The sequence below is a fragment of the Caulobacter sp. BK020 genome, from assembly GCF_004342605.1.
Lineage (GTDB): Bacteria > Pseudomonadota > Alphaproteobacteria > Caulobacterales > Caulobacteraceae > Caulobacter.
The window spans coordinates 1-114,411 of sequence record NZ_SLZL01000011.1 but is presented as its reverse complement, the minus strand read 5'-3'; the positions used below and the strand labels follow the sequence as shown (position 1 = coordinate 114,411).

General features: G+C 69.3%; 103 protein-coding genes and 1 riboswitch (1 of these 104 only partly in view). Of the genes, 79 read left to right on the top strand and 24 right to left on the bottom strand.

What is annotated here, in order from left to right; all coding sequences use genetic code 11:
- Positions 1-216: the 5' end (the start) of a nuclear transport factor 2 family protein gene (locus EV278_RS15165; RefSeq protein ID WP_132093053.1), read on the bottom strand. It extends 621 nt beyond the left edge of the window; 216 of the gene's 837 nt are visible here — the first part of the coding sequence; its start codon is at positions 214-216; its stop codon lies beyond the left edge, outside the window.
- Positions 217-289: 73 nt separating this feature from the next.
- Complete coding sequence (gene hslV, locus EV278_RS15160; protein WP_132093051.1) at positions 290-853, bottom strand: ATP-dependent protease subunit HslV; 564 nt, start codon at positions 851-853, stop codon at positions 290-292.
- Between the two features lie 41 nt (positions 854-894).
- Here hslV and moeB point away from each other — a divergent pair, with 41 nt between their 5' ends.
- On the top strand, positions 895-1,638 hold the full coding sequence (gene moeB / locus EV278_RS15155) for a molybdopterin-synthase adenylyltransferase MoeB (protein WP_165916656.1): 744 nt from the start codon (positions 895-897) through the stop codon (positions 1,636-1,638).
- Here the strand turns inward: moeB and EV278_RS15150 are convergent.
- A complete protein-coding gene (locus tag EV278_RS15150; protein ID WP_132093045.1) occupies positions 1,635-3,656 on the bottom strand; it encodes a S9 family peptidase in 2,022 nt (673 codons plus the stop codon). The two genes, moeB and EV278_RS15150, sit on opposite strands and share 4 nt — an antisense overlap.
- A gap of 69 nt (positions 3,657-3,725) precedes the next feature.
- Positions 3,726-4,712 carry a D-glycerate dehydrogenase gene (locus tag EV278_RS15145; protein WP_132093042.1) on the bottom strand — a complete coding sequence of 329 codons (987 nt, stop codon included), beginning with the start codon at positions 4,710-4,712 and terminating at the stop codon, positions 3,726-3,728.
- 88 nt (positions 4,713-4,800) lie between these two features.
- On the opposite strand from EV278_RS15145, the gene EV278_RS15140 reads away from it, so the two are divergent.
- The 5 genes from EV278_RS15140 (at position 4,801) to EV278_RS15120 (ending at position 10,072) form a co-directional block, all read left to right on the top strand.
- Positions 4,801-5,328, top strand: a complete 528-nt coding sequence (locus EV278_RS15140; RefSeq protein WP_132093039.1) for an SH3 domain-containing protein — start codon at positions 4,801-4,803, stop codon at positions 5,326-5,328.
- Positions 5,329-5,420: 92 nt separating this feature from the next.
- A complete protein-coding gene (fabA, locus tag EV278_RS15135) occupies positions 5,421-5,936 on the top strand; it encodes a 3-hydroxyacyl-[acyl-carrier-protein] dehydratase FabA (protein WP_019848734.1) in 516 nt (171 codons plus the stop codon).
- 66 nt (positions 5,937-6,002) lie between these two features.
- Positions 6,003-7,217: a beta-ketoacyl-ACP synthase I gene (gene fabB, locus EV278_RS15130; protein ID WP_132093036.1), complete on the top strand. Its 1,215-nt coding sequence runs from the start codon at positions 6,003-6,005 to the stop codon at positions 7,215-7,217.
- A 27-nt stretch (positions 7,218-7,244) separates the two neighbouring features.
- The gene (locus EV278_RS15125) at positions 7,245-9,194 is read left to right on the top strand and encodes a tetratricopeptide repeat protein (RefSeq protein WP_132093033.1); all 1,950 of its coding nucleotides are present in this window, start codon (positions 7,245-7,247) and stop codon (positions 9,192-9,194) included.
- A 62-nt stretch (positions 9,195-9,256) separates the two neighbouring features.
- The gene (locus EV278_RS15120) at positions 9,257-10,072 is read left to right on the top strand and encodes an enoyl-ACP reductase (protein WP_132093030.1); all 816 of its coding nucleotides are present in this window, start codon (positions 9,257-9,259) and stop codon (positions 10,070-10,072) included.
- A gap of 5 nt (positions 10,073-10,077) precedes the next feature.
- Here EV278_RS15120 and EV278_RS15115 read toward each other — a convergent pair whose 3' ends face one another.
- The 5 genes from EV278_RS15115 to coaBC all read right to left on the bottom strand — a co-directional run bounded on the left by EV278_RS15115 (position 10,078) and on the right by coaBC (position 15,298).
- Complete coding sequence (locus tag EV278_RS15115) at positions 10,078-10,686, bottom strand: TetR/AcrR family transcriptional regulator (protein ID WP_132093027.1); 609 nt, start codon at positions 10,684-10,686, stop codon at positions 10,078-10,080.
- A gap of 30 nt (positions 10,687-10,716) precedes the next feature.
- A complete protein-coding gene (locus tag EV278_RS15110) occupies positions 10,717-12,333 on the bottom strand; it encodes a DHA2 family efflux MFS transporter permease subunit (protein WP_132093024.1) in 1,617 nt (538 codons plus the stop codon).
- 22 nt (positions 12,334-12,355) lie between these two features.
- Positions 12,356-13,462, bottom strand: coding sequence for an HlyD family secretion protein (locus EV278_RS15105; protein ID WP_132093021.1), 1,107 nt, complete (start codon positions 13,460-13,462; stop codon positions 12,356-12,358).
- Positions 13,463-13,634: 172 nt separating this feature from the next.
- On the bottom strand, positions 13,635-14,093 hold the full coding sequence (gene dut / locus EV278_RS15100) for a dUTP diphosphatase (RefSeq protein ID WP_132093020.1): 459 nt from the start codon (positions 14,091-14,093) through the stop codon (positions 13,635-13,637).
- The gene (coaBC, locus tag EV278_RS15095) at positions 14,090-15,298 is read right to left on the bottom strand and encodes a bifunctional phosphopantothenoylcysteine decarboxylase/phosphopantothenate--cysteine ligase CoaBC (protein WP_132093017.1); all 1,209 of its coding nucleotides are present in this window, start codon (positions 15,296-15,298) and stop codon (positions 14,090-14,092) included. The genes dut and coaBC overlap by 4 nt, the downstream gene beginning before the upstream one ends.
- Before the next feature lie 153 nt (positions 15,299-15,451).
- On the opposite strand from coaBC, the gene EV278_RS15090 reads away from it, so the two are divergent.
- Positions 15,452-16,030, top strand: a complete 579-nt coding sequence (locus EV278_RS15090) for a hypothetical protein (RefSeq protein WP_132093014.1) — start codon at positions 15,452-15,454, stop codon at positions 16,028-16,030.
- 319 nt (positions 16,031-16,349) lie between these two features.
- Here EV278_RS15090 and ubiB read toward each other — a convergent pair whose 3' ends face one another.
- Entirely contained in the window at positions 16,350-17,885 is a 1,536-nt protein-coding gene (ubiB, locus tag EV278_RS15085; RefSeq protein ID WP_132093011.1) for a 2-polyprenylphenol 6-hydroxylase, read from the bottom strand.
- A gap of 706 nt (positions 17,886-18,591) precedes the next feature.
- Between ubiB and EV278_RS15080 the strand changes: the two genes are divergently transcribed.
- Entirely contained in the window at positions 18,592-19,410 is an 819-nt protein-coding gene (locus EV278_RS15080; protein ID WP_165916655.1) for an alpha/beta hydrolase, read from the top strand.
- 23 nt (positions 19,411-19,433) lie between these two features.
- On the opposite strand, the gene EV278_RS15075 is transcribed toward EV278_RS15080, so the two are convergent.
- Complete coding sequence (locus tag EV278_RS15075; RefSeq protein WP_132093005.1) at positions 19,434-20,192, bottom strand: class I SAM-dependent methyltransferase; 759 nt, start codon at positions 20,190-20,192, stop codon at positions 19,434-19,436.
- Positions 20,193-20,345: 153 nt separating this feature from the next.
- Here EV278_RS15075 and mutM point away from each other — a divergent pair, with 153 nt between their 5' ends.
- Positions 20,346-21,224 carry a bifunctional DNA-formamidopyrimidine glycosylase/DNA-(apurinic or apyrimidinic site) lyase gene (gene mutM / locus EV278_RS15070; RefSeq protein WP_132093002.1) on the top strand — a complete coding sequence of 293 codons (879 nt, stop codon included), beginning with the start codon at positions 20,346-20,348 and terminating at the stop codon, positions 21,222-21,224.
- 43 nt (positions 21,225-21,267) lie between these two features.
- On the opposite strand, the gene EV278_RS15065 is transcribed toward mutM, so the two are convergent.
- A complete protein-coding gene (locus EV278_RS15065; RefSeq protein ID WP_132092999.1) occupies positions 21,268-22,152 on the bottom strand; it encodes an NmrA/HSCARG family protein in 885 nt (294 codons plus the stop codon).
- Between the two features lie 102 nt (positions 22,153-22,254).
- On the opposite strand from EV278_RS15065, the gene EV278_RS15060 reads away from it, so the two are divergent.
- From EV278_RS15060 to dnaA, 4 genes are all read left to right on the top strand, one after another.
- Entirely contained in the window at positions 22,255-23,148 is an 894-nt protein-coding gene (locus EV278_RS15060; RefSeq protein WP_132092996.1) for a LysR family transcriptional regulator, read from the top strand.
- 84 nt (positions 23,149-23,232) lie between these two features.
- A complete protein-coding gene (locus tag EV278_RS15055) occupies positions 23,233-24,021 on the top strand; it encodes an enoyl-CoA hydratase (protein WP_132092993.1) in 789 nt (262 codons plus the stop codon).
- Positions 24,022-24,158: 137 nt separating this feature from the next.
- A complete protein-coding gene (gene rpsT / locus EV278_RS15050; RefSeq protein WP_018060940.1) occupies positions 24,159-24,434 on the top strand; it encodes a 30S ribosomal protein S20 in 276 nt (91 codons plus the stop codon).
- Between the two features lie 421 nt (positions 24,435-24,855).
- On the top strand, positions 24,856-26,331 hold the full coding sequence (dnaA, locus tag EV278_RS15045) for a chromosomal replication initiator protein DnaA (RefSeq protein WP_132092990.1): 1,476 nt from the start codon (positions 24,856-24,858) through the stop codon (positions 26,329-26,331).
- A 170-nt stretch (positions 26,332-26,501) separates the two neighbouring features.
- Here the strand turns inward: dnaA and EV278_RS15040 are convergent, their stop codons facing one another.
- A complete protein-coding gene (locus tag EV278_RS15040) occupies positions 26,502-27,137 on the bottom strand; it encodes an alpha-ketoglutarate-dependent dioxygenase AlkB (protein WP_132092987.1) in 636 nt (211 codons plus the stop codon).
- A 126-nt stretch (positions 27,138-27,263) separates the two neighbouring features.
- Between EV278_RS15040 and EV278_RS15035 the strand changes: the two genes are divergently transcribed.
- The 9 genes from EV278_RS15035 to trpS all read left to right on the top strand — a co-directional run bounded on the left by EV278_RS15035 (position 27,264) and on the right by trpS (position 46,748).
- Positions 27,264-29,891, top strand: a complete 2,628-nt coding sequence (locus EV278_RS15035; RefSeq protein WP_243692207.1) for a M1 family metallopeptidase — start codon at positions 27,264-27,266, stop codon at positions 29,889-29,891.
- A 395-nt stretch (positions 29,892-30,286) separates the two neighbouring features.
- Complete coding sequence (dnaK, locus tag EV278_RS15030) at positions 30,287-32,182, top strand: molecular chaperone DnaK (RefSeq protein ID WP_132092981.1); 1,896 nt, start codon at positions 30,287-30,289, stop codon at positions 32,180-32,182.
- Between the two features lie 139 nt (positions 32,183-32,321).
- Positions 32,322-33,470, top strand: coding sequence for a molecular chaperone DnaJ (gene dnaJ, locus EV278_RS15025; protein WP_132092978.1), 1,149 nt, complete (start codon positions 32,322-32,324; stop codon positions 33,468-33,470).
- 104 nt (positions 33,471-33,574) lie between these two features.
- The gene (locus EV278_RS15020) at positions 33,575-33,871 is read left to right on the top strand and encodes a hypothetical protein (RefSeq protein WP_132092975.1); all 297 of its coding nucleotides are present in this window, start codon (positions 33,575-33,577) and stop codon (positions 33,869-33,871) included.
- A 164-nt stretch (positions 33,872-34,035) separates the two neighbouring features.
- Positions 34,036-36,735 carry a DNA mismatch repair protein MutS gene (mutS, locus tag EV278_RS15015; protein ID WP_132092972.1) on the top strand — a complete coding sequence of 900 codons (2,700 nt, stop codon included), beginning with the start codon at positions 34,036-34,038 and terminating at the stop codon, positions 36,733-36,735.
- An 80-nt stretch (positions 36,736-36,815) separates the two neighbouring features.
- The gene (locus EV278_RS15010; RefSeq protein ID WP_132092969.1) at positions 36,816-39,641 is read left to right on the top strand and encodes a [protein-PII] uridylyltransferase; all 2,826 of its coding nucleotides are present in this window, start codon (positions 36,816-36,818) and stop codon (positions 39,639-39,641) included.
- A gap of 191 nt (positions 39,642-39,832) precedes the next feature.
- The gene (locus EV278_RS15005; protein ID WP_132092966.1) at positions 39,833-43,663 is read left to right on the top strand and encodes a M10 family metallopeptidase C-terminal domain-containing protein; all 3,831 of its coding nucleotides are present in this window, start codon (positions 39,833-39,835) and stop codon (positions 43,661-43,663) included.
- Between the two features lie 117 nt (positions 43,664-43,780).
- Entirely contained in the window at positions 43,781-45,466 is a 1,686-nt protein-coding gene (gene murJ / locus EV278_RS15000) for a murein biosynthesis integral membrane protein MurJ (RefSeq protein ID WP_243692206.1), read from the top strand.
- A gap of 247 nt (positions 45,467-45,713) precedes the next feature.
- Positions 45,714-46,748, top strand: a complete 1,035-nt coding sequence (gene trpS, locus EV278_RS14995; RefSeq protein ID WP_132092963.1) for a tryptophan--tRNA ligase — start codon at positions 45,714-45,716, stop codon at positions 46,746-46,748.
- Positions 46,749-46,865: 117 nt separating this feature from the next.
- Here trpS and EV278_RS14990 read toward each other — a convergent pair whose 3' ends face one another.
- Positions 46,866-48,146 (bottom strand): cytochrome P450, encoded by a 1,281-nt coding sequence (locus tag EV278_RS14990; RefSeq protein ID WP_132092960.1) that lies wholly within the window; start codon positions 48,144-48,146, stop codon positions 46,866-46,868.
- Positions 48,147-48,279: 133 nt separating this feature from the next.
- On the opposite strand from EV278_RS14990, the gene EV278_RS14985 reads away from it, so the two are divergent.
- The 15 genes from EV278_RS14985 (at position 48,280) to trmB (ending at position 60,626) form a co-directional block, all read left to right on the top strand.
- Positions 48,280-48,849, top strand: a complete 570-nt coding sequence (locus EV278_RS14985) for a NifU family protein (protein WP_132092957.1) — start codon at positions 48,280-48,282, stop codon at positions 48,847-48,849.
- A 75-nt stretch (positions 48,850-48,924) separates the two neighbouring features.
- On the top strand, positions 48,925-49,512 hold the full coding sequence (locus EV278_RS14980) for a malonic semialdehyde reductase (protein ID WP_132092954.1): 588 nt from the start codon (positions 48,925-48,927) through the stop codon (positions 49,510-49,512).
- 114 nt (positions 49,513-49,626) lie between these two features.
- Positions 49,627-50,277 carry a DUF1131 family protein gene (locus tag EV278_RS14975; protein WP_132092951.1) on the top strand — a complete coding sequence of 217 codons (651 nt, stop codon included), beginning with the start codon at positions 49,627-49,629 and terminating at the stop codon, positions 50,275-50,277.
- A 3-nt stretch (positions 50,278-50,280) separates the two neighbouring features.
- Positions 50,281-50,952 (top strand): DUF1131 domain-containing protein, encoded by a 672-nt coding sequence (locus EV278_RS14970; RefSeq protein WP_132092948.1) that lies wholly within the window; start codon positions 50,281-50,283, stop codon positions 50,950-50,952.
- Positions 50,949-51,590 (top strand): tRNA (adenosine(37)-N6)-threonylcarbamoyltransferase complex dimerization subunit type 1 TsaB, encoded by a 642-nt coding sequence (gene tsaB, locus EV278_RS14965; protein ID WP_132092945.1) that lies wholly within the window; start codon positions 50,949-50,951, stop codon positions 51,588-51,590. The genes EV278_RS14970 and tsaB overlap by 4 nt, the downstream gene beginning before the upstream one ends.
- Complete coding sequence (rimI, locus tag EV278_RS14960) at positions 51,587-52,039, top strand: ribosomal protein S18-alanine N-acetyltransferase (protein WP_132092942.1); 453 nt, start codon at positions 51,587-51,589, stop codon at positions 52,037-52,039. The genes tsaB and rimI overlap by 4 nt, the downstream gene beginning before the upstream one ends.
- A 60-nt stretch (positions 52,040-52,099) precedes the next feature.
- Positions 52,100-52,507 carry a Fur family transcriptional regulator gene (locus EV278_RS14955; protein WP_029589386.1) on the top strand — a complete coding sequence of 136 codons (408 nt, stop codon included), beginning with the start codon at positions 52,100-52,102 and terminating at the stop codon, positions 52,505-52,507.
- A 160-nt stretch (positions 52,508-52,667) separates the two neighbouring features.
- Positions 52,668-54,020, top strand: coding sequence for a tRNA (N6-isopentenyl adenosine(37)-C2)-methylthiotransferase MiaB (miaB, locus tag EV278_RS14950; protein WP_132092939.1), 1,353 nt, complete (start codon positions 52,668-52,670; stop codon positions 54,018-54,020).
- Positions 54,017-54,961, top strand: coding sequence for a PhoH family protein (locus EV278_RS14945; RefSeq protein ID WP_132092935.1), 945 nt, complete (start codon positions 54,017-54,019; stop codon positions 54,959-54,961). The genes miaB and EV278_RS14945 overlap by 4 nt, the downstream gene beginning before the upstream one ends.
- 17 nt (positions 54,962-54,978) lie before the next feature.
- A complete protein-coding gene (gene ybeY / locus EV278_RS14940; RefSeq protein WP_165916661.1) occupies positions 54,979-55,449 on the top strand; it encodes an rRNA maturation RNase YbeY in 471 nt (156 codons plus the stop codon).
- A gap of 12 nt (positions 55,450-55,461) precedes the next feature.
- The gene (locus EV278_RS14935; protein WP_132092929.1) at positions 55,462-56,385 is read left to right on the top strand and encodes a hemolysin family protein; all 924 of its coding nucleotides are present in this window, start codon (positions 55,462-55,464) and stop codon (positions 56,383-56,385) included.
- Positions 56,382-57,965, top strand: coding sequence for an apolipoprotein N-acyltransferase (gene lnt, locus EV278_RS14930; protein ID WP_132092926.1), 1,584 nt, complete (start codon positions 56,382-56,384; stop codon positions 57,963-57,965). Before EV278_RS14935 ends, lnt begins: the two co-directional genes overlap by 4 nt.
- 53 nt (positions 57,966-58,018) lie before the next feature.
- On the top strand, positions 58,019-58,453 hold the full coding sequence (locus EV278_RS14925) for a helix-turn-helix transcriptional regulator (RefSeq protein WP_132092923.1): 435 nt from the start codon (positions 58,019-58,021) through the stop codon (positions 58,451-58,453).
- 113 nt (positions 58,454-58,566) lie between these two features.
- The gene (gene metK, locus EV278_RS14920) at positions 58,567-59,790 is read left to right on the top strand and encodes a methionine adenosyltransferase (RefSeq protein ID WP_132092920.1); all 1,224 of its coding nucleotides are present in this window, start codon (positions 58,567-58,569) and stop codon (positions 59,788-59,790) included.
- A gap of 155 nt (positions 59,791-59,945) precedes the next feature.
- On the top strand, positions 59,946-60,626 hold the full coding sequence (trmB, locus tag EV278_RS14915; protein WP_132092917.1) for a tRNA (guanosine(46)-N7)-methyltransferase TrmB: 681 nt from the start codon (positions 59,946-59,948) through the stop codon (positions 60,624-60,626).
- Positions 60,627-60,816: 190 nt separating this feature from the next.
- Here the strand turns inward: trmB and EV278_RS14910 are convergent, their stop codons facing one another.
- Complete coding sequence (locus tag EV278_RS14910; protein ID WP_207905493.1) at positions 60,817-61,209, bottom strand: DUF5367 family protein; 393 nt, start codon at positions 61,207-61,209, stop codon at positions 60,817-60,819.
- Between the two features lie 71 nt (positions 61,210-61,280).
- Between EV278_RS14910 and EV278_RS14905 the strand changes: the two genes are divergently transcribed.
- Complete coding sequence (locus EV278_RS14905; protein ID WP_132092914.1) at positions 61,281-61,832, top strand: TetR family transcriptional regulator; 552 nt, start codon at positions 61,281-61,283, stop codon at positions 61,830-61,832.
- 143 nt (positions 61,833-61,975) lie between these two features.
- Here the strand turns inward: EV278_RS14905 and EV278_RS14900 are convergent, their stop codons facing one another.
- Both EV278_RS14900 and ppa read right to left on the bottom strand, forming a co-directional pair.
- Positions 61,976-62,377 (bottom strand): DUF5990 family protein, encoded by a 402-nt coding sequence (locus EV278_RS14900; protein WP_132092911.1) that lies wholly within the window; start codon positions 62,375-62,377, stop codon positions 61,976-61,978.
- A 6-nt stretch (positions 62,378-62,383) separates the two neighbouring features.
- The gene (gene ppa, locus EV278_RS14895) at positions 62,384-62,917 is read right to left on the bottom strand and encodes an inorganic diphosphatase (protein ID WP_019848686.1); all 534 of its coding nucleotides are present in this window, start codon (positions 62,915-62,917) and stop codon (positions 62,384-62,386) included.
- 260 nt (positions 62,918-63,177) lie between these two features.
- On the opposite strand from ppa, the gene rimP reads away from it, so the two are divergent.
- The 14 genes from rimP (at position 63,178) to pnp (ending at position 76,905) form a co-directional block, all read left to right on the top strand.
- Positions 63,178-63,771, top strand: a complete 594-nt coding sequence (rimP, locus tag EV278_RS14890) for a ribosome maturation factor RimP (protein WP_132092908.1) — start codon at positions 63,178-63,180, stop codon at positions 63,769-63,771.
- A 2-nt stretch (positions 63,772-63,773) separates the two neighbouring features.
- Positions 63,774-65,453: a transcription termination factor NusA gene (gene nusA, locus EV278_RS14885; RefSeq protein ID WP_132092905.1), complete on the top strand. Its 1,680-nt coding sequence runs from the start codon at positions 63,774-63,776 to the stop codon at positions 65,451-65,453.
- Positions 65,454-65,507: 54 nt separating this feature from the next.
- Positions 65,508-66,173, top strand: a complete 666-nt coding sequence (locus EV278_RS14880; RefSeq protein WP_132092902.1) for an RNA-binding protein — start codon at positions 65,508-65,510, stop codon at positions 66,171-66,173.
- A gap of 190 nt (positions 66,174-66,363) precedes the next feature.
- Positions 66,364-69,441, top strand: coding sequence for a translation initiation factor IF-2 (infB, locus tag EV278_RS14875; protein WP_132092899.1), 3,078 nt, complete (start codon positions 66,364-66,366; stop codon positions 69,439-69,441).
- A 122-nt stretch (positions 69,442-69,563) separates the two neighbouring features.
- Positions 69,564-69,866 carry an AbrB/MazE/SpoVT family DNA-binding domain-containing protein gene (locus EV278_RS14870; protein ID WP_132092896.1) on the top strand — a complete coding sequence of 101 codons (303 nt, stop codon included), beginning with the start codon at positions 69,564-69,566 and terminating at the stop codon, positions 69,864-69,866.
- Positions 69,863-70,276: a type II toxin-antitoxin system VapC family toxin gene (locus tag EV278_RS14865; protein ID WP_132092893.1), complete on the top strand. Its 414-nt coding sequence runs from the start codon at positions 69,863-69,865 to the stop codon at positions 70,274-70,276. The genes EV278_RS14870 and EV278_RS14865 overlap by 4 nt, the downstream gene beginning before the upstream one ends.
- A gap of 48 nt (positions 70,277-70,324) precedes the next feature.
- Positions 70,325-70,840, top strand: coding sequence for a DUF2939 domain-containing protein (locus EV278_RS14860; RefSeq protein ID WP_132092890.1), 516 nt, complete (start codon positions 70,325-70,327; stop codon positions 70,838-70,840).
- Positions 70,841-70,898: 58 nt separating this feature from the next.
- Positions 70,899-71,441: a hypothetical protein gene (locus EV278_RS14855; RefSeq protein WP_165916659.1), complete on the top strand. Its 543-nt coding sequence runs from the start codon at positions 70,899-70,901 to the stop codon at positions 71,439-71,441.
- Positions 71,442-71,508: 67 nt separating this feature from the next.
- Positions 71,509-72,309 carry a dienelactone hydrolase family protein gene (locus EV278_RS14850; protein ID WP_132092885.1) on the top strand — a complete coding sequence of 267 codons (801 nt, stop codon included), beginning with the start codon at positions 71,509-71,511 and terminating at the stop codon, positions 72,307-72,309.
- Positions 72,310-72,347: 38 nt separating this feature from the next.
- Positions 72,348-72,683, top strand: a complete 336-nt coding sequence (locus EV278_RS14845; RefSeq protein WP_132092882.1) for a hypothetical protein — start codon at positions 72,348-72,350, stop codon at positions 72,681-72,683.
- Between the two features lie 132 nt (positions 72,684-72,815).
- Positions 72,816-73,268 (top strand): 30S ribosome-binding factor RbfA, encoded by a 453-nt coding sequence (gene rbfA / locus EV278_RS14840; RefSeq protein ID WP_132092879.1) that lies wholly within the window; start codon positions 72,816-72,818, stop codon positions 73,266-73,268.
- A gap of 3 nt (positions 73,269-73,271) precedes the next feature.
- Positions 73,272-74,204 carry a tRNA pseudouridine(55) synthase TruB gene (gene truB / locus EV278_RS14835; protein WP_132092876.1) on the top strand — a complete coding sequence of 311 codons (933 nt, stop codon included), beginning with the start codon at positions 73,272-73,274 and terminating at the stop codon, positions 74,202-74,204.
- Positions 74,205-74,218: 14 nt separating this feature from the next.
- Positions 74,219-74,488, top strand: a complete 270-nt coding sequence (gene rpsO, locus EV278_RS14830) for a 30S ribosomal protein S15 (protein ID WP_018113338.1) — start codon at positions 74,219-74,221, stop codon at positions 74,486-74,488.
- A 266-nt stretch (positions 74,489-74,754) separates the two neighbouring features.
- Positions 74,755-76,905, top strand: a complete 2,151-nt coding sequence (pnp, locus tag EV278_RS14825) for a polyribonucleotide nucleotidyltransferase (protein ID WP_132092873.1) — start codon at positions 74,755-74,757, stop codon at positions 76,903-76,905.
- Between the two features lie 64 nt (positions 76,906-76,969).
- Here pnp and EV278_RS14820 read toward each other — a convergent pair whose 3' ends face one another.
- The gene (locus EV278_RS14820; RefSeq protein WP_132092870.1) at positions 76,970-77,479 is read right to left on the bottom strand and encodes an HTH domain-containing protein; all 510 of its coding nucleotides are present in this window, start codon (positions 77,477-77,479) and stop codon (positions 76,970-76,972) included.
- Positions 77,480-77,774: 295 nt separating this feature from the next.
- On the opposite strand from EV278_RS14820, the gene EV278_RS14815 reads away from it, so the two are divergent.
- Entirely contained in the window at positions 77,775-78,071 is a 297-nt protein-coding gene (locus tag EV278_RS14815) for a DUF3892 domain-containing protein (protein WP_132092867.1), read from the top strand.
- 57 nt (positions 78,072-78,128) lie between these two features.
- On the opposite strand, the gene EV278_RS14810 is transcribed toward EV278_RS14815, so the two are convergent.
- Together EV278_RS14810 and EV278_RS14805 are read right to left on the bottom strand one after the other, a co-directional pair.
- Positions 78,129-78,845 carry a ribonuclease T gene (locus EV278_RS14810; protein ID WP_132092864.1) on the bottom strand — a complete coding sequence of 239 codons (717 nt, stop codon included), beginning with the start codon at positions 78,843-78,845 and terminating at the stop codon, positions 78,129-78,131.
- A 130-nt stretch (positions 78,846-78,975) separates the two neighbouring features.
- Positions 78,976-79,608, bottom strand: a complete 633-nt coding sequence (locus tag EV278_RS14805) for a LysE family translocator (RefSeq protein ID WP_132092861.1) — start codon at positions 79,606-79,608, stop codon at positions 78,976-78,978.
- Between the two features lie 20 nt (positions 79,609-79,628).
- Positions 79,629-79,708, bottom strand: a riboswitch (ZMP/ZTP riboswitch).
- Between the two features lie 305 nt (positions 79,709-80,013).
- Between EV278_RS14805 and EV278_RS14800 the strand changes: the two genes are divergently transcribed.
- From EV278_RS14800 to EV278_RS14785, 4 genes are all read left to right on the top strand, one after another.
- Positions 80,014-82,377, top strand: coding sequence for a TonB-dependent receptor (locus tag EV278_RS14800; protein WP_132092858.1), 2,364 nt, complete (start codon positions 80,014-80,016; stop codon positions 82,375-82,377).
- A 97-nt stretch (positions 82,378-82,474) separates the two neighbouring features.
- The gene (locus EV278_RS14795; protein WP_132092855.1) at positions 82,475-83,158 is read left to right on the top strand and encodes a Fe2+-dependent dioxygenase; all 684 of its coding nucleotides are present in this window, start codon (positions 82,475-82,477) and stop codon (positions 83,156-83,158) included.
- A gap of 88 nt (positions 83,159-83,246) precedes the next feature.
- A complete protein-coding gene (locus EV278_RS14790; RefSeq protein WP_165916654.1) occupies positions 83,247-85,934 on the top strand; it encodes a PAS domain S-box protein in 2,688 nt (895 codons plus the stop codon).
- A gap of 177 nt (positions 85,935-86,111) precedes the next feature.
- Positions 86,112-87,770, top strand: a complete 1,659-nt coding sequence (locus EV278_RS14785) for an MFS transporter (protein ID WP_132092852.1) — start codon at positions 86,112-86,114, stop codon at positions 87,768-87,770.
- Between the two features lie 46 nt (positions 87,771-87,816).
- Here EV278_RS14785 and EV278_RS14780 read toward each other — a convergent pair whose 3' ends face one another.
- Positions 87,817-88,695, bottom strand: coding sequence for an NAD(P)-dependent oxidoreductase (locus EV278_RS14780; RefSeq protein WP_132092849.1), 879 nt, complete (start codon positions 88,693-88,695; stop codon positions 87,817-87,819).
- A 151-nt stretch (positions 88,696-88,846) separates the two neighbouring features.
- On the opposite strand from EV278_RS14780, the gene EV278_RS14775 reads away from it, so the two are divergent.
- The 7 genes from EV278_RS14775 to EV278_RS14745 all read left to right on the top strand — a co-directional run bounded on the left by EV278_RS14775 (position 88,847) and on the right by EV278_RS14745 (position 93,641).
- On the top strand, positions 88,847-89,401 hold the full coding sequence (locus EV278_RS14775) for a (2Fe-2S)-binding protein (protein ID WP_132092846.1): 555 nt from the start codon (positions 88,847-88,849) through the stop codon (positions 89,399-89,401).
- The gene (locus EV278_RS14770) at positions 89,398-91,584 is read left to right on the top strand and encodes a xanthine dehydrogenase family protein molybdopterin-binding subunit (RefSeq protein WP_132092843.1); all 2,187 of its coding nucleotides are present in this window, start codon (positions 89,398-89,400) and stop codon (positions 91,582-91,584) included. Before EV278_RS14775 ends, EV278_RS14770 begins: the two co-directional genes overlap by 4 nt.
- 439 nt (positions 91,585-92,023) lie before the next feature.
- Positions 92,024-92,299, top strand: a complete 276-nt coding sequence (locus tag EV278_RS14760) for a hypothetical protein (protein WP_132092840.1) — start codon at positions 92,024-92,026, stop codon at positions 92,297-92,299.
- A gap of 5 nt (positions 92,300-92,304) precedes the next feature.
- Positions 92,305-92,442, top strand: a complete 138-nt coding sequence (locus EV278_RS24050; protein ID WP_165916653.1) for a hypothetical protein — start codon at positions 92,305-92,307, stop codon at positions 92,440-92,442.
- A 74-nt stretch (positions 92,443-92,516) separates the two neighbouring features.
- Positions 92,517-92,864 (top strand): hypothetical protein, encoded by a 348-nt coding sequence (locus tag EV278_RS14755; protein ID WP_132092837.1) that lies wholly within the window; start codon positions 92,517-92,519, stop codon positions 92,862-92,864.
- A 61-nt stretch (positions 92,865-92,925) separates the two neighbouring features.
- Positions 92,926-93,150, top strand: a complete 225-nt coding sequence (locus tag EV278_RS14750; RefSeq protein WP_132092835.1) for a hypothetical protein — start codon at positions 92,926-92,928, stop codon at positions 93,148-93,150.
- Between the two features lie 74 nt (positions 93,151-93,224).
- Entirely contained in the window at positions 93,225-93,641 is a 417-nt protein-coding gene (locus tag EV278_RS14745; RefSeq protein ID WP_132092832.1) for a hypothetical protein, read from the top strand.
- 13 nt (positions 93,642-93,654) lie between these two features.
- Here EV278_RS14745 and EV278_RS14740 read toward each other — a convergent pair whose 3' ends face one another.
- Positions 93,655-94,272, bottom strand: a complete 618-nt coding sequence (locus EV278_RS14740) for a nucleotidyltransferase family protein (RefSeq protein WP_132092829.1) — start codon at positions 94,270-94,272, stop codon at positions 93,655-93,657.
- 29 nt (positions 94,273-94,301) lie between these two features.
- Between EV278_RS14740 and moaA the strand changes: the two genes are divergently transcribed.
- The 6 genes from moaA (at position 94,302) to EV278_RS24160 (ending at position 99,316) form a co-directional block, all read left to right on the top strand.
- Positions 94,302-95,348, top strand: coding sequence for a GTP 3',8-cyclase MoaA (gene moaA / locus EV278_RS14735; RefSeq protein ID WP_132092826.1), 1,047 nt, complete (start codon positions 94,302-94,304; stop codon positions 95,346-95,348).
- Between the two features lie 2 nt (positions 95,349-95,350).
- Positions 95,351-95,590 (top strand): MoaD/ThiS family protein, encoded by a 240-nt coding sequence (locus tag EV278_RS14730; protein WP_132092824.1) that lies wholly within the window; start codon positions 95,351-95,353, stop codon positions 95,588-95,590.
- A complete protein-coding gene (locus tag EV278_RS14725) occupies positions 95,587-96,042 on the top strand; it encodes a molybdenum cofactor biosynthesis protein MoaE (RefSeq protein WP_132092821.1) in 456 nt (151 codons plus the stop codon). The genes EV278_RS14730 and EV278_RS14725 overlap by 4 nt, the downstream gene beginning before the upstream one ends.
- 9 nt (positions 96,043-96,051) lie before the next feature.
- The gene (gene moaB, locus EV278_RS14720) at positions 96,052-96,603 is read left to right on the top strand and encodes a molybdenum cofactor biosynthesis protein B (RefSeq protein ID WP_132092818.1); all 552 of its coding nucleotides are present in this window, start codon (positions 96,052-96,054) and stop codon (positions 96,601-96,603) included.
- 13 nt (positions 96,604-96,616) lie between these two features.
- Positions 96,617-97,087, top strand: coding sequence for a cyclic pyranopterin monophosphate synthase MoaC (moaC, locus tag EV278_RS14715; RefSeq protein WP_132092815.1), 471 nt, complete (start codon positions 96,617-96,619; stop codon positions 97,085-97,087).
- A gap of 345 nt (positions 97,088-97,432) precedes the next feature.
- Positions 97,433-99,316 (top strand): hypothetical protein, encoded by a 1,884-nt coding sequence (locus EV278_RS24160; protein ID WP_207905492.1) that lies wholly within the window; start codon positions 97,433-97,435, stop codon positions 99,314-99,316.
- Positions 99,317-100,092: 776 nt separating this feature from the next.
- Here the strand turns inward: EV278_RS24160 and EV278_RS14705 are convergent.
- Entirely contained in the window at positions 100,093-101,013 is a 921-nt protein-coding gene (locus EV278_RS14705) for an XdhC family protein (RefSeq protein ID WP_243692208.1), read from the bottom strand.
- A gap of 189 nt (positions 101,014-101,202) precedes the next feature.
- Between EV278_RS14705 and EV278_RS14700 the strand changes: the two genes are divergently transcribed.
- Positions 101,203-102,078, top strand: coding sequence for a bifunctional regulator KidO (locus tag EV278_RS14700; protein ID WP_132092809.1), 876 nt, complete (start codon positions 101,203-101,205; stop codon positions 102,076-102,078).
- A 66-nt stretch (positions 102,079-102,144) separates the two neighbouring features.
- On the top strand, positions 102,145-102,849 hold the full coding sequence (locus EV278_RS14695) for a glycosyltransferase family protein (protein WP_132092806.1): 705 nt from the start codon (positions 102,145-102,147) through the stop codon (positions 102,847-102,849).
- A 20-nt stretch (positions 102,850-102,869) separates the two neighbouring features.
- Here EV278_RS14695 and ald read toward each other — a convergent pair whose 3' ends face one another.
- Positions 102,870-103,982, bottom strand: a complete 1,113-nt coding sequence (gene ald, locus EV278_RS14690) for an alanine dehydrogenase (RefSeq protein WP_132092803.1) — start codon at positions 103,980-103,982, stop codon at positions 102,870-102,872.
- A 120-nt stretch (positions 103,983-104,102) separates the two neighbouring features.
- Between ald and EV278_RS14685 the strand changes: the two genes are divergently transcribed.
- The 7 genes from EV278_RS14685 (at position 104,103) to EV278_RS14655 (ending at position 114,319) form a co-directional block, all read left to right on the top strand.
- Positions 104,103-104,576, top strand: coding sequence for an Lrp/AsnC family transcriptional regulator (locus EV278_RS14685; protein WP_132093195.1), 474 nt, complete (start codon positions 104,103-104,105; stop codon positions 104,574-104,576).
- Positions 104,577-104,656: 80 nt separating this feature from the next.
- Entirely contained in the window at positions 104,657-105,490 is an 834-nt protein-coding gene (locus tag EV278_RS14680) for a carbonic anhydrase (protein ID WP_132092800.1), read from the top strand.
- A 67-nt stretch (positions 105,491-105,557) separates the two neighbouring features.
- On the top strand, positions 105,558-110,591 hold the full coding sequence (locus EV278_RS14675; RefSeq protein WP_132092797.1) for an alpha-2-macroglobulin: 5,034 nt from the start codon (positions 105,558-105,560) through the stop codon (positions 110,589-110,591).
- Between the two features lie 136 nt (positions 110,592-110,727).
- Positions 110,728-112,776, top strand: a complete 2,049-nt coding sequence (pbpC, locus tag EV278_RS14670) for a penicillin-binding protein 1C (protein ID WP_132092794.1) — start codon at positions 110,728-110,730, stop codon at positions 112,774-112,776.
- Between the two features lie 52 nt (positions 112,777-112,828).
- Positions 112,829-113,242, top strand: a complete 414-nt coding sequence (locus EV278_RS14665; protein ID WP_132092791.1) for an MbcA/ParS/Xre antitoxin family protein — start codon at positions 112,829-112,831, stop codon at positions 113,240-113,242.
- Entirely contained in the window at positions 113,239-113,964 is a 726-nt protein-coding gene (locus tag EV278_RS14660; protein ID WP_132092788.1) for an RES family NAD+ phosphorylase, read from the top strand. Before EV278_RS14665 ends, EV278_RS14660 begins: the two co-directional genes overlap by 4 nt.
- A gap of 13 nt (positions 113,965-113,977) precedes the next feature.
- The gene (locus EV278_RS14655) at positions 113,978-114,319 is read left to right on the top strand and encodes a hypothetical protein (protein ID WP_132092785.1); all 342 of its coding nucleotides are present in this window, start codon (positions 113,978-113,980) and stop codon (positions 114,317-114,319) included.
- Positions 114,320-114,411: the final 92 nt, after the last annotated feature.

Sequence of the window (114,411 nt, the reverse complement as noted above, 5' to 3'; positions counted from 1 at the left end):
CCGGCTTTCGTACAGCGCCTTGGCGCTGACCGGGCCGGGCCGGAAGACGATGGCGTCGTCGGCCATGTGCTTGAGGAACGAGTCCCGGACCCCCAGGGCCAGGCCGTCGGCGGCGAAGGCCCGTTCGGCGGTCTCGATCTCGGCCGGCGAGGGCGTCGCGGCCAGGGCTGGCGCGGCGGCCAGCAGGGCGCAGGCGATCAGAGCGGTCTTGAGCATGGCGAAGCCTCCCGCGCCGAGCTAAGCGCCGCGCGAAGGTCTTGGCTCGTGAATTCCGCGTAACGCCACGAAATCAGAGGGTTTCGACCGTCAGATTGCCATTGGTGTAGACGCAGATCTCGGCGGCGATGGCCATCGAACGTCTGGCGATCTCTTCGGCGCTCAGGTCCTGGTCGATCAGGGCCTTGGCCGCCGCCAGGGCGTAGTTGCCGCCCGAGCCGATGGCCGCCACCGAGCCGCCGCCCTGGCTCTCGCCCGGCTCCAGCACGTCGCCGACGCCGGTGACCGTGTAGATCGAGGCCGCGTCGGCCACCAGCAGCATGGCCTCCAGCCGGCGCAGGTAGCGGTCGGTGCGCCAGTCCTTGGCCAGGTCGACGCAGGCCCGGGCCAGTTGGTCAGGATACTGCTCGAGCTTGGCTTCCAGCCGCTCGATCAGGGTGAAGGCGTCGGCCGTGGCCCCGGCGAAGCCGGCCACCACCTTGCCGCCGGCCAGGCGACGCACCTTGCGGGCGTTGCCCTTGACGACGGTTGGGCCCATGGAGACCTGTCCGTCGCCGGCGATCACGGTCGATCCGTTCTTGCGCACCGCCAGAATGGTCGTGCCGTGCCAGTCGGGGAAGGAGTTGCTGTTTTGCATGGCTTCGCATGTGGCGAGGCTTGGCGTGGAGATCAAGCGCGATGAGCTTTTCGGAGGCCGAGGTCGAACGCTACGCCCGCCATCTGGTGCTGCGCGAGATCGGCGGGCCGGGTCAGCAGAAGCTGAAGGCGGCGCGCGTCCTGGTGGTCGGGGCAGGGGGGCTGGGCGCGCCGGCCGCCCTCTACCTCGCCGCCGCCGGGGTCGGGACCCTGGGCCTGGTCGACGCCGACACGGTGTCGCTGTCCAACCTGCAGCGCCAGGTGCTGTTTTCCACCGCCGACGCGGGCCGGCCCAAGGTCGAGGCCGCCGCTGAGCATCTGGCCGCCCTGAACCCGCACCTGACCGTCGAGACCCATCCGGTATGGCTGGGTAAGGACAACGCCCGCGAGGTGATTTCGCGGTATGACTTGGTGCTGGACGGCACGGACGACTTCGCCACCCGCTTCGCCGTCAGCGACGCCTGCCTGGCCGAGGGCAAGACCCTGGTCAGCGGCGCCCTGGGCCGCTGGACAGGCCAGGTGGGGGTGTTCCAGGGAAAGCCCTGCTACCGCTGCCTGGTGCCCGAGATCCCGCCCGACGCCGAGACCTGCGCGATGGTCGGCGTGGTCGGCGCCCTGGCCGGGGTGATCGGTTCGATGATGGCGCTGGAGGCGGTCAAGGTCATCACCGGCGCGGGCCAGAGCCTGGCGGGCCGCCTGCTGATCTACGACGCCCTGGCGGCGGAGACGCGGACGGTGCGGATCAGCGCCGACCCGGCGTGCCCGACTTGCGGCGGCAAGGTCTAGGCCTTGAACGCTTTGCCGATGTGATCCACGGATCGTTCGTACACGACCCGCCAGTTGTCTGGCCGCAGGTCACGGTGGCCGACGCCTTTCATCTCGATCAGTTCGACGGGTTTTCCGGCGTCGCGCAGAGCCTTGGCCATGATCTGCGACTGCCTCGGAGCCACGATCGTGTCATTGAGACCGTGGATCAGGAGCACCGGCGCGGTGATCTTGTCGGCGTGGAGGGCGGGCGAGGCGGCCTCCATCATCGCCCGGTCCGTGTCCGGATCGCCGATCGAGCCCAGCCAGTAGAGGTAGGAAGAGGAGTCCTTCCCGTCCTCCGACTTGGCGAAGGCGATCGACTCAAGCAGGTCGGCGTCGCCAGCGATTGACACCACCGCTTTGTAGAGGCCGGGGTTGCGCACGGCGCCCATCAGGGCCGCATAGCCGCCGTAGCTGCCGCCGCAGATTGCGATCTTGGTCTTGTCGACCCGCCCGGTCGCCAGGACCTGGGCGAGGGCGTCCTCGACATCTTCCTGCATGCGGTCGCCCCAGTGTTTCTTGCCGGCGTTGGCGAAGGCCCTGCCGTATCCGCTGGAACCGCGGAAATTTGGTTGCAGCACCATCCAGCCCTGGGCGGCCAGGACCTGGGCGAAGTTGTCGAAATCGATCTGGTCGCGCGACTCCGGGCCGCCGTGCGGCATGACCACCAGCGGGCGTGGGCCGGAAGCCAGGGGCACGGTCAGGTAGGCGGTCAGGATGGCGCCGTCCCGCGTCTTGATCGACAGGGTCTCGACGGGCGCCAGGCGCTGACGGGTCAACCAGGGCCGGCACTGGCCGATACCGCCGAAACGCTTGGCTGCGCTGTCATAGTAGTAGAAAGCGCCCGATTCCTGGGGCCCGGTGACTCGAGTCAGATAGCGATTGGCGTCGCGACTGACGTCGACGATGTCGATGTTGCACGCGTCGTTCAGATACTTGTTCAGTCCCCGGAAGTGGGCGGTCATCTTGGGATCGATGAACTGATAGGCCGTGCGGTCGTCGACGTAGCGGCTGCCCAGCACACGCCCGTCTGGGGCGACGACGACATCCTCGATGTCGCGACCAGGACGGCTGGCCACCACGTCGCCCAAGGCCATGGTCCGCAGGTCGAACTTGCGGACCGCCAGAACGTCCTGACCCTCAAGATAGGCGTAGACCAGCATGACGCCCGGCTCTTCGGCGGGGCCTAGCAGCCAGAATTCCTGCTTGGTCCAATCGTCGCGCCGCAGCTTGCGGAAGAAGGTCCAGTCGGTGCTGCCGGGCGCGCGAAGATAGAGGGTGGTGACCGTGCCGCGAGGGTTGGTGTCGTAACGGACCACCGGCACGCCGTTCTGGGTCTGCCACTTCCAGGTCTTGGCCGTGCCGCGCTCGACGATCTCGGCTGCGCCGGTATCGACATCGACCTTGCACAGGATCGCCACGCTGGTGGTCGGTTGCCAGGCGTGCATCAGGATGTGACGCGGGTCGTCGGGCAGGGTGTCGACCACGATGCTCAGGTCGTAGATGTAGTCCGCGTCGAAAAGGCCGTCCTTGAACAGCATGACGCCGCGCCGCCCATCGGTGTCGATCGCGAAGATCCGTCGCACGGAGATCTTGTTCGAATCCGGCTTGGGCGGCAGCAGCGTCCCCGTCGCCGCATCCCGGCGCTTGGGCGCGAGATCGTAGCGGATCCGGATCAGCAGGCGCTGGTCGTTGGCCCAAGCGACCGTTTCGACATCCAATTCGCCGATCTGGATGACCGACGTCTTTTCGGGATTGTCGGCATCCATGATCGTGACGGAGGCGATCGTCTTCTGGCCTTCGGTGCGGGCCGAGAGGATGGCGATCTGTTTGCCGTCCGGCGAAAGGGCGACGTCGCGATCGATCGCCGGCCTGAGGAAGTCATCGATGGTCGGCGGCGAGGCCGGAGCGTCCGCTTCGGCGGCGTGCGACCAGACCGCTTGCAGGAACAACGGAGACGCCAGGGCGCCCGCCATGGCTCGACGACGCGAAATCATACTTTAGGCTTCCTGACACAACCTCTGCGTAGTCAGCGCATCGGGAAGTCAAGGTCAAGCTTGTGTCGCCTACAGCATCGACGGGATCACCCGATCCGGCGGCCTGTGTCCGTCCATGAAGGTCTTCACGTTGACGATGACCTTCTCGCCCATGTCGATGCGGCCCTCGACGGTGGCCGAGCCCATGTGCGGCAGGAGCACGACGTTGGGCAGCTTCAGGAGCTTGGGGTTGATCGCCGGCTCGTGCTCGTAGACGTCCAGTCCCGCCCCGGCGATCTCGCCGCGGGCCAGCATGTTGGCCAGGGCGCCTTCGTCGATCACCTCGCCGCGGGCGGTGTTGACGATGATGGCCTGGGGCCGCAGCAGCTTGAGCCGGCGGGCCGACAGTAGGTGGTAGGTGGCCGGGGTGTGCGGGCAGTTGACCGAGATGAAGTCCATGCGGGCCAGCATCTGGTCCAGGCTTTCCCAGTAGGTGGCCCCGACCTCCTCGGCGATGCGCGGGCCGACGGGCTTGCGGTTGTGATAGTGCACCTGCATGCCGAAGGCCTTGGCGCGGCGGGCCACGGCCTGGCCGATGCGGCCCATGCCGATGATCCCCAGGCGCTTGCCCCACAGCCGCCGGCCCAGCATCCAGGTCGGGGACCAGCCATGGAAGCCGCCGGCCTTGACCACCTCGGCGCCTTCCACCACCCGGCGCGAGGCGGCCATGATCAGGGTCATGGTCAGGTCGGCGGTGTCCTCGGTCAGCACGCCGGGGGTGTTGGTGACGATGATGCCGCGGGCGTTGGCGGTGGCGACGTCGATATTGTCGACGCCAGCCCCGAAATTGGCGATCAGCTTGAGCCGGTCGCCGGATCGCGACAGAAGGCGGCCGTCGATGCGGTCGGTGATGGTGGGCACCAGCACGTCGGCCTGGTTCATGGCCTCGACCAGTTCATCGGCCGTCAAGGGTTTGTCGGTGACGTTCAGCTGGGTGTCGAACAGCTCGCACATCCGCGTCTCCACCGGGTCGGGGAGTTTGCGAGTGACGATCACTTTGAGCTTGCGAGCTGACATGAGCGGTTCGAAAAGCCTTCCCCAATTGGGTGTTTCCCAGGCGGGTGTTCGAAATCTGTAGCAAAGGGGCCCCATCGGGCCAAGCAACATGCCGAGGAATCGCAAACATCGTTCGCTCGGCGCCCTGGCCCTGGTCGCGCTCGGCTCGGCCAGCCTGGGCGGCGGGGCCTGGGCCCAGACCCCGAAGGTCACGCCGTCGGGCATGGAGGTGCCGCGTTACGTGTCGCTGAAGTACGGCGAGGTGAACGCCCGCGTCGGGCCCGACGAGGCGCACCGCCTGCTGTGGATCTACAAGGTCAAGGGCCTGCCGGTGCAGGTGGTGGCCGAAACCCGCGAGTGGCGCAGGATCTGCGATCCGGAAGGCAACCTGGCCTGGGTGCACAAGCGCACCACCGACGGGCGGCGCACCGCCATGCGGGTGCAGGCCACGCCTTTGCCGCTGCGAGCCCAGCCCAAGGCGAACGCCCGGGTCGAGGCCTATCTGGCGGGACGCTCGACGGCCAATCTCGACCGTTGTGAAAAGGGCTGGTGCAAGCTGAAGGCGGGCGGCGAGTCGGGCTGGGCTCCCCAGGCCGAGATCTGGGGGGCCGCCCCCCAGGTCCAGTGCAAGGAATAGGGGTGTTTTCGCATCGCCGGAGCGCCGGGCGTTCACGGGCGTTACTGAAAGTAACATTGAGGCGCGGCCCGCCGCCGTGCTAGGGCGAGGCCATGCAACAAAGTTCCTATACCTTCGACGAGCTCCTGGCCTGTGGCCGCGGCGAGATGTTCGGCCCCGGCAACGCCCAGCTGCCCGTGCCGCCGATGCTGATGTTCGACCGCATCGTCCGCATCGAGTCTGAGGGCGGCAAGTATGGCAAGGGCTATGTCGAGGCCGAGTTCGACATCAATCCCGACCTCTGGTTCTTCGCCTGCCACTTCATCGGCGACCCGGTCATGCCCGGCTGCCTGGGCCTGGACGCCATGTGGCAGCTGGTCGGCTTCTTCCTGGGCTGGTCGGGCGCCCCCGGCCGCGGCCGCGCCCTGGGCGTGGGCGAGGTGAAGTTCACCGGCCAGGTCACGCCGGACGTGAAACGGGTCACCTACAAGATCGATCTCAAGCGCGTGATCATGCGCAAGCTGGTCATGGGCATCGCCGATGGCGTGGTGGAGGCCGACGGAAAGCCCATCTACGAAGCCAAGGACCTGAAGGTCGGTCTGTTCACCGCGGACCAAATGGCGTCTTGATCCACCTGTAGGGCGGCCGTCCAGAGCCGCCCCGTCTGGACCATGGGGAAGAAAAGAGGATTGTTCATGCGTCGCGTCGTCGTCACCGGACTGGGGATCGTCTCGTCCATCGGCAACAACGCCAATGAGGTGCTCGCCTCACTGCGTGAAGCCAAGTCGGGCGTGGTCTCCGCGCCGGAATACGCCGAGCTGGGCTTCCGTTGCCAGGTCCATGCCGCCCCCAACATCGAGTGGGAGTCGCTGGTCGATCGCCGCGCCGCCCGCTTCCTGGCCCCCGGCATGGCCTACGCCCACATCGCCATGGAACAGGCGATCGCGGATTCGGGCCTCGAGGAGTCGAAGATCTCGGACGAGCGCACCGGCCTGATCGTCGGCTCGGGCGGCCCGTCGACCCGGGTGATCGCCGAGGCCGCGGTCACCACGAGGGAAAGGGGTCCCAAGCGCATCGGTCCGTTCGCCGTGCCCAAGGCCATGTGCTCGGGCCCGTCGGCCGTGCTGTCGACCTGGTTCAAGATCCGCGGGATCAACTATTCGATCAGCTCGGCCTGCGCGACCAGCGCCCACTGCATCGGGGCCGGGGCCGAGCAGATCCAGATGGGCAAGCAGGACATCGTCTTCGCCGGCGGCTGCGAGGAGCTGGACTGGACGCTGTCCAACCTGTTCGACGCCATGGGCGCGATGAGCAGCAACTTCAACGACCGTCCGGCCGTGGCCAGCCGCGCCTATGACAAGGACCGCGACGGCTTCGTGATCGCCGGCGGGGCCGGCATCGTCGTGCTGGAAGAGTACGAGCACGCCAAGGCGCGCGGAGCCAAGATCTACGGCGAACTGGTCGGCTACGCGGCCAATTCCGACGGCTACGACATGGTCGCCCCGTCGGGCGAGGGCGCGGCGCGCTGCATGAAGATCGCCATGGCCCAGGCCGGCGGCCGGACCATCGACTACCTGAACCCGCACGGCACCTCCACGCCGGTGGGCGACAGCAAGGAGATGGGCGCGGTGCGCGACGTGTTCGGCGACAAGGCTCCGCTGATCTCGTCGACCAAGTCGCTGACCGGCCACAGCCTGGGCGCGGCCGGGGCGCAGGAGGCGATCTATTCGATCCTGATGCTCGACGACGGCTTCGCCGCCCAGAGCGCCCATATCGAAAACCTCGACCCCGAGTTCGCCGACCTGCCGATCCTGCTGGAGCGCTCCGACAAGCCGCTGACCACGGTGATGTCCAACAGCTTCGGGTTCGGCGGCACCAACGGCACGCTGATCTTCAGCAAGGCCGACTGACCCGGCGCGGCGGTTCCCGGATCCCCGATGACCGCCCGCAAGGCCTACGATCTCTACCGTGGCGGCCGCATGGCCGAGGCCGCCGCTCTGTGCGAGCAGGTGGCGGCCGACGATCCGGGCTCGGTCGAAGCCTGGCACCTGCTGGGCGCGGCGCGCCTGGCCCTGGGCGACCCGGCCTCGGCCCTGGCGGCCCTGGACCGGGCCCTGGCGCTGGATCCGGTCCGCGCCGGCGTGCTGTCGGCCCGGGCCGCCGCCCTGGTCGCGCTGGGCCGCGACGACGAGGCCTTGGCGGCCAGCGACGCGGCCTTGGCCCGCGATCCGGACAATGCGACGGTGCTCAACGCCCGGGGCGTGGCCCTTCGCCGCCTGGGCCGTCCGGCGGAGGCGCTGGCGACCTATGACAAGGCCCTGGCCGCTTCGCCCGGCTTCGTCGACGCCCTGTGCAATCGCGGCGTGGCGCTGTCCGACCTGCGACGGTTCGAGCTGGCTCTGGCCGCCCATGACCAGGCCTGCGCCGCCGCGCCGGACTACCCTCAGGCCCTGGCCAACCGCGCGGCGCTGCTGATGCTGCTGGGCCGGCCGGGCGAGGCGGCGCGCGACCTGGAGCGGGTCGTCGCCCTGGATCCCCGCCATCCTCGCGCCCTGGGCGACCTGCTGCACGCCCGACGCCAGGTCTGCGACTGGCGCGACGACGCGGCCCTGCTGGCGGCGATCCGGGCTGAGCTGGCGGCGGGGCGGCCGGCCATCGGCCCGTTCGCGGCCCTGTCGGCCTTCGACGACCCGGCGCTGCATCGCGTCGCCGCCAGCCTGGCCGCTCCTCCCGCCGTCCCGATGCCGGTTGAGCGGCCCATACCCGGAAGCCAAGTGCTGGTGGCCTATCTGTCGGCCGATCTGCACGACCACGCCACCGCCCGATTGCTGGCCGGCGTCCTGGAAGCGCACAACCGGGCGCGATTTCAGATCGTCGCCCTGTCCTACGGCCCCGACCTGGGCGGACCGCTGCGCCGACGGATCGACGCGGCGCTGGATCGTCGGATCGACGTGCGCCAGATGTCCGACGCCCAGGTCGCGGCCCTGGCCAGGGCGCTGGGCGTCGATATCCTCGTGGACCTGAAGGGCTACACACAGGATGGCCGGCCTGGGATTCTGGCCCATCGCGCCGCGCCGGTTCAGGTCAGCTGGTTGGGCTATCCCGGCACCCTGGCCAGCGCCTATGTCGACTACGTGATCGCCGACCCGGTGGTTCTGCCGCCTGGGGCCGAGGCCGACTGGAGCGAGGCGGTGGTTCGCCTGCCGCTCTATCAGCCCAACGACGTCCCGTCGCCGGGCGTCCCGTCGCCGGCTCGCCGGGCCGCGGGCCTGCCGGACGACGCCGTCGTGTTCGGTTGCCTGAACAATCCGACCAAGATCACGCCGGAGGTCTTCGCCGCCTGGATGGCGATCCTGGACCGGGCGCCGAATACGGTGCTGTGGCTGTACGAGGGCTCGCCCGGCGTCGCGGACAATCTGCGGGCGAGGGCGCGACAGGCGGGCGTCGAGCCGGCTCGCCTGGTGTTCGCCGCTCCGGCGCCGCATGCCGAACACCTGGCGCGCCAAGGCCTGGCCGATCTGATGCTCGACACTTGGCCCTATGGGGCCCACACCACGGCGAGCGACGCCCTGGGCAAGGGCGTCCCGCTGCTGACCTTGCCGGGCGAGAGCTTCGCCAGCCGAGTGGCCGCCAGCCTGCTGGCGTCCCTGGGCCTGCGGGACCTGATCGCGGCCGACGTCGAGGCCTATGTCGCCGCCGCGGTCCGCCTGGCCGGCGACCGCGCCGCCCTGCAAGCGCTGAAAGTCCGCCTGGGCAAGGCCTTGGGCGCGACGGCGGTGTTCGATCCGGCGGCCTTCACCGACCGCCTCGAGGACGCTTTCGAGACGATGACGCTGCGCCTGGTCGCGGATCTGCCGCATGACGGCTTCGACATCGACCCCGTCTGAAGGGTTCCGTAGGCGGACCCGTCCTGCTAGCTAGCGCTCAAGGATTCCAGGAGAGCCAAGCCATGGCCGACGACTACGCATTCCCCAAGGGCGAGCTGATGCGGGGCAAGAAGGGCCTCGTCATGGGCGTGGCCAACCACAACTCCATCGCCTGGGGCATCGCCTCGCAGCTCGCCGCCCAGGGCGCCGAGATGATCTTCACCTATCAGGGCGAGGCCCTGGAGCGCCGCGTGCGACCCCTGGCCGAAAGCATCGGCGTCACCACCCTGGTCCCGGCCGACGTCACCGACGACGCTTCGATGGACGCCGCCTTCGCCGCCATCGAGGAAAAGTTCGGCACGATCGACTTCGTGGTCCACTCGGTGGCCTTCGCCAACAAGGACGAACTGAAGGGCTCGTTCGTCGACAACACCACGCGCGACGGCTTCCTGATGGCCATGAACATCTCGGCCTTCAGCTTCGTGGATGTCGCCAAGCGCGCCGCCAAGCTGATGCCGAACGGCGGCTCGCTGATCACCATGACCTATCTGGGGTCGGAGCGGACCATCCCCAACTACAACACCATGGGCGTGGCCAAGGCGGCCCTGGAGGCGGCGACCCGCTACATCGCCCGCGACCTGGGTCCCAAGGGCATCCGCTGCAACGCCATCTCGGCCGGTGCCATGCGCACCCTGGCCCTGGCCGGCATCGCCGGCGGCCGTGGCATGATCGCCCAGGGCCGGGCCTTCAGCGCCATGAAGGAAGACACCTCGATGGAAGGCGTCGCCGGCGCCGCCCTGTGGCTAGTCTCCGACCTGGGCCGCTCCACCACCGGCGAGGTGGTTCACGTCGATGCGGGCTTCCACATGATGGGCATGCCCGACGAGGTGGAAGGCTAAACCCTCTACGGTGCGTAGGCCCGCATGAAGCGCTGGGCGGCTTCTCGGGCGACGCCGTCGAACTCCGCCGTCGTCTTGTCGGACGGCAGGCGCAGCAGGGCGCGCAGCTGGCTGTGGCCCATGACCATGCCCGAGAAGAACTCGGCCGCCTGATCGAAGTCCTCGACCTTCAGGCGGCCGAGCTGGGTCTCCATCTCCAGGAAGGCCGCCAGCTGGCGGCGCGCCTGGCGCGGCCCGGCCTCGAACACCTCCTGGGCCACGTCGGGCATTTCGCCGGCGCCCTGGATGATCACCCGCAGGATCGAATAGCTCTTGGTGGTGGTCACCGTCTCCAGCATCGAGCGGGCATAGGCCTCCAGCGCCTCGCCCGGATTGTCGATCGCGCCGGATTCCCGCAGCGGGGCGGTGATCGCCGCCACGCGCCGGGCCATCAGAGCCCGGACCAGCTCGGCCTTGGAGCCGTAGTGGTTGTAGACGGTCTGCTTGGAGACGCCCGCCCGCTTGGCGATGGCCTCCATCGGCGCGCCCAGGCCGCGCTGGCCGATCACCTCGACGGCGGCGTCGAGAATGGCTTCGGTCTTGGCGACATCGATCTGTCCGGCGACTCTAGGCATGGGCGGCCCCCAGCGGTTTTTGGATGGGCATCAATGGGCGTCCGAAGGTGGAGGAGGGGCGTTCTTGACCGGCTTGGCCAACAGCGAGACGGCGGCGGCGACGAAGCAGCCGTAGGCCAGTAGGGTGAAGCTGTCGCCGAACGCCAGCACCGTGGCCTGCTGGCTCAGCATGCCGCCGATCGCCTTGCGCGCCGCGCCGTCGGGGTCGGCGACACCCAGTTGGGCCATGCGGGCGGCCAGACCCTGCATCATGCCGGCGATCCGGGCGTCGCCCTGGCCCATCTCGTCCGACAGGCCCATGTAGTAGAGCGCCGTCTGGTTGGTGATCGTCGTGGCCAGCAGGGCCAGGCCGATCGCGCCGCCGGTGTTGCGCGACAGGTTGACCAGGCCCGAGGCGTTCTTGACCATGTGCGGAGGCAGGGTGCTCATCGTCACCTGCTGGGTGGCGATCATGGCGATCATCACCCCCACGCCCCGGCAGGCCTGGACCCCGGCGAACTCCCAGAAGCCCCAGTCCTTGGTCACGCCGTGGGCCATGTACATGCCGAAGCCCGCCAGCATGAAGCCGATGAACATCGGGATTCGGGGGTCCATCTGGCGCACCAGCCGGCCGGCCATCGGGCCGGTGGCGAACATCGACAGGCCCGAGACCACCATGGTGGTGCCGACCTCCGAGGCCGAATAGTGCCGCACCCGGCCCAGGAACTGCGGCAGCAGGAAGGTGCCGCCGAACAGGCTGGCCCCCGACACCGCCGTCATCATCACGCCGATCGAGAAGTTGCGGTTGGCGAAGGCGCGCAGCTCGACGATCGGGTTGCGGTAGCTGAGCGAGCGCCAGATGAAGACCGCGCCGGTGACGCAGGCCAGCACGGTCAGGCCCAGGATGCCGCTGTCCTCGAACCAGCCGTCCTTGGAGCCCTCCTCCAGCACGAACTGCATGCTCATCAGGAAGGTGGCCATCACCGCCAGGCCGAACCAGTCGAAGCCCTTGGCCAGGCTGGGGTCGCCCTTGTCGAACTGGCCCCAGCGGGCCACGCCGAACAGCACGATCAGGCCAGTCGGCACGTTGATGAAGAACAGCCAGCGCCAGCTGAGCCATTCGGTTAGGTGGCCGCCCAGGGTCGGGCCGACCGTCGGGGCCAGCGTGACGATCAGGCCCATGATCACGCTGGCGGTGATGCGCCGCTCGGGCGGGAAGGCGGTGAAGGCCACGGCGAACACCGTCGGGATCATCGCCCCGCCGATGAAGCCTTGCAGGGCCCGGGTCAGGATCATCATGTCGATCGACGAGGACAGGCCCGTCAGCACGCTCATGACTACGAAGCCGGCGCACGAGATCAGATAGACCCGCTGGGTGCCCCACAGCCGCGACAGGTATCCCGACAGCGGGATCATCACGACCTCGGGGATCAGGTAGGCGGTCTGGATCCAGCTGACCTGATCGGCGCTGGCGCCCACCCCGGCCTGGATCTGCGGCAGCGAAGCCGCCACGATCTGGATGTCGAGGATGGCCATGAACTGGCCGATGACCATGGCCCCGAAGCCCAGGAGCAGCTTGTTCCAGTCGACCCCTTGAGTCGAAGACGGGGCGGTCGCCGGCCTCGCGGCGGGCGGTGCGGAGGGGGCGGGGAGGGCGGCGTCGGTCATGGCGGCGAACCCGGACCGCGCCCTAGCGCGCCTGGCCCTGCTGGGCGTACTGGGCCGCATTGGGCAGGCCGGCCTCTGCGAAGGTCGGGCCCGAGCGATCGCGGACGTCGACCTTGACGTCGACCGACAGGCCGGGGCGCAGGGCCGAGCCCAGCGGCGACTTGTCGACCACGATCTTGACCGGCAGGCGCTGGGTGATCTTGGTGAAGTTGCCCACGGCGTTCTCGACCGGGATCAGGGCGAACTCCTGGCCGGTGGCCGGGGCGAAGCTGTCCAGCTTGCCGTGGATCACGTTCTTGCCGAAGGCGTCGGCCTTGATCTCGACCGGCTGGCCCACGCGCAGGCGAGCGACCTGGGTCTCCTTGAAATTGGCGACGATATAGCCCTGGCCGACCGGCACGACCGCCATCAGGGCCACGCCCGGCTGCACCAGCTGGCCCGGGCGCACCGAGCGGGCGCCGACCACGCCGGCGACGGGCGCGCGGATCACGGTGCGGTCCAGGTCGATGCGGGCCTGTTCGACGGCGGCCCTGGCCGCGGCCGCCTGGGCCACGGTCTGGGCGCGGGCCGAGCCCAGCGACTGGGCGGCGCGGCGCTCGGCCTCCAGGGCCGCCTGGGCGCTCTGCACGGCGGCCGCCGACTGGGCGGCGCTGGCCTGGGTGGTCTGGACCTTCTGGGTCGAGACCCAGCCCTGCTTGGCCAGGGCGTCGTAGCGGATCAGATCGGCCTTGGCCCGGCCCTGGTCGGCCTGGGCGCTGGCCACGCCGGCGGCGCGCTGGGCGATCATCGCCTGCTCGAGGACGGCCTTGTCGTCGACGCCCTTGATGGCGGCTTCCAGGGCCTGGGCGTTGGCGATCGCCTGGTCCAGCTTGGCCTGCAGCGGGGCGGGGTCGATGCGGGCGACGACCTGGCCGGCCTCGACCCGCTGGTTGTCGGCCACCAGCACCTCGGCGACATAGCCCGACACCTGCGGGCTGACCTGCACGGTGTCGGCCTGGACGAAGGCGTTGTCGGTGGTTTCGTAGCGCTGCTTGTCGATGAACCACAGCCCGCCGCCTACCAACAGCGCGAGGACGGCCGCGCCGCCGACGATCAGGGGGACAAGCTTCTTGTTCGAGGCGGCGGCCATGGCGGTGGGATCCCGAAATCAACCCGTGAACCGGGGCGATATATCGGACCTTCGTCCCGGGCAAGGGATAAATGGACGCACTCGTCCAAAAATCAACCGGGTCCGGAGAGAAAGCTCAAGATCGCGTCATCAGGTCGCGCGAGCCCCCTTGGCGCCGCCAAGCCTCGCCGCGCTATTTCGCGCCGGTCGAGCCGAAGCCGCCCGCGCCGCGCGCCGTCTCGTCCAGGCTGGTGGTCAGGCCCCACGAGGCTTGGACCACGGGGGCGATCACCAGCTGGGCGATGCGGTCGCCGCGGCGGATGGTGAAGTCCTCCTCGCCCAGGTTGATCAGGATCACCTTCACCTCGCCGCGATAGTCGCTGTCGATGGTGCCGGGGGTGTTCAGGCAGGTGACGCCGGCCTTGGCCGCCAGGCCGGAGCGCGGCCGCACCTGGGCCTCGAAGCCCAGCGGCACGGCGAAGGCCAGGCCGGTGGGGACCATGAACCGGGCGCCCGGCTTCAGCACCAGGGGCGCGTCCTCGGCCACCGCCGCCCGCAGGTCCATGCCGGCCGCGCCGTTGGTTTCGTAGGCGGGCAGGGGCAGGCCCTGGGCGTGGGCCAGCTGGACGACGGGGATATGCGGTGCGGTCATGAAGGGCTCGCTGTCAGGTCTTGGGCTATGCGTTGGGCCAGGTCGCGGGCCACGGAGTCCTTGGCGGCCCGCGTCCAGCGTTCGGTCTTGTCCCTGGAGATCAGCAGGACGGCGTTCTCGTCGCCGCCCATCACGCCGGGCTCTGTGACGTCGTTGGCGATGATCCAGTCGCAGCCCTTGCGCGCCAGCTTGGCGCGGGCGTGGGCCTCGACGTCGTTGGTCTCGGCCGCGAAGCCGATCACCAGCTTCGGGCGCTGGGGGCCGGAGGCCGCCAGGGCGGCCAGGATGTCGGGGTTCTCGACGAAGGTCAGGGCCGGCGGCCCGCCCTTCTCCTTCTTCAGCTTGGCGCCGAACACCTCGTCGATGCGCCAGTCGGCGACCGCGGCCACGAAGACCCCGACGTCGGCGGGCAGGGCCGCCTGGCAGGCGGCCAGCATCTCACGGGCGGTCTCGACGTCGATCCGGTCCACGCCGAGCGGAGTGGGCAGGGCGACCGGTCCGCTGACCAGGGTCACCCGGGCGCCCAGCCTGGCCAGGGCTCCGGCGATGGCGTAGCCCTGGCGGCCGCTGGAGCGGTTGGTGATCCCGCGCACCGGGTCGATCGGTTCGAAGGTCGGGCCGGCGGTGACCAGGGCGTGCCGGCCGGCCAGCGGCCGGGCGGCGGGTCCCCTCAAGGCGTCCATGATCGCCTCGAAGATCACCGGCGGCTCGACCAGGCGGCCCGGGCCGAACTCGCCGCAGGCCATGGCCCCCTCGTCGGGCCCGACGAACAGCACGCCGTCGGTCTTCAGGGTCTCGATATTGCGCCGGGTCGCGGGGTGCAGCCACATCCGCACGTTCATGGCCGGGGCCATCAGCACGGGCTTGTCGGTCGCCAGCAGGGTGGTCGAGGCCAGGTCGCCGGCCAGGCCGTGGGCGGCCTTGGCGATCAGGTCGGCGGTGGCGGGGGCCACCACCACCAGGTCGGCCGAGCGCGACAGCTCGATATGGCCCATCTCGGCCTCGTCGGTCAGCGAGAACAGTTCGCCATAGACCTTGTCCTCGGCCAGGGCCGACAGCGACAGGGCGGTGACGAACTCGGCGCCCGCCTTGGTCAGGATCGGCCGCACGGCCACCCCGGCCTTGCGCAGCAGCCGTGTCAGCTCCAGCGCCTTGTAGGCGGCAATACCGCCGCCGACGATCAGAAGAACCCGCTTCCCGGTCATGTCATCGGCCTCCGGCGCATCTGGCTCCCAGGCGCATAGAGCGACGCGGCGTCCAGCGTAAGCCCCATATGCAAAAAAGCTTAACGGGGACTCGACATTCGTTCCGTCTTCGTTCTTACTCTCAAAAGTAGAGGAAACATCGGGATATCGATCATGACGGTACGGCGTATGCCCTGGTTTCCGGCCCTGACGGCCGCGGGTCTGGCCCTGGGTCTCGCCGCCTGCGACGGCGGCGCCTCCGCCGTGAAGGCGCCCAAGGCGGGGGATGTGGCCACGGCCGCCCAGCCGGCGTCCGACCGCGACGCGCCCTCCTATGGCGGCGGGAGCTACGACAGCGCGCCGACCCGGCCCGATCCGCGCGACGCCCCGGTGCGCAAGGTGGCGGGCAAGCCGATGTGGGCGGCCAACCGCACCCGGACGGCCGAGGAGAACGCCCAGCGCGGGTTCGAGCGCTACGGCGCCGACTTCGCCGCCGCCGATGTCGACGACTATGTCCGCAAGACCCACGCCTTCGTCGCCCATCCGCCGGCCGGGGCCGAAACCCTGACGCGCGCCAATGGCGACACCCTGATCTACGATCCCAAGGCCAATGTCTTTGCGGTGGTCACCAAGACCGGCGCGCCGCGCACGATGTTCAAGCCCGACGACGGCGCGACCTACTGGGCCACGCAGAAGACCGGCCAGACGCGACGGACGGCGGCGCGGGATCGACCGGCCAGCACCGACAGCTAGGGCGGTTCCCCACAAGCGCGCCTGGGGGAAGGCGCCGAGGCGAGGGCAAGGCGCGAGCGGCGCCGATTCGCCTCGTCACCCCGGTCGGCCCGATGGGCGACCCGGGACCCAGGGGCGGTGCGCAACGCCCCTGGGCGAGCTTGCGGAAGGTTGTGGGCCCCAGTCGCCTCTTCGAGGCGGGGCAGGACGATCGTCCATGTCCAGAAACGGCTGTCCGCCGGACGAGCGCGCAGCTTGAAGATCCGGGACCGGCCTAGGCTCAGAGCTTGCAGCGGCCGCGCCGTTATGGAGCGACAGCGTCTGCTGCGGGGACCCGCCTTTAGGCCAGCCACAGCCTCGCCGCGAACACCCCCGCCGCGAAGGCCAAGATCACCACCGCCGCGCCGGCCAGGAACCACAGCAGCGGCCGGGCAGGGCGGGGCTGGACCACGGCGACCGCGGGAGTCGTCGGCGTCTCGGCCAGGCGGGCCAGGGCCTTGATCGCTCGGGCGGCCTCGTCGGCGAAGTCGCGGAGCTTGGCGGCCGGCGACAGCTCGCGGGCGATCCAGCGGCGCACCACCGGGTCGGCGGCGGCCCACAGGTCATGGGTGGGATCGATGCGGCGGGCCACGCCCTCGACCGTGACCATGGTCTTCTGCAGCAGCACCAGTTCTGGCCGCAGGGCCATGTCGAACAGGGCGGTGATCTCGAACAGCTGAGCCAGCAGCTTGCCCATCGACACGTCGCTGGCGTCGCGGCCGAACACCGGCTCGCCCACCGCCCGCAGCGCCTGGGCGAAAGCGTCGCGGTCCTGATGGGCGGGCACGTAGCCGGCGTCGAAATGGACCGCCGCCACGCGCGGATAGTCGCGATTGAGGAAGCCGTACAGGATCTCGGCCAGGTACTTGCGCTCGGCCGGACCCAGGCGCCCCAGGATGCCGTAGTCGACCGCGACGATCGAAGCCCCCTCTCCCTGACTTGGGACGCTGACGAACAGGTTCCCCTCGTGCAGGTCGGCGTGGAACAGGCCGTGGTCCAGGGCCTGGGCCAGGAAGCCCCGGGTGACGGCCTCGGCCAGGGCCTTGCGGTCCAGGCCCGGCTGGTCCAGGGCGGCGGGGTCTGACAGCGCCAGGCCCGGGGCCCAGGTCAGGGTCAGGAACCGCTTGCCGACCCCGTCCCACACGACTTCGGGGGCGCGCATGTAGGGATCGACCTTCATGGCCTCGCCCAGCTCGGCGCAGCCGGCGGCCTCGAAGCGCAGGTCCAGCTCCAGGTCCAGGGCTCGGATCACCACCTCGACGAACTCGCGCGGCCGCAGGCGACGGGCGGCGGGGACCAGGCGCTCGGCCAGGGCGGCGGCCAGGCGCAGGGCGGCGCTGTCGCGGGCGACCTGGCGCTCGACGCCGGGCCGCAGCACCTTGACCGCCACGCGGGTCCCGTCCCGCAGCGTGGCCGAATGGGCCTGGGCCAGGGAGGCGGCGGCGATCGAGGCCTCGAAGCTGGCATAGAGGGTGTCCAGCGGCCGGCCCAGGCCGCGGGCGATCTCGGCCTTGGCGACCTCCAGTGGGAAGGCGGGCAGGCGGTCCTTCAGGTGCGACAGGTCCTCGGCGAACGCGGTCCCGAAGATGTCGGCCCGGGTCGACAGGAACTGGCCCATCTTGATGGCGGCCGGCCCCTCGCGCTCCAGCACCCGCGCCAGGCGCTCGCCCGGCCGGCCCTTGCGCGCCGCCCCGCCGGCCAGCAGCCGCAGAAGACGCCCCGCCAGCTTTGCCGACGGCGGCAGCGCCGGCTCCAGCTCACGCGGGACCAGGGCGTCGGCCCGGACCAGGGCCCAGCCGGCGGCGATCAGGCGCAGGCCCGCGGCGAGCCGGCTCATGCGGCGAGGATCCCGATCGGCGACCGGCGGCGTGGAGGCGCAAGGAACGTCATGTCCCGGCCTGAAAGCCCGCTCCGGGCGCCCCGGTCAAGGCCGCTTTCGCTTCGAGGGGGCCGCGCGTCACGAAAAGCGGAGCCTGGACGTCATCAAGGCGGGAGGAAGGCCGGCTTCCTGCCGACCTGCGTCGAACAGCAGGGCTATCGCGTATGGCCAGAAGCGATCGTCATGTATGGACGGTCCCCATTGGGCAAGGGGCGTTGGGCTGTTTTTGGCGAGCAGTCTGGAGCGGTCATGTATTCGGCCTGTTGATGCGGTCGTTGTGATGACCGCTGGCCCGCAAGGGTAACGCGGATCGAGTTCCAATCATCCCGACGCGCTTGAGGCGCGATGACAAGGCGGAGTGTCTTCCCGGACGAGCGCGTAGCGCGAAGATCCGGGACCGGGCCGTGAACTCAGCGTTTGCGGCGGTCCCGGATCGGCGCTCGGCTTTGCCGAGCTTGTCCGGGATGACAGGTTGTTTCCGAGCAAACCCATATGCGACGGCCCCGCGTCAGCCAGTATGGCGTCCCTCCGGAAGCGGGCGCGGGGCAAAAGGCCCGCCGGCCGGGTGACGGTCGCGGAGCCCGCCCTTCGAAAAGTCTACGGGCGATTGTCGGGTCGCGACCTCCGGCCACGTCCTGGAAGGGCGAACAGCGGAGAACTGACGATGAACCCGATCAACAAGGGACAGGTCGAGGCGGGCGGGGTCCGCTACGGCTACGAAATCCACGGCCCCCAGGTTCAGGGAGCCGGCGCGCCCTTGCTCCTGTTGCACGGCGGGTTCGGGACGATGGAGATGTTCGGTCCCGTGCTGGGCCGTCTCGCCGAGCGCCGCCCGGTGATCGCCGTCGACCTCTACGGCCACGGCCGCACCGCCCTGACCGAGCGCCCGATCGACCCCGTCGCCATGGGCGACGACCTGGCCGCCGTGGTGCGCGCGCTGGGCTTCGAGCGCGTGGATGTGCTGGGCTTCTCGTTCGGCGGCATGGTCGCCTTCCGTCTGGCCGTGCAGCACCCGGAGGTGGTGGGCAAGCTGGTCCTGGCCTCCGCGCCCTATGCCGACACGGGCTTCTATCCAGACATCCGCGAGCAGCAGAAGGGCGTCACCCGCGAGAGCGCGGCCCTGTTCATGCAGACGCCGATGTACGGCGCCTACAAGGCGGTGGCGCCCCGCGTGGAGGATTTCCCGGAGTTCGTCGCCCGCATGGGCGAGGCGATCCGCAGGCCCTACGACTGGTCGGAGGACGCCAAGACCCTGAAACCGACCACCCTGCTGGTCTATGGCGACAGCGACATGTTCGAACCCGAGCACATCGTGCGCTTCTACCAGCTGCTGGGCGGGGGCCTGGGCGACGCCGGCTGGGACGGGGCCGGCATGGTCCGTCACCGGCTGGCGATCCTGCCCGGCGTCACCCACTACGAAATGTCCGACGCCCCGGGCCTCGTCGACGCGGCGCTGGCCTTCCTCGAAGGGGCCGAAGGCTAGTCGCTGCCAGGCGCCGCCCGCCCCTACAGCGCCCAGCCCTGGTGCATCGCCGCGACGCCGCCGGTGAAGTTGGTGACCGTCACCCGCTTGAAGCCGGCGTTCTCCATCATCCCGGCGAAGGTCTTCTGGTCGGGGAAGCGGCGGATGCTCTCGACCAGGTACTGGTAGGCGTCGCGATCCTTGGCCAGCCACTCGCCGAACTGTGGGATCAGCTTGAACGAATAGGCGTCGTAGGCCTTGGCCAGGGGCTCGGTCACCGGCTTGGAGAACTCCAGGCACAGGAACCGGCCGCCGGGCTTCAGCACCCGCCGCGCCTCGCGCAGGGCCGCGTCGATGTCGGTGACGTTGCGGATGCCGAACGAGATCACATAGGCGTCGGCATAGGCGTCGGGCAGCGGCAGGCGCTGGGCGTCGCCCACGGTCCAGGTGATCTCGGGCGCGCCGCCCTTCTCGATCCCCGCCGCGATCATCTCGGCGTTGTAGTCGATGATGTGGACGGCCGCGTCCGGGCCGCCCCGGCGCTCCTGGGCCGCGCGCGCCATCCTAGCGAAGCGGCGGGCCATGTCGCCGGTGCCGCCGGCGCAGTCGATGATGATCTCGCCCGGCTGGGGGTTCAGGCGCGCGGCGACTGCGTCCTTCCATAGTCGGTGCACCCCGCCGCTCATCACGTCGTTCATCAGGTCGTAGTTCTTGGCGACCCGGTCGAACACCCCGCGCACCAGGCCGGCCTTGGCCGAGGGATCGACGTCCTTGAATCCAAAGGTGGCGGAGGCCTTGGTCATGCAATCGCTCGAAATCGAAAGGGGCGCGGCCCGGTTTGGTTCGCTCTTATAGCCCTCACCGTCCCCCCGTCACCGGTTTTGCGCACCTCGGCCCTAGGAACCGGTCCGCGCATGATCGATATCTGGCGCCCCCAACCTAGCCGAGGTCCCGCCTTGCCCGAACTGCCTGAAGTCGAGACCGTGCGGCGCGGCCTGGAGCCCGTCCTGGCCGGCGTGCGCCTGGCCTGCGTCCGCGCCAATCGCCCCGACCTGCGCTTCCCCCTGCCCGACGGCTTCGTCCAGCGCCTGACCGGGGCGAGGATCCTGCGGCTGGACCGCCGGGCCAAGTACCTGCTGGCCCCTCTGGACCGGGGCGACACCCTGGTGATGCATCTGGGCATGACCGGGCGCTTCGAAATCGCCGCGCCTGAGGGTTCCGCCCGGCCCGGCGACTTCGCTCGCCAAGTGACGCCCGACGACAAGCACGCCCATGTCGTCTTCGAGACCGAAGCCATTAATGGGGAGGACGGCGCGACCGTCACCTATTACGACCCGCGCCGGTTCGGCTTCATGGATCTGGTCGCCACCGACCGGCTGGACCGCCATCCCTGGTTCGCGACCATGGGCCCCGAACCGCTGGGCGAGGCGTTCGACGCCAGGACCCTGGTCAAGGCCTTCGCCGGCCGCAAGCAGGGTCCCAAGACCCTTCTGCTGGACCAGAAGACCGTGGCTGGCCTGGGCAACATCTATGTCTGCGAGGCCCTGCACCGGGCCCACATCTCGCCGTTCAAGCCGGCGGGGCTGATCGCCGGCAAGCGGCTGGGCCCGCTGGCGGCGGCGATCAAGGCGGTGCTGGCCGAGGCCGTCGAGGTCGGCGGCTCGTCCCTGAAGGACTTCGCGGCCGCCGACGGAGCGCTGGGCTACTTCCAGCATCGCTTCCGGGTCTATGACCGCGAAGGCCAGCCCTGCCCCACGCCCGGCTGCAAGGGCGCGATCGCCCGCGAGGTCCAGGCCGGCCGCTCGACCTTCTTCTGTCCGGTCTGTCAGCTGTAGGGACCGCCTCCGGGAAGACGGTCCCTCGCCGAGCCTGTCAGGCTCAAAGCGCACCCTCCGCCGCGGTCGCGGCGATCTGGGTCGCGAAATCGCGATAGATGCGCAGCGGCCGGCCCAGGAGGCCGGTCAGGCGCTCGACGTCGCCCGCTTCGGGGATCATGCCGTCGCCGACGAAGCGCTCGGCCATCAGGCGCATCTCGTAGGCCATCCATTTGGGCATGAAATTGGCCAGGTTCCGCTCGAAACCGCTGGGATCGTCGCCGCCATAGGCGACCGGGCGGCCCAGGACCTCTGACCAGATCGCCGCCACGTCCGATCCCGTCAGGGTGTCGGGGCCGACCAGGTTGAGGGTCTCGGTCGGCAGCTTTCCGGGCGCCTGGTCGCGGCGGATCAGCTCGATCGCGGCGACCTCGGCGATATCGCGCGCGTCGACCATGGCCAGGCCCTTGCCGCCGATCGGCATCGGATAGACGCCGTGGTTCAGAACGACGTCCTTGATCGTCAGCTCGTTGTCCATGAAGTAGGTCGGGCGCAGGATGGTGGCGGAAAAGCCCATCTGCTGGATCATCCGCTCGGCGCCGGACTTCACCGCGAAATGCGGCACGTTCACGAAGCGGTCGGCGTGGATCACCGACAGATAGACGACCCGCTCGACGCCGGACTCGCGAGCGATGTTCAGGGCGATCAGCGCCTGGGTGAATTCGTCGGCCGCCACCGCGTTGAGCAGGAACAGGGTGCGCACGCCGCTGAAGGCGGCGCGCACGGCGTCGATGTCGAGCAAGTCGCCCTGGACGACGTCCACGCTGGCCGGGAAATCGGCCTTGGCGGGATCGCGGACGAGCACGCGCACGTCGGCGCCGCGCTGGACGAGTTGCTGGACGACGTGGCCGCCGACACGGCCGGTGGCGCCGGTAACGAGGATGGTCATGGGAAAATCTCCGAAGGTTCGAGGGAACGTTCCGGAAATTAGAGATCCATCCGAAGGCCAATAGCCGCTATATCTGGACAATACGTCTCACTGGTGGAACACATGGACTGGCTGGCCCTCGCGGATTTCAACCTGGTCGCTCGGCACGGCGGGGTCGGCCGCGCCGCCCGCGCGGCGGGGCGGCCCAAGGCGACCTTGTCGCGCCGGGTCGCCGAGCTGGAGGCTAGTCTCGGCCTGCGCTTGTTCGAGCGCGGCGGCCGGACGCTGAGGCTCACCCAGGAGGGACGGACGCTCCATGAGCGAACCGCCGCCCTGCTGACCGAGCTCGACGAGACCGCGGCTGGGATCGCCTCGGGCGCCAGCACCCCGCGCGGGGTGTTGCGGATCAGCGCGCCGCTGCTGTTCTCGCAGCTGGCGATGGGGCGGCTGGCCGCCGAGTTCGCCCTGAAATATCCGGAAGTCCGCCTGGAGGTGACGACGGAGGACCGGGCCGTCGACATGGTCGAGGAGGGCTATGACCTGGTGATCCGCGTCAATCCGCGTCCCGACGAGACCCTCGTCGGACGGCCGTTCCTGCGCGACCGGCTGGTGGTGGTGGCCAGCCCCCGTCTGGTCCGGCCCATGGACGGCTCGGCCGTTCCGGCCGTCGTGCGCGGGACAGGATCGGAAACGGAGTCCTGGACCATCACGACCGCGACCGGGGGTTCGACCCTGGTGGTCGACCCCGTCCTTGGCCTGTCGTCGATGATCATGGTCCGCGACGCGGTTCGGACAGGGGTCGGCGTCGCGCGCCTTCCGGTGTCGCTGGTCAGCCACGACCTGGCGGCGGGCCGCCTGGCCCATTGGGGCGACGTCGAGGGGCCCGAAACCACCCTGTGGACGCTCTATCCGTCGCGCCGGCTGCTCAGCGCGCGGGTCTCGGCGTTCCTTGATCACCTCAAGTCCGCCTTTCCGACCGGCGAGCCGCATGAGCTGGCCGCCTTCATCGCGCTGTAAGGGTTGGTCGAGGCGACGCCCCGCCGGGGGCTCCCCAAAGCCGCCCGCCCCTCTATAACGGCGACGCTCAAAGGAGACCCGCCGATGGCCGACTACCAGACCCTGATCGTCGAGAGCCCCGAGGCCGCGCCCGGCGTGGTCCTGATCCGGCTCAACCGGCCCGAGGCGCTGAACGCCTTGAACACCGCCCTGCTGGCCGAGCTGGCCCGGGCCCTGGCGGCGGCCCAGGCTGACGAGGCGGTCGGCTGTGTCGTGGTCACCGGTTCGGCGAAGGCCTTCGCGGCCGGGGCCGACATCAAGGAGATGTCCGACAAGTCCTACGCCCAGATGTTCAAGGACGACTTCTTCGCCGCCGGGGCCCGGGCGATCGAGGGAACCCGCAAGCCGATCATCGCCGCGGTGGCCGGCTACGCCCTGGGCGGCGGCTGCGAACTGGCGATGATGTGCGACTTCATCCTGGCCGCCGACACGGCCAAGTTCGGCCAGCCCGAGATCAATCTCGGCGTCGCGCCCGGCATCGGCGGCACCCAGCGCCTGACCCGCCTGGTCGGCAAGTCCAAGGCCATGGACATGATCCTGACCGGCCGGATGATGGGCGCCGAGGAGGCCGAGCGCGCCGGCCTCGTCTCGCGGATCTTCCCCGCCGACACCCTGGTCGACGAGGCCCTGGCCGTGGCCGCCAGGATCGCCGCCCAGTCGCCGCTGGCCACGGCGATGAACAAGGAGCTGGTCAACGCCGCCTATGAGACGACGCTGTCGACGGGCGTCCAGCTGGAGCGGCGGCTGTTCCACTCGCTGTTCGCCTTCGACGACCAGAAGGAAGGCATGGCCGCCTTCGTCGAGAAGCGCAAACCGGCGTTCAAGGGGTCGTGAACGGTCCGGGCACGCGCGCGATAAATTCTGGCGCTCCTGTGGATTGACCCCGGGCGGCCGTTCCCGTATATCCGCGCGCTCTTGATTTCTCCTGCTTCGCGGCCGCCCGCGCGGCTGTCCGTTTGAAGGTCCAACTCATGGCCAATAATCCCGGCGCCAAGAAAGCGATCCGCAAGATCGCCCGTCGCACCGAAGTGAACACTGCTCGCCGCTCGCGCGTGCGCACCTTCCTGCGCAAGTTTGAAGACGCCCTGGCCGCCGGCGACAAGGCCGTCGCCAAGGCCGCGTTCATCGAAGCGCAATCGGAACTGATGCGCGCCGTCTCCAAGGGCGTCGTTCACCCCAACACCGGCTCGCGCAAGGTTTCGCGCCTGGCGGCTCGCCTGAAGAAGCTTGATCAGGCCGCTGCCTAATCCAGTTTCTCGCCGAACGCCGTTCGGCTAGCGAAATCAAAGACTTAGAAAAGCCGATCGAGGAAACTCGGTCGGCTTTTTCTATTGCTTTTTTTCAAACTGAAGATTGTCCCCGGGACATTCGGTCGGGTGAACATCGGGCTCCGAAATAGCATTCCCTTGGCCCGCGAGGAGGTCTGTCGAGTCAACAGAAATATCCGCCGACGGACGCAAGTTTTCCGTTTGACCGGCGGGGGGCGCTGGCTAGTTTAAGCGTCTCAACGCTCTTCCAGTCCATGGAGATCACTGGCGGCGGCCGAACCCTTGCGTTCGCCGATTAAGCCCCTGTGTCTGCTGGGCAATGACGAGTTTTGAGACGCGGTCGTGCGCCATGGGGGGCGGCGATCGAAGATGACACGACATAATACCGAGGCGGTGACCGATGACGACCAAAGGCGGGGTAGTGACCCAAGAGTTCTCGGCTGCGTTCTCGACGGTTGCCTGCGAGCCTGCGGGCGTCGTCTGGAACAAGGTTTGCGTGGTGCTGAAGCGCGAGCTGGGCGACGCGGCTTTCGGCTCGTGGATCGCGCCCGCCGTCCTGCGCGAGAGCGCCGTCGGCGACGTGGTGGTGGTGACGCCGACCGGGATCGCGCGCGACTGGATTCGCCGCAGCGCCTGGCGTCGCGTCAGCGAGCTGTGGGCCGCCAACGACCCCACCGCGCGCCGGCTGGACCTGAAGTCGCGCTTGGAATTCGAAGCCGCCGGCGGAGCCGCCACCAGCTATGAGGCCAAGGCCGAGCCGATCGAGATCGTGCTGCCGGTGTCCAGCGACGTACCGGCCCTGGCCCCCGCGCCGGCCAATGGCGCCAAGGCCTCGCCGGTCCAGGGCCTGCAGGAACGCTTCACCTTCGACACCTTCGTGCCTGGACCGGCCAACGAGTTCGCCCACGCCGTGGCGCGCCGGGTGGCCAGCTGGGCCGACGGCCACTTCAACCCGGTGCTGTTCCACGGCCCCTACGGCTTCGGCAAGACCCACCTGCTCAACGCCCTGGCCTGGGAGGCCATGCGCCAGGCCCCGACCAAGCGGGTGGTCTATCTGACCGCCGAGCGTTTCCTGTCGACCTTCGTCCGCGCGGTGATGGATCGTCAGACCGCCGCCTTCAAGGAAGAGCTGCGCGGCGCCGACCTCTTGATCATCGACGACGTGCATTTCATCGCCGGCAAGCAGTCCAGCCAGGAAGAGCTGTTCCACACCCTGACCGCTCTGGTCGAGGACGGCCGCCGGGTGGTGTTCTCCTCGGACCGCGCCCCGGCGGCGATGACCGAGATGGACGCCCGCCTGCGCTCGCACCTGTCGGCGGGCCTGGTCTGCGGCCTGGAGCCGGCCGACCGCGCCCTGCGCCTGGGCATCCTGGAGCGCAAGCTTCAGGCCCTGTCGCGCCAGCACGGCTTCGAGCCGACCATGCGGACCGAGGTGCTGAACTTCCTGGCCGACCGCTTCACCGACAGCGTCCGCGAGCTGGAAGGCGCGCTTAACACCCTGTCGGCCCGGGCCGGTGAAGGTGTCTCGCGCCTGACCCTGGACGAGGTGCAGGCGATCCTGCGGCCGCACCTGCGGGCCGGCGAGAAGCGCATCACCATCGACGACATCCAGAAGGCCGCCGCCGAGCACTACGGCATGAAGCAGGCCGACCTGCTCAGCGAACGCCGCAACCGCGCCATCGCCCGCCCGCGCCAGGCGGCCATGTGGCTGGCCAAGCAGCTGACCACCCGCTCGCTGCCCGACATCGGCCGGCGCTTCGGCGGCCGCGACCACACCACGGTTCTGCACGCCGTGCGTCGCATCGAGGCCCTGCGCGCCGAGGATCCGACCCTGAGCCAGGATCTGGAGACGATCACCCGCAAGCTGCGGGGCTGAGGGTTTCGGTTTTCCGGGAGGAACAAAGGGCGGCTTCCCGGAGCCGCCTTTTTTGCGCCGGTGACCACTTGCCCCCTACGGATCGCTTCGCGATCGTCTTCCCCCAGAGGGGGAAGAGCGCCCGGCGCCAAAGCTCCGCCCCCTCTGGGGGCGGACAGACCGCGGAGCGGTCAGGTGGGGGCAAGTGGCAGAGCCGCAGAGGCCCGCCGCAGCGTGATGTTCACCCGCCCTCCCCCGGGCACGAGCCCTGAGGATCCCGGCAGGATCCGGTCCACGCCGTGGAAGGCCAGCCGCGCCGGGCCGGACAGCCGGCAGACGTCGCCGGACGCCAGTTTCAGCGAGCGGGTCGGATCCTTGCGCGACGTCCCGCCGATCCGGAACACCGCCGTGTCGCCCAGCGAGATCGACAGCACCGGAAAGCGCGGATCGGCCTCGTCGCGGTCCTGGTGCAGGCCCATGCGGGCGTCGCCGCGATAGAGGTTGATCAGGGCCGAGTCCGGCGGGGTCTCCGGGTCGCCCAGCGCCGCCCACAGGTCGAGCAGCGCCTGAGGCATGGCCGGCCAGGGCTGGCCCGTCTCCGGATGGCGGTCGGCGTAGCGATAGCCGGCCTTGTCGCTGGTCCAGCCCAGCGGGCCGAAACTGGACATGGCCACGCTCATGGCCTTGCCGTAGGCGGTCTCGTAGCGGGCCGGCGGCGCGACCTCGAACGCCGCCTGCACCCGGCGCAGCAGATCGGCCTGCGCCGCGGGGTCCAGCGCGCCGGGCCACAGGTCGAAACCGGGCAGAACCTTGATTGATCTGAACATTACACAGATTTAATGGGCCAGATGCGCCGCGACTGTGCTGGTTTGCGCCGCCGGGCAGGCCGGCCGAACAAATTTTGCAATCCAAGGCCGTTCATGCGTCGACTTCTCTCTTCCGCGGCTGGCGCCGTGCTGGTTTTTGCCGCCGGATCCGCCCTGGCCGCAACCGTCGCTCCCGTGCGGTCGGCCGTCACGGCCGCCACCGTCACTAGCCAGCTGCCGCGCGGCGTGGTTCCGACCCACTATGATCTGGCCTTCACGCCCGACGCCGACAAGCTGACCTTCACCGGCTCGGTGAAGATCGACATCAATGTCGCCGCCCCGACCCGGACCATCACCCTGCAGGCCGCCGACCTGACCTTCGCCAAGGCGCAGATCACCGGCCCAGGCGCCGCCAAGGGAAGCGCGGCTCAGATCAGCGTCGACGCCCAGGCCCAGACGGCCACCTTCACCTTCGACAAGCCGGTCGCCAAGGGCGCCCACGTCCTGGCCATCGACTACAGCGGCAAGATCTACAAGCAGGCCGCCGGCCTGTTCGCCCTGGACTATGACACCGACCAGGGCAAGAAGCGCGCCCTCTACACCCAGTTCGAGAACAGCGACGCCCGTCGTTTCATCCCCTCGTGGGACGAGCCGTTCTTCAAGGCCACCTACGACGTCCAGGTCACCGTGCCGACGGGCCAGATGGCGATCGGCAACATGCCGGTCAGCAAGACGCAGGATCTCGGCGGCGGCAAGACGAAGGTCACCTTCGCCACCTCGCCCAAGATGTCGACCTACCTGCTGTTCTTCGGCCTGGGCGACTTCGACCGCGCCACCGCCAAGGTCGGCGACGTCGAGATGGGCGTGATCACCAAGAAGGGCGACCTGGCCAAGGCCGACTTCGCCCTGAAGTCGTCGGGCCCGATCCTGCAGTGGTACAACGACTATTTCGGCGTCCCCTACCCGCTGCCGAAGCTGGATCACATCGCCGCCCCCGGCCAGAGCCAGTTCTTCAGCGCCATGGAGAACTGGGGCGCGATCTTCTACTTCGAATACGCCCTGCTGGAGGATCCGGCGATCTCCACCCAGGGCGACCGCCAGAACATCTACACCACCGTGGCTCACGAAATGGCCCACCAGTGGTTCGGCGACCTGGTCACCATGTCGTGGTGGGACGATCTGTGGCTCAATGAAGGGTTCGCGTCCTGGATGGAGGGCCGGGCCACCGAGCGGTTCCATCCTGAATGGAACAGCCGGCTGGGCGCGGTCGGCGGCCGTGAATACGCCATGGGCCTGGACTCGCTGGCGACCACCCACCCGGTGGTCCAGCACGTCGAGACGGTCGACCAGGCCAGCCAGGCCTTCGACGGCATCACCTACCAGAAGGGCGAGGCGGTCATCCGCATGCTCGAGGCCTATGTCGGTCCCGAGGCCTGGCGCGACGGCGTGCGCCGCTACATCAAGGCCAACGCCCACGGCGGCACCCAGACGGACGACCTGTGGCGCGAAGTCGAGGTCGCCGCCGGCAAGCCGATCACCGCCATCGCCCACGACTTCACCCTGCAGCCGGGCATCCCGCTGATCACCGTCGAGGCCGGCGCCTGTGTGGCGGGCAAGACCCCGGTCACCCTGACCCAGGGCGAGTTCAGCCGCGACAGGCCGACCAAGACCCCCCTGGCCTGGCGCGTGCCGGTCTCGGCCCAGGTGGCCGGCTCCAGCACGGTGTCCAAGACCTTGGTCGAGGGCGGCAAGGGAAGCTTGAACGTCGACGGCTGCGGCCCGGTGGTCGTCAACGCCGGCCAGGCCGGCTATTTCCGCACCCTCTACACGCCCCAGGCTTTCGCCGGCGTCTCGGCCAGCTTCGCCAAGCTGCCGGCCATCGACCAGCTGGGCGTGATTTCCGACGCCTGGGCCCTGGGCCTGAACGGCCAGCAGGCCGTCACCGACGCCCTGGACCTGGCCATGGCCACGCCGGCCGACGCCGATCCCCAGGTCTGGGCCAAGGTCGCGGGCGTCCTGACCAATGTCGACGGCATGTACGACAGCGCCCCGGCTGACCGGGCCGCCTTCCGCAAGCTGGCCATCGCCCGCCTGTCGCCGGTGTTCCAGCAGGTGGGCTGGACCGCCAAGGCCGGGGAGCCGGCTCCGGTCGCCAACCTGCGCACCACCCTGATCGGCGCGCTCAGCACCCTGGGCGATCCGGCCGTGGTCGCCGAGGCCAAGCGCCGCTACGCCGCCGACAAGACCGACCCGACCGCCGTGCCCGGCCCGCTGCGCAAGGCGATCCTGGCCTCGGTCGGCCGCAACGCCGACGCGGCCGCCTGGGACGCCCTGCACGAACAGGCCAAGGCCGAAAAGACGCCGCTGATCCGCGACCAGCTCTACACCCAGCTGGCCGCGGCCCAGGATCCGGCCCTGGCCGCCAAGGCTCTGGACCTGGCCCTGACCGGCGAGCCCAGCGAGACCCTGTCGGCCAACATGATCTCGACGGTGGCCAAGCTGCATCCGGACCTGGCCTTCGACTTCGCCGTCGCCCACAAGGACGCGGTGAACGGCAAGGTCGACGCCGCCTCGCGCACCAAGTTCATCCCCGCCCTGGGCAAGGCCTCGGCCGACCCGGCGATGATCGACAAGGTGCGGGCCTACGCCGCCGCCAACCTGCCGGCCGGCTCGCGCGGCGAGGCCGAAAAGTCGGCGGCCTCGATCGCCGATCGGATCAAGACCCGTAAGGCGGCGCTGCCGCAGATCACCGCCTGGGCGACCCGGAAGGGCTGAGACATGACGCTGAGCTCGCTCGACGAGCGGATTCAGCGAACGCGAGTTGAAGCTTTCGGGCCGCGCTCGACGCCGATCTGACGAAAGGGCCGCGCTTTTTCGGGCGCGGCCTATTTCGTCGCAGGTCACGATTCCCCTTCATTCCCTGCGGGATTGGGCTTGCAGGCTGGCGCCTATCCCCCATATCGGGCATCGAAGCGGGGTTGACGGGCTCGTCAACTTCGATTGAACGAACGCTTTCCTTTCGGTCGGCGCCTTCGGGCGTCGTCTGGAGGGCGAGGATTTGGATCAACCGTTAGAACGCGACCAGACGGGGACGGCTCGAGAAAAACCGGGGCGCTTGCCTTAAGGCCCTTGTCACCGCCGTCCGCCAATCAGGAGCTGCAGGTCTCAACATGAGCAAGATTATCGGTATCGACCTTGGCACCACGAACTCGTGCGTGGCCATCATGGACGGCAAGTCGCCGAAGGTGATCGAGAACGCCGAGGGCGCGCGCACCACCCCGTCGGTGGTCGCCTTCCTTGAGGACGGCGAGCGCCTGGTCGGCCAGCCCGCCAAGCGCCAGGCCGTCACCAACCCGACCAACACCCTTTTCGCGATCAAGCGCCTGATCGGCCGCAACGCCTCCGACCCGGTGGTCGAGAAGGACAAGGCCATGGTGCCCTACGAGATCGTCAAGGGTCCGACCGGCGACGCCTGGGTCAAGGCCCACGGCAAGGACTACAGCCCGCAGGAAGTCTCGGCCTTCATCCTGCAGAAGATGAAGGAAGCCGCCGAGACCCACCTGGGCGAGCCGGTGACCAAGGCGGTCATCACCGTCCCGGCCTATTTCAACGACGCCCAGCGCCAGGCCACCAAGGACGCCGGCAAGATCGCCGGCCTTGAAGTGCTGCGCATCATCAACGAGCCGACCGCGGCGGCCCTGGCCTACGGCCTGGAAAAGAACGACGGCAAGAAGATCGCCGTCTACGACCTGGGCGGCGGCACCTTCGACGTCTCGATCCTGGAGATCGGCGACGGCGTGTTCGAGGTGAAGTCGACCAACGGCGACACCTTCCTGGGCGGCGAGGACTTCGACCTGCGCGTCGTCGACTACCTGGCCGACGAGTTCAAGAAGGAACAGGGCGTCGACCTGCGCAAGGACAAGCTGGCCCTCCAGCGCCTGCGCGAAGAGGCCGAAAAGGCCAAGAAGGAGCTGTCCTCGACGGCTCAGTACGAAGTGAACCTGCCCTTCATCTCGATGAACGCGTCGGGCCCGCTGCACCTGAACATCAAGCTGTCGCGCTCCAAGCTCGAAGCCCTGGTGGAAGACCTGATCGCCCGCACCATCGGTCCATGCGAACAGGCCCTGAAGGACGCCGGCCTGAAGAAGAGCGACATCGACGAAGTGATCCTGGTCGGCGGCATGAGCCGCATGCCCAAGGTCCAGCAGGCCGTGCAGGACTTCTTCGGCCGCGAGCCGCACAAGGGCGTGAACCCCGACGAAGTCGTGGCCCTGGGCGCCGCCGTCCAGGCCGGCGTGCTGCAAGGCGACGTCAAGGACGTGCTGCTGCTGGACGTGACCCCGCTGACCCTGGGCATCGAGACCCTGGGCGGTGTGTTCACCCCGCTGATCGAGCGCAACACCACCATCCCGACCAAGCGCTCGCAGACCTTCTCGACCGCCGACGACAACCAGTCGGCCGTGACGATCCGCGCCTTCCAGGGCGAGCGTCCGATGGCCGTCGACAACAAGTTCCTGGGTCAGTTCGACCTGCAGGGCATCCCGCCGGCGCCGCGCGGCGTGCCGCAGATCGAGGTCACCTTCGACATCGACGCCAACGGCATCGTCAATGTCCACGCCAAGGACAAGGCGACCAACAAGGAGCACTCGATCCGCATCCAGGCCAATGGCGGCCTCTCGGACGCCGACATCGAGCGCATGGTCAAGGAAGCCGAGGCCAACAAGGCCGCGGACGAGAAGAAGAAGGCGCTGGTCGAGGCCAAGAACCAGGGCGAGGCCATCGTGCACTCGACCGAGAAGGCCCTGGCCGAGCACGGCGACAAGGTCGGCGCGGCCGAGAAGACCGCGATCGAGACCGGCGTCACCGAGCTGAAGTCGGCGCTGGAAGGCGAGGACGTCGAGGCCATCCAGGCCAAGACCCAGGCCCTGATCCAGGCGTCGATGAAGCTGGGCGAAGCGATGTACAGCGCCCAGCAAGGCGCTGAAGGCGGCGAGGAAGCCGCCGCCGATGACGGCGTCGTCGACGCCGAATTCGAAGAAGTCGACGACTCCAAGCCGTCGGCGTGACCATGGGTCGCGGGGCTGAACACCTGACGAAGGTTTCCCCCGCGACGCCTTTGGGGAACAAGGCTCCTGCCCGCCGCTTGCGGTCGGGCGGGGGCGCTCCCACCTCCTATTCCAACATGGCTAGTGATCGACCCTGACGATGCGCGACTATTACGAAGTCCTGGGCGTGGCCCGTGGCTGCGATGACGCCGCCCTCAAGGCCGCCTTCCGCAAGATGGCGATGGAGCACCATCCCGACCGCAACGGCGGTTGCGAGAACGCCTCCTCGCGGTTCAAGGAAATCAACGAAGCCTATTCGGTGCTGTCGGACGCCCAGAAGCGCGCCGCCTACGATCGCTTCGGCCATGCCGGGGTGAACGGCCAGGGCGGGCCTGGCGGCTTCGGCGGCGCCGACGCCAGCGACATCTTCAACGACGTGTTCGGCGACGTGTTCGGCGAGATGTTCGGCGGCGGCCGCCGCCAGTCGAACGGTCCCCAGCGCGGCCAGGATCTGCGCTACGACCTGGAGATCACCCTCGAGCAGGCCTATGCGGGCGCCGAGGTCGAGATCAAGGTTCCCGCCGCCATCACCTGCGAGGTCTGCGAGGGCTCGGGCGCCAAGCCCGGCACCAGCCCGACCGTCTGCGGCACCTGCGGCGGCGCGGGTCGCGTGCGGGCCACCCAAGGCTTCTTCGCGGTCGAACGCGCCTGCCCCCGCTGCAGCGGCACGGGCCGCCTGGTGCTCGACCCCTGCCAGAACTGCCACGGCCATGGCCAGGTGCGCCGCGAGCGCGTGCTGTCGGTGCGCATCCCGGCCGGCGTCGATGACGGCGCCCGGATCCGCCTGGCGGGCGAAGGCGACGCCGGCGTTCGCGGCGGTCCGCGCGGCGACCTCTACCTGTTCCTGTCGGTGATCCCGCACGAGCTGTTCGAGCGCGACGGCCTGGACCTGCTGTGCACCGTGCCCGTGCCGATGACCGTCGCGGCCTTGGGCGGCGACATCGACGCCCCCTGCCTGCTGGGCGGCGAGAACTGCGACGGCTCCAACCGCATGACCGTCAAGGTTCCCGAGGGCTCGCAGACCGGCAAGACGGTCCGCCTGAAGGGCAAGGGCATGCCGTCCCTGCGCAGCCGCCAGCGCGGCGACCTGGTGGTTGAGCTGTTCGTGGAAACCCCGACCCACCTGTCGGCCCGGCAGAAGGAGCTCCTGCAGGAGCTGGCCGGCCTGTGCGGCGAAAAACAGAATCCCAAGTCCGCCAACTTCGTCGGCAAGGCCAAGCGCTTCTGGGAAGAAGTGACGGGGAGCTAGTCACCCCCGCGACTATTTTCATCGTTGCAAATTTGGGGTTGAAAAACCTTAGGGTGCACACTCTCATGGCGTGCGCGCTTGGCGCACACTAAAAGGGGTGTTCAGTGAAAATTCGTCGTAAATTGGCGTTGCTTGGAGTCGCCATCGGCCTAGCCACGGGCATGTCCATGGTCAGCGCGCCGGTCAGCGCCGCGCCGACCTATTGCCAGCAGCAGGCCTGGTGGTTCTGCGATCCGTCGTTTACGCGCGGCTCGACCGAATGGTGGGCCTGCGTCGATAACTACATCGCCAACTGCGTTTATAACGGCTGCATCGAGAACGGTTCCAACCAGTGCGTCGCGGATCGTGCGCCCAAAGCCTTGCCGCTTCAGAAGCTGAAGAAGTTGCAGAAGGCCGCCTAGGCTTTCGCGGTCGTCGCGTATGCGGCGGCCGTCGCCCTTCCGCATCGCCGCCCATGGGCTGAAAGCTCCATCGGTGGGTTTTCGCGGGATTAGTCCCCAGGGCTTGTGGATATCCGTTGCCGGAGTCTTAACGGAAGGCGCGACGCCCTATACCTTCCGGCGGGATGAACGCCCCCGCCTCCCCCGCCGTCCAGACCTATGACGCCACCGGCGCGACGCCGGTGATGCAGCAGTTCTTCGAGATGAAGGCGCGCCAGCCCGACGCCCTGATCTTCTTCCGCATGGGCGACTTCTACGAGCTGTTCTTCGACGACGCCTACAAGGCCGCCGCCGCCCTGGGCATCAGCCAGACCTTCCGCGGCACGCACAACGGCCAGCCGATCCCGATGGCCGGCGTGCCGCAGCACGCGGCCGAGGCCTATCTGTCCAAGCTGATCCGCATGGGCTTCAAGGTCGCCGTCTGCGAGCAGATGGAAGATCCGGCCGAGGCCAAGAAGCGCGGCTCCAAGTCGGTGGTCCGCCGCGACATCGTCCGGGTGGTCACCCCCGGCACCTTGACCGAGGACGGCCTGCTGGACGCGCGCGGCGCCAACCGCCTGGCGGCCGTGGCGGTGCGGGCCGGCCAGGCCGCCGTGGCGGCGGTCGAGCTGTCCACCGGCGAGGTCGAGTGCTTCCTGGTCGCCAAGGACGCGGTCGCGGCGATCCTGGCGGCCCTGGCTCCGTCCGAGACCCTGGTCGCCGACCGGCTGTTGTCGGACGAGCATCTGTCCCAGACCCTGAAGATCTGCGGCGGGCTGATCCAGCCCATGCCCTCGGCCCTGTCCGAGCCCCAGGCGTCGGAAACCCGCGTCAAGCGGCTGTACGGCGTCGACACCCTGGACGGGTTCGGCGGGCTCTCATCGGCCGAGATCGGCGCTCTGGGCCTGATCGCCGCCCACCTGGAGATGACCCAGGCCGGCAAGCTGCCGGCCCTGCGCGCCCCGCGCCGCGCGGCCGAGGCCGACGTGATGGCCATCGACCCGGCCACCCGCTCCAGCCTGGAGATCGACCGCACCCAGGGCGGCGACCGTAACGGCTCGCTGCTGGCCTGCATCGACCGCACGGTGACGGCGGGCGGGGCCCGCCTGCTGGCCTCGCGCCTGGCCCGGCCGCTGCTGGACCCCGCCGCCATCGACGCCCGGCTGGACGCGGTGGAATGGTTCGTGGACCACCGAAGCCTGCGCGAGCATCTGCGCGAGGTGCTGAAGGGGGCCGGCGACATGGCCCGCGCGCTGTCTCGCCTGGCCCTGGGCCGGGGCGGCCCGCGCGACCTGGGCTGCCTGAAGGACGGCCTGAAGACCGGCGAGAAGCTGGCCGGCATGGTCGGCGGGACCAGCGACCCGCTGTCGCCGCCGCCGACCGAGCTGGAGGCGGCGCTGAAGGCCCTGACCCCGTCGCTGCAGGTCGGCCTGTCGCGGCTGCTCGATGCGCTGGAGGTGGGCCTGGGCCCCGACCTGCCGGCCCTGGCCCGCGACGGCGGCTTCGTGGCTCCCGGCGTGCGGCCCGAGCTGGACCAGGCCCGCGCCCTGCGCGACGACAGCCGCCGGGTGGTGGCCGCCCTCGAGGCCCGCCTGATCCAGGACAGCGGCGTGCCGCTGAAGATCCGCCACAACGGCGTGCTCGGCTATTTCGTCGAGGCCACGGCCGGCAAGGCTGACCCGCTGTTCCAGCCGCCGCTGAACGCCACCTTCATCCACCGCCAGACCCTGGCCAATCAGGTGCGGTTCACCACGGTCGAGCTGGCCGACCTGGACGCCCGCATCGCCCAGGCGGCCGAGCGGGCCCTGGCCATGGAGGTCGCGGCCTTCGAGGACTGGCGCGCCGAGGCCGTCGCCCTGGCCGAGTCGATTCAGCTGGCCGCCGAGGCCCTGGCCCGGCTGGACGTCGCCGCCGCCCTGGCCCAATGGGCGGAAGACGCCGGCGCGGTGCGTCCCACCGTCGACCGGTCCCTGGCCTTCGAGGCCCGCGCCGCTCGCCACCCGGTGGTCGAGGCCGCGGTCAAGCGGGCCGGCGATCCCTACACCCCCAACGACTGCCGCCTGGACGCGGCCGGCGAGGCGGGCGCGCGGCTGTCGATCGTCACCGGACCGAACATGGCCGGCAAGTCGACCTTCCTGCGCCAGAACGCCCTGCTGGCCATCCTGGCCCAGGCCGGCTGCTATGTGCCGGCCAAGTCCCTGCGCCTGGGCGTCGTCGATCGCCTGTTCAGCCGGGTCGGGGCCGGCGACGACCTGGCCCGGGGCCGTTCGACCTTCATGATGGAGATGGTTGAGACCGCCGCCATCCTCACCCAGGCCAGCCCGCGCAGCCTGGTGATCCTCGACGAGATCGGCCGGGGCACGGCCACCTATGACGGCCTGGCCATCGCCTGGGCCTGCGCCGAGGCCCTGCACGACGTCAATCGCTGCCGGGCTCTGTTCGCCACCCACTATCACGAGCTGGCCACGCTGGAGACGCGGATGGCCCATGTCTCGAACCTCAGCCTGCGGGCCAAGGAGTGGAACGGCGACCTGGTCTTCCTGCACGAGGCCGCCGCGGGTCCGGCCGACCGCTCCTACGGCGTCCAGGTGGCCAAGCTGGCCGGCGTGCCGCCCCAGGTGGTGGCCCGCGCCAAGGCGGTGCTGGACCGGCTGGAGAGCAAGACCGAATCACCGGCCAAGCTGGACGAGCTGCCGCTGTTCGCCGCCTCCGCGCCCGTTTCGGCGCCCATCCAGGCGGCGCCCAGCCGCACCGACGCGGCGCTGGCGGAGCTGGATGTCGACGGCATGAGCCCCCGCGAGGCGCTGGACGCGCTCTACCGTCTTAAGGCTCTGCTCAAGACCTGACATCGTATAGTGAAGGCGGCGGCGCGGCGGACCGGCTTGACGGGTTCGACGCGCGCGCCCGGGAACCCCATATAGCCGCCATGCCCCGCCGTCTTCGCCCCACGCCTCTGGAACATGTCGTCGACGGCCACGCCCTGCGCGCCCGCCTGTCGGCCGCCGCCCTCGACCTGATCGGCGACGAGGCCGGCCAGCGGGCCCGAGCCATCGAGATCCTCAAGCAGGCGCTGTTTCGCGGCCGGATGATCGCCAAGGAGCGGCTGGAGAACGGAGCCGGCGGCCTGGAGACGGCCCGGCTGCTCAGCGGGGTCACCGACGAGGTGATCACCGCGCTCTACGACTTCACCACCGTCCACGTGTTCCGGGCCCGCAACCCGACCGAGGGCGAGCGCCTGAGCCTGCTGGCCGTCGGCGGTTACGGTCGCCGCACCCTGGCGCCGTTCTCGGACATCGATCTCTTGTTCCTGCGGCCCTACAAGCAGACCCCGCACGCCGAGAGCGTGATCGAGTTCATGCTGTATGCGCTGTGGGACCTGGGCTTCAAGGTCGGCCACGCCTCGCGGACCATCGAGGAGTGCGTCAAGCTCTCCCGGGAAGACTACACGATCCGCACCTCGATCCTGGAGGCCCGCCGCCTCACCGGCGACGAGCGCCTGGCCGAGGAGCTGAAGAAACGGTTTCGCGACGATGTCATGAAGGGCACCGGCGCGGCCTTCGTCGCGGCCAAGCTCAAGGAGCGCGACGACCGCCAGGCCCGGGCCGGCGCCAGCCGCTACATGGTCGAGCCCAACGTCAAGGAGGGCAAGGGCGGCCTGCGCGACCTGCACACCCTGATGTGGATCGCCGAATACCTGCACCCCGTGGACCGGCCCGAGGACGTCTTCCTGCTGGAGGTGTTCGACCGCCGCGAGGCCAAGGGCTTCATCCGGGCCTTCGACTTCCTGCACGCCGTGCGCGCCCACCTGCACTTCGCCACCGGCCGGCCGGAGGAGCGCCTGACCTTCGACCTGCAGCCCGAGATCGCCCGCCGCATGGGCTATGGCGACCGCGGCGACGCCCCGGCCGTCGAGCGCTTCATGCGCCGCTACTTCCTGGTCGCCAAGGAGGTCGGAGCCCTGACCCGCGCCTTCTCGGCCAAGCTGGAGGCCGAGCACTTCAAGCACGAACCCAAGGGCATTTCCCGCTTCCTGCCCGGCGGCGGCCGGCCCAAGCGCAAGGCCCTGGACGTGGCCGGCTTCTACGAGGACGGCGGCCGGCTGAACATCGACGGTCCCCAGGTGTTCGAGGCCGACCCGGTCAACCTGATCCGGCTGTTCAAGACCGCCGACGACCGCGACCTGGACCTGCATCCGGACGCCTTCACGGCGGTGACCCGCAACCTGAACCTGATCACCTCCAAGGTCCGGCGCGACCCGCTGGCGACCCGGGCGTTCCTCGACCTGCTGGCCAAGGGCAAGCGGTCCTACCGCACCCTGACCCTGATGAACGACGCCGGCGTGCTGGGCCGGTTCATCCCCGAGTTCGGCCGCGTCGTCGCCCAGATGCAGTTCAACATGTACCACTCCTACACGGTGGACGAGCACACCCTGCGGGCCGTGGGCCTGATCGGCGACATGGCCGCCGGCCGGCTGGTCGACGACCACCCGCTGGCGGTGTCGATCATGCCGCTGATCGAGGACCGCGAGGCCCTGTTCCTGGCCATGCTGCTGCACGATACCGGCAAGGGCGGGGTCGGCGGCCAGGAGAAGGCCGGGGCCCGCAGCGCCCGCAGCGCCTGCGAGCGCCTGGGCGTCGAGCGCGCCAAGGTCGAGCTGGTGGCCTGGCTGGTCGAGAACCATCTGGTCATGAGCGACTTCGCCCAGAAGCGCGACGTGGCCGATCCTGGCACGGTCGCGGCCTTCGCCCGCATCGTCGAGAACCCCGAGCGCCTGCGCCTGCTGCTGGTGATCACCGTCGCCGACATCCGCGCCGTGGGCCCGGGCGTCTGGAACGGCTGGAAGGGTCAGCTTCTGCGCGAGCTCTACAACGCCACCGAGGCGGTGTTCCGCGGCGGGCGGGGCAGCGACGCCGCCGCCAATGTCCAGCGCCACCAGGAAGCCGCCGCCGAGGCCGCGCGCGCGGCCCTGGTCGCGGCCGACCCCGCCGCCAAGGGCTGGGCTCAGGCCATGGAGGCGGCCTATTTCGGCGCCTTCTCGCTGGACGACCTGAAGGCCCATGCGGAACTGGCCCGTCGCGCCGCGATCCAGGGTGGGGCCGCCGCCGAGGGCCGGGTGCCGGTCGGCGCCAACGCCGCCGAGATCGTGGTGGCCGCCAAGGACCGCCGCGGCCTGTTCGCCGATCTGGCGCTCGCCATCTCCTCCCTGGGCGGCAACGTGGTCGGGGCCCGGGTCTTCACCTCGCGGCAGGGCCAGGCCCTGGACGTCTTCCATGTGCAGGACGTGACCGGCGCGGCCCTGGGCTGCGAGAACCCGCGCGCCCTGCGCCGCCTGGCCGACGCCCTGGAGGCGGCCGGCCGCGGCGAGCCCATCGCCGTCGAACCCCGTCGCGGCGCGGAGCTGTCGCGCACCGCCGCCTTCTCGATCGCCCCCTCGGTGGTCATCGACAACGAGGCCTCCAACGAGGCCACGGTGGTCGAAGCCTCGGGCCGCGACCGCCCCGGCCTGCTGCAGGCCCTGGCCCGCACCCTGGCCGACAACGGCCTGTCCATCCAGTCGGCCCACATCGACGGCTACGGCGAGCGGGCGGTCGACGCCTTCTACGTGCAGACTCCGGAGGGGGGGAAGGTGGCCGACGCCAAGAAGGTCGCGGCGCTGAAGGCCGACCTGCTGGCGGCGCTCGAGCAGAACGAGGCGGGGGCGCCGAACACGCGGCCGGGCCTGAAGCGGGCGCGGGCCAGCGTGGCGCGGTAGGACGACGCCGAAGCCCTCCGTGTGCCGCCTACCTCGGCGCGCCCCTCTGAACGCCGCGCCGCTAAATGCCTCTCGTCGATATCCAATCAACCTTGACGACTATCGCCAGGTGCGTCACGCGTCTTCAATGACAGGTTTAGACGTCGGCGAGGTCGCGTCGGCGACTGTCGTTGGTTTCGGGGGATGTTCACGTGGCTTATTCTGAATCGATGCGAAGCTGGGCTGACGACAGCTCGGCGCGGTTGACGCAGGGGTTCGAGAACGCCGACGTTCCCCCGGGCGACACCGTGCCGGGCGACACCTCCACCACCGAGGTGTTGTCGGGCTCGTTGGGAAGCGCCTTCGGCTGGATCAACACGCCCACGGACACCGACTGGTACGGCCTGCAGACGCAGGTGGGTCAGACCTACACCATCTTCCTGAAGGGCTATTCCAGCAGCACCGGCGGCGGGCCGGCGCTGCCCGACCCCATTCTGCGGATCTATGACAGCAGCGGCCAGCTGATCGGCACGGCCGACAATTCGCTCAACAGCCTTGACGCCAATTATCAGTACACGCCGACCACCTCCGGACTGATCTACGTGTCGGCGGGCAGCGCCGACGGTCAGACCGGCCGGTTCTCCTTCCTTGTGATCAAGACCACCGCCACGGTCCCGGATGTCGTGCCGGGCGACACCAGCACCGGCGTCAGCCTGGCGATCGGCGGACACGTCGACGGCGTCCTCGAAAACGCGACCGACGCGGATTGGTATCGCGTTTCGCTGACCGCCGGGCAGAGCTACATGTTCCACCTCGACGGGGCTTCGGCTTCCCCGCTGTCGGACTCCTACCTCCAGCTGTTCGGCGCAAACGGGAGCCTGATCACCTTCAACGACGACTACGGCGATGGATATGACTCCGCGCTGCGGTTCACGCCGACCACCACGGGGGTCTACTATCTGTCGGCCGAAGCGGCCGCAGGCGAAACCGGCGGCTATCGTGTCTCCGCCGAGGCCGTGGCGCCGCAGAATCCACTCGACACGATCGACTGGGGTACGAACATCGCCAATACGGCGATCACCGTCTATTTCGCCCAGGCTGGCCAGACCTTCGACGCCCACACGGCCGACCGCAGCTGGACCGCCAGCGAGATCTCCAGCGTCATGGCCGCCTTTGCGACCCTATCGGCGGTTTCCAACGTCACCTTCACCACCACCGCCTCGGCGGCCGGCGCCACCATGATCATGGTGCTCGACGACGCGCTGGGCGACGAGACGCTAGGCTCCATGAGCCTGCCGCCCCTCACGCCGGCCATCGGGACGTTCTCGCCCGCCGCCGACGTCTGGAACGCCGCGACGCTGCAACCGGGCGGACTCGCCTTCTCCACGTTGATCCACGAGGTGGGCCACGCCTTGGGCCTGTCCCACCCGCACGACACCGGCGGTTCTTCGGAGATCATGGAAGGCGTCACCGGCCCGTTCGATTCCTATGGGGTGGCCGGGCTGAACCAGGGCGTCTTCACGATGATGTCCTATAACGACGGCTGGCCGATGGGCCCGGCCGGCGGCCCGAGTGGATACAACTACGGCATGCAGCGCGGTCCGATGGCGCTGGATATAGCCGTGCTTCAGAAGAAGTACGGCGCGACGGTCAGCCATGCTGGCGACGACGTCTACACCCTGCCGACGACCAACGGCGCGACCGTCGGCTACCTGGCTCTCTGGGACACCGGCGGCAACGACACCATCAGCGCGTCGGGCTCCGGCAACGCCGTGATCGACCTGCGTCCGGCGACTCTGCTCAACGCCCCGGGCGGCGGCGGCTATGTCTCGTACATTGGCGCGGTCCAAGGCGGACTGGTCGTGGCCGCAGGCGTCGCTATCGAGAACGCCTATGGCGCCAACGGCGCCGACATCCTCACCGGCAACGCCTACGACAACACCTTGAGGGGCGGCGGCGGGGCGGACAAGCTCAACGGCGCCGACGGCTCCGACGTCCTGGACGGCGGGACGGGCAGCGACGTCCTCGACGGCGGGCTGGGCGTCGATTACGCGGCCTACGGCACGGCCTCGACGGGCGTCCACGCCTCGCTCCAGCAACCCTCGACCAATACCGGCGACGCGTTGGGCGATACCTATACCTCGATCGAAGGGCTGCGGGGCTCGAGCTTCGCCGACCTCCTCCGCGGCGACGCCAACGGCAACATCCTTCTGGGCATGGCGGGGGACGACACGCTCGACGGCGGCGGCGGCGACGACGTGATCTCGGGCGGCGACGGCGATGACGTGATCCTCGCTGTCGGTGCAAGTTCGGTGTCGGGCGACAGCGGATCCGACACCTTCAAGTTCCTGCTCGCCTCGGACTCGACGCTGGCCGCATCGACCCTGATCACCGACTTTCAGACCGGAGTCGACAAGATCAGCATCGCGGCGATGCAGCCGACCAACGTCACGATCGGCCAGGCGAACGGGGTCTATACCCTGACGGCGACGACCGCCGCCGCCGGCACGTTCTATCTCCGCTCGACGAATGTCCTGGCGCTGTCGGACGTCATCACGGTCATTGTTGGCCAGACGCTGGCGGGCACGCCGAGCTACGACAAGCTGGTCGGCGGCGACGGGGCGGACGTGCTTATCGGCAAGGGGGCGGGCGACAACCTGACGGGCGGCGCCGGCGTCGACATCTTCCGCTATGAAGTCGCCGGGGATTCCCATGGCGATGGCTACGACATCCTCTCCGACTTCCAGCACGGCGTGGACAAGATCGACCTGTCGGCGGTGGCGCCCACCTACATGAGCATCCTGCACGCGCAGGGCGCTTCGTACCTGTTCCCCTCGACATCGGGCGGCCAGATGCAGATCGCCGCCGTCGGCGATGTCGAGGCCAACGACATCCTGACGGGCGGGACCACCAACTACTACATCGTCGGCGACGACAGCGGCATGACCCTGATCGGCGGCGACAATCCCGACAGCATCGTCGGCGGCGGCGGGAACGACGTCATCATCGGCGGCGGCGGCGGCGACGCCCTGTACGGCAATGGCGGCCGCAACGTCTTCACCTACCGGTCGGCGTCGGAGTCCAATAACCAGAACCTGGACATCATCCACGGCTTCCAGACCGGCGTGGACAAGATCGACCTCTCGGCGATGAATCCGTCGAACGTCAGCATCGTCTATTACAACGGCGGAACCTTCATCAACGGCGGCGCGGCCGACGGCGCGTTCCAGATCGCGTCGATCGACAAAGTCTTCGGCATCAGCCTGCTGGGCTTGACCGGCGGCCTCTATGTCGTCGGCGAAAACGTGGCGGGCGCCCTGTACGGCAGCGCCGGCGCGGACACGATCATCGGCGGCTCGAGCTACGATGCGATCTACGCCGGCGGTTCGGGCGACGCCCTGTTCGGCGGCGGCGGCATGGACACCTTCATGTACGAGTCCGGTACCGACTCGAACGGCGCGCCGGGTGGCATGGACATCATCCACGACTTCGAGACGGGCGTGGACAGGGTGTACTTAAACGGGATCATGGGGGCGACCAACGTCAGCGTCATCCGCTCCAACGGCGGCACGTTCATCTTCGGCAATTCGACGGCCGGCGCCTTCCAGATCGCCTCGACCCACGACATCAACCCCGCCGACATGATCGGCCTGACCAGCGGCGCCTATGTGGTCGGGGACGACACCGCCAACACCTTGATCGGCGGCTATCTCAGCGAGAGCATCGTCGGCGGCGGCGGCAATGACATCATCATCGGCGGCGGGGCGGCCGACGCGTTGTTTGGAGGCGCGGGGGCGGACACCTTCAAGTTCCTCGACAAGTCCGACTCGGCTCCTGGCGCGTCGGACATCATCCACGATTTTCAGACGGGCGTGGACAAGATCGATCTGACCGCCCTGCACACCAACCCACTGGACAAGTTCACCCTGGTGTCCGACGCCAACGCCTCGTACCTGTTCGTGCAACTGGCCGGTAATCCCGACAACGACCTGCAGGTCCTGTTCGCCACGCCGAACGTGAAGGCGTCGGACATCCTCTGGTAGGCGTCGCGAGGGATGCGTGGCTCGCCGCGCGTCCCTCGGCGGCCCTGCACCGCGATCTCGCCGAAAATCCACGTTGGGCACGGACGAGGCTCCCAGATTGCCGGCCAAGTTCGGTCCATGCCCAACCCTCGCCTTGACGGCTCGCCGCCCAGCCCGCAGAAGCCGTTCGTGACCGACATCGCGCCCCCCGAAAAGCCCGCCGAAGCGCCCGCCTCCGCCAAGAAGGCCGGCGGCCTGCTGAAATCGTCGGCGATCTATTCCGGCCTGACCCTGGTCAGCCGGTTCATGGGCTTCGCCCGCGACCTGGCGGTCTCGTACCGGATGGGGGCCAGCGCCACCCCGGCGGCCGACGCCTACAACGCGGCCCTGGCTTTCCCCAACCTGTTCCGCCGGTTCTTCGCCGAGGGGGCGTTCGCCGCCGCCTTCGTGCCGGCCTACGCCAAGTCGCTGCAGCGCGACGGCGAGGAGACCGCCGATATCCTGGCCGCCGACGCCATGGCCAGCCTGGCTGCGGCCACCATCGTCATCACGATCGTCTGCCAGCTGGCCATGCCCTGGCTGATGATGCTGATCAGCCCGGGCTTCGGCTGGGGCACCGAAAAGTACAAGCTGGCGGTGCTGCTGACCCAGATCACCATGCCCTACCTGCCGTGCATGGCCATCGTCGCCCACCTGTCGGGGGTGCTGAACGCTCGCGACCGCTTCGTGCTGTCGGCCGGGGCGCCGATCCTGCTGAACGTCGCCACCCTGGTCTTCATCCTGCCCCAGACCAGCGCCGTCGGGGCCGCCACCTGGGGCTCGGTCGGGGTGATCGTGGCCGGGGTGGCCCAGGCCGCCCTGCTGACCTGGGGCGTCAACAAGTCCGGAGCCAAGGTCCACTGGCGGCTGCCGCGCCTGACGCCGGAGGTGCGCGAACTGATCGGCAAGGCTATTCCCGGCGCCCTGGCGGCCAGCGCCACCCAGGTCAACATCTTCATCTCCGGCAATCTGGCCAGCCACGTGCCCGGCGGCCGCTCCTGGCTGGCCACCGCCGACCGCCTGTACCAGCTGCCGCTGGGCCTGGTGGGGGTGGCGATCGGCGTGGCGCTGCTGCCGCGCCTGTCGCGGGCCGTGAACACCGGCGACGGCGATGACGCCCAGACCGCCATGGACCAGGCCATCACCCTGGCCATGGCCCTGACGATTCCCGCCGCCGCCGCCCTGGTGGCCATGCCGGGCTTCCTGTCGGACGCCCTCTACACCCGCGGCCAGTTCACCAGCTTCGACGCCAGCCAGACCGCCTCGGCCCTGTTCTTCTACGGCCTGGGCACGCCGGCCTTCGTGCTGCAGCAGCTCTATTCGCGGGCCTTCTTCGCCCGGGGCGACACCAAGAGCCCGATGCGCTTCGCCCTGATCTCGGTGGCCATGAACATCGGCCTGGGCATCCTGCTGTTCAACCTGATCGGGGTGAAGGGCATCGCCGCCGCCACGGCCGTGGCCTCGTGGATCAATGTCGGCCAGATGGTGTGGGGCCTGTCGCGCAAGGGCCACTACAGCCCTTCGCTACGGACCTGGTCGCGGGTCAGCCGGATCCTGGCGGCCAGCGTCGCCATGGGCGGGGCCCTGGCCGCGGCCTCGCATTGGCGGCCGCTGATCGAGGCCCCGCTGCGGGAACTGGGCCTGCGTGGCCACACCCTGGGGGCCAAGGAGTTCGCCTTGCTGCTGACCGTGCTGGTCGGCGCGGCGCTCTATCCGCCGCTGGTCTTCCTGTTCGGCGGGGTGACGCCGGCCGAGCTGAAGGGCGTGCTGAGGCGGGGCAAGTAAGGGTCGGGGACATGCCCTTGCGGCGTGTCCCCAAGTTCAAGCGCCGCGCCCGCCGATGGGGACGGCGCTGCAGGGGCATGTCCCCGCTTGCTCTCCGACGCCGCGCCCGGTAACCAGCGGGCATGGCTTCGATCGGATCTTACGCGCCGCGATGGCGCCGCTTTCTCTGACTCCGACCGCCGCGCCCAGCACGCGGCGCGCGCTCCGCGCATCCGCCATACCGCTTTCGACATCCAGGGCTGAAGCCATGACCGACCACACCCCCGTCCCCTATGCGGGTCCGACCCGCGTGCTCTCCGGCGTCCAGCCGTCCGGCGCCCTGCACCTGGGCAACTATCTGGGCGCCCTGGTGAAGTTCGCTCGGCTGCAGCACGAGATGGACACCTTCATCTTCGTGGCCGACCTGCACGCCATCACCGTCTGGCAGGACCCCGAGGCCCTGGCCCAGCAGACCCGCGAGATCACCGCCGCCTACCTGGCCGCCGGCCTCGATCCGAAGAAGGCGACGATCTTCCCGCAGTCGGCGGTGCGCGAGCACGCCGAGCTGGCCTGGATCTTCCAGTGCGTGGCCCGCCTGGGCTGGCTCGACCGCATGACCCAGTTCAAGGAGAAGAGCGGCAAGCACAAGGAGCGCTCCAGCGTCGGCCTCTACACCTATCCGGTGCTCCAGGCCGCCGACATCCTGGTCTACAAGGCCACCCACGTGCCGGTGGGCGAGGACCAGAAGCAGCACCTGGAGCTGACCCGCGACATCGCCGGCAAGTTCAACCACGACTTCGGCGTGCAGGGCTTCTTCCCGCAGCCCGAGCCGCTGATCCAGGGGCCCGGCGCTCGGATCATGAGCCTGCGCGACGGCTCGGCCAAGATGAGCAAGTCCGACCCGTCGGACTACAGCCGCATCAACCTGACCGACGACGCCGACGCCATCGCCGCCAAGGTCAAGAAGGCCCGCACCGATCCGGAGCCGCTGCCCGAGACCCTGGATGACCTGGCCGCCCGGCCGGAGGCCGACAACCTGGTGGGCATCTTCGCGGCGCTGGCCGGCCGTTCGAAGGCCGAGGTGCTGGCCGATTACGCGGGCCAGGGCTTCGGGACCTTCAAGCCGGCCCTGGCCGAGCTGGCGGTCGAGAAACTGGCCCCGGTCGGCGAGACCATGCGCCGCTTCCTGGCCGATCCGACCGAGATCGACCGGATCTTGAAGGCAGGGGCGGAGCGGGCGTCCGAGGTGGCGGCGCCGACGGTGGCCGAGGTGAAGAAGCTGGTCGGGTTCTGGGGGGCTTGAACACTTGCCCCCATCTGACCGCTTCGCGGTCTGTCCGCCCCCATAGGGGGCGGAGCCTTCCGCGCTGGCGCTCTTCCCCCTCTGGGGGAAGACGGCCGAAGGCCAGTAGGGGGCAAGTTACAGCCTCCCCGGAATCCGCACCGGCAAGCTCTCATACCCCTTCACGAAGCTGGAATAGACCCGCTTGGGTTCGCCCATCACCTCGATCTTCGGGAAGCGCTTGAGGATCTCTTCCCAGATGATCTTCAGCTGCAGCTCGGCCAGGCGGTTGCCGACGCAGCGGTGGATGCCGAAGCCGAACGACAGGTGGCGGCGGGCCTGGGGGCGGTCGATCAGGAAGGCGTCGGGATTGTCGATCACCGTCTCGTCGCGGTTGCCCGAGACGTACCACATCACCACCTTGTCGCCCTTCTTGATGGTCTTGCCCGACAGCTCGAAGTCCGCCACCGCCGTGCGGCGCATATAGGCCAGCGGCGTCTGCCAGCGGATGATCTCCGAGACCATGTTGGGGATCAGCGACGGGTCGGCCCGCAGCTTGGCCTCCTCGGCGGGGTTCTGGCTGAGGGCCAGCAGGCCGCCGGTGATCGAGTTGCGGGTGGTGTCGTTGCCGCCGACGATCAGCAGCAGGATGTTTCCCAGATACTCGAACGGCGGCATGTTCCGCGTCGCCTCGCCGTGGGCCAGCATCGAGATCAGGTCATTGCCCGGCTCGGTCGAGTTGACCCGCTGGTTCCACAGCTCGGTGAAATAGGCCAGGCACTCCAGAAGCTCGGCCCGGCGCTGGTCCTCGCTGTCGACGACGCCGGCCCCCGGGATGGCGGTGGTGACGTCCGACCAGCGGGTCAGCTTGCGGCGCTCTTCCCAGGGGAAGTCGAACAGGGTGGCCAGCATCTGGGTGGTCAGCTCGATCGACACCTTGTCGACCCAGTCGAAGGTTTCGCCGATCGGCAGGCCGTCGAGAATCCCGCCCACCCGCTCGCGGATCGTCCCTTCCAGCAACGCCAGGTTCACCGGCGAGACGATCGGGCTGACGGTCTTGCGCTGGATGTCGTGCTTGGGCGGGTCCATGGCGATGAACATCGGCAGGACGAAGTCCTCGTCGAAGTTGCGGATGGTGATGCCGCCGAAGCTGGAGTCCGACGAGAACACCTGGTGGGTGGTGTCGACGGTCATGATGTCGTTGTAGCGGGTGACCGACCAGTAGGGGCCGTACTCGCTGTGGGCGCAGTAGTGCACCGGGTCCTCGGCCCGCAGCCGCTCGAAATAGGGCCAGTGGGCGTCGGCCTGGAACAGGGCGGGATCGGCGACGTCGATCTCGTCCAGCGGCATGGCGTAGGCCTTGGCCCTCGCCGCGTCCCTTTGGGCCTCGCTCGACAGGTCGATGGCTCCGTCGCTCATGGCGACCTCCCCTGGGAACAGTGGGTGAAACAGTTGTTTTGACGATGGAGCCATAACACGGTTCGTTTGTCACGATGACGCAAGCGGCAGCCGGGCACTTGTCCTGGGGGCTTCCCGGGTCCATTTCTCCGGCATGTTCATCCAGACCGAAACCACGCCCAATCCCGAGGTCCTGAAGTTCCTGCCCGGCCGCGAAGTGCTGGGCGAGGGCGCGCGCGAGTTCCGCACCGCCGAGGAGGGCGACGCCTCGCCCCTGGCCGAGGCCCTGTTCCGCCTGGGCGACGTCAACCGCGTGTTCTTCGGCCCGGACTTTCTCACCGTGACCAAGGCCGAGGGCGCGGAGTGGCCGCACCTGAAGGCGCCGATCCTGGCCGCCATCATGGACCACTTCACCAGCGGCCGGCCCCTGCTGCTGGACCAGGCGGAAAGCGGCCATGACGAGGACGGCGTCTATGACGACGAAACCGCGCAGATCGTCGCCGAGATCAAGGACCTGCTCGACACCCGCATCCGTCCGGCCGTGGCCCAGGACGGCGGCGACATCGTGTTTTCCAAGTTCGAACGGGCCACCGGCGTGGTCTGGCTGCACATGCGCGGCGCCTGCTCGGGCTGCCCGTCGTCCTCGGCCACGCTGAAGGCGGGCGTCGAGAACATGCTCAAGCACTATGTGCCGGAAGTGACCCGGGTCGAGCAGACGCTGTAGACGCCTTGCCAGAGCCCTTCGGCGACCTTATTGTAACTGTATAAGTTGCAGTTATATCGCCCATAAGGATCGCTGATGGCCAAGCTCGCCGACACGGCTCTCGACCAACTGTTCACCAAGGCGCGCACGCGCAACGGCTGGAGCGACCAGCCCATCCCCGAACCGGTGCTGCGCGAGCTGTACGACCTGGTGAAGTTCGGCCCGACCGCCTTCAACGCTACGCCGGCCCGTTTCCTTTTCCTGACCAGCCCCGAGGCCAAGGCCCGGCTGGCGGCCCTGTCGTCTGGCTCGAACGCCGCCAAGATTCTCAAGGCCCCGGTGACGGTGATCGTCGGCTACGACCTGGACTTCCCCGAAACGCTCGACACGCTGTTCCCCAACCTCCCGGGGGTGAAGACCTGGTTCAGCGATCCCGCGGCCACGGAAATCGCCGCGCTGCGCAACAGCTCGTTGCAAGGCGGCTATTTCATCCTGGCGGCGCGGGCGCTGGGCCTGGACGTGGGGCCGATGTCCGGCTTCAACAACGCCGGCGTCGACCAGGAATTCTTCGCCGGGACCAATATCAAGTCGAACTTCATCGCCTCGATCGGATACGGCACGGACGAAAACCTGTTCCCGCGCAATCCGCGCCTGGACTTCGAGAAAGCTGCGAAGATTCTGTGATCAGATCCTGACACTCGAAAAAGTCGTCATCCCGGCGCTTCGCTTCGCCCCGGCCGGAATGACGACGGTTCGCGCTGGTGGCGAACAGCACGCGGCCGATGCTAGAACGGCCCGATGACCCAGCGCCTCGCCCTGATCGCCGTTCCTCTGCTGCTGCTCGCCGCCTGCGGCCCCGCCAAGCAAGCCGACACCGCCGCCCCGCCGTCGGCCGCGTCGTCGGACGTCCCCAAGTCCGGGCCGGTCGCCATCGCGGTGACGCCCTATGTCGGCGGGCCGCTGCATGTGCGCGCCGACGGCGTGGGCCCGGTCACCGGCGAGACGGCCTTCGACCTGGCGACCATCAAGGCCCTGTTCCCCAAGGCCGTGGTCAAGAGCGCCTTCATCCACGTCGGCGAGGGCCCGCCCGGGCCGATCATCACGGTCGAGCAGGACAATGTCCCGCTGCTGGAGATCGGCAAGGGCGCCGAGGGCGGCATCGGCGAGATCCGGCTGGCCGGCGGGCCAGTCGAGGGTCCCAAGGGCGAGGCTTTGCTAGGGAAATGGGCCGATCTCGGGTTCGACATCGCCCAGTGCCGGGCCGGCGAGGGCCGCACCGTCAACCAGACCGTCTGCGTGCGCCCCGAGGCCCCGACGGTGTCCTACGTGTTCGGCGTGCCCGGCTGGGCCAGGGGCGGCCTGCCGCCGGTCGAGACCCTGAAGGCCAAAGGCCAGCTGAACGAATTCGTCTGGCGTCCGGCCGAGCAGGCGGCCGTCGGGGCGGCCTGATCGATGATCCGACACCTGATCCCCGCCGCGCCGCTACTGGTCCTGGCCGCCTGCGGGCCGGCGGACAACGCCCAAACCGGCAAGCCCGCCTCGGCCCCCGCCGCTTCCACGCCCCCTCCCGCCATGGTCACCCGGCCGGCTGCCGACGGCGGGGTCGATCGCTTCACGCCGTATGTCGGTGGTCCGCTGGCTCTGGACGAGTTCTCGGTCGGCCCGCTGATGTCGTTGACCGAGTTTTCGCTCGACGCCATCAGGCCGCGGTTTCCCAAGGCCCAGGTCGAAGCCGGCGTCCTGCGTGACGCCCAGGGCGCGGAGACGCCGATCATCACGGTTCGACAGGACGGCGGCGTGATCGAGATTCAAGGCAATCCCGGCGCCCGCACGGTCGGCGACATCCGCGTCACCGGCGGCGCGCCCCAGGGGCCGCGCGGCGAGACGCTCGGCCTGAAATGGGCGGACGCCGACATGGACTATCCGCGCTGCTGGATGGGCAAGGACCGCGACGCCCACGCTGTGATCTGCACCCAGCCCGGCGAGCCGGTGCTGCGCTACGTGTTCGCCGTGCCCGGCTGGACGGTGGACGCAACGCCGCCCGAGGCGGTGCTGCGCGACAAGGCGACCTTGCGAGAATTCCTCTGGCGGGGGGGCGCGCCCGTAGCTCCGGTGACGAATTGATCCTTTCCATCGACACCTGCCTGAACGCCAGCTCCGTCGCCATCCTGGACGGCGACGTCGTCCGCGCCGCCCGCAGCGAGCCGATGACTCGCGGTCACCAGGAGCGCATCGCCGTCCTGGCCCGCGAAGTGGCGGCCGAGGCCGGGGTGACGTTCGCCGAGCTGACCCGCGTCGCCGTCACCGTCGGCCCCGGCTCGTTCACCGGCCTGCGGGTCGGGCTGTCCTTCGCCAAGGGCCTGGCCACGGCCCTGTCGATCCCCTGCGTCGGCGTCAACACCCTGGAGGCCCTGGCGGCCTCGGCCCAGGCGGTGGGCCTCGTGGCCGGTGTGCTCGACGCCAAGATGGGCCAAGTCTATCTGCAGGTCTTCGACGGCGGAAGGCCGCTGATGGCTCCCGACGCCCTGGAGGTCGGGGTGGCCGCCGCGCGCCTGGCCGAGCTCTATTCGGGCGGACCGGCCACCCTGATCGGGTCCGGTGCGCCGCTGGTCGCCGAGGTCCTGCCCGGCGCCACCGTGCTGACGCCGGCCTATGCCGATCCCGTGGCCATCGCCCGCCTGGCGGCGGCCAAGCCGATCCCCGGCCATTCGCCCCGGCCGCTCTATCTGCGCGCGCCCTACGCCGTGGCGCCCGCGGCATGATCCTGCGTCCTGTCGGGCTGGAAGCCTGCTTCACCCTGGCCGATCTGCACGACCGGGCCTTCGACCGGCCCTGGTCGGCGGAGGAATTCGAGACCCTGCTCAACAGCCCCGGCGCCTTCGCGGTGCTGGGCGAGGCTGGCCAACCGGAGGAGGCCAAGGGCTTCATCCTGTGCCGGGCGATCGCCGGCGAGGCCGAGATCCTGACCGTGGCCGTCGACCCCGCCGCCCGCCGCCGCGGCTGGGGCGCCGCCCTGGTCGAGATGGCGGCCGGCGTCGCCAGGGAAGCCGCCGCCTTCGAGATGTTTCTCGAGGTCGCGGCCGACAATGTCGCGGCGATCCGGCTCTACGAGACCACCGGCTTCGCCCGCGTGGGCCTGAGAAAAGGCTATTATCCCCATGCGGATGGGGCCAAGGACGCGGTGGTGATGCGTCGGGTGCTTAACAGCTAGCGGCCAAACCCCTATCTTGCCCGCGAATCTGGCTTGGATTCATCTTCCGGAGACGTCGCCGTGGATCGCCTCGAAAAGCTCTGCATCGATAAGGGCATGCGCATGACCGACCAGCGTCGGGTCATCGCCCGCGTGCTGTCGGCGGCCACCGACCATCCGGACGTCGAGGAACTGCACCGCCGCGCCCACGCCGTCGACCCGCACATCTCGATCGCCACGGTCTATCGGACGGTCCGCCTGTTCGAGGAGAGCGGCATCATCGAGCGCCACGACTTCCGCGACGGCCGCTCGCGCTACGAAGAGACCCCCGACCATCACCACGACCACCTGATCGACATGAAGACCGGCAAGGTCGTCGAGTTCGTGGACGAGGAGATCGAGGCCCTGCAGAACGCCATCGCGCGGAAGCTGGGCTACAAGCTGGTGGATCACCGGCTGGAGCTGTACGGGGTTCCGATCGAGGAGTGAGCCTCGAACTTGCCCCCACCTGACGGCTTCGCCGTCTGTCCGCCCCCATAGGGGGCGGAGCGCTCTTCCCCCTCCGGGGGAAGACGGCCGAAGGCCAGTAGGGGGCAAGTGTATTCCCCACGGCCTTGCGCGTTAACGCCCCCGCGCTCATAACGCCCCCATGAGCGAGACCCCGCAAAAGCGCCTCTATATCAAGACCTACGGCTGTCAGATGAACGTCTATGACAGCGAGCGCATGGCCGACGTCCTGCGTCCGCTGGGCTATGGCGTGGTCGACGACCCGGAAGGGGCCGACCTGGTGGTGCTCAACACCTGCCACATCCGCGAGAAGGCCACCGAGAAGGTCTATTCCGAACTCGGCTACATCAAGCAGATGAAGGGCCGGAAGGCGCAGGCCGGCGGCAAGATGACCATCGCCGTGGCCGGCTGCGTGGCCCAGGCCGAGGGCAAGGAGATCATGCATCGCCAGCCGGCCGTCGACCTGGTGGTCGGGCCGCAGGCCTATCACCAGCTGCCCGAACTGATCGCCCGCGCCCACCGGGCGACCGGAGAGCGCCTGTCGGCCGACTTCGCCGCCGACGAGAAGTTCGACGCCCTGCCGGCCGAGCGCCAGGTGAACGGCGTCACCGCCTTCCTGACCGTGCAGGAGGGCTGCGACAAGTTCTGCACCTTCTGCGTGGTGCCCTATACGCGCGGCGGCGAGTGGTCGCGGCCGCCCGAGGCCATCGAGGACGAGGCCCGGCGCCTGGCCGACCAGGGCGTGCGCGAGGTCACCCTGCTGGGCCAGAACGTCAACGCCTATGACGGCGGCGGCCATACCCTGGCCAAGCTGGTTCGTCGCCTGGCCAGGATCCCCGGTCTGGACCGCATCCGCTACACCACCAGCCATCCGCGCGACATGGGCGAGGACCTGATCGCGGCGCACGGCGAACTGCCGCAGCTGATGCCCTATCTACACCTGCCCGTGCAGGCCGGGTCGGACAAGATCCTCAAGGCCATGAACCGCGACCACACCGCCGAGAGCTATGTGCGGCTGGTCGAGAAGATCCGCGCCGCGCGGCCCGACATCGCCATGAGCGGCGACTTCATCGTCGGCTTCCCCGGCGAGCGCGACGGCGATTTCGACAAGACGCTGGAGCTGGTCCGCGAGGTCGGCTTCGCCAGCGCCTTCTCGTTCAAATATTCGCGCCGCCCCGGCACCCCGGCCTCGGCCATGCCGGGCCAGGTGGACGAAGCGGTCAAGGCCGAGCGCCTGGACCGCCTCAACGCCCTGCTGGACGCGCAGCAGAAGGCGTTCAACGCCCTGCAGGTCGGCAAGGTCCTGCCGGTGCTGTTCGAGAAAAAAGGCCGCAACCCCGGTCAAATCGTCGGCCGCAGTCCCTATCTGCAGGCTGTGCACGCGGTGGGCCCCGACAGCCTGCTGGGCCAGATCGTTCCCGTTCGCATCGAGTCGTCGGCCAAGATGAGCCTGGGCGGCGTGCTCGAGAACCAATCTTTGCTGGAGTCCGCTTGAGCCGCACGCCTGAGTTCCTGCCCCTGTCCGCTGCCGCCGTGCGCGCCGTTTCCGGCCCGAACGGCCGTCACGCCGCCCTGATCGAGGACGCCTTCAAGGTGCTGATCGAGACGCCGGGCGGCGGGGTGACGATCACCGGCGACGTCAAGGGCCGCTCAAGCGCCAAGCGGGTGATCGTCGCCCTGGCCGATCGGGCCGACGCCGAGGACGAGGTGGTGGAGGCCGACGTGCGGGTGGCGGTCGGCGAGGCCCACAGCGCCGGCGGCCAGGCCTCGCCTCGCGCGGTGCGCAAGGGCTCGGTGTCGCCCAAGACCAAGGGCCAGGCCCGCTACATGGAGGCCATGGCCAGCCATCCGCTGTGCTTCGGCCTGGGCCCGGCCGGCACGGGCAAGACCTTCCTGGCCGTCGCCCAGGGCGCGGGCATGCTGCTGCGCGGCGAGGTCGACCGGCTGATCGTCACCCGGCCCGCCGTCGAGGCTGGCGAGAAGCTGGGCTTTCTGCCAGGCGACCTCAACGAGAAGGTCGACCCCTACATGGCCCCGGTCTGGGAGGCTCTGACTGACATCATGGGCGCCGACCAGCTGCGCCGCCGCCGCGAGAAGCTGGAGATCGAGGTCGCCCCGATCGCCTTCATGCGCGGTCGCACCCTGGCCCATGCGTTCGTCATTGTCGATGAAGCCCAGAACTGCTCGCGGCTGCAGATGAAGATGGTGCTGACCCGGCTGGGCGAGGGCGCGCGGATGGTGGTCACCGGAGATCCGACCCAGGTCGACCTGCTGAACCCGCGAGACTCCGGCCTGGCCCATGCCGTGTCGATCCTGGAGGGGGTCGAGGGCGTGGCGGTGTCGCGTTTCACCTCGGCCGACGTGGTGCGCCATCCGCTGGTCGAGCGCATCGTCAAGGCCTACGACGCCGACGCCCTGCAGACGACGACGCGCTGATGACCGTCACGGTCGACATCGAGATCGAGGATGAGGCCTGGATCAGGGCCGAGCCCGAGGTCGAGGCCCTGGTCTGGCGCGCCGCCCAGGCGGTGCTGGACGCTCACGAGGACATCGAAGGGAACGGCATCGTCATCCTGCTGGCCGACGACGACAGCGTCCAGGCGCTGAACCGCGACTTCCGCCAGAAGGACTATGCGACCAACGTCCTGTCCTTCCCCTCGGCTCAAGATCCCGTGGGCAATCCGGAAGGCCAGATCGGCGATATCGCCCTGGCGTTCGGGGTCTGCGCCCGCGAAGCGGCCGAGCAGGGCAAGCCCCTCGCGCACCACTTGCAACATCTGGTGGCGCACGGGGTGCTTCATCTCTTAGGATACGATCATCAGGACGACGCCGAGGCCGAGGCGATGGAAGCGTTCGAGCGCGAGATCCTCGCGGGTTTGGACATTCCCGATCCCTACGCCGAACCCACGTCACCAGAGGGATAACCAAGCCAGGGCATGCCCAGCGACGACCAGAGTTCCACGCCCGCCGGCCCGGCTCGCCTGAGCCGGGGCGTGCGGGCGTTCTTCCGCAGGATGCGCAAGGGGCTGGCCCCGGGCGGGCTGGTCCCGTCGGCTGAGACGCGTCCGGCCGACCCGGCCCTGGTCCACGAGGTCGACATGGTCGACCAGGCCGAGGCGTTCCAGAGCCTGAGGGTGGCCGACGTGATGACCCCCCGCGCCGACATCGTGGCGGTCGAGGTGTCGACGGCGTTCGAGGCGCTGGTGGCCCAGTTCACCGAGGCCGAGCACTCGCGGATGCCGATCTATCGCGAGACCCTGGACGATCCAGTGGGGGTGGTCCACGTCAAGGACGTGTTCCGCCTGCTGGCCGATGACGACAGGCGTCCGGGGGCCGCCGACCAGATCCTGCACCGGTTGCGGCGCGAGGCGCTGTACGTGCCGGCCTCGATGCGGGCCGCCGACCTGCTGCTGCGCATGCGCACCAGCCGCATCCACATGGCCCTGGTCATCGACGAGTTCGGCGGCACCGACGGCCTGGTGACCATGGAGGACCTGATCGAGGCGGTGGTCGGCGAGATCGACGACGAGCACGACGACGCCCAGGTGTCCAACATCGTCGCCCGTCCCGGCGGCCTGTTCGAGGTCGACGCCCGCGCGCCGCTGGAGGACCTGGAGGCCGCGCTCGATTGCGACCTGGCGCCGCCGGACATGGAAGAGGACATCGACACCGTCGCCGGCCTGGTGGTGGCTCTGGCTGGCCGCGTGCCGCAGCGCGGCGAGGTGATCGCCCATCCGGCCGGCTTCGACCTGGAGGTCGTCGAGGCCGATCCACGGCGGGTGCGCCGGGTGCGGGTGCGCCCCGTCGTCGCGCCCGACGCCGAGGCCTCCGACCCGCCCGGACGCGTGGCCGCTTCGTGACCCTGCCGGTCCCGTCGAAGTTGACGCCGTGGCGCGCCCGGGGTCTGGCCCTGCTGGCGGGCCTGGCCGCCGCCCTGGCCCATCCGCCGTTCGGGATCCTGCCGGGCCTGCTGGGCTACGCCGCGCTTCTCTGGCTGCTGGACGCGGCCGACGGGCCTCGACCCCTGCGCTCGGCCTTCTTTCGCGGCTGGCTGACGGGGCTCGCCTATTTCGGCCTTTCCACCTGGTGGATCGCCGAGGCCTTCATGGTCGACGCCGCCAACCAGGGCTGGATGGCCCCGTTCGCGGTGGCGGCGATGGCCGCGGGCATGGCGTTGTTCTGGGGTCTGGCGGCGGTGCTCTACCGCCTGGTCCGCCCGCCCGGCGCGCGGCGCGTGCTGGTGTTCGCCGGCGCCTTCGCGGCTTTGGAGTGGACGCGCGGACACATCCTGACCGGCTTTCCCTGGAACCTGCCCGGCGAGACCTGGAAGGCCGGCTCGGCCGTGTCGCAGGTCGCGGCCCTGGTCGGCGCCTACGGCCTGACCTGGTTCACCCTGGCGATCGCCGCGGCCCCGGCGGTCTGGCGCGACGGCAGGCGCGGCCGGATCGCGGTGGGGGCGGCGCTCGCCGGCCTGGGGGTGCTCTTCGCCGGCGGATGGCTGCTGCGCGCCGCGCCCACGCCGGTCGCTGGTCAGGCGCCCACGACCGTCCGCATCATCCAGGCCGACATCCCGCAGGAATCCAAGTGGGACCAGGCGCGCTTCGCCCAGATCGTCCAGGCCTATGTCTCGCTGACCGCCAGGCCCTACGCCGGCAAGCCCGCCGATCTCGTCGTCTGGCCCGAGGGCGCCCTGCCGTTGGCGATCAACGACTACATGGTTCCGGGCAGCTGGGTGCGGCAGGCCATCGTCGACGCCCTCAAGCCGGGGCAGGTGATGCTGCTGGGCGGCTATCGCTACGAAGGGACCCCCGACAAACCAGTCTATTACAACAGCCTGGTCGCCCTGCGCCGCACGGCCGGCGATGTCGAGGTGGTCGGGATCTACGACAAGCACCGGCTGGTGCCGTTCGGCGAGTACCTGCCGGCCGACGCCCTGATGACGAAGCTGGGCGTCAAGAGCATGGCCCATCTGGGCGACGGCTTCGCCACGGGGCCGGCCCCCAGGCCGCTGCGGATCGCCCCGAACCTGCTGGTCCAGCCGCTGATCTGCTATGAGAGCCTGTTCCCGCGCCTGGCCGAGCCGGCGCCGGCCGTGCGCGCCATCGTCAATGTCTCCAACGACGCGTGGTTCGGCGTGACGTCCGGACCCTTGCAGCACCTGAACCTGGCCAGCTATCGCGCGATCGAGACGGGCCTGCCGCTGATCCGGGCGACGCCGACGGGGGTTTCCGCCCTGATCGACGCCCGAGGGCGGATCTTGCCCCACGCCCGCCTGAATCTTGGCGAATCAGGGGTGATCGACGGTAAGGTGCCCAATGTCGGCTTTCCGACGCTGTTCTCCAGACTTGGGCACTGGCCATTCGGACTGCTGCTTTTGGTTTCATTCGCCGCCGCGATTCGCGTTCCAGGGGGTCGGCGCTTGGAAAAAGTCCCGAACTGAAACAGACAGGCTTCCAGATTCCCGTGGCTTTTTCCCCCAAGTGATTGAACGGCATGAACACGACCTCTGACCAAGACCGCTCCCCCAACCCGATCGACCTGCACGTCGGCGCCCGCATCCGCATGCGGCGCAAGATTCTCGGCGTCAGCCAGGAGCGTCTGGCCGACGATCTGGGCCTGACCTTCCAGCAGGTGCAGAAGTACGAGCGCGGCGCCAACCGCGTCAGCGCCTCCAAGCTGTACGAGATCGCCAAGAGCCTGCAGTCCTCGGTGTCCTACTTCTTCGAAGGCCTGGCCGACCCGACCGATGTCGACGGTTTCGAGGAAAACGGCTCCGAGCAGTTCGTGCACGATTTCCTGATGACCCCGGAAGGCCTGGAACTGGCCGCGCTGTTTCCGCGCATCGGCAAGTCCCGCGTCCGCCGGCGCATTCTCGACCTCGTCCGGTCGATGGCCGACGAGCTGATCGAGGAAGAGGCGGAAGCCTGATCGGCGAAAGCAGGCCAGGGCGGCTTGCGGACATAAACATATCTTTATATGTTCGCGACTAGTTCCCTCGGGCAGACCGTCCGAGCGGGCGACGTCATGTCCGGAGCTGACCCTTGAGCCGTTCTTCCTACATCTTCACCAGCGAAAGCGTTTCCGAAGGCCATCCGGACAAGGTCGCCGACCGGATCAGCGACACCGTCGTCGACGCCTTCCTGAGCGCCGACTCCGAAGCCCGCGTCGCCTGCGAAACCCTGGTCACCACCAACCGCATCGTCCTGGCGGGCGAGGTGCGGGCCGGCAAGCCGGGCGGCGACAAGGCCGCCAACAAACAGCTGACCAAGGACATCATCAAGTCGCTGGAGCCCAAGGTCCGGGCCGCGATCAAGGATATCGGCTACGAGCAGAAGGGCTTCCACTGGGAGAAGGCCAAGTACGCCTGCTACCTGCACGGCCAGTCGGCCCACATCGCCCAGGGCGTGGACGCCTCGGACAAGAAGGACGAAGGCGCCGGCGACCAGGGCATCATGTTCGGCTACGCCAGCACCGAGACCCCGGAGCTGATGCCGGCCACCCTGCAGTACAGCCACAACATCCTCAGCCGCCTGGCCCAGCTGCGCCACTCGGGCGAGCTGTCGGAGCTTGAGCCCGACGCCAAGAGCCAGGTGACCCTGGAATACGACGCCGCCGGCAAGCCGGTCCGCGTGGTCTCGATCGTCGTGTCGCACCAGCACAAGAAGAAGATCGACGGCAAGGCCGCGACCTCCAAGCGCGTGCTGGACCTGATCAAGCCGCACATCCTGCCGATCTTCCCGGACGGTCTGATCACCAAGAAGACCCAGTGGCTGGTCAATCCGACCGGCCGCTTCGAGATCGGCGGCCCGGACGGCGACGCCGGCGTCACCGGCCGCAAGATCATCGTCGACACCTATGGCGGCGCGGCCCCGCACGGCGGCGGCGCGTTCTCGGGCAAGGACCCGACCAAGGTCGACCGCTCGGCGGCCTATGCCTGCCGCTACCTGGCCAAGAACGTGGTCGCCGCGGGTCTGGCCGACCGCTGCACCATCCAGATCGCCTACGCCATCGGCGTGGCCCAGCCCGTGTCGTTCCACGTCGACCTGCACGGCACCGGCAAGGTCGATCCGGCCCAGCTGGAAAAGCTTTTGCCCCAGCTGATCGGCGGCGCCACCCCGCGCTCGATCCGTGAACACCTGCAGCTGAACAAGCCGATCTACGCCCGCACCGCCGCCTACGGCCACTTCGGCCGCACGCCGGACAACGAGGGCGGCTTCTCGTGGGAGAAGACCGACCTGGTGTCGGAACTGAAGGGCCTGGCCTGAGGCCAGACAACATCTGGGGACACACACTCGCCCCGCTGCTCATGCCGATCTGGCTCGGTTGGGGAGCGAGTGTGTGTCCCCGACCGTGATGCGGGCCTCGATCATGCGATCGGGGCCCGTTTTCATTTCGACTTCAAAGCTCTAAGACCCCGCCCATGACCAATCCCCAACAGCCCCACGGGCCGCTGCGCTCGTTCGGCCGCCTGAAGTCGCGGCCGGTGAAGCCGCGCCAGCAGGCGCTGCTCGACACCCTGCTGCCGACGATCGCCGTGCCGACTGCGCCGTTCGAGCCCCGCGACCTGATGCCCGAGGCCAGGGAAGTCTGGCTGGAGATCGGGTTTGGCGGCGGCGAGCACATGGCCGCCCAGGCCGGCAGGCGCCCCGACGTGCTGGTGATCGGGGCCGAGCCCTTCGTCAACGGCGTGGCCAGCGCCGTCCGCCATGTCGAGGAACAGGGGCTTGCCAACGTCCGCATTCACGAGGGCGACGCCCGCGACGTGGTCGGCTGGCTGCCCGAAGCCAGCATCGACCGCCTGTTCATCATGTTCCCGGATCCCTGGCACAAGGCCCGCCACAACAAGCGCCGCCTGGTCCAGCCGGCCTTCGTGGCCGAACTGGCGCGGGTGCTCAAGGTCGGGGCGGCCTTCCGCTTCGCCACCGACTGGGCTGACTACGCCGACTGGACGATCGAGCGGGTGCTGGCCGACCCGGCCTTCCGCTTCGCCGACGACACCGCCGACCGCAACGCCGCCCCCGCCGACCACGTCACCACGCGCTACGAGGAAAAGAAGCTGGGCGACTGCGCGCCGGTCTTCCTGGACTTCGTCCGCGTCTAGAGCAAATCGCGCGATATAGGAATCGCACGATTTGCTCTAGCCTTTTGTTTTCGCATCGCTTTTGCGGAAAACCGGCATCCACTTTTCCGCGCGATGCTCTAGGGCGGGCTACGAGGTCGTCGCTTTGCAGCCAATCGATGCCGACAGCAGCCTTTGCGAGCATCGGCTGAGGGTGGCGAGTCGACCTTGGTCACCGGGCGCGGAACTCCGATCTCAGCACCATTGTGAGCGCGACGGCCATGCTTACTCCATAGCCCCACAGCAGCCACGCCGCCCCCAGACGGACAGCGAGGGGGTCCGAGCCGTAGAGGTCCGAAAACCATCTGAGCGCCACACCATCAATCATCATTGCTGTCGCTCCCACGAACGCTACGCCGGAGAGCAACTGATTGGGCGCGAGCCGCGCCAAGACTTTCGTTAGCCAGACGCTGAGCCACGCAACGGGCAGGGTGGTGACAAATCCCATTGAGCCTTGAAGCGGGTTGATCAACGCGTTCGGCAGAAGGCGGATGTAAAGTGTCGCCAACGCCCAAAACCCCAAGCTAAGCGCGACAAGCTTTGCGATCTGCATTTTGCTTGGCATCACACCCTCCGGTCAGAAATGTAGCACATGCTACATAGCGCAAGCGCGTAGCGCGCGCTACATATTTCGGCATGACAACCAAAGCTGCGAAGAGAGCCGAGTTGATAGAGCGTGTGGCTGAGCGTCTGCTCGCCGTCGGGGCAGCCCAAATCCCGCTTCGAGACCTCGCGGCCGAACTCGGAACGAGCGATCGGATGTTGCTGTATTACTTCAGGGACAAAAGCGACCTTGTAGAAGCATCACTCGAAGTGATTGCCTCGCGACTATCGGGGATGCTGGACGCGGTTGTGCCGAGCGTCAGGGCCCAGCCCGCAGAGTTGCTTCTCACGCTTCTAGCCCTACTGCGCTCAGATGCGTTTACACCCGCAATGACCGTCTGGGCTGACATCATCGCACGGGGTAACCGGGGCGAAGAGCCATTTCAACGCATCGCAGGGTACACCGTTCTGCGCTGGCTGGACTGGCTTGAGCACCGGCTGGATCTTGGAAGCGTGACCGAGAGGCGCGATGCGGCCGCCGCGATCTTGACGATCGTGGAGGGCGCCAGGCAGCTTGAGGCCTCAGCGCCGGGGTCAACACGTCAGGTTGGCGCCACCCTCTCGCGTGCGTTCGGCAACGTCTGAGTTGGGTCGAAAGATGAGTTCGGTTCGTCCGGAGCGAGCTCCTAGAGCAAGTCGCGCGATATAGGAATCACGCGACTTGCTCTAGATTTTTGTTTTCGCATCGTTTTTGCGGAAAACCGGCGTCCACTTTTCCGCACGATGCTCTAGATCCGCCGCCATCCCGACAGCAGCGGAATGGTCGCGCAGGCCGGGCCGCCGTCCTTGTCGCGGCCGGCGATGGTCGCGGTCAGCACCGCTCCCGCCTCGGCGGCCGGCAGGTCGTGCAGATAGACCTTGATCCGCCGCGACCAGTCGGAGTGCTGGCCCGCCTGTCGGCCGGAGGCGATATAGACGAAGCGTCCCCGGCCGTCGGATCGCACGAAACCGCCGCCGGGACGAGGGCCGTCCGGCGTGTCGGTCAAGGCGATCGCGACGTCGAAGGAAAGATCGCCTCCGTCCGCCATGGCCGGATCGACCGGCCGGCTCCTGGCGTCCTGCAGCGAAAAGACCACGCCCTCGGGCGGGTCGGCCAGGACGATCCTCAAGGTGAGATCAATCCTGGCCATCAGGCCTCAGTAGTTCTCGTCGTGGCGCTTGATCGCGGCGCGGATGATCTCGGCGGTTTCCTCCGGATCGGCCCAGCCGGTGATCTTGGTCGACTTGCCCTTTTCCAGGTCCTTGTAGTGCTGGAAGAAGTGGGCGATCTGCTCGGTCAGGATCACCGGCAGGTCGCGCCAGCTGGACACGCCCGTATAGAACGGGTGCAGCTTGTCGACCGGCACGGCCAGGATCTTTTCGTCCGAACCGGCCTCGTCGACCATCATCAGGGCGCCGATCGGCCGGCAGCGGATGATCGCGCCGGGCACCACCGGGGTCGGGCCCACGACCATGATGTCGGCCGGGTCGCCGTCGTCGGCCAGGGTGTGCGGGATGAAGCCGTAATTGGCCGGGTAGAACATCGCCGTGTGCAGGAAGCGGTCGACCATCAGGGCGCCGCTGGCCTTGTCGATCTCGTACTTCACCGGTTCGCCGCCTTGCGGGATCTCGATGACGGCGTTCAGGTCGTACGGCGGGTTCACGCCGACGGCGATCTTGGAGAGGTCCATCGTGACTCTTCGTTTGGGATAGGTCCCGCGGGGAGGCGAGCCTGCGCGGGGCGCTTGTAGCCTACAAGTGCTGCACTGCGGAAGAGGCGACGACGCCTGGCGACGGCAGGGGGCTTCCAACCGCCCGAACATCGCGCTATATAGGCCCTACATCGTCCGTTAGCGCTGATAGCGCTTTCGAGCGGCGGCCCGAAAGGCTGCCGCTTTTTCTTTGGCCGCTCGCCAGCTTGAGCGTGTCGGCCCAGTGAGTTGAGAGAACCGTGCGCGGCAAGACGCAGGAAGATATCGGTCTGGTCGAACTGCTCGATCCCGTCGCCGAGTCCGTCGGCTACGAGATCGTTCGCCTGCGCCTGATGGGCGGGGCCGAGCAGCGCCGGCTGCAGATCATGGCCGAACGTCCGGACGGCGACATGAACGTCGAGGATTGCGCCAGGCTGTCGCGCGCCATCTCCGAGATCATGGACGCGGCCGACCCGATCGCCGGCGAGTACACCCTGGAAGTTTCCAGCCCGGGCGTCGACCGACCCCTCACCCGGCTGAAGGATTTCGACACCTATGCCGGCCTGGAGGTCCGCATCGAGCTGGACCGCGTCGCCGAGGGCCGCAAGCGCTTCAAGGGCGAGCTGGCCGGCGTCGAGGACGGCCAGGTGGGGCTGAACCTTGAGGGCGAGGACGACACCACCGTCTATTTCCCGTTCGACTGGATCGTCGACGCCAAGCTGGTGTTGAATGACGAACTGATGAAGCGCGGCGCCCAGCAGCGGGCCGCCCGCGTCGGCGCTGACGCCGATTCCGAAGACCTCGGCGACGACGCCGAAGACGATATTGACCTGTCCGAAAGTGAAGAGGACTGACCATGGCAATCGGCATTTCCGCCAACCGCCTTGAGCTGCTGCAGATCGCCGATGCGGTCGCGCGTGAGAAGGGCATCGAGAAGGAAGTCGTCATCGAGGCGATCGAGGACGCCCTGCAAAAGGCCGCCCGCGCCCGCTACGGCGCCGAGCACGACATCCGCGTCAAGATCGACCCGCGCACCGGCGAGACCACCCAGAAGCGGGTGATCGAGGTCGTGCCGGACGACTATGAGATGGAAGGCGAGATCGGCAAGGTCCAGCTGTCGTCGGCCAAGCGCACCTGGCGCGACGCCGAGATCGGCAAGATCTACGAGGAAACCCTGCCGCCGTTCGAGATCGGCCGGGTCCAGACCCAGATGGCCCGCCAGGTCGTCATGCACAAGGTCCGCGAGGCCGAGCGCGAGCGCCAGTACGACGAGTACAAGGACCGCGCCGGCGAGATCGTCAACGGCAGTGTCAAGCGCGTCGAATACGGCAACGTCATCGTCGATCTGGGCCGTGGCGAAGGCATCATGCGCCGCGACCAGTCGATCCCGCGCGAGAACTTCAACGTCGGCGACCGCATCCGCGCCTACATCTACGACGTCCGCCGCGAGACCAAGGGCCCGCAGATCATGCTGAGCCGCGCCCACGGCGGCTTCATGGCCAAGCTGTTCGCCCAGGAGGTGCCGGAGGTCTATGACGGCGTCATCGAGATCCGCGCCGTGGCCCGCGACCCCGGTTCGCGCGCCAAGATGGCCGTGATCTCCAACGACAGCAGCATCGACCCGGTCGGCGCCTGCGTCGGCATGCGCGGCTCGCGCGTCCAGGCCGTGGTCGCCGAGCTGCAGGGCGAGAAGATCGACATCATCCAGTGGTCCGAGGACGAGGCGACCTTCATCGTCAACGCCCTGGCCCCGGCCGAGGTCTCCAAGGTCGTCATGGACGAGGAGGACGAGCGCGTCGAGGTGGTGGTGCCCGACGAGCAGCTGTCGCTGGCCATCGGCCGTCGCGGCCAGAACGTCCGCCTGGCCAGCCAGCTGACCAGCTGGCAGATCGACATCATGACCGAGAGCCAGGAAAGCGAACGCCGCCAGCGCGAGTTCTCCGAGCGCACGGCCCTGTTCCAGGAAGCCCTGGACGTCGACGAGGTCATCGCCCAGCTGCTGGTCACCGAGGGCTTCGCGGCCGTCGAGGACGTGGCCTATGTCGAACCGCACGAGATCGCGGCCATCGAGGGCTTCGACGACGAGACCGCCGAAGAGCTGCAGACCCGCGCCCGCGAGTTCCTGGAAAAGGAAGCCGCCGCCCTGGACGCCAAGCGTCTGGAGCTGGGCGTCGAGGACGGCCTGCTGGAGATCGAGGGCGTCACCTTGCCGGTGGCCGTGGCCCTGGGCGAAGGCGACGTGAAGTCGGTCGAGGACCTGGCCGGCCTGATCCCCGACGACCTGCGCGGCTGGTTCGAGACCAAGGACGGCGAGCGCGTGCGCGAGGCCGGCATCCTGGACAGCTTCAACCTGTCGCCGGAGGACGCCGAGGCGCTGATCATGCGCGCCCGCATCGCCATGGGCTGGGTCGAGGCTCCGCCCGAGCCGGACTATGTCGAGGAAGAGGGCGAGTTCGAGGACGAGTCGGTCGAAGCTTCGGACGAAACCGAGGTCTCCGAAGCGGTCGAAGAGCCGGAAGAAGCCAAGGAAGACTGAGCCTGAAACCCGGGCCTCCCACGAAAGTCGGAGGCCCGGTGTTTTGCGATCCCCATGACCGAGACCGACGCCCCCCAGACCCCCGTGGCCAGGACCCACGCCGAGGCCAGCCGCCAGCGCAAGGACATCGTCCTGGGCGAGGCGACGGACGAGGCGCGCCTGGTGCGGTTCGTGGCCGGGCCGGACGGGACGGTGGTTCCGGACGTGGCGCGCAAGCTCCCCGGCCGCGGCATGTGGGTGGAGGCGACGCGCGAGGCGGTGACGACCGCCGCCAAGAAGGGCCTGTTCTCGCGCTCGGCCAAGACCAGGCTGACCGCCCCGGCCGACCTGGCCGACCAGGTGGAACGTCTGCTGGCCAGGCGGGTTCTGGACGGGCTGGGGCTTGCGCGGCGCGGCGGAACGATTATCTCAGGCTTCGAAAAGGTCTCCGCGGCCCTGGCCTCGGGAAAGACCGCCTGGTTGATCGAGGCGTCCGATGGCGCCGACGATGGTCGCCGAAAGATTCTCACCGCGGTCCACAAGGCCCCGAACAATCCCAAAATCTGCGGGATGTTCACGTCCGACGAATTGGGTTTGGCCTTGGGCGGGGAGAATGTGATACACACGGCGCTCCTTGCCGGGCGCGGCACTGATCGCTGGACTTTGGACGTCGAGCGGTTATCAGGCTTTCGCCCACTCCTTCCCTTGAGTTGGTCGGCGAGTTGGCGCGAGGAGCCCTAGGCCCTGGCCTCGACGAATGGCTTAACATTCGTCGGCGACAGCGGTCTGGAACTTGAAATGAGGAGCGTGATCCGCTCCTGAGTGAAGGGTCGGGAAACGCGCTTCCTTCGGGAAGTACGTCCGGGCCCCTTTCTCGTATGGATCGAACGGTTTTTGGCCGGCCCCCGCCGGCGGAAGTACAAGCGAGCGCATGAGCGACGAGAACGAAAACGGTCGGCCTGGTTCCAACCCCGGCGGGCGAGCGCCCATCACGCTGAAGCCCCGTCAGGGGTCGGTCAGCGCCGGCGTCGTGAAGCAGAGCTTCAGCCACGGCCGCACCAAGACGGTGGTGGTTGAAACCAAGCGCGTGCGTCCGCACGCGCCGCCGGCCGGCAATCTGGCCGCGCCGTCTTCGGCCGAGCGCCGTCAGGGCGACGCCCCGCGTCCGCAGTCGTCGCAAGGCGGCGGCTCCGCCGGCGGCCTGTCGCAAAGCGAGATGGTGGCCCGCCAACGCGCCATCGAGGCCGCTCGCGAGCAGCAGGAACGTCAGGCGGCGGAACGCCGCGCCGCCGAGGCCCGCGCCGCGGCCGCCGAAGCCGCGGCGCGTGAAGCCGCCGCCAAGGCCGCTGCAGCCGCCAAGGCCGCCGTCGCGCCGCCGGCCCCCACGCCCGCCGCCCAGGCGCCCGTCGCACCGGCAGCTCAGGCTCCCGCCGCGCCGCCGCCTCAGGCGTCCGCGCCCGCGCCCCAGGCCCCGACGCCGGCTCCCGCCGCGCCGCCGGTCCGGGCCGAGGCTCCGGCTCCGCGTCCGACGCCGGCCCCCGGCCAGACCCGCACCTACGAGCCCAGCCGCGACCGTCGCGACGACCGCTCGTCGACCACCACCTACCGTCCGGGCCCCGGCTCGCAGGGTGACCGTCCGCAAGGCGACCGTCCCCAGGGCGATCGCCCGAACTTCGCGGACCGGCCGTTCAACCAGCGCGCCCCGCGCCAGGACGGCCCGTACAACCAGCGCACCCCGCGTCCCGACGCCGGCGGTCCGCCGCGCGGCCCCCGTCCCGAGGGCGGGTTCCGCAACGACCGACCCCAGGGCGACCGCCCGCAAGGCGACCGACCCCAGGGCGACCGTCCGACCCAGACCGTGCGCTATTCGGCCCTGGCCCCGCGCCCGGCGCCCGGCGCCCGTCCGGGCCCCGGCGGTCCGCGCGGCGCGCGTCCGGGCGTCCCGGCCTCGGCTCCGGCCACCCCGGAAATCCAGCGCGCCACGCGTTCGGCCCCCCGGCCTGGCGGCGACGTCAGCCGCCGTCCGGACGAGGAGGACGATCGTCGCAAGGCCGCGGCCCCCGGCAAGGCGGTTAGCCGCGCCAAGGGCGCCCCGCAGCGCCGCGAAGGCCGCCTGACCATCCAGACCGTGGCCGGCGACGGGGATTCCGCCGACCGCATGCGCTCGCTCGCCTCGGTCCGCCGGGCCCGCGAACGCGAGAAGGAAAAGCGCCGCGGCGGCGTGGCCGAACAGGCCCGCGTCGCGCGTGAGGTCGTCATTCCCGACGTCATCACCGTGCAGGAGCTGTCCAACCGGATGGCCGTGCGCGGCGTCGACATCATCAAGTTCCTGATGCGCCAGGGCGTGATGCTGAAGATCAATGACGTCATCGACAACGACACAGCCGAGCTGGTGGCCACCGAGTTCGGCCACACCGTCAAGCGCGTGTCGGAGGCCGACGTCGAAGAAGGCTTCATCGGCGCCGAGGACATCGACGATCACCTGGAGCCCCGGCCCCCGGTCGTCACCGTCATGGGTCACGTCGACCACGGCAAGACCAGCCTGCTGGACGCGCTGCGCAAGGCCGACGTGGCCGGCGGCGAGCACGGCGGCATCACCCAGCACATCGGCGCCTACCAGGTGCGTCTGGAAAATGGCCAGAAGGTCACCTTCCTCGACACGCCCGGCCACGCGGCCTTCTCGCAGATGCGGGCGCGCGGCGCCAACATCACCGACATCGTCATCCTGGTGGTGGCGGGCGACGACGGCGTGATGCCGCAGACGGTCGAGGCGATCAAACACGCCAAGGCCGCCGAGGTCCCGATCATCGTGGCCGTCAACAAGATGGACAAGCCGGGCTCGGATTCGACCCGGGTGACCAACGAGCTGCTGCAGCACGAGATCGTCGTGGAAAGCCTGGGCGGCGACACCCAGATCGTCGAGGTCTCGGCCAAGACCGGCCAGGGCCTGGACGAACTGATCGAGCGCATCCTGCTGCAGGCCGAAGTGCTGGACCTGAAGGCCAACCCCGACCGCACCGCCGACGGCGTGGTGATCGAGGCCAAGCTGGACAAGGGTCGCGGCGCGGTCTCCACCGTGCTGGTCAACCGCGGCACGCTGAAGCGCGGCGACATCGTCGTGGCCGGCAGCCAGTTCGGCCGGGTTCGCGCCCTGCTGAACGAGCGCAACGAGCAGCTGACCGAAGCCGGCCCCGCCACCCCGGTCGAAATCCTCGGCCTGGACGGCGTGCCCTCGCCGGGCGACAGCTTCGCCGTCGTCGAGAACGAGGCCCGGGCGCGCGAGCTGACCGAGTACCGCATCCGTCTCAAGCGCGAGAAGTCGATGCACCCGGTCGGCGCGGGCGCCACCAGCATGGCCGACATGATGGCCAAGCTGCAGGACAAGAAGCTGCGCGAGCTGCCGCTGGTCATCAAGGCCGACGTGCAGGGCTCGGCCGAGGCGATCATCGGCTCGCTGGAGCAGATGGCCACCGACGAGGTCCGCGCGCGGATCATCCTGTCGGGCGCCGGCGCGATCAGCGAAAGCGACGTGATGCTGGCCAAGGGCGCCGGCGCGCCGCTGATCGGCTTCAACGTCCGGGCCTCGGCCCAGGCGCGGGCGCTGGCCGAGCGCGAGGGCGTCGAGATCCGCTATTATGCGATCATCTACGACCTGCTGGACGACATCAAAGGCGTGCTCTCGGGCATGCTGGCCCCGATCCAGCGCGAAACCTTCCTCGGCAACGCCGAAGTCCTGCAGGCCTTCGACATCTCCAAGGTCGGCAAGGTCGCCGGCTGCCGCGTCACCGAAGGCGTGGTCCGCAAGGGCGCCAAGGTCCGGATCATCCGTCAGGACATCGTGGTGCTGGAACTGGGCACACTGCAGACGCTCAAGCGCTTCAAGGACGAGGTCAACGAGGTCCCGTCCGGCCAGGAGTGCGGCATGATGTTCGCGGGCTTCCAGGACATCAAGATCGGCGACGTGATCGAGTGCTTCACGGTCGAGGAAATCAAGCGCCAGCTCGACTAGGTCCCACTGAGGCTTTGACGAGAAGGGCGCGGGTCGAGAGACCCGCGCCCTTTTTCGTTCAGGTCCGCTGGTCGACGGGAGGCGAATTTTAGGATATCCTGTGATATCATTGTTAGGGCCTGATGATCATGATCGGCGCGGCGAAACCTCAAGCCAAGACCAAGGCTGAAGCCACCGTCGGCACATGGGGCAAGAGTCTGGCCGTTCGCATACCGCTGGATGTCGTTCGGTCTGCGGGCCTGTCGGACGGCGAGAAGGTCGAGATCGAAGTCAGGAACGGCGACATCGTCATCCATCGCGCCGATGTGCGGGCCGAGGCTCGGGCGCGCGCCCTAGCGGCCTTCGACGAGATCATTGCCGACAGCGAGGGCAGAACCCTCGGCGGTATTTCGATCCGTGAACTGATCGACGAAGGGCGCGGATGAGCGTCGTGCTCGACGCCTCGATCGTGATGGCCAGCCTGTTTGAGGAGCCAAACCACGAGACGGCGCGGGTGATCATTCTCAACGCCATCGACGAGGGTCTCGTCGCGCCCTCGCTTTGGCGGTTGGAGGTCGCCAACGCTCTTGCCATGGCGGTGCGTCGCAAGCGCTGCGACGAGGCCTTTGTCGATCGGTCCCTGGGACGGCTCGACGCCATGTCCATCGCGATCGACGTCGAGACGGATCTTCATGCCTGGACCGACACGCTCGATCTCGCGCGCCAGGAGGGGCTGACCCTTTATGACGCCGCCTACCTGGAATTGGCGATAAGGACAGGGTCGAGCCTTGCATCGTTCGACCAGGAGCTTGTCGACGCTGCCCGACGGCGCGGGGTGAAGGTCCTGACTGCCTGACGCCTCCAGGACTGGAAATCGCCCGATTTCAGGCCTAACCCTAGGTCCATGCGCATTCGAGCCCTCTTCGCCCTCAGCCTTGCCGCCGTCTCGCTGTCGGCCTGCGCCACGGCCACCCGCTACGACGCGGCCGGCGACGTCCACGCCCTGCTGGTGGCGATCCGCAACAACGACCACGCCGCCTTCGACGCCCGCGTCGACCGTCCGGCCCTGAAGGCCGAGATCGAAAGCGAGCTGGTGCGCAAGGCGCGCGGCTCGGCCATGAGCGGTGGCTGGCAGGCGGCGGCCGTCGCCCTGGCCGGACCGGCCGCCGACATCGCCGGCGAGGCCCTGGTCCAGCCCGAGACCTTCCGCTACGCCGCCAACTATTATGGCTACACCCCGGACAAGCCGATCCCCGACCGCCTGACCATCGCCGCCGGCCTGCGCTATATCGGCTCCGATCAGGTCTGCGCGGCCAAGGACAAGAACGGGCCCTGCCTGCTGACCTTCACGCTCGAGGGCGGCACGTGGCGGCTGTCGGGCTTCGATCCCGAAACGGCGAAGCTGCGTCTGAAGCTGTAGGTGGCTGGTGTCGGGGGTTAGGCGCGCGGGAAAGACCAAGCTGGAGACCGTGCTCGGCCTGACGCTGGCCGGGCTGACGGCGAGCTTGGCGGTCGGGACGGCGGGCGCGGCCCACGCCGAGCGCAAGATGTATTCCTACGATCCGATCTCCGCCGACGCCAAGCGGCTGACCGGCGCGGGCCTGACCGTACTCTTCGACAAGAAACTGACTGGCACGCGGGTCATGAAGGTGCTGGCCACTGGCGTGCCCGTGCAGGGGCGTCTGATCGAGGGCCGCGAGAAGGATCTCGGCCCCGGCGGGCTGAAGGCGATCAGCGACGTCGACGCCGACGCGGCGCTGTACGAGATCGATCCCAAGTTCGAGCAGGGCAAGATCTACATCCGCGCCTTCTGCCCGGGGGCCAAGCGGCTGTGGCTGAGCTTCAGCCGGCTGGCCGTCCATCGCGACCTGCGCGTCCAGGCGTTCGGCGACGCCCCTGAGGGCGGCCAGGCCAGGCTGTGCGGCACGCTGGACTTCTCGTACCGGGGCGAGTGGAAGCTGCCGGGCGGGAACCTGCCCGACCCGATGGAAGACTGGACCGGCGGCAACGGGCCGGGCTGAGCGGTTTCCTTTGAGAACGGCGTTCGCCCTGTGCCATGCTCCAGCGAAAGGGCAGGGGCGGGCGGACATGCCGAAAAGTAACGATGCGGCGCTGGCGGGCTTCACGCGGTTCGCGTTCGACGACGGCCGATGGACGCGGCCGGTCTACCGCATCGGCTCCGGCCCGGCGGTGATCGTCATCCACGAGATCCCGGGCCTGCATCCCCAGGTGCTGGCCTTCGCCCGCGACGTGGCGGCCGAGGGCATGACGGTGTTCTGCCCCAGCCTGTTCGGCAAGCCGGGCAAACCCGCCTCGAACGGCTACGTCAACGCCACCCTGCTGAAACTGGCCTGCGTGGGCCGGGAGTTCACGATCTGGGCGAGCGGACGCTCCAGCCCGATCGTCGACTGGCTGCGAGCCCTGGCGCGAAAGGTCCATGTCGAGTGCGGCGGCCAGGGCGTGGGGGTGGTGGGCATGTGCTTCACCGGCGGCTTCGCCCTGGCGATGATGACCGAGCCGTCGGTCGTGGCCCCGGTGCTGGCCGAGCCGTCCCTGCCCGCCGGCCGCAAGAAGGGCGTCGACCTGGATTGCTCGCCGGCCGAGCTGGCGGTCGCCAAGGCGCGGATGGAGGCCGAGGACCTGTCGCTGATCGCCTTGCGGTTCGCGAACGACAAGCTGTCGCCCTGCGCCCGCTTCCAGACCCTGGAGCGCGAGCTGGGCCCTAGGGCCGAGCTGCACACCCTGCCCGACGCCTCGGCGCGGCAGGGGACCGGCCGCGCGCCCCACTCGGTGCTGACGATCCACCTGAACCGCGACGACCCGGACGGCGAGACCATGAAGGTCCACCGGCGGGTGCTGGACTTCTTCCGGGAGCGGACGGGGGCTTGATGATTGAGCCCATCGCTCCGTTATGGAACCTTGCGCCCATGACGACGAAGAAGCCCCGCACACCGCAAGAAAAGAAGGCGCTGAGCTACGCCAACGACCGTCGCAGCGATTTCGGCGAGAGCCCCCACGCGGCGCGCAAGAGCATCCCCCTCCGCAAGGCCAAGGAGAACCGGAAGGCCCGTCACGAGGCGGACCAGGCCTTGCGAGGCCTCGACAGATTGGACGAGGCGGCGGCTGATCTGGTGGAAAGTTCTGTCCGTCAGGACGTCGCGCGGGTCGGCGGATGGACCAAATCGCCGGACGCGACACTAAGCGAACATCTGGATCGACAGCTTAAGCGACGCGTCAAGTTTGATCGCGACGGTGTCGACTGAGGATATGACCGATCGGGCGGGGATTGACCCGTGCTGGACATTCCCTTCCCACGCGCCTAGACACCCCGCCTCCCATTTCTCCCCGCGCTACCGGCGTTCGATCCGCCGGCCGGGCATCGAGGCGACCGCGCCATGAAGCGCCATTCCGACACCAAGAAGGGCGGGCCCGTGGGCCCGTCGCAGCGCCAGCTCCGCGCCGGCGAACTGATCCGCCACGCCCTGGTCGACATCCTGCGCGAGGAGGAGCTGGCCGATCCCGCCCTGCAGGGCGTCTCCGTCACGGTCTCCGAAGTGCGCATGAGCCCCGACCTCAAGCACGCGATCTGCTTCGTCGAGCCCTTGGGCGCCGGGGTCACCGGCGAGAGCGCCCAGCATATCGACGAGATCATCAAGGCCCTCAACGGCGCCGCGAAGTTCCTGCGCGGACGCCTGGGCCGGTCGATCGACATGAAGTTCACGCCCGACCTGAAGTTCATCCACGACGAGAGCTTCAGCTCGGCCGCCTATATGGACCGCCTGTTCCTGGATCCGCGCGTGCAGCAGGACACCCGTCGCCTGTCCGACATCGCCGACGACGAGGACTAGGTCATGGCCCGCCGCAAGAAGGGCGAGGCCGTCTCCGGCTGGGTGTGCCTGGACAAGCCCTACGACCTGACCTCGACCAGCGCCGTCTCCCGCGTGCGGCGGGCGTTCAACGCCCAGAAGGCCGGGCACGCCGGCACTTTGGATCCTCTGGCGACGGGCATCCTGCCCTTGGCCCTGGGCGAGGCGACCAAGACCGTCCCGTTCCTGATGGACGCCGACAAGGCCTATCGCTTCACGATCCTATGGGGTCGCAACACCACGACGCTGGACCGGGAAGGCGAGACCACGGCCAGTTCGGACCTGCGCCCGACGCGGGAGCAGGTCGAGGCCGTCCTGTCGGCCTTTATCGGCGAGATCGACCAGGTTCCCCCGAACTATTCGGCCATCAAGGTCGATGGCGAGCGCGCCTACGACCTGGCCCGCGAGGGCGTGGAGTTCGAGCTGAAGACCCGCAAGGTGACGATCCACGACCTCCGCGTTGTCGAGGTTCCCGATCCGGACCGCGTGGTGCTGGAGATGGAATGCGGCAAGGGGACCTATGTCCGCGCCGTGGTCCGCGACCTGGCTGAAATGCTGGGGGCTTGCGGCCACGTCGACCAGCTGCGCCGGACGCGAGTCGGCCGGTTCAGCGAGGATTCGGCGATAAGCCTGGAAACCCTCGAGAATTTGAGCTATGAGGCGCGGCTGTCGGAGGCATTGCTTCCGGTCGAGACCGCGCTGGACGACATCCCGGCGCTGGCCGTGACCGACGAAGACGCCTTCCGGCTTGCGCAAGGACGCGCCATCGTTCTGCTCCCAAGGCAGGTGGAATCGCTGAAAGCCGAGCTCACGCCCGGCGATCGCACCGTTTCCGCCATGTCGGGGGACAGGCTGGTGGCCTTGTGCGAGATGCGCGCCGGAAAGCTCAATCCGGTGCGGGTCTTCCAACTCACCTGAGCGGAGACAACACGATGTCGATCACTGCCGAGCGCAAGAGCGCTCTTATCGTCGAGCACGCTCGTTCCGAGGGTGACACCGGCAGCGCCGAAGTCCAGGTCGCGATCCTCTCCGAGCGCATCGCCAACCTGACCGAGCACTTCAAGACCCACAAGAAGGACAACCACAGCCGTCGTGGCCTGCTGAAGCTGGTTTCCCAGCGTCGCTCGCTCCTCGACCACCTGAAGAAGTCCGACGAAGGCCGTTACGCGGCCCTCATCGAGAAGCTGGGTCTGCGCCGCTAAGACGCAATTCCGCCGTCCTACTCCCGTAGGGCGGCGGAACGCTTTTCAGGCTCCGGGGCTCGAGACAGGCCGAGACCCGAAGTCGATCCGGATCGCTTCCGCCCGCGGATAAGCATCCGAATGTCCGTCCGAGGGTTTTCCATCCTCAAACCCGCCTGTCGAACTGGATGAGGATCATCGGGCCGCTCCAAATGCTTTGAAAGCACGGCCGTCCGCCCCCTGTCCGCCCCGACGGGAATCCGCCCGCGGGAACCGAAAGAAGAAAAATGTTCGATATCAAGCGCAAGACGATCGAGTGGGGCGGCAAGACGCTGGTCCTCGAAACCGGTCGCATCGCCCGTCAGGCCGACGGCGCCGTTCTGGCCACCATGGGCGAAACCGTCGTCCTGGCCACCGCCGTGTTCGCCAAGACCCAGAAGCCGGGCCAGGACTTCTTCCCCCTGACCGTCAACTATCAGGAAAAGACCTTCGCGGCCGGCAAGATCCCCGGCGGCTTCTTCAAGCGCGAAGGCCGTCCGTCGGAAAAGGAAACCCTGGTTTCCCGCCTGATCGACCGTCCGATCCGCCCGCTGTTCGTCAAGGGCTTCAAGAACGAAGTCCAGGTGGTCTGCACCGTGCTGCAGCACGACCTTGAGAACGATCCTGACATCCTGTCGATGGTGGCCGCCTCGGCCGCCCTGGTCCTGTCGGGCGCCCCGTTCATGGGCCCGATCGGCGCGGCCCGCGTCGGCTACGTCAATGACCAGTATGTGCTGAACCCCACGCTCGACGAGCAGAAGGACAGCAAGATGGACCTGGTCGTGGCCGGCACCGCCGACGCCGTGATGATGGTCGAAAGCGAAATCCAGGAACTGTCGGAAGAGATCGTGCTGGGCGGCGTCAACTTCGCCCACAAGGAAATGCAGACGGTGATCGACGCGATCATCGAGCTGGCCGAGCACGCCGCCAAGGAGCCCTTCGAGTTCGAGCCCGAAGACACCGACGCGATCAAGGCCGAGATGAAGGGCATTGTCGGCGCCGACATCGCCGCCGCCTACAAGATCCAGAAGAAGCAGGACCGCTACGAGGCGGTCGGCGCGGCCAAGAAGAAGGCCCTCGCGGCCCTGGGCCAGTCGGACACCAACCCGGCCGGCTACGACCCGCTGAAGCTGGGCGCGATCTTCAAGGAACTGGAAGCCGACGTCGTGCGTCGCGGCATCCTGGACACCGGCCTGCGCATCGACGGCCGCACCGTCGACAAGGTCCGCCCGATCCTGGGCGAAGTCGGCATCCTGCCGCGCACCCACGGCTCGGCCCTGTTCACCCGCGGCGAGACCCAGGCGATCGTGGTCGCCACCCTGGGCACCGGCGACGACGAGCAGTTCATCGACGCCCTGGAAGGCACCTACAAGGAATCCTTCCTGCTGCACTACAACTTCCCCCCCTATTCGGTGGGTGAGACCGGCCGCATGGGCAGCCCGGGCCGTCGCGAAATCGGCCACGGCAAGCTGGCCTGGCGCGCCCTGCGCCCGATGCTGCCGAGCAAGGAAGACTTCCCCTACACCATCCGCCTGGTCTCCGAGATCACCGAGTCGAACGGCTCGTCCTCGATGGCCACGGTCTGCGGCAGCTCGCTGGCCATGATGGACGCGGGCGTTCCGCTGATCCGTCCGGTCTCGGGCATCGCCATGGGCCTGATCCTGGAAAAGGACGGCTTCGCGGTGCTCAGCGACATCCTCGGCGACGAGGACCACCTGGGCGACATGGACTTCAAGGTGGCCGGCACCAGCGAGGGCCTGACCTCGCTGCAGATGGACATCAAGATCGCCGGCATCACGCCGGAAATCATGAAGCAGGCCCTGGCTCAGGCCAAGGACGGTCGCGCCCACATCCTGGGCGAGATGAACAAGGCCATGGACGCCCCGCGTGAAGAGGTCGGCGACTTCGCTCCGAAGATCGAGACCATCACCATCCCGACCGACAAGATCCGCGAAGTGATCGGCACCGGCGGCAAGGTGATCCGCGAGATCGTCGCCACCACCGGCGCCAAGGTCGACATCAACGACGAAGGGATCGTCAAGGTCTCGGCCTCGGACGGCGCCAAGATCAAGGCCGCCGTCGACTGGATCAAGTCGATCACCCAGGAAGCGGAAGTCGGCGCGATCTACGACGGCAAGGTCGTCAAGGTCGTCGACTTCGGCGCCTTCGTGAACTTCTTCGGCGCCAAGGACGGCCTGGTCCACGTCAGCCAGATCAGCAACGAGCGGGTGGCCAAGCCCTCGGACGTGCTGAAGGAAGGCCAGATCGTGAAGGTCAAGCTCCTGGGCTTCGACGATCGCGGCAAGACCAAGCTGTCGATGAAGGTCGTCGACCAGGTGACCGGCGAAGACCTGTCCAAGAAGACCGAAGTGACCCCGGAGGAAGCCGTCACCACCTGATGACGGGCTTCAGGGCGACCTGAAAAGCAGCGGGCGGCTCCGAAAGGGGCCGCCCGTTTTTGCGTCAAAATGCCTCTTCGGTGTCGGACTCTGATTCGTCGGTGGCTGTGTCGGGCTCCGCATTGGAAACTGTGCCCAGTAGGTCATCCAGGTCGTCTGCATCAAATTCGGCAAAGGATTTTGGCTTTGCCCACTCGCGAAGTTTCCAACCTGTTGATCTGTCAGCGATTAATTCATCGGAACGAGAGAGCGCCGAAGATAGGTTCGTAATAGGGTTTTGGGAGTCGAAAACGAGCCCGCGCTTTCCGAGCGCCTCAAGTAGCTCGCGAGTGTGAAGTGGGCGTCGTTCCTCCCGCAGCACCTCAACGGCCATTTGGGCGGCAGCGACAGCGCGCCCGCCGCTGCCCCGTTTAGTCTCTGGAAGAGGGCTCGCGCCAGATTCATAAAGTTTAGCCATTTCAATATAGTGCGCGATTTTCACCGCCCGAGCGCGCGCATCCTGAAGTTGGCCTTCCAGCCGCCGGATTTCGGCTTGAGCTCGCGCAAGATCCGCTTCGGCCTTTGATGTGGGCATGTTCTGTGCTCCATCGACTGACGCTACATAACACTCCACAGTCAGTCACTGCAATGGCGCTTGCGAGTCAGCGGGGTTCGCGGTAGATAGGGTTAAGATGCCGAAATGAAAAACGGCCCAGAGCGCACCACCGCTCTGAGCCGTCTATCTATCGGTCCGAAGCTGCCTTAGGTTTCCCCGGGGCCGCTGACAAAGGCTGCGGATACAGCCAAAGTCTGGATCGCTATGACGTGGCCAGATTAGGTGAATTTGTCCGTAGAATCAAGGGGATTTACCTTGATGCGAAAGACAAACGATGTCGCAATTACTGCAAACCAAGACCGCTCAAATTCAATGCGTTAACAAGTCGGATCGTTACAATCCGCACGAGCGCATTACTCATGTTGGCGGAAATTCTGGCGGCGGGTGGCGTATCACCCAAACGGACGCCATCGGCATGATCGAGCGTGGCGAATGGAAGTTCTACGTCTCGGTGGCTGGTGAAAGCGTCTGGGTAATCGTGGCGGTAAGCCGCTACGGTAATAAATATCTGAAGACCCAGGCCGACGGCGAACAGCCGGACAATCTGCTGAGCTTGCCGGAATGTAAGTAGCGTGAAGGCGTGCGTGGCGGCTTCGTCGCCACGCATGTTGCTACCGATGGTCGGACCCTACCCCTTCGGCGTCACCCGGATCGTCACCGGGTCCGGCGTGCCGTTTCCGCCCCGGCAGGCCGCCAACTTGAAGCTCAGGTCCATGCAGACCCAGACCTCGGTCAGGCGGTTGTCCTTGTTGACCCGCACGTTCAGCCCGTCGGCCGTCATGCCGCGATTGCGCTTGAGGAAGGCGGCCCGGACCTCGCCGGCGGTCATGGTCCCGTTCGGGCCGGGCTTGAGGTCCGGCACGTTCAGGCGCTCGCGCACCTCGCGGGCCTTCTTGAAATAGGCCTCGGGCGTGTCCCACTGGCAGGTGCCATGGGCCTGCCACTCGTGCTGCAGCAGCCAGGGCGAAGGGGTCATGCACAGATTGGCCATCACCGTGGCGGCGCTGATCGGCGGGCTGGGCTTGCAGTAGCGCGGGTGGACCTTGTCCGGACCGTTCGGCCACAGGCCGTGCACCGTGAAGCCGAAGCTGTTGTTGCGGCACTGGATGGTCTTGTCCGACTCCGGGATGCCCGCCCGGCAGGATTCCGGCGACCAGAACAGGGCCAGCAGGTAGGCGGCGGTCGGCACGTCGGTGTGGATCTGGTCGGCGGGCGGGACCTCGGCCGGGGCCGGGATCACGCTGGGCGGGACCGCGCAGGCCTTGAGGCTGGACGCCGCCTGGGCGGCGCCGGCCAGGGCCAGGGCGGCAAGGGCCGCCACGATTGCGGTGATCTTCGACGGCATCGGCCAACCCTTGCTTCCGCTCATCCCGGCGAAGGCCGGGACCCAAGCTGAGCCCGTCATTTACGCTCGGAGCCTGAAACGGCCAAGTCCGCTTGGGTCCCGGCGTTCGCCGGGATGAGCGGAGTTAGAATTACCGCCGCGCCTCGGTCGCCATCCGCACCGCCAGCCCGCCCAGCACCGAGGCCATCAACCAGCGCTGGACCAGGGCGAAGCTGGGGCGCGCAGCCAGGAAGCTGGCGATCGTGCCGGCGGCCAGGCAGATGCAGCCGTTGACGGTCAGGCTGATGACGATCTGGCTGCCGCCCAGGGCCAGGGACTGGCCGAGAACCGCGCCGCGATGCGGGTCGATGAACTGCGGCAGCAGCGACAGGTACAGCATCGCCGCCTTGGGATTCAGCAGGTTGGTCAGGAAGCCCATGCTGATCAGCCGGGCCGGGCTGTCCTTGGGCAGCTCGCGCACCTGGAACGGCGAGGCGCCGCCGGGCCGGATCGCCTGCCAGGCCAGCCAGGCCAGGTAGAGCGCGCCGCCGAACCGCAGGACGTCGTAGGCGATCGGGGCGGCCATCAGCAGGGCGGTGATGCCCAGGGCCGCGCAGACCAGATAGACCACGAAGCCCGCGGCGGTGCCGGCCAGCGACACGATCCCGGCCCAGCGGCCCTGGCTGATCGAGCGGCTGACCAGATAGAGCATGTTCGGCCCCGGGGTCAGGGCCATGCCCAGACAGACGAGACAGAAGGCGATCCAGGTCTTGGCTTCGGGCATGGGCGAACTCCGCTGCAAAGGATGGGCGCCCAGGCGAACGGCTCATGACGTCCGCGCTCCCTCAGGGTGCTCCCTGCGATCGCCAGTCACGCGGACGAGCGCTCGATACACCGGTTCGCGGTGAAGGTTTAGCCGAAAGCGGGAGGTCGCGCCGGTGAACACTTGCCCCCACCTGGCGGCTTCGCCGCCTGTCCGCCCCCAGAGGGGGCGGAGCGCTCACACCGGATGGCTCTTCCCCCTCTGGGGGAAGACGACCGCGCAGCGGTCCGTAGGGGGCAAGGGCGGTTCGGCCTGCGTGAATTTCTGAGAATGATTATCATTGCAAGCTTGCAACGCCCCAGCTAAGAACGCCTCGCAATTACGAAGAAGGGCCGCGCTTCGCTGACGGCCTTGCTGGGGTTCCATATGCAAAAGCTTTCCAAGCCCGCCGTCGCCGGCGTCCGCAGCCAGGCGCGCCGCGCCCTCGGAGCCGCCGCTGTCGCCGGCGTGGCCGGCCTGGCCCTGGGGCCCGCCGCGTTCGCCGCCGCCGCGCCCGACGCCGACGCCGCCCCGCTGGCCACGGCGCCGGCCGACTCCGTCGCGGACAACCAGGTTTCCGGCGTCCAGGTCGACGGGGCCCGCAAGACCCCGACCGTCGACTCGCCCAAGCTGACCGCCTCGCTGGTCGACACCCCCAAGGCGATCACTGTGATTCCCGAGCGGATCATCCGGCAGACCGCCGCCACCTCGCTGCAGGACATCCTGCGCACCTCGCCGGGCATCACCTTCGGAGCGGGCGAGGGCGGCCAGCCCCTGGCCGACCGGCCGTTCATCCGCGGCCAGGCCTCGGGCAACAACGTCTTCGTCGACGGAATCCGCGACAGTGGCGGCCAGACGCGCGAGGTGTTCAACCTCGAACAGGTCGAGGTCGTGAAGGGCCCCGACAGCGCCTATAGCGGCCGCGGTTCGGGCGGCGGCAGCATCAACCTGACCTCCAAGACCCCCAAGGCTGACGACTTCGCCACCGGTTCGGTGGGCGTCGGGACGGACGAATATGTCCGCGCCACGGTCGACCTGAACCACAAGATCAACGACAGCGTCGCGGTGCGCCTGAACCTGCTGGGCACGCAGGGCAATACGCCGGGCCGCAAGGCGGTGGACTTCGACCGCTGGGGGATCGCGCCGTCGATCGCCTTCGGCCTGAACGGCCCGACCCAGGTGGTGGCCAGCTACTACCACCTCGACGGGAACAACATGCCCGACTACGGGATCCCGCTGTTCACCAAGGTCCCGGGCGTGGCCCGCGACGCCTCGGGCGTGCTGCAGGTGGATCGCGACACCTTCTACGGCCTCAAGGACCGCGACTACCAGAAGACCAAGGCCGACATCGGCACGGTGTCGGTCAATCACCAGATCAACGACAACCTCGGCGTCCGCCAGGTGCTGCGCTATTCCAAGACCCTGAACGACTACATCCTGACCAATCCCGGCGACGCCGGCCCGGCCCAGCTGATCGACGGCGTCTGGTGGATGAAGCGCGGGACCAAGACCCGCTGGAACCCGACCACCACGATCGCGGCGGTGACCGACCTGCACGGCCAGTTCGCCACCGGCGCGATCGAGCACAGCTTCGACCTGGGCCTGGAGCTGAGCCGCGAGAAGAACCTCAACGCCACCTATTCGACCTTCACCACCGCGGGCTCGGCCTGCCCCGCCGGCTATGTCTACGCGGCCAGCGGCGCGGTGACGACCAGGGAGACCCTCGGCGCCGGCGACTGCACCAACGTCTTCGCGCCGAACGCCGACGATCCCTGGACCGGGATCGTCAATCGCGGTCCGGCCAACTACAACATCACCAAGACCGCGGCGGTCTACGGCTTCGACACGATCAAGTTCGGCAACAAGTGGCTGCTGAACCTCGGCGTTCGCCGCGACAACTACCAGACCTCCGGCTACGACTACACGACCACCAACGCCAACGGCGTGTTCAGGGTCACCGCCATCGCGGCGCGCCAGGGCGAGTGGAACTTCACCAACTACCAGGCCGGCCTGGTCTACAAGCCGACCGAGAGCTCCAGCCTCTATGTCTCCTACGGCACCGCCTCGACCCCGCCCGGCGTGTCGGGCGGCGACCAGAACACCAACGCCAGCGTCGGCACGGGCACCTTGCTGACCACCACCCTGGAGCCCGAAGAGAGCAAGAGCTTCGAGCTGGGGGCCAAGGCCAACGTCTTCAACGACACGCTGGCCCTGTCGGCGGCCCTGTTCAAGACCACCCGCGAGAACGCCCAGATTCAGATCGACGCCGGCATCTACGCCCAGGTCGGCGAGGTCGAGGTCAAGGGCTTCGAGCTGGGCGTCTCGGGCAACCTCACGCCGCGCTGGCAGGCGTTCGGCGGCTACACCTACATGGACAGCGAACTGGTCCGGGGCGCCTATAACGGCGTCAACCAGGGCGATCCCCTGGCCAACACCCCCAAGCACACCTTCAGCCTGTTCTCGACCTATCGCGTCGTGCGCGGCCTGTCGCTGGGCGGCGGCGCCTACTACGTCTCCAAGAGCTTCGGCGGCAACCAGGGCGGGGCCGGTGGCGGGACCAACCGCGTCTATGCGCCGGACTATTGGCGCTTCGACGCCTTCGCCAGCTACGTGGTCAACGACCGCGTCGACCTGCAGCTCAACGTCCAGAACGTCGGCGACGAGCGCTACATCGCCAAGACCAACGGCGTGCACCACGCCGACCCGGGCCCCGGTCGCCAGGCGATCCTGACCTTGAACGTCAAGTACTGATCCTCTTCCTCCCCGGAGTTGATCGTCTCTGACGTCCAAGCCTCGCCCGGGAGCGGCCCCTCCCGGGTGAGGGCATCTTTCTGCTAGGAGTCGGGTCATGATGATCCAGATCCCCGACGTCCTGACGCCCGACGAGGTCGCCCACTGCCGGGCCGTGCTGGACGCGGCCGCGTGGATCGACGGCAACGCCACCTCGGGCTTCCAGGCGGCGATGGCCAAGACCAACCTGCAGCTGCCGCAGGACGGGGCGGCGGCCCGCGAGGTCGGGGCGATCATCGTCCAGGCCCTGCAGGCCAACCCGCTGTTCGTCTCGGCCGCCCTGCCGCGCACGATCCTGCCGCCGCTGTTCAACCGCTACGGCGTCGGCATGGGCTTCGCCGACCATGTCGACAACGCCATCCGCCGCGACCCCTCGACCGGCCAGCCGCTGCGCACCGACCTGTCGATCACCGTCTTCCTGAGCGATCCCGAGGACTATGACGGCGGCGAGCTGGTGGTCGAGGACGCCTATGGCAGCCATCTGGTCAAGCTGGCGGCGGGGGCGGCGATCCTCTATCCGGCCTCCAGCCTGCACCACGTGACGCCGGTGACCCGCGGCGCGCGCACGGCCAGCTTCTTCTGGATCCAGAGCCTGGTGCGCGACGACGGCAAGCGCGCCCTGTTGCTGGACATGGACGTGGCGATCCAGCGCCTGGCGGGCGCGGTGGGGGCCACCGACCCGTCGGTGCTGTCGCTGACCGGGACCTATCACAATCTTTTGCGCATGTGGGCCGAGGTCTGACACGCGGCCAGCGAACAATGATCGCTGGCGCCAACCATAAGTTTACCCTTTCAGCTTCACCATCGGGGCTTCCATTCCTGGAGCCGCGATGCCCTCGCCCCCGAAGTCCGCACGGCTGAGCGACGCCGAGAGCGCGCGGTGGTTCTTCGACCACTCGCACGACCTGTTCGCCGTGGTGTCCCGCGGCCGGTTCGCCACGGTCAACGCGGCCTGGACCCGGGTGACCGGCTGGACCCGTCAGGAGCTGATCGGCCAGCCCGCCCTGCGCTTCGTGCACCCGGAGTCGCGGCAGGACTTCATCGAGACCGAAACCCTGATCCGCGCCACGGGCGAGGCCGTCAACCGTCTGAAGGTGACCTGCAAGGCCGGCGGCTGGGTGTGGCTGGAGGGCCAGTCGCGCCTGGGCCCGAACGGCGAGATGGTCGGCGCCTTCCGGGACGTCACCGCCGACATGGCCCGCCGGGCCGAGATCGCCGCCGCGCGCCAGACCCGTGAACTTCTGGCCTCCTCGGCGGGCATCGGCATGTGGAGCTACGAGCCGCACGAGCGGCGTATCGAGTGGTCGCGCGACCTGCTGGAGGCCACCGGCCTTGGGGCCGAGACCATCGCCCGCCCCGAGCCGTTCTACGACCGCCTGGACCCGGCCGAGCGCGAGGCGCTGATCGAGGCGTTCGAGCGCGCGGTACGCACCGGCGAGGGGGGCACGATCGAGCACCGGCTGCGCGGGGCCGGCGGCCAGTGGTTCACCTATCGCGCCACCTTCCGCACCGAGCCCCGCGCCGGCGGCCTGTTCGCCCTGAAGGGGATCTCGCAGAACGTCACCGAGGTGGCCCGGACCCGGGACGCGGCCGTCTGGGGCGAGCGCCAGGCCCGGAGGCTGGTCGAGGAGGCCCCGTTCGCCGTGGCGCTCTATGACCGCGACCTGCGCCTGCGGGTGGTCAGCCCGCGCTTCCTGGAGATCTTCCAGGCCACCGAAGAGCGGGTCATCGGCCGCAGCCTGCACGAGCTGACCTCCGGGTCGCGCAAGCGGTTCGTCCGGGCTGTCGAGCGGGCCCTGACCGGCCAGACGGTGGTGCGGCGCGAGGACCAGCTGCACGATGGGCTGGGCCGCAGCCACACCCTGCGCTGGGAGGCTCGCCCCTGGCGTGACGCCGACGGGGCGATCGCCGGCGTCATCACCTATATGGACGACGTCACGGCCCTGTCGGACGCCCGGCGCGAAGCCCGGGCCAACGCCCGGCGGCTGCGCGTGGCGCTGGGCGCGGCCCAGGCCGGCGTCTACGAGATCGACCACGCAGGCAAGGCCTTCTGGGGATCGCCCGAGTTCCACCGCATCCTGGGCCGCAAGGTCACCTATGAGGACGTGCGCAGCGCCGTCTGGCCGATGATCCACCCCGCCGACGTCGCGGCGGTCTACGCCGCCGCCGAGGCCCGCCGCCGCGCCGACAGCGGTGACCGCGAGTCGGGGGAGCGCTCGTTCGACGTGCGGGTGATGACGCCGGACGGCGACGGCAAGTGGATCCGCATCTTCCACGAGGTGCGCACCGACGCCGGCGGCCGCATCCGCAAGGCGTTCGGCCTGATCCTCGACATCGACGACAAGAAGCGGGCCGAACTGGCCCTGGTCGAGGCCGAGCGCGCCGCCCAGGCCGCCAACGACGCCAAGGCCCAGTTCCTGGCCAATATGAGCCACGAGATCCGTACGCCGATGAACGGGGTGCTGGGGGTCATGCACCTGCTCAAGCGCGAGAAGCTGCCGGGCGAGGCCGACCACCTGCTGGGCGAGGCCCTGGCCTGCGGGCGCATGCTGTCGACCTTGCTGGACGACGTGATCGACTTCTCGCGGATCGAGGCCGGGCGGCTGGACGTGACCCAGGAGCCGGTCGATCCCTGCGAACTGGCGATGGGCGTGGCGCGGCTGCTGCGGGCCCAGGCCGAGCACAAGGGGCTGGCGCTGAACGTCGACGCACCGGACATCGGCCTGGTCCTCACCGATCCAAGCCGGCTGCGCCAGGCGCTGTTCAACCTGGTGGGCAACGCCGTGAAGTTCACCTTGTCGGGCTCGGTGACCCTGAAGGTGCGGCGCCTGGAAGGCGGCGAGCCGCGGGTGGCCTTCGAGGTGATCGACACGGGCGTCGGCATCGCCGCCGAGGCCCAGGCGCGGCTGTTCGAGCGGTTCCAGCAGGCCGACGCCAGCACCACCCGCCGGTTCGGCGGCTCGGGCCTGGGCCTGGCCATCACCCGGCGGCTGGCCCAGATGATGGGCGGCGAGGTGGTGTTCACGTCGCGCGAGGGCGTCGGCTCGACCTTCCTGCTGACCATCGCCGCCCCGCCGGCCCAGGACCGCGCGGCCGAGGCCGAGATGGCCGACGGCCTGCTGCAGGGGCTGAAGATCCTGGTGGTCGAGGACAACGCCACCAACCGCCTGGTCGCCCGCCGCATTCTCGAGCAGCTGGGGGCCAGCGTCGAGACGGCCGAGGACGGGCTGGACGGGGTGACGACGGCGGCGCGGGGCTTCGACCTGATCCTGATGGACGTGCAGATGCCCGGCATCGACGGCCTGGAGGCCGCCCGCCGGATCCGCAGCCTGCCCGGCCCCGCCGCCAAGACGCCGATCATCGCCCTGACCGCCAATGTCCTGTCGCACCAGCGGGCGGCCTATCTGGCGGCCGGCATGGACGGCGTCGCCGCCAAGCCCATCGCCCCGGCCGCCCTGATCGGCGAGATCGTCCGGCTGGCCGGCGGCGAGGCGGAGACCGAGGCGGCGGTGGCCTGAGGACCCGATCCTCCCCCTCCGGGGCAGGTGGCCCGGAGGGCCGGAGGGGGTTTCACCCGCCGAGTCAGAAATCCCCCTCCGTCGCTCCGCGACACCTCCCCCGGAGGGGAGGATCTAGCTTTCCTCCTCGCCGAAAACCGCTAATGCTCCTGACGACGACACCGGGGGAAACCACGCATGACGGCCCAGGCTCAGGGTGAGGACCGCGCGTCGATGCGCACCGTGGTGGCGGCGTCGTCCGCGGGCACAGCCTTCGAATGGTACGACTTCTTCATCTTCGGCAGCCTGGCCCAGGTGATCTCCAAGACCTTCTTCACGGGTCTGTCCGAGACGGCCGGCTATGTGGCGGCCCTGGCCCTGTTCGGCGTCGGCTTCGCGTTCCGCCCGCTGGGCGCGCTGGTGTTCGGCAAGATCGGCGACCAGGCCGGGCGCAAGGGCGCGTTCCTGGCCACGGTGCTGCTGATGGGCGGGGCGACCTTCGCCATCGCCCTGCTGCCCACCTACCAGCAGGCGGGGATCGTCTCGCCGATCCTGCTGATCCTGATGCGCTGCGTGCAGGGCTTCGCCCTGGGCGGCGAATATGGCGGGGCGGCGATCTACGTGGCCGAGCATTCGCCGCCGGACCAGCGCGGCTGGTCGACCTCGTGGGTGCAGACCTCGGCGGCGTTCGGCCTGTTCGGCGCGCTGCTGGTGATCCTGGCGACGCGCTGGGCCTTGGGCCACGCGGCCGGACCCGGGGCGTTCGACGCCTGGGGCTGGCGCATCCCGTTCGCCGTCTCGATCGGCCTGCTGGGCGTGTCGGTGTGGATGCGGCTGAAGCTGACCGAAAGCCCGGCCTTCGCGCGGATGGAGGCCGAGGGCGCGGCCTCCAAGGCTCCCTACGCCGAGGCCTTCGGCCAGTGGAAGAACCTGAAGCTGGTGCTGCTGGCCTTCTTCGCCATGATGTCGGCCCAGGGGGCCGTCTGGTACACCAGCTTCTTCTACGTCCAGACCTTCATGGAGAAGTTCCTCAAGGTCGCGCCGGGAACGATCAACGGCCTGATGATGGCCGCCACCGCGGTCAGCGCGGTGTTCTACGTGGTGTTCGGCTGGCTGTCGGACCGCATCGGCCGCAAGCCGGTGATGCTGGGCGGCATGACGCTGGCCCTGCTGTTCTATTTCCCCGGCTTCCACCTGCTGGAGCGCGCCGCCAACCCGGCCCTGGCCGAGGCCACGGCCCGCGCCCCGGTCAGCGTCACCGCCGATCCCGCGGATTGCGCCCTGCAGTTCGACCCGGTGGGCAAGGCGGCCTTCGTCTCGTCCTGCGACATCGCCAAGAGCGCCCTGGCCAACGCCGGGATCTCCTACGCCAACCACCCCGGCCCCGCCGGCTCGGCCGCCGTGGTCCAGGTCGGCGAGGCGCGGATCGTGTCGAAGAGCGCCCAGGGCCTGCCGGCCAAGCAGGCCAAGGCGGTCAAGGCCGAGGGCGAGGCCGCGATCAAGGCGGCCCTGGCCAAGGCGGGCTACCCGGCCAAGGCCGATCCGGCGCGGATGAACGGGTGGGGCATGTTCGGCGTGCTGCTGGTCTTCGTGATCGCCGCCACCGCCCTGTTCGGCCCGCTGGCGTCCTGCCTGGTCGAGCTGTTCCCGACGCGGGTGCGCTACACCGCCCTGTCGCTGCCCTATCATATCGGCACGGGCTGGATCGGCGGCTTCGTGCCGTTCAGCGCCTTCGCCATCGTGGCCGCGGTGGGCAACATCTACGCCGGGCTCTGGTATCCGGTGGTCTTCACCCTGATCAGCGTGCTGACGACCCTGTTCCTGCTGCCCGAGACCAGGCACCGCAGCCTGGATTGACCTGCTGGGGACAGGCGCATGCGCCTGTCCCCAATTCCTGACGGGCTCAAAGCACCTCGACCGCCACCGACGCCGCCGCCAGGGCCTGGACGATGGCCGGATCGACCGGGGCCACGATCAGCCGCACGATCTGCTTGCCCTCCTGGGCCAGGGTCACCAGGGTTTCGGCGGAGACCTGAGAAGGGTCCAGCCGCTGGGCGTCGCGGCGGGCCAGGGTGACGATCTCGGGGTCGGCGCCGTCGTCGGCGACCAGCACGTCGGCCGCGCCCAGGGCCCGCAGGGCCCTCAGCGTCAACAGGTCCGACGGTCCCTTGCCGGCGATGAACCGCACCTTGCCGTCACCGGCGACGCCTTTGGCCAGCGCCTGGCGGAACAGCTCGGCCGCCCTGTCCATGTCGCCGGCCATGGCGGCCTGGGCGGCCTCGCCGGTCACGGCGTCGCGCAGGAAGGCCCGACGCTCGTGCAGGACGGGCAGGGCGGCGCGGACCTCGTCCTGGAACCGGCGCAGCAGGGCCGCCACCCGGCCCGCGCCTTCGGGGACCTGGGCCTCTATGTCGTTGCGCAGCTTGGTGGCCAGGGTCGGCGAGCCGCCGCCGGTGCCGACCGCCGCCACCACCTCGCCGCGGTCGATCACCGCCGGGGTGTTGAAGTCGCTCATGGCTGGCTTGTCGACCACGTTGACCAGCACCCGCGCCGCCCGCGCCGCGCTGGCCGCCGCCTGCAGGAACACCTCGTCGTCGCCGGCCACGAAGGCCAGCACCGCCCCCGCGTAGGTTCCCGGCAGGAAGGCCGCGTGGCCGTCCACCCGCACCACCGTGGCGGGCGAGCCGTCGAACAGCCGCGCCTTGTTGTCTGCGGCCTCGCCGCTGCCGGCGATCACGACCCTGCGGCCGGCCAGGGGGAAATAGGCGGGAAAGGAATCCAAGGGCGCGGGTCCTGAAGGCGGAAGCCGGTGAAGATCCCGGTCAGGCTAGCCTGGCTGACGCAAGATTTCACTGGCGGGATGGGGTCTGAGCAGTGTTAGGTTCGCGCAAACCGGGTCGTCAGGCCCCCCTTTTCGCTTGGGAGGCGAAAGCATGGCGTCGATGTTGGACATCAACGGCAAGACGGTCAGCGTGAAGGCGGCGCCGGAGACGCCGCTGCTGTGGGTCTTGCGCGACGAGCTGGGCCTGACCGGCACGAAGTTCGGCTGCGGCATGGCCCAGTGCGGGGCCTGCACGGTCCACGTCAACGGCGACCCGGTGCGGTCGTGCGTGACGCCGATCGCCGCCCTGGAAGGCGCCAAGATCGCCACGATCGAGAGCCTGGGCGGAGTCCACCCGGTGCAGCAGGCCTGGGTCAAGCACGACGTCCCGCAGTGCGGCTATTGCCAGTCGGGCCAGATCATGTCGGCCGCCGCCCTGCTGGCCCAGACCAAGGCGCCCAGCGACGAGGACATCGACAACGCCATGAGCGGTAACATCTGTCGCTGCGGGACCTACCAGCGCATCCGGGCCGCGATCAAGGAGGCCGCCGGCCTGACCGCGGCCCCGGTGGTCGCCGCGCCCGCCGCCAAGCCCGTGGCCTCGAACGACGTCGACGACGAGATCGCCGCCGCCTCGGGCTCGACCGGCCGGGGAGCAAGCCAATGAACGGGCCCTTCGAAAAGCTCCGTCGCCAGGACGGCGTCAGCCGCCGCGACGTGGTGGTCGGCGCGACCCTGGTCGGCGGCGCCCTGCTGGTCGGCTGCTCGCCGGCCGACCTGATGAGCATGGGCTCGAAGGTCGAGCCCGGCGCCTTCGGCCCGTTCATCCGGATCGACCCGGACGGGGCGGTGACGGTGCTGTCCAAGCACATCGAGTTCGGCCAGGGCAATCACGCGGGCCTGGCGGCGATCGTCGCCGAGGAGCTGGACGCCGACTGGAGCCGGGTCAAGGTGATCCACGCCCCGGCCAACGCCAAGCTCTACGGCAACGCCACGGCGGGCATCCAGCTGACCGGCGGCTCGTCGGCGATCTCCAATTCCTGGGAGCAGCTGCGCAAGGCCGGGGCTGGGGCGCGGGCGATGTTCGTGCAGGCGGCGGCCAGCCGCTGGAACGTCCCGGCCGGCGAGATCACCGTCAAGGACGGGGTCGTCAGCGGCGGCGGCAAGAGCGCCGGGTTCGGCGACCTGATCGCCGACGCCGCCAAGGTGACGCCGCCCGAGGCCCCGACCCTGAAGGATCCAAAGACCTTCAGCCTGATCGGCACGGACCGGGTGCGCCGCAAGGACAGCCTGGCCAAGAGCACCGGCGCGGCACGCTACACCCAGGACGTCCAGCTGCCCAACATGCTGGTGGCGGTGGTCGCGCATGCGCCGCGCTTCGGCGCGGTGGTGAAGGGCTTCAACGCCGACGACGCCAAGAAGACGCCCGGCGTGGTCGACGTCTTCGAGATCCCGACCGGGGTGGCGGTGGTCGCCGACACCACCTACGCCGCCCGCATGGGCCGCGAGGCGCTCAAGGTCGAGTGGGACGAGGGCAAGGCCGAGACCCGGAGCTCGTCGACCATCGCCCAGCAGTGGCGCGACATCGCCGCCGGCAAGGGACCTTCCGACCTGAAGTGGGAGGCGTTCGACTCGAGAGGCGACGCGGCGGCGGCTTCCGCCGGCAAGGGCGCTTCGGTGTTCGAGACCACCTACGACTTCCCCTACCTGGCCCATGCGACCATGGAGCCGATGAACTGCGTGGCGATCGTCGACGGAAGCAAGGTCAAGCTGATCCACGGTTCCCAGGCCCAGACCCTGGACCAGATGAACGCGGCCAAGATCGTCAAGACCCTGCCCGGCTCGGTCGAGGTCGAGACCCTGTTCGCCGGCGGTTCGTTCGGCCGGCGGGCCAACTTCCCGTCCGACTATGTGGCCGAGTGCGTGACCATCGCCCACAAGGTCGGAAAGGGCCGGCCGGTGAAGCTGGTCTGGACCCGCGAGGACGACATGCAGGCCGGCTTCTTCCGGCCGCTGGTCCATCACGCCGTGCGGGTGACGCTGGACAAGGACGGCTATCCGGCGACCTGGCGCCACCGGATCGTCACCCAGTCGATCATGAAGGGCTCGCCAATGCCGATGAAGGGGCCCGACCAGACCGCGATCGAGGGCACGGCCGGCTCGCCCTATCTGAAGGCCACGCCGGTCGTCGACGCCCAGCTGGCCCTGCCCGAGGGCGGCGTGCCGGTCCTGTGGTGGCGGTCGGTGGGCGCGACCCACACCGCTTTCGTCATGGAGCACACGATCGACCAGCTGGCGCTCAAGGCCGGCAAGGATCCCGTCGACTACCGCCGGACGCTCTACGCCAAGGCCGGGGCCCAGCGGCACCTGGCGGCCCTGAACCTGGCGGTCGAGAAGGCCGGCCCGGCGCCGGCCGCGGGCTTTACGCGCGGCGTGGCCGTCCATGAGAGCTTCGGCTCGGTGGTCGCCCAGGTGGCCGAGGTCAGGCTGGTGGACGGCCGCCCGCGGGTCGGCCGGGTGGTCACGGCCATCGACTGCGGCGTGGCGGTCTCGCCCGACCAGGTCGCGGCCCAGATGGAGGGCGGAACCTGTTTTGGCCTGTCGGCGGCGCTGTACGGCGAGATCACCCTGACGGACGGCAAGGTCGACCAGAGCAATTTCGACACCTACCGCGTGCTGCGGATGAACGAGGCGCCGACGGTCGAGACCTACATCGTGCCGTCGGGCAATCCGCCCAGCGGCGTGGGCGAGCCGGGCACGCCGGTCATCGCCCCGGCGGTGGCCAACGCGCTTCTGGCCCTGTCCCGGACGCCCACCACGCGCCTGCCGTTCGTCCGCGCCGGGGCCTGAACCTCGGGACCCAGCGACGGTGAAACCCGGACGGCTTAGCGAAATTCGATACGGTTTTGACGGGATGCGCCCTCTGGTGGCCTGATCAGTCAAGTCTTGCTGGACGTGAGGCGAGCCGCGAACCATTTTAGCGGCATGGTGGACTCCGGCGACAACCTGGGCTTCGAGCGGCTGACTCCCCGCGAGCGGGAGATCCTGCGGCTGATCGCCCAGCATCGGCAGTCCAAGGAAATCGCCCGCCTATTGCGGCTTTCGCCGAAGACGGTCGAGATGCACGTGCTCAGCGCGCGCCGCCGGCTGTCCGGCCTGAACCGCCGCGACGCCGCCCTGGCGTTCATCGCCTGGGAAACCGACCCCGGTAATGACTACCGTAAGCAATCGGCCGAGCTAGCCACGGCCCAGTTGGAGGGCTCTTCTCGTTTCAACAGCGAGAGCAGCCATGACCAAGCCTTCCACGAACAAACCTTCCACCCACAGCCCGAACCCGGCCTCGGCCTTCTTCATCGCGAGCTGGCAGTCCCTCGAAGAGGGCCTGACCTTGATGGCGGGGACGCCCGAGCGCGGCCGGCTGGTGGCGGAAACGGTCTCGGCCCTGCGCAAGGCGCAGGCGGCGGGCGATCCTCCGGGCAAGCTGCTGCTGAGGGTCCTGGCCGCGACGGCCTTCCTGGCGGACGACACGCCGCTTCGCATGGAAGGAGCTGGCGCGATGACCTGACTCCTTTGCAATGGCTGGGCCTGATCCTGGCGGTCGCTACCCTGGGCGGAATCCTGCTCGGGACGGTCACCATGGGCGCCCATGAATTCCTCTACGCCCTCCAGCGGTTCCGCGAGGGCTGGAGCCCGCCCCCGGCGCCCTGAGCGCCGAGCTTCCAGAAACATCTTCATAGACTTGAACGTGCGGGGGGGACCCGTGCGACCGGGAGAGTCATGCCATGAAACGCACAGAAGCCGCCCGAGCCGGCGCTGAAAAGCTGATGCGCGCCGAGGCCGCGATCGACGCCGCCCTGCGCGAGACCGCCGAACTGATGGGCCTGCTGCCCGCGCTGCGGCTGGAGACCAAGCTATCGGCGGTGCTCGGCCAGGAAGCCGTCGCCAACCTGGGCGAGACCCTGGCCCATATCGTGTCGGCCCGCCGGACGATCATCGAAACCCATAGCGCCCTGGCCGTCGTGCGAGCCCAGATCGGCTGCGGCGCCCTGGCTGGCGGCGATATGGACAAGCCGGGCGATCCGCCGCGCACCAGCGGCTTGCACGCCGTTCCGGGCGGTCTGGCCGCCTGATCCCTGGCCGCCGTCCGTCCACGGCGCAAGCCGCCCTTCGATCCTGAATAGAGGTGTGCAAATGAGCACCGCCCAAATCGTCGAGCTGCAGCAGGGCGCGACGCCTGATGAAGTGAATGAATTCCGTCGCCACCTGCGAACGCTCGGTCCCGTGCAGCGCCGCATCCTGTCGGTGCTGATGCCCCAGCTGGTCGCGCTGGAGCAGGCCGGCGACTGCGACGGCGCGCTGAGCATCATCGAGGAGGTCAAGACGATCCTCTGGGAAGGTCGTCGCACGCGACACTGACCGACCTTGGGTTGCTTCTCCGACCGCCGCGACTGAGGCATGGTGACGCCTGACCTTAACCGGGCGTCACCCTCGTGCAGCTTCACACCCTCATCTCGCTGATCCTGGCCATCCTGGTCTGCGGATTGGCCATGTGGCGCGGCGACCGCGCCGCGCGCTGGGTCGGCGCGGCGTTCCTGGCCGACTGGCTGGGCTCCCTGCTGGTCTATCGGCGAGACCCCTACCATGCCGACTACGGCATCCTGGCGGTCGACACCGTGACCCTGCTGTTTTTCGTCTGGATCTCCATCGGCACCCGGCGGATCTGGACCGTCGTCGCCTCGGCCTTCATGGCGATCATCGTCGCCTCGCACGTGGCGGTGATGATCGACCTTCGGGTGACGCTGGGCACCCTGTTCATCGGCATGGCCATGTGGAGCTATGGCGTCCTGGCCTGCATCGCCTTCGGCACCTGGGCCGCCCGCCAAGGGCGAGGCCACGCGCCCTCCTGATCCGCCGGCGCCGTCAGGCCAAGTCGGCAGGCCGATCGACATCGAACAGGACGCCCGCGTCGGGACTGTCGACCAGCGCCAGACGATCGCCCAGCCCGGCCAGCAGCTCGCGCGCTCCGACATCGCCGCTCAAGGCGAGCAGGGCGGGAAAACAGGCGCGGCCGAACAGCACCGGATGGCCGCGCCGTCCTTCGAAGCGCGGCGCCGCGGCGTCCACGCCAGGGACCAGGGCGCGGGCCAGCTCGCGGGCGAGGCCAGCCGGAACGCGCGGCATGTCGCCCAGGAACACGAACGCGCCGTCCGAGTGGGGCGGCAGAGCCTGGATCGCTGCCCGCAGCGAAGCCCCCATGCCCGCGGCGGCGTCGGCGGCCACGACGATCTCGAAATCGGCGTCCCGGCCCGACGTCCGGGCCTGGGCGACCGCGAAGGCGGCCAGCTCCGCATCGCCGTCGGTGACCAGCAGCACCCGCTGGGCCGGGGCGGCGAAGGCCGCGTCCAGGGCGCCAGCCACCAGCGGACGGCCCTCGAACGCGGCCAGCAGCTTGCGCTCGCCCGGACGCCGGGCGAAGCGCCGTCCGGCCCCCGCCGCCAGGATCACGGCGTCGCACCCTGCGCTTTTGCTTTCCGCCATGCCGTCCCGCGCCTATCTTACCCACCGACATGACGCCCTATGACGCCAGCCCCGCGCAAGCGGCAACCCGCGCCCCGCGCCCGCCCAGCCGGTTGATAGACGGCTTCGGTCGCGCGGTGACCTATCTGCGCGTCTCGGTCACCGATCGCTGCGACCTGCGCTGCACCTATTGCATGGCCGAGCACATGACCTTCCTGCCCAAGGCGGAGGTGCTGTCGCTGGAGGAGCTGGACCGCCTGGCCTCGGCCTTCGTCGGCCTGGGCGTGCGCAAGCTGCGGCTGACCGGTGGCGAACCCCTGGTCCGCAAGGGGATCATGACCCTGGTCGAGGGCCTGTCGCGCCACCTGCGGTCCGGGGCCCTGGACGAGCTGACCCTGACCACCAACGGCACCCAGCTGGCGAGCCACGCCGCCGATCTGGCCCGGCTGGGGGTTCGGCGGATCAATGTCTCGCTCGACACCCTCAAGCCCGACCTGTTCCGCCGGCTGACCCGCGGAGGCGACCTGTCCAAGGTGCTGGCCGGCATCGACGCGGCCCTGGCGGCGGGGATCCAGGTCAAGGTCAACGCCGTGGCGCTGAAGCACGACAACGCCTGCGAGCTGCCGGCCCTGATCCAGTGGGCCCACGGCCTGGGCGCCGACATGACCCTGATCGAGACCATGCCGCTGGGCGAGATCGACGAGGACCGCACCGACCAGTACCTGTCGCTGAAGGACGTCCGCCGTGACTTGTCCGCCTTCTGGACCCTGACCGACCTGGCCTACGCCACCGGTGGTCCGGCCCGCTATGTGCGGGTCGAGGAGACGGGCGGCCGCCTGGGCCTGATCACGCCGCTGAGCCACAATTTCTGCGAGGCCTGCAACCGGGTGCGCCTGACCTGCACCGGCACCCTGCACACCTGCCTGGGCCGCGACGACGCCAGCGACCTGCGGGCGGTGATCCGCGGCGGGGCCGACGACGCGGCCCTTGAGCAGGCGATCTTCGCGGCGATCGGCGCCAAGCCCCAGGGCCACGACTTCCGGATCGACGGCGCGCGGCCGGCCGTGGCCCGCCACATGTCGACGACCGGGGGCTGACGGTGGCGCGGGTCCTGCTGTTCGGACGCCTGGCCGACCAGGCCGGCTGGCGCGACCGCACGGTCGAGGCCGGCTCGATCGCCGACCTGCGCCGGGCCCTGGCCGACGGCGACGCCGCCCTGGGCGAGGCCCTGGCCGGGCCGGGCGTGCAGGTAGCGGTCGACAAGGCCATCGTCCGGGGCGAAGCGGTCCTGGCCGCCGGGACCGAGGTGGCCTTCCTGCCGCCGATGAGCGGCGGATGACGACCCTGCCGTCCATCAGCCTGACCGCCCGGGCCTTCGAGCCGGGGGCCCTGCTGACGACGTTCTGCGCCGGCCGCGACGAGACCGGGGCGGTGGCCAGCTTCGTCGGCCTGGCGCGGGCCGAGCGAGGCCAGGCCACGACCCTGGAGCTGGAGGCCTATCCCGGCTTCACCGACGCGGCGATCGCCGCCTTCGCCGAGGAGGCCAAGGCCCGGTTCGACCTGCAGGACTACCGCATCGTCCACCGCATCGGCCGCATCGCGCCCGGCGAGGCGATCGTCTTCGTGGCCACGGCGGCCGGCCACCGCCGCGCCGCCTTCGAGGCCTGCGACTTCCTGATGGACTATCTGAAGAGCCGCGCGCCGTTCTGGAAGAAGCAGCACGGCCCGGACGGCGAGCGCTGGATCGAGCCGACGGCGCGCGATAGGACCGACGCCGAACGCTGGGATTAGGAGAACACGATGTCGGCAGGCCTCACCCCGGGCGGCGGGATCAAGCCGGAGCTTCCGTTCAAGCCGGTGCGAGTGGCGATTCTGACCGTCTCGGACACCCGCGACGAGTCCACCGACACCTCGGGCCAGCTGCTGGTCGACCGCGTCCGGGACGCCGGCCACGACCTGGCCGGCCGGGCGGTGGTCCGCGACGACATCGAGACGATCCGCCAGACCGTGCGCGACTGGATCGCCGGCGGCCAGGTCGACGCCATCGTCACCACCGGCGGCACCGGCCTGACCGGTCGCGACGTCACGGTCGAGGCCCTGGAGCCGCTGTTCGATAAGAAGATCGACGGCTTCTCGGTGGTGTTCCACCTGGTCAGCTACGCCTCGGTGGGCCTGTCGACCCTGCAGAGCCGGGCCACGGCCGGCCTGATCGGCGGGGTGTTCGTGTTCTGCCTGCCGGGCAGCAACGGGGCGGTCCGCGACGGCTGGGACAAGGTCATCGCCGCCCAGCTCGACAGCCGCCACAAGCCCTGCAACATGGTCGAACTGATGCCCCGACTCCTGGAACACTAGGGCTGCTGGAACCGTGACCCGCCTGACCCACATCGACGACCAGGGCCGCGCCCGGATGGTCGACGTCTCGGACAAGGCCGAGACCGTCCGCGAGGCGATCGCCGTCGGCTTCGTGCGCATGCGGCCCTCGACCCGCGAGCTGGCCCTCTCCGGGACCGGCCGCAAGGGCGACGTCCGCGCCGTGGCCGAGATCGCCGGGGTGATGGCGGCCAAGAAGACCTCCGACCTGATCCCCCTGTGCCACCCCCTGGCCCTGTCCAAGGTCGAGGTCTCGGTCGAGCCGGCCGAGGGCGGCCTGGCGGTGATGGCCCGCGTCAAGCTCAAGGGCCAGACGGGCGTGGAGATGGAGGCCCTGACCGCGGTCTCGGTCGCCTGCCTGACGATCTACGACATGCTGAAGGCCGCCGAAAAGGGCATGGTCATCGAAGCCGTCCGCCTGGTTGAGAAGACTGGTGGGAAGTCGGGGGATTGGCGGGCGGAGTAGGTGGGCGGTTTTGACTCTTCGCTGACCTTGGGAAAGTCCGCTTTCTGAAAGGGAGGTTGAGGCGGCCCCGGAAGACGTTCTTGAAGGCTCATTCCGAAATCCCGCCGGATAGCTGCGCGTACCCTGGCGCGAGAGTTGCGGGCCGCTAATGTTCACCTTGGCCGTGAGATGGGCGGCCAGCGCGAGAAAGAGCGGCAGTTGCTATGACGTTCGCCGACATCCCGGAAGCGGTGATCGACTATGTGAGACGGGTCGCTACGACGACGACCTTCGAGTCACCTGGTAGCCGAACGGCTGTCGATACCTACATTTCGGCTTAGCTGTGGAGATGCCCAAGGACTGAACATGACCGAGACGCCGCCGGAGACAGAGGAGCGCGAGGAGCCGCAGGTCTCGCCCTGGATCAGGGTGACGATGGCGGACGTCGACGGCCTGGACTTCGAGCAGGTGATCTCCGGTTCGACGGCGGCCGACAGCCAGGAACTCGGCGACCTCTACCGCGCTGCTTCTGGCGCTGCGGGGTCTGGCGAGGACGGGACGAACGACCCGGCGCGGGTCCGGGTCTGGGACTTCCTCTGGGGTGTGACCGGCATGCACTTCAAGCCGGAGGACACCAACGAGCCGTTCGGCCCAATGTTGGTGATGGGGGATGGCCGGCGGTCGGCGGCGCCCTCCGACTTCCGCGAGCACGGCGACGTCTTGCAATTCGTGGCCGGCAAGGCCGCGAACGTCGTCCTTCGGGCGCGGCTGAACGACGTCGCTTGGCTGCTGGACCGTAAGCAGGCCGCCTGCGGGGTGGAGGCCTTGAAGGCCTACGTCGAGCTGGTGCGTCGGATCGAGGCCGGCGAGCTGAAGTTCCGCCACGGCGATGAAGACTGGCCGTTCCACCCCGACACCAAGGACTATCTCCTTCGCGCCCTGGGCCTGGCGCGGATGCTCGGCTGGGCCAAGCCGGAGGCCGAGCCGGTCCGCGAACAGCTCGTTGCCGTTCGCAAGCGCGCCGTGGCGGCAAGGGACCCGGTGCCCGTCCATTGGTATTGCGAGCTGGACTTGCAGATGCGGGTGTCCGACCCGCTGGAGGTAGCCGCCGAGATCGAAGACGTCCTGACCAAGCTGCCGGCCGACGCCAACCACCATGTGGTCGTGGACCTCTGGCGCTTGGCGTCGCGGGCCTATCAGGCGGGGAAGAAGGACGACGACAGGCAGCGGTGCCAGATCGCCGCCGCCGAGGTGATGGTCGCCGAGGCCGAGAAGATCGCGTCGCCCATGCTGGCGTCCAACCTGCTCGGCAACGCCATCGCCGCCTTGCACGGCATCGCAAGCGCCCGACCGCGCCGCACCGAGCTGCGGCACAAGCTGGTCGAGGTCCAGGCGAACGTGGGCGAGGAGATGGGCACCTTCTCGCAGGAGATCGACCTGACCGAGCTGGTCGAGTCCATCCAGAACAGGATCAAGCCGCTCAGCGTCTACGACAGCCTCTTCGTCTTCGCCGTGCTGGACCAGAGCCCGGACCCAGAGAAGCTGCGCACGGAGGCCATCGAGCAAATCCGCAAGCACCCGCTGTCGTCGCTGTTCGGGGCGGCGCACCTCGACGACGAGGGCAAGGTGATCCACCGGACCGGCGGCGCCGGCGGCTTTGGCGATCCGGACGATTCGGTGGTCGCCCAGCAGATCGCCCAGGCCGAAGGCATCCGCCGGCACATCAGCGTGTCGGGCCAGATCGAGCCGGCCCGGCGCACGATGACCTCGGGCCACTACCTGTCCGAAGACACCTTCTACGCCCTGACGAGCCAGAGCCCGTTCGTGCCGCAGGACCTCGCGCAGACCTTCGCGCGCGGGTTTAACCGCTTCTTCCAGGGCGATTTCACCAGCGCGCTCTACATCCTGACGCCGCTGCTGGAGAACTCGCTGCGCCATGTCTTGAAACAGCACGGCCACGACGTTACGACCTTCGACAACGCCGGGCAGACGCAGGAGGACCGAACCATCACCTCCTTGTTCGACGGCATGCGGTCGGAGCTGGACGCGGTGTTCGGCCGCGACATCACCGAGGACATCTCTCATGTGTTCCTCGGCCGGCCTGGGCCGGCGATTCGGCATGGCGTCGCGCACGGGCTGCTGCACGACGGCAGTCCCTATGGCGTGGACGCCATCTACGGCTGCTGGCTGATCTTCCGGCTCTGCCTCATTCCGCTGTTCCCGTATCGGGCGGAGCTGGGGCTGACCTGACTATGGCGACGGGTCGGCCGGAGCTGCTCAAGGGTCTGCCTTCCGCAGGCGTCTGAGAGTCTGCAACTGGCGTCTAGCTGTCGTCTGAAACTTCCGCTGTCAGACCCTTCTCCGTCCGGGTGGGCGGCGAGGGCCGGCATTCCATTCTTGATCCGGTCGCCCCCGGCCTTCGCCGGCGTGAGTGGAGTTTTTTGGACTTATCCTCCGCGTTCAGCCAATGAACTCCCGTAAAATCAATGCCTTGAAAAATCTCGACCCCAATCGATCCTCACCCTCTCAGACCGCCCCCATAATGATCTCACCTGAAGGCATGGGGAGGGCGCACGTACGGCGACCGATGCGGCTTTCGGGGGTGGACGAGCGGGAAGGCCTTGTCCGTCGTGCTTCTTCGGAAGCGTCCCAGGTTGGTTCGCAGCAGGTTCGCCTCAGTCGCGACGAAGCTTCGGCGCCCGGGATAGGCGGATGCGGCCAGCAGGCCCGGGCTGAAATCGCCCGGGCGGTCCGGAGTGCGCCAACGCTCCGCCCGTCGGGGGCCTCCATCGGAGCGGGTTAAGAATCCGCGACCCGAAGGCTTCCGGATAACGGCTCCACGCGAAGCGCTCGTCTTCGTCGAAACGGTACCCATAACTGCAAATCCTCCGGGCGAGGCCCGGGCGCTTCGCACCCTTCCCATCAGCTCAGCGGGTTTCCGCGTGAGGCCGAAAGATCGTGCCCGCGAACACTTGCCCCCACCTGACCGCTTCGCGGTCTGTCCGCCCCCGGAGGGGGCGGAGCCGTCAGGCCTCGCGGCGCGCCAGGGCCGGCTGGCCGTGGCGGGCGGCCATGATCTCGCCGATCACCGCCACGGCCACCTCGAACGGGGCCTTGCCGCCGAGGTCGAGGCCGATCGGCGCGCGCAGCTTCCGGAGGTCCTGCTCGGCCACGCCCGCCGCCCGCAGGCGGTCCAGCCGCTCGCCCAGCCGCCGCCGCGCGCCCAGCAGGCCGACATAGGGGGCGGCCGAGGGCAGGGCGGCCAGCAGGGCCTGGTGGTCGACCGCCTCGTCGTGGCCGCAGACCGCCACCGCCGTCCAGGCGTCCAGGCCGACCGCCGCCGCGGCGCCGGCGACGTCGTCGCGGCGATAGGCCACGCCGGCCAGGGGCGGCGGCGCGGTCGGGCCCTTGGGGCGGACCAGGACGGTCTGGAAACCGGACTGGGCGCCGAGGCTGGCCACGGCCAGGGCGGTCGGATCGCCGCCGAACACCACCAGCCGCGGCGGCGGGTCGAATCGCCGCGCGAAGGCGCCCGGCCAGGCCGGGGCGGCCTCCGCCAGCGGGGCGCAGAGCCGCCGCTGGCCGTCGCTGATCCAGGCAGCCGGGACCCGCGCCCGGGCCAGGTCCAGCAGCGTTTTCGCCGCCGCGTCGTCCGGGGCGATCCGCTCGACCAGGATCTCGATCCGCGCCCCGCACAGCAGGCGGATGTCGGGCCAGGGGCTGCCCTCGCCATAGACCAGGCGGCGAGGCCGTCCGTCGGCCATGGCGGCCCGGGCGTGGGCCTCGACATCGGCCTCGATGCAGCCGCCGGACAGGAATCCGGCGCGGCTGTTGGTCCCGAACACCATCTGCGTCCCGACCGGACGCGGCCCGCCGTCGCCGAGGGAAACGATCGTCGCCAGCCCTGCCGGACCGTGCGCCAGGGCCTGGGCCAGGGCGGGCCGCATGTCCTCGGCCAGGCCGTGCAGCGGCCAGTCCGATGGCGTGGCGAAGGACGCGGAAGACACGTCGGCGGCGTCGTGATCGGGCAGGTCCATTGCCAAGCATGTTAACGCCTCGGCAAGTTTCCAGAAACGCCTTCTTCAGCCTTGGGGCTTAGGCTCATCGACACTGGTGTTCCATCCGCACGGATTTCCATGTCGCTCTCGGTTTCCAAGCTCGGTCTCGCCGCCGCCCAGTTCGGACTGGACGGCATGAGCGCGTCGCCGCGCGCCCGTTCGCCGGAAACCGAAGCCCGCGACATCCTCAATATCGCCGCCCGGGCCCGCCTGTCGGTTCTCGACGTGTCGGGCAATTACGGCCGCGCCGAGCAGGTGCTGGGCGACCTGATCCCGCGCCCCGTGCCGTTCCGCGTCACCCTGTCGGCCGCCCGCGCCGATCGCGGTCCCGACTTCGTCGAGGCCGAGGCCCGCGCCTCGCTGCGCCGCCTGGCGGTGGAGCGCGCCGACGCCATCATCGTCTCCTCGCCCGCCGAGCTGTTCGGCCCGCACGGCGCGGCCGTCTGGGACCGCCTGGCCCGGCTGCGCGACGAGGGCCTGTTCGCCAAGGTCGGCGTCGCCGCCCACGCCAGCGACGACCCGGTGGGCGTCGCCCGCCGCTTCAAGCCCGACATCCTGCAAGCCCCGGCCAGCCTGCTGGACCAGCGCCTGCTGGCCGACGGCTCGCTGCAGCGTATCGCCGGCATGGGGATCGAGGTGCAGCTGCGCTCGATCTTCCTGAACGGCCTGCTGTTCCTGCCGCCCGACCGGGTGCCCGCCCAGCTGAAGGGGGCCTCTGGCCGCCTGTCGAAGGTGCGGCGGATGATCGCCGAGGGTCGTTCCGACCCGCTGCAGGCCGCCCTGGGCTTCGCCCTGTCGCGGGTCGAGGCCAGCGCCGTCCTGGTGGGCGTCACCTCGGCCGCCGAGCTTTCCGCCGTCGTGGCGGCCGCTTCCAGCCCGCCGCCCGACCTCGACTGGGACGACATGGCCATCGACGACCCGGTGGCCCTGGACCCGCGACGTTGGGTCGCCTGACGCTCGGGCGAATCTAAGCTCAGCCTGGGACCAAGAGCTGAGGAACTTAAGAGGGAGCCGAACGCCATGATCCTCGCCGTCGTCCAGGCCCGCATGGGCTCCAAGCGTCTGCCCGGCAAGGCCGTGGCCACCCTCCAGGGCCAGCCGATGATCCTGCGCCAGCTGGAGCGGCTGCGCGGCGCCCGGCGCCTGGACAAGATCATCGTCGCCACCAGCAGCGACGCCGCCGACGACGGCCTGGCCGGGCTGGTCGTGTCGCGCGGCTACGCCGTGCATCGCGGCGCGGGCAGCGACATCCTCGACCGCATCGCCCGCTGCGCCGAGGCCGCCGGCCCGGTCAGCCACATCGTCCGCATCAAGGGCGACGCGCCGTTCGTCGATCCGGCCGTGATCGACGAGGCCGTCCGCCTGGCCCTGGCCACCGGCGCGGCCTACACCTCCAACCGCGTGGAACGGACCTTCCCGGCCGGGCTCGAGGTCGAGGTGGCCACGGTCGAGGCCCTGCGGATCGCCGCCGCCGAGGTTCGCGACCCCCTGGCCATGATCTCGCCGACCGCCGCCATCCGCGCCCGGCCCGACCGGTTCCGCCAGGCCCACCTGAAGACCCATCGCGACTGGTCGCACTATGACTGGCGGGTCAAGACCCCGGCCGACCTGGCCTTCGCCCGCTCGATCTACGACGCGCTGTACCCGACCGATCCGGGCTTCTCGATGCACGACGTGCTGGACCTGGTGGAGAGCCACCAGGACCTTGGCCGGTTCGCGGCTTAGGCCGGAGGGGCCGCGGGCCCCTACTTCCAAGCTCCGTACGGATCCACCGACGGCTTGCCCAGCGCCTCGGCCACGGCCGGATGGGTCAGCTGGCCGGCCAGGACGTTCAGGCCCTTGGCCAGGTGGATGTTGCTCTTCAGCGCGTCCAGGCCGTGGTCGGCCAGGGCCAGGCCGAACGGCAGGGTGGCGTTGCCCAGGGCCTCGGACGAGGTGCGCGGGGCGGCGCCGGGCATGTTGGCCACGCAGTAATGGACGACGCCGTCGACCGTATAGGTGGGCTCGGCATGGGTGGTCGGATGGCTGGTCTCGAAGCAGCCGCCCTGGTCGATCGACACGTCGACCAGCACCGAGCCCGGCTTCATCTTCGACAGATGCTCGCGCTTGACCAGCTTGGGCGCCGCGGCTCCGGCGGTCAGCACCGCGCCGATGATCACGTCGGCCTTGAGGATCTCGTCCTCGACGGCGGCCAGGGTCGAATAGCGGGTGAGAATGCGGCCCTGATAGAGGTCGTCCAGCTCGCGCATCCGGGGGATCGAGCGTTCCAGCACCACGACCTCGGCGCCGAGGCCGGCGGCCATGCGCGCGGCGTTGGAGCCGACCACGCCGCCGCCCAGCACCGCCACCCGGGCCGGGGGCACGCCCGGGACGCCGCAGAGCAAGAGGCCCATGCCGCCATTGTGCTTGAGCAGGGTCTCGGCGGCGCTGAACACCGCGATGCGGCCGGCCACTTCCGACATCGGGGCCAGCAGCGGCAGGCCGCCGCGCGCGTCGGTGACGGTCTCGTAGGCGATCGCCGCGCAGCCCGAGGCCAGCAAGCCCTCGGTCTGGGCCGGATCGGGCGCCAGGTGCAGATAGGTGAACAGGATGTGGCGGGGCGTCAGGCGCTCCCACTCGACCTTCTGGGGCTCCTTGACCTTGATGATCAGCTCGGCCCCGGCGAACACCGCGTCGGCGTCAGGCGCGATGGTCGCCCCGGCCTTGACGTAGAGGTCGTCGCCATAGCCGGCCCCCAGGCCCGCGCCGGCCTGGACCAGCACGGCGTGACCATGGCCCACATATTCGCGCACGGCGGTGGGGGTCAGGCCGACCCGGTGTTCGCCCGGCTTGATCTCGGAAGGCACGCCAACGCGCATGATAGTCTCCTCCAAATGGCTTTTGACGCTGGTTTACGCCCGAGTCCGCGCAGGTTCCTGGGGAGTTTCATGCGTCCGTAACCGTGATATGCAGGATTCCATCGCAACGGAGCCTTTATGGTGAAGAAACCTGCGGCCAATCTCGACGCCTTCGATCGCAAGCTGCTGAACGTGCTCCAGAGACGAGGCCGGGCCAGCTATGTGGAAATGGCCGAGGCGGTGAATCTTTCCGAATCCGCCTGCCTGCGCCGGGTGAAGCTGCTGGAGGAGGTCGGGGTGATCGGCCGCTACGCCGCGGTGATCGACGAGCGGGCGGTGGGCCTGCCGCTCAGCGTCTTCGTCACCGTCACCCTGTCGTCCCAGGCCGAGGCGACGCTCAGCGTGTTCGAGAAGGCCATCGCCAATGTCCGCGAGGTGGCCGAATGCTACCTGATGACCGGCGGCTCGGACTATCTGCTGCGGCTGGTGGTGGCCGACGTCGACGACCTGGAGCGGGTGCACGCCCAGGAACTGACGCGGATCCCGGGGGTCGTGCGGGTCAGCTCGTCGATCGCCCTGCGCACGGTGGTCAAGCGTGTCGAATTGCCGCTTTGAGGCGAGCCCGCCGTTGCGGCGGAGTTAACCTTCCCCTGGCAGGACTGTAGGCCACTGCGTTGCACTCGTCGGGGGATGAGATGGTTTCGAGACGTCTGCTGCTGGGCGCCCTGGCGTCCGGCCTCGCCGCGCCCGCCCTGGCCTGGGCCGAGGGCGACAGTCCCGCCACGCCTTCGGTGTTGACCCGCAAGGGCCGCCGCACGCGCCGGGCCCTGAAGTCCCAGCCCACCGACAAGGCGGCGCTGGACAAGGCCCTGGCCCAGGTCAAGCCGCTGGAGGATCCGAACGCGGTCGAGCCGGCCGAGGTGCATCCGCCTCAGCTGGTCAGCCCGGACGAGGCCTTGGGCCGCCTCAAGCAGGGCAACGCCATCTTCGCCCGCGGCGGGGCCAGCATCATGCTGCCCACCACGGTCCGGATCGCCGAGCTGTCCAAGGGCCAGAAGCCGTTCGCGGTGATCGTCGGCTGCAGCGACAGCCGGGTCGGCCCCGAACTGGTCTTCGACTGCAATCTGGGCGAGCTGTTCGTCGTGCGCGTCGCCGGATCGACCGTCAGCCAGGAGGGCCTGGGCTCGATCGTCTACGCCGTCGAGCACCTGGGCGCGCCACTGGTCGTCGTCCTGGGCCACAGCAAGTGCGGCGCGGTCGGCGCGGCGGTCGACGTGGCCACCAAGCACAGCGACCTGCACGGCGCGCTGCTGAACATGGTGCTGCCGATCATCCCGGCCGTGCTGGAGGCGGAAGAGAAGCATCCGGCCGACCTGCAGGACGCGGCCATCCGCCAGAACGTCCGCGACGTCGCCGCTCGCCTGAAGGTGGCCGACGGGGTGCTGGCCGAGAAGCTGGCGGAGGGCCGGCTGAAGATCGTCTCGGCCACCTACGACCTGGCCAGCGGCCTGGTGGCGTTCGACGCCTAGACCCCGTTGACCCCTTCCCCGGCTTAGGTTCAAGTCCCCCTCAACACGCTAAGGTTGGGAGGCAGGGATGTCGACGGACGAGACGCCGCCGCAAGGCGGCCATGAGCCCAAGACGTCCCGCTGGGAAGCCTTCAAGGCCCGGATCCCGGCCGGCCTGAAGTCGCCCCTGGTCGCGGTCGGGGCGGCCGCCCTGGTCGCCGGCTTCGGCGGCGGCTTCGCGGTCGGCAAGGTCGCCGACTTCGGCTGGTTCGGCGACAAGGCGGCGACGGCCGAGGCGCCCAAGGGCCAGGCCTGGTCGCTGTTCGGCAAGCCGCGTTCCGCCAACGCCCCACGTCGCGGGATCCCCAAGCCTGAAGGCTTCGCCGTCTGGCGCAGCCGCATCGACAGTTCCGGCGCCGAGCCGATGGCCTGCGTCCAGATGAGCAAGCCGCTGGACCCGTCCAAGGCCTACGCCGACTTCGTGCTGATCTCGCCGGACCTGGGCCGCCAGCCGGCCGTGCGGGTCAAGGATGACGAGCTGTGCATCGGCGGCGTCGGCTTCACCGACCACCGCGTCACCCTGCTCAAGGGCCTGCCCGGCCGAGGCGGCGAGACCTTGGCCGCCAACGCCGACGTCGACTTCACCTTCGGCGAGAAGTCCCCGTATGTCGGCTTCGCCGGCGACGGCGTGATCCTGCCGCGCGAGGAGTCCGACGGCGTGGCCCTGGAGACCCTGAACGTCTCCAAGCTGGCCATCGAGGTCTGGCGGGTGTCGGACCGCAACCTGGTGCGCAAGTCGATCAGCGCCCCCGACCCGACCGGCGAGGGCGACTACGCCAGCGACTATGGCGACGACAGTCCCGACGACGAGGGCCGCCAGGTCTGGAAGGGCGTGATCAATGTCGAGGGCCAGGCCGGCCAGAAGGCCACGACCGTCTTCCCGCTGGGCGCGGTGCTCAAGGAGATGAAGCCGGGCGGTTATGTGATCAAGGCGCGCGACGCCTCGGGCGGCCGCGACCCGGACGGCGAGGGCGACCCCACCCCGGCCCAGGCTCGCCGCTGGATCATGTTCACCGACATGGCCCTGATCGGCTACGACGGCGCGGAGTCGCTGGACGTCGTGGTCCGCTCGCTGAAGACCGCCAAGACGGTGTCGGGCGTGCGCGTCGCCCTGGTGGCCAAGGACGGCGAGGACCTGGCGGCAGCCAAGACCGACGCCGACGGCCGGGCGCGCTTCGCCCACGCCCTGCTGGAGGGCGACGGCGCGGCCCGGGCCAAGATGGTCATGGCCTATGGAGACCAGGGCGACCTGGCGGTGCTGGACCTCGACCGCTCGCCGGTCGATCTGTCCAAGCAGGGCGTCGGCGGCCGCACCGAGTCCGACGGCGGGCGGGCGCTTTCCACCGACATCGACGGCTATCTCTACGCCGATCGCGGCATCTACCGCCCCGGCGAGACGGTGCACCTGACGGCCATGGTCCGCGACCGCCTGGCCAAGGCGGTCAACGACCGCAAGGGCTACATCCTGGTCAAGCGGCCCTCGGGCGTGGAGTTCAAGCGCTACAACTTCGCTCGCGCCGACGCCGGCGCGGTGCTGGCCGACATCGCCCTGCCGCGCAGCGCGCCGCGTGGCCGCTGGACGGCGGTGCTGAAGATGGAAGGCAGCGACGCCGAGGCCGGGTCGTTCGGCTTCAGCGTCGAGGACTTCGCCCCGCAGCGGCTGGCGGTCACCGCCACGGGCCAGGAGTCCGTGCCGGTCGCGGCCGGCCAGGAGCGCAAGATTGACGTCTCGGCCCGCTTCCTCTACGGCGCGCCGGGCGCGGGCCTGCAGACCCAGGGCGAGGCGCGACTGCGCACCGACACCGACCCCTTCCCGCAACACAAGGGCTACCAGTGGGGCGACGACCTGACGCCCTTCGACGAGAAGTTCATCGAGCTGGGCACGACCGTCACCGACGGCGACGGCCACGCCATGCTGAACCTGGCGACCACCGAGGCCGGCGACACGGCCCAGCCGCTGGTGGCGGCGGTGACCGCCTCGGTGTTCGAGCCCGGCGGCCGCCCGGTCCGCGAGGGCCTGGAGCTGAAGGTGCGCGGCAAGCCGGTCTATTACGGCGTCAAGGTCGAGCAGGGCGACGCCGGGAACGGCGATCCGCCGGTCAGCCTGGAGATGATCGCGGTCAACGCCGCCGGCGCCCGCATCGCCTCGACCGCGACCTACACCCTGATCAGCGAGAACTGGAACTACGACTGGTTCCAGCAGGATGGCCGCTGGCAGTGGCGGCGCACCAGCCGCGACGCGGTGGTGGCCAAGGCCACGGTGAACATCGGCGCCGGCCAGCCCGCGCGCTTCAACCGCCGACTGGGCTGGGGCGACTACCGCCTGGTGGTCGAGGGGCCGGACGGCGCCAAGACGGTGACCAAGTTCTCGTCGGGCTGGGGCTCACCGGCCAAGGAGGGCGAGGCGCCGGACTTCGTGCGGGTCAGCGCCGGGACCAAGGCCTACGCCCAGGGCGACACGGTGGAGATCACCCTGAAGTCGCCCTATGCCGGCCAGGCCCAGGTGGCGGTGGCCACCGACCGGCTGATCGACTTCAAGACGATGAGCGTCGGCGAGAACGGGACGACCGTGCGCCTGAAGACCTCGGCCGCCTGGGGCGGCGGGGCCTATGTGATGGTCACGGTGATCCAGCCGCGCGACCCGGTCAGCTCGCCCAAGCCCAAGCGGGCCCTGGGCCTGATCTACGTGCCGCTGGAGCCCAAGGGCCGCAAGCTGACGGTGGACATCGGCACGCCGGTGAAGCTGGACAGCAAGGCCCCGGTCGACGTGCCGATCAAGGTCCAGGGCCTGGGCTTCGGTCAGAGGGCCAAGGTCACGATCGCGGCCGTGGACGAGGGCATTCTGCGCCTGACCCGCCAGGACAGCCCCGACCCGGCCAAGTGGTATTTCGGCAAGCGGGCCCTGACCCTGAACTATCGCGACGACTACGGCCGCCTGCTGGATCCGAACATGGGCGCGCCGGCCAACGTCAACTTCGGCGCCGACGAGCTGGGCGGCGAGGGCCTGACGGTGACGCCGATCAAAACCGTGGCCCTGTGGTCGGGCATCGTCGAGACCGGCCTGGACGGCAAGGCGATCGTCAAGCTGCCGGCCGCCGACTTCAACGGCGAGCTGCGGATCATGGCCGTGGCCTGGACCGACACCGCCGTCGGCTCGGGCTCCAAGGCCATGACCGTGCGCCAGCCGGTGGTGGCCGACCTCAACCTGCCGCGCTTCCTGGCCCCCGGCGACAAGCCGATGGCGACGCTGGAGCTGCACAATGTCGAGGGCAAGGCCGGAGCCTATACGGTCGAGGCCAACGCCACCAACGGCATCGCCGTGGCCTTCCGCAAGGTGATCACCCTGGTCCTGGGCCAGCGGATCGCCGAGAAGATCCCCTTCCTCGCCCCGACCGTGACCGGGATCGGCAAGGTCGGCTTCAAGGTGTCCGGCCCCGGCTTCCAGACGGCCAAGGACTATCCGATCCAGACCCGCCTGGGCTGGGGCGACGTGGTGCGCACCACCACCGAGCTGCAGCAGCCGGGCATGAGCTACACGCCCAACGCCCAGCTGTTGTCGGGCCTGGCGGCCGGCGACATCACCCTGCAGGTCAGCTACTCGCCGTTCCGGGGCTTCGACCCCTCGGCGATCGCCGTGGCCCTGCAGCGCTATCCCTACGGCTGCACCGAGCAGCTGGTCTCGACCGCCTATCCGCTGCTGTACGCCCAGGGCGTCTCCAGCGATCCCAAGCTCAAGCGCAATCCGGCGATCCTGGCCGGGGCGGTGGGCAAGCTGCTGGATCGCCAGACCCTGGACGGGGCGTTCGGCCTGTGGCGGGTCGGCGACGGCGAGGCCGACGCCTGGCTGGGCGCCTACGCCACCGATTTCCTGGTCGAGGCCAAGGCCCAGGGGATCGCGGTGCCGGACGAGGCGATGGACAAGGCCCTGAACGCCATGCGCCAGATCAGCCGCCCCGACGGCTGGAGCTCGGTGTCCTACCGCCTGGACTATCCGGAGTGGTGGGGCCGGACGCCCGACGAGTCCAAGAAGGCCACCGAGCGCATGCGCCGCCGGGCCAGCGCCTACGCTCTCTATGTGATGGCTAAGGCGGGGCGCGGCGACCTGGCGCGGCTGCGCTGGTGGCACGACGTGCAGATGAAGGACGAGGACCAGCCCCTGGCCAAGGCCCAGGTGGCGGCCGGCCTGGCCCTGATGGGCGACCAGGCCCGGGCCCGCTCGGCCATGCGCCAGGCGGTCCGCTCGCTGGGCTGGCGTGACGACGCCGACTGGTACCAGAGCCCGCTGCGCGACGTCGCCGCGGTCACCGCCCTCGCCGTCCAGGCCGGCCAGGGCGATGTCGCCCGCCAGCTGCAGGGCCGCCTGGAGAACGTGGTCAAGGATCCCGACGCCCTCAACACCCAGGAGCAGGCGGCGGTGCTGTCGGCGGCCTACCAGCTGCTGAAGGCGGCCGGGCCGATCACCATCGACGCCCAGGGCGTGACCGCCCTGCCGCCGGCCGGCGGCGCGCCGCGCTGGGCGGTGGGCAAGCTGGCCGACGCCCGCTTCGTCAATCGCGGCAAGGGCGCCCTGTGGCGGACGGTCAGCGTGCGCGGCACGCCGGTCGCCGCGCCGGGGGCCGAGGCCAACGGCCTGTCGGTGTCCAAGCGGCTGTTCTCGATGAACGGCGGCGCGATCGATCCGGCCCAGATCCGCCAGGGCGACCGGGTGATCGTGCTGGTCTCCGGCCGCTCGATGCAGGCCCGCTCGACCGCCCTGGTGGTCGACGACGCCCTGCCGGCCGGCTTCGAGATCGAGACGACCCTCGGCGCCGACGACGCCCAGAACGGGCCGTTCAAGTTCCTGGGCGAGCTGACCAACCCCGACGTCCAGGAAAGCCGCGACGACCGCTACATCGCCGCGTTGGACCTGGGCGGCGAGAAGCCGTTCGCCATGGCCTATGTGGCGCGGGCCGTGACTCCGGGCGAGTTCTTCCTGCCCGGGGCGGTCGCCAAGGACATGTACCGGCCGAGTTTGAACGCCCGGTCGGAGGCCGGGCGGATCAATGTGACGCCGGGAGGATAGGCGGCTCGCTCACTTGCCCCCACCTGGCGACTGCGTCGCCTGTCCGCCCCCATAGGGGGGCGGAGCGCTCTTCCCCCTATGGGGGAAGACGACCGCGAAGCGGTCCGTAGGGGGCAAGTGTTCGCTGCGAAGCACCATGATCACCATCCCCCGCTTCACCCGCCTGCTGGTCGCCTTCGTCGCCGTCCAGGTCGGGCTCTACGCGCTTAGCGCCGCCTTTCCGCCGGACATGGTCCGGGCCCGGCGCTCCTCGCCCGTGGTGCTGGACCCTCGCGGCGCCTGGCTGCGGGCCCTGCCGGTCGAGGACGGGCGCTGGCGGGTGCGGGCCGACCTCGAGCGCACCGATCCCACGTTTCAGAAGCGGCTGATCGCGGTGGAGGACGCGCGGTTCTACGGGCACCTGGGCGTCGACCCGCTGGCCCTGGTCCGGGCGGTCGGGTCGGCGGCGGTCCATGGCCGAGCCACTTCCGGCGCCTCGACCCTGACCATGCAGACCGCCCGCCTGCTGGAGCCCCGGCCGCGCAACCTGGTCTCCAAGCTGATCGAGATGGTCCGCGCGGTCCAGTTGGAAGCGCGGCTGACCAAGAAGCAGACCCTGGCCCTCTACCTGACCCTGGCCCCCTATGGCGGCAACCTGGAGGGGGTGCGGGCCGCCAGCCTGGCCTATTTCGGCCACGAGCCGTCCAGCCTGACCGACGGCGAGCAGGCCCTGCTGATCGCCCTGCCGCAGTCGCCCGAGGCCCGGCGCCCGGATCGCCGCCCCGAGGCGGCCCGCGCCGCTCGCCGCGCGGTGCTGGACAAGATGGTCCGCGCCCACGTCCTGACCGAGGCCGCCGCCTCGGAGGCCGACGCCGAGCCGATCCCCCGCCGGGCCCCGTTCCCGACCCTGGCCTGGCATGCCGCCGGCGAGCTGGCCCTGGCCGCGCCGGCCAGCCAGCCCAGCGTGGTCTCGACGATCGACGCCGACCTGCAGGCCCGGCTGGAGCCGATGGCCGCCGCCGTCGCCGCGTCCCAGGGTCCGGACGTCACCGCCGCCATCCTGGTGGTCCAGATCAAGGGCCGGGCCGTGCGGGCCCTGCTCGGCTCGGCCGGGCGCGACCGGCCCGGCGGCTGGATCGACCTGACCCGCGCCGTCCGCTCGCCCGGCTCGGCCCTGAAGCCGTTCATCTACGCCTTCGCCTTCGACGACGGGGCTCTGGCCCCCGACACCCAGATCGACGACGCCGCCACCCGCTTCGCCGACTACCAGCCCGAGAATTTCGACCACGTGTTCCACGACAAGGTCACGGCCCGCGAGGCCCTGGCCTATTCGCTGAACGTGCCGGCCGTCGCCACTCTGGAGAAGATCGGCCCCGACGCCTTCGCCGCCCGGCTGGAGAGCGGCGGCGTGCGGCTGGTGCGGCCCAAGACGGCGATCAAGGCCTCGGGTCTGGCCCTGGCCCTGGGCGGGGCGGGGATCACGCCGCGCGACATGGCCGTGCTCTATGCGGCCCTGGGCGACGGCGGCGTCGCCAAGCCCCTGGCCTTCACCGAGGCCGAGGCCAAGGCGCGCGAGCGCATGGGCGGGACTCGCATCGTCCGTCCCGAGGCCGCCGCCCAGGTGCTGGACATCCTGCGCGAAGCCCCCGCCCCGCGCGGCCGGGCGCCGTCGGCCCTGACCCGCGGCGGACCGGCCATGGCCTTCAAGACCGGCACCTCGTACGGCTTCCGCGACGCGGTGGCGGCGGGGGTGGTCGGCGGCTACGCGGTCATCGTCTGGACCGGCCGGGCCGACGGCGGGGCGCGGGGCGGCCTGACCGGGCGCGACGCGGCCCTGCCGCTGCTGTTCGACGTCGCCGACGTGATCAACGCCCCGACCCTGGCTCCCCGCCCGATCGCCCCCAAGGCCGCGCCGGGCGCCCTGCAGCGCCTGCAACAAGCGTCCGAGGGCCCGCGCCTGATCTTCCCGCCCGACGGGGCGACGGTGCAGGTCGACGGCGTCGGCCCAGGCTCGCGGGGCCTGGTCATGGCGGCCGGCGGCGAGGACCTGACCTGGTACGTCGCCGGCGCGCCCCTGTCGGCCGACCCGGTCAGCGGCAAGGTGATCTGGCGCCCCGCCGCGCCGGGCTTCTACCGGCTGAAGGTCGTGGACGGCCAGGGCCGCGCGGCTTCGGCGCGGGTACGGATCAAGGCGCCTGTGGGCTGACGAGTTGCCATTTGGCAGCGGAAGTTTTATATTCGGCCAAAGAGGTAGCCTCATGTCCCTCGTCACCCTGGTCGACACCGAACCCAAGGCCTTCGTTCCCGAGCCGATCTCGGACGAGGAGGCCGCCGCCATGTTCCGGGCCACGGTCAACCTGCTGAAGCTGTGGGGCGTCACCGACGAGGAGGCGGCCGTGCTGCTGGACATGCCGGTCCGGTCCTATCGCCGCTGGAAGGCCGGCGAGATCGGCCGGGTCGACCGCGACGGCAAGGCCCGGCTGTCGAACCTGATGGGGGTCCACAAGGCCCTGCGGCTGATCTTCCAGGAACCCCAGCGCGGCTATGACTGGATCAAGGCCCCCAACGCCGCGTTCGGCGGCCGCTCGGCCCTGCGGGTGATGCTGGGCGGCGAGCTGACCGACCTGATGCGGGTGCGCCGCTACCTGGACGCCGAGCGCGGCGCCTGGTGATCGACCTCGCCGCGATCCCGCGAGCGGACATCGCCTGGCGCGGCGCGGTGCGGATCATCCGCAGCGCCTGGCCGCCGATCGACCTGTTCGAGGACATCGCCGACCCCGCTGACTGGCCGCTTCTGATCGCCGCCGAGCAGAAGACCAATCCGCGCCTGATGGAGACGATCGGCGCCCTGGACCTGGTCCCGCCAGACCGGCGGGTGGCCGGGGCGGGGGCCAGCTTCCTGATGGCGCCGTTCACCCATGTCGGTCCCGACCGCCCCAGCCGGTTCAGCGCCGGGGCGTTCGGGGTGCTGTATGTCGCCGACCGCTTCGAGGTGGCCCTGTCGGAGACGATCCACCACCACGCCCTGTTCATGGCCGCCACCGCCCAGGCGCCGGGCTGGACCTCGCAGTTCCGCGAGATCGTGCTGGATGTCCGGGGCGCGCTGCACGACCTGCGCGGCGGCGATCCGGCCTTCGCGCCGGTGCTCGACCCCGACGACTACCGAGCGGGCCAGGCCCTGGGGGACCAGCTGCGCGCCGCCGGCTCGGAGGGCGTGGCCTACCCCAGCCAGCGCCACCCGGGCGGCCAGTGCGTGGGCCTGTTCTATCCGGACCTGGCCGCCAACCCCGTCCAGGGCCGGCATCTGGACTATCATTGGGATGGCGACCGCGTGGACCTGATCCGCGAGCCGGCGACGGGCAAGGTGTTCCGGGTCGGCGTCCCGGCGCCCTGAGTTTGGAGCGCCTATGATCCCTGTGGACTTCCTGGTGCAGTTCGGCGTGACCTGGCTGATCGTCGTGGCGTATGTGACCGCGCTGTTCAGTGTGGGCTTTCGCCTGGGAAGATTGAAGGTCCAGCGGCCGGGGCTCGACGCGCCCAGCCTGGAGTTCCGGCAATGGGCGATCGCGCCGAGCGACATCTGGGCGGTGTTCGGCTTCGCGTTCAGCGGCCGCCACGCACAGGTCGGCGATCCCTTGGTGTCGCGCCTGGTCATCGCGGTGCGTGTGCTGTTCCCGCTGAGTTTGATCCTGGTGCTGGCGATCTTCGCCCGGGCCGCGTCCCTGGGCGGCCTGGTGTTCGGCGACTAGAGCCTGTTGAGATTAGGCGGCGTAGCCTGAGTTTCTGAGATAGTTGGCGCATTCTTCTGGTGGGAAGGCGTTGAGGAGCAAGCCGGTGGCCT

Bases quoted from the DNA above. Each gene is read 5' to 3' on its own strand.
- murJ (WP_243692206.1), top strand. From the start codon at position 43,781: ATGCCCAACCCTCGCCTTGACGGCTCGCCGCCCAGCCCGCAGAAGCCG.
- ald (WP_132092803.1), bottom strand. From the start codon at position 103,982: ATGCGCGTTGGCGTGCCTTCCGAGATCAAGCCGGGCGAACACCGGGTC.
- EV278_RS14700 (WP_132092809.1), top strand. From the start codon at position 101,203: ATGTCGCTCTCGGTTTCCAAGCTCGGTCTCGCCGCCGCCCAGTTCGGA.
- EV278_RS14850 (WP_132092885.1), top strand. From the start codon at position 71,509: ATGCCGAAAAGTAACGATGCGGCGCTGGCGGGCTTCACGCGGTTCGCG.
- EV278_RS14655 (WP_132092785.1), top strand. From the start codon at position 113,978: ATGATCCCTGTGGACTTCCTGGTGCAGTTCGGCGTGACCTGGCTGATC.
- EV278_RS14725 (WP_132092821.1), top strand. From the start codon at position 95,587: ATGACGACCCTGCCGTCCATCAGCCTGACCGCCCGGGCCTTCGAGCCG.
- EV278_RS15010 (WP_132092969.1), top strand. From the start codon at position 36,816: ATGCCCCGCCGTCTTCGCCCCACGCCTCTGGAACATGTCGTCGACGGC.
- EV278_RS14775 (WP_132092846.1), top strand. From the start codon at position 88,847: ATGGCGTCGATGTTGGACATCAACGGCAAGACGGTCAGCGTGAAGGCG.
- pbpC (WP_132092794.1), top strand. From the start codon at position 110,728: ATGATCACCATCCCCCGCTTCACCCGCCTGCTGGTCGCCTTCGTCGCC.
- EV278_RS14785 (WP_132092852.1), top strand. From the start codon at position 86,112: ATGACGGCCCAGGCTCAGGGTGAGGACCGCGCGTCGATGCGCACCGTG.
- infB (WP_132092899.1), top strand. From the start codon at position 66,364: ATGAGCGACGAGAACGAAAACGGTCGGCCTGGTTCCAACCCCGGCGGG.
- EV278_RS15105 (WP_132093021.1), bottom strand. From the start codon at position 13,462: ATGGCCGCCGCCTCGAACAAGAAGCTTGTCCCCCTGATCGTCGGCGGC.
- EV278_RS14750 (WP_132092835.1), top strand. From the start codon at position 92,926: ATGAGCACCGCCCAAATCGTCGAGCTGCAGCAGGGCGCGACGCCTGAT.
- EV278_RS14970 (WP_132092948.1), top strand. From the start codon at position 50,281: ATGATCCGACACCTGATCCCCGCCGCGCCGCTACTGGTCCTGGCCGCC.
- EV278_RS14925 (WP_132092923.1), top strand. From the start codon at position 58,019: ATGAACACGACCTCTGACCAAGACCGCTCCCCCAACCCGATCGACCTG.
- EV278_RS15140 (WP_132093039.1), top strand. From the start codon at position 4,801: ATGCCGAGGAATCGCAAACATCGTTCGCTCGGCGCCCTGGCCCTGGTC.
- EV278_RS14740 (WP_132092829.1), bottom strand. From the start codon at position 94,272: ATGGCGGAAAGCAAAAGCGCAGGGTGCGACGCCGTGATCCTGGCGGCG.
- EV278_RS14865 (WP_132092893.1), top strand. From the start codon at position 69,863: ATGAGCGTCGTGCTCGACGCCTCGATCGTGATGGCCAGCCTGTTTGAG.
- coaBC (WP_132093017.1), bottom strand. From the start codon at position 15,298: ATGACCGGGAAGCGGGTTCTTCTGATCGTCGGCGGCGGTATTGCCGCC.
- EV278_RS14695 (WP_132092806.1), top strand. From the start codon at position 102,145: ATGATCCTCGCCGTCGTCCAGGCCCGCATGGGCTCCAAGCGTCTGCCC.
- truB (WP_132092876.1), top strand. From the start codon at position 73,272: ATGGCCCGCCGCAAGAAGGGCGAGGCCGTCTCCGGCTGGGTGTGCCTG.
- pnp (WP_132092873.1), top strand. From the start codon at position 74,755: ATGTTCGATATCAAGCGCAAGACGATCGAGTGGGGCGGCAAGACGCTG.
- rbfA (WP_132092879.1), top strand. From the start codon at position 72,816: ATGAAGCGCCATTCCGACACCAAGAAGGGCGGGCCCGTGGGCCCGTCG.
- EV278_RS15120 (WP_132093030.1), top strand. From the start codon at position 9,257: ATGGCCGACGACTACGCATTCCCCAAGGGCGAGCTGATGCGGGGCAAG.
- EV278_RS15080 (WP_165916655.1), top strand. From the start codon at position 18,592: ATGAACCCGATCAACAAGGGACAGGTCGAGGCGGGCGGGGTCCGCTAC.
- EV278_RS15055 (WP_132092993.1), top strand. From the start codon at position 23,233: ATGGCCGACTACCAGACCCTGATCGTCGAGAGCCCCGAGGCCGCGCCC.
- moaB (WP_132092818.1), top strand. From the start codon at position 96,052: ATGTCGGCAGGCCTCACCCCGGGCGGCGGGATCAAGCCGGAGCTTCCG.
- mutS (WP_132092972.1), top strand. From the start codon at position 34,036: ATGAACGCCCCCGCCTCCCCCGCCGTCCAGACCTATGACGCCACCGGC.
- EV278_RS14770 (WP_132092843.1), top strand. From the start codon at position 89,398: ATGAACGGGCCCTTCGAAAAGCTCCGTCGCCAGGACGGCGTCAGCCGC.
- EV278_RS14910 (WP_207905493.1), bottom strand. From the start codon at position 61,209: ATGCCAAGCAAAATGCAGATCGCAAAGCTTGTCGCGCTTAGCTTGGGG.
- EV278_RS14675 (WP_132092797.1), top strand. From the start codon at position 105,558: ATGTCGACGGACGAGACGCCGCCGCAAGGCGGCCATGAGCCCAAGACG.
- moeB (WP_165916656.1), top strand. From the start codon at position 895: ATGAGCTTTTCGGAGGCCGAGGTCGAACGCTACGCCCGCCATCTGGTG.
- moaA (WP_132092826.1), top strand. From the start codon at position 94,302: ATGACGCCCTATGACGCCAGCCCCGCGCAAGCGGCAACCCGCGCCCCG.
- EV278_RS14980 (WP_132092954.1), top strand. From the start codon at position 48,925: ATGGCCAAGCTCGCCGACACGGCTCTCGACCAACTGTTCACCAAGGCG.
- EV278_RS14665 (WP_132092791.1), top strand. From the start codon at position 112,829: ATGTCCCTCGTCACCCTGGTCGACACCGAACCCAAGGCCTTCGTTCCC.
- dnaJ (WP_132092978.1), top strand. From the start codon at position 32,322: ATGCGCGACTATTACGAAGTCCTGGGCGTGGCCCGTGGCTGCGATGAC.
- EV278_RS14815 (WP_132092867.1), top strand. From the start codon at position 77,775: ATGTCGCAATTACTGCAAACCAAGACCGCTCAAATTCAATGCGTTAAC.
- EV278_RS24160 (WP_207905492.1), top strand. From the start codon at position 97,433: ATGACCGAGACGCCGCCGGAGACAGAGGAGCGCGAGGAGCCGCAGGTC.
- EV278_RS14805 (WP_132092861.1), bottom strand. From the start codon at position 79,608: ATGCCCGAAGCCAAGACCTGGATCGCCTTCTGTCTCGTCTGTCTGGGC.
- EV278_RS15040 (WP_132092987.1), bottom strand. From the start codon at position 27,137: ATGTTCAGATCAATCAAGGTTCTGCCCGGTTTCGACCTGTGGCCCGGC.
- EV278_RS14820 (WP_132092870.1), bottom strand. From the start codon at position 77,479: ATGCCCACATCAAAGGCCGAAGCGGATCTTGCGCGAGCTCAAGCCGAA.
- EV278_RS15115 (WP_132093027.1), bottom strand. From the start codon at position 10,686: ATGCCTAGAGTCGCCGGACAGATCGATGTCGCCAAGACCGAAGCCATT.
- EV278_RS14755 (WP_132092837.1), top strand. From the start codon at position 92,517: ATGAAACGCACAGAAGCCGCCCGAGCCGGCGCTGAAAAGCTGATGCGC.
- EV278_RS14810 (WP_132092864.1), bottom strand. From the start codon at position 78,845: ATGCCGTCGAAGATCACCGCAATCGTGGCGGCCCTTGCCGCCCTGGCC.
- EV278_RS15075 (WP_132093005.1), bottom strand. From the start codon at position 20,192: ATGACCAAGGCCTCCGCCACCTTTGGATTCAAGGACGTCGATCCCTCG.
- EV278_RS14795 (WP_132092855.1), top strand. From the start codon at position 82,475: ATGATGATCCAGATCCCCGACGTCCTGACGCCCGACGAGGTCGCCCAC.
- EV278_RS14760 (WP_132092840.1), top strand. From the start codon at position 92,024: ATGACCAAGCCTTCCACGAACAAACCTTCCACCCACAGCCCGAACCCG.
- ppa (WP_019848686.1), bottom strand. From the start codon at position 62,917: ATGGACCTCTCCAAGATCGCCGTCGGCGTGAACCCGCCGTACGACCTG.
- EV278_RS14880 (WP_132092902.1), top strand. From the start codon at position 65,508: ATGACCGAGACCGACGCCCCCCAGACCCCCGTGGCCAGGACCCACGCC.
- EV278_RS14975 (WP_132092951.1), top strand. From the start codon at position 49,627: ATGACCCAGCGCCTCGCCCTGATCGCCGTTCCTCTGCTGCTGCTCGCC.
- rpsT (WP_018060940.1), top strand. From the start codon at position 24,159: ATGGCCAATAATCCCGGCGCCAAGAAAGCGATCCGCAAGATCGCCCGT.
- EV278_RS15150 (WP_132093045.1), bottom strand. From the start codon at position 3,656: ATGATTTCGCGTCGTCGAGCCATGGCGGGCGCCCTGGCGTCTCCGTTG.
- EV278_RS14900 (WP_132092911.1), bottom strand. From the start codon at position 62,377: ATGGCCAGGATTGATCTCACCTTGAGGATCGTCCTGGCCGACCCGCCC.
- EV278_RS14680 (WP_132092800.1), top strand. From the start codon at position 104,657: ATGGTTTCGAGACGTCTGCTGCTGGGCGCCCTGGCGTCCGGCCTCGCC.
- EV278_RS14990 (WP_132092960.1), bottom strand. From the start codon at position 48,146: ATGAGCGACGGAGCCATCGACCTGTCGAGCGAGGCCCAAAGGGACGCG.
- miaB (WP_132092939.1), top strand. From the start codon at position 52,668: ATGAGCGAGACCCCGCAAAAGCGCCTCTATATCAAGACCTACGGCTGT.
- EV278_RS15125 (WP_132093033.1), top strand. From the start codon at position 7,245: ATGACCGCCCGCAAGGCCTACGATCTCTACCGTGGCGGCCGCATGGCC.
- EV278_RS14790 (WP_165916654.1), top strand. From the start codon at position 83,247: ATGCCCTCGCCCCCGAAGTCCGCACGGCTGAGCGACGCCGAGAGCGCG.
- hslV (WP_132093051.1), bottom strand. From the start codon at position 853: ATGCAAAACAGCAACTCCTTCCCCGACTGGCACGGCACGACCATTCTG.
- EV278_RS15065 (WP_132092999.1), bottom strand. From the start codon at position 22,152: ATGACCATCCTCGTTACCGGCGCCACCGGCCGTGTCGGCGGCCACGTC.
- EV278_RS14705 (WP_243692208.1), bottom strand. From the start codon at position 101,013: ATGCGGCCCGCCCTGGCCCAGGCCCTGGCGCACGGTCCGGCAGGGCTG.
- trmB (WP_132092917.1), top strand. From the start codon at position 59,946: ATGACCAATCCCCAACAGCCCCACGGGCCGCTGCGCTCGTTCGGCCGC.
- dut (WP_132093020.1), bottom strand. From the start codon at position 14,093: ATGACCGCACCGCATATCCCCGTCGTCCAGCTGGCCCACGCCCAGGGC.
- EV278_RS14800 (WP_132092858.1), top strand. From the start codon at position 80,014: ATGCAAAAGCTTTCCAAGCCCGCCGTCGCCGGCGTCCGCAGCCAGGCG.
- dnaK (WP_132092981.1), top strand. From the start codon at position 30,287: ATGAGCAAGATTATCGGTATCGACCTTGGCACCACGAACTCGTGCGTG.
- ubiB (WP_132093011.1), bottom strand. From the start codon at position 17,885: ATGAGCCGGCTCGCCGCGGGCCTGCGCCTGATCGCCGCCGGCTGGGCC.
- nusA (WP_132092905.1), top strand. From the start codon at position 63,774: ATGGCAATCGGCATTTCCGCCAACCGCCTTGAGCTGCTGCAGATCGCC.
- rimI (WP_132092942.1), top strand. From the start codon at position 51,587: ATGATCCTGCGTCCTGTCGGGCTGGAAGCCTGCTTCACCCTGGCCGAT.
- EV278_RS14985 (WP_132092957.1), top strand. From the start codon at position 48,280: ATGTTCATCCAGACCGAAACCACGCCCAATCCCGAGGTCCTGAAGTTC.
- EV278_RS14905 (WP_132092914.1), top strand. From the start codon at position 61,281: ATGACAACCAAAGCTGCGAAGAGAGCCGAGTTGATAGAGCGTGTGGCT.
- rpsO (WP_018113338.1), top strand. From the start codon at position 74,219: ATGTCGATCACTGCCGAGCGCAAGAGCGCTCTTATCGTCGAGCACGCT.
- EV278_RS14845 (WP_132092882.1), top strand. From the start codon at position 72,348: ATGACGACGAAGAAGCCCCGCACACCGCAAGAAAAGAAGGCGCTGAGC.
- EV278_RS15145 (WP_132093042.1), bottom strand. From the start codon at position 4,712: ATGTCAGCTCGCAAGCTCAAAGTGATCGTCACTCGCAAACTCCCCGAC.
- fabA (WP_019848734.1), top strand. From the start codon at position 5,421: ATGCAACAAAGTTCCTATACCTTCGACGAGCTCCTGGCCTGTGGCCGC.
- EV278_RS14935 (WP_132092929.1), top strand. From the start codon at position 55,462: ATGCCCAGCGACGACCAGAGTTCCACGCCCGCCGGCCCGGCTCGCCTG.
- EV278_RS14860 (WP_132092890.1), top strand. From the start codon at position 70,325: ATGCGCATTCGAGCCCTCTTCGCCCTCAGCCTTGCCGCCGTCTCGCTG.
- EV278_RS15090 (WP_132093014.1), top strand. From the start codon at position 15,452: ATGACGGTACGGCGTATGCCCTGGTTTCCGGCCCTGACGGCCGCGGGT.
- EV278_RS15110 (WP_132093024.1), bottom strand. From the start codon at position 12,333: ATGACCGACGCCGCCCTCCCCGCCCCCTCCGCACCGCCCGCCGCGAGG.
- EV278_RS14870 (WP_132092896.1), top strand. From the start codon at position 69,564: ATGATCATGATCGGCGCGGCGAAACCTCAAGCCAAGACCAAGGCTGAA.
- fabB (WP_132093036.1), top strand. From the start codon at position 6,003: ATGCGTCGCGTCGTCGTCACCGGACTGGGGATCGTCTCGTCCATCGGC.
- dnaA (WP_132092990.1), top strand. From the start codon at position 24,856: ATGACGACCAAAGGCGGGGTAGTGACCCAAGAGTTCTCGGCTGCGTTC.
- EV278_RS15060 (WP_132092996.1), top strand. From the start codon at position 22,255: ATGGACTGGCTGGCCCTCGCGGATTTCAACCTGGTCGCTCGGCACGGC.
- trpS (WP_132092963.1), top strand. From the start codon at position 45,714: ATGACCGACCACACCCCCGTCCCCTATGCGGGTCCGACCCGCGTGCTC.